Origin of the sequence: Brucella pseudogrignonensis, assembly GCF_031454375.1 — a bacterium.
Classification (GTDB): Bacteria; Pseudomonadota; Alphaproteobacteria; order Rhizobiales; family Rhizobiaceae; genus Brucella; species Brucella pseudogrignonensis_A.
Genome location: NZ_JAVDQT010000002.1, coordinates 1 through 115,343 on the forward strand (window position 1 = coordinate 1; position 115,343 = coordinate 115,343).

Sequence of the window (115,343 nt, forward strand, 5' to 3'; positions counted from 1 at the left end):
TATGTTGGTGCGAGCCTTGAAGTGATGGACCGCGATTCCAAGCTGATGCGCGGCAAAAAGCCATTTGTTTTCACCAATTGCAAAACCGGTGAAGGGATTGATGATCTGATGAAGCTCATTCTTGATATGGCTCTGTTTGACGTTAAGCCAGTTCTCGCCACCGAAGCTGCTGGGTAAACTCATGAGCCTACACGAGCGACTAAGCCGACTTGATGCAGCACGTGAGCTGAACTCGTATCAAACCGAGCCAGCACAGATGCGTGCTGCCGGACCGGGGAAAATCGGCGAGTTGCGTCTGGGCTTTTCTATTCGTAACGGTCGCTCTGTGCTGCACGATCTGTATCGTGTGGCACCGCTTCTGGTTCAGCAGGCGCTGTACTGGGATGAGGCGATGCCCGAACTGCCGATTTGCTCAATCATTTCGATTGGCGGCGGCATTTTGCAGGGTGATCGCTACAAGATTGATATTCATGTTGGTGAAGGCGCTTGCGCTCAAGTGACCTCACAGGGCGCAAACCGTGTTCACCAGATGGATGCGAATTATGCCTCGCAATATCAGACGGTGACGGTTGAAGCAGGGGCTTATCTCGAATATCTCCCCGACTTCACCATACCTTATCGCAATTCGCGCTTCATCAATCAGACAGAAATCGTGATCGATGAGAGTGCTACGCTGATCTATGGCGAAATGATGATGACGGGACGCAAGCATCATCATGAAGACGAACGTTTCGGCTTCGATTTGCTCTCCATGCTTGTCTCTGTAAAGCGGCCAAATGGTAAGCGCCTGTTTACGGATAAGGTTCTGATCGAAAAAGGCAATCCGACGATAGAATTTGCGGGCGTCATGCGCGGTTTCGATGCCTTTGCAAATATTGTTTGCGTCACGCCGCCGGATGTTGCTGCACGTATCAAGGAGCGCGTCGAGATCAACTTCAGTACGGATGCACCACGCGCAATTTCTGGCGTATCCATGCTGCCCAACAATGCCGGGCTTATGCTGCGCGCCGTTGGCATTGAAAGCTACGATGTGCGCGCCGAGGTGCGAAATTTCTGGAAAATTGTTCGTGAAGAAGCCCGTGGGCGCACTCTGCCAGAAGAGTTTCTCTGGCGTTAAAAATCGAATACGGCTTCGATTTGATTGAGAGGGGATACTGAGATGGCAGAGAAGAACGTTAGTTTTCCAATCACCTGCCTTCGTGGGGCGGGGCAGGTTTTCTTTATGGAAAACGCTTTTACCGGCGTGATGTTTTTCGCAGCAATCGCCTATGCGTCTTATGCAACCGGCATTTGGGCCACCACGATTGGTGCAGTGATTGGCTTGATCGTTGCCACACTGACTGCTCAGTTGCTCGATTGCGATAAGCCATCCATCAATTCAGGCCTTTTCGGCTTCAACGGCATTCTTGTTGGTGTTGCTCTGCCAACTTTCATTGCCGCCACACCGCAGCTCTGGTTTTATATCATAGTTGGGTCAGCATTAAGCACGGTCATCACGGCCACATTCAGTGCAACGCTGACGAAAAGCTGGGGCATTCCTGGCTCAACTGGTCCATTTGTGCTGACCGGCTGGCTCATGGTTGCCGGCGCTTACTCATTTGGCGCACTGAATGTTACGGGCGATGCTCCAAAACTCGTCTCCGACTATGTTGCGGGTGCAGCGACTATCCCGGCCAATATTGAACTGGTACAAATCTTCTTCCGCAACATTGCGCAGGTGTTTTTGCTCGGCAATGAGGTCAGTGGTGCACTGATCCTGATTGGCATTTTCATCGCTTCACGTCCGGCTGGTATTGCCGCCGCTCTTGGCTCACTAATAGCCATGATCACGGCAATTGGCATGCGCGCTGATCCGGCAACGGTTGTTCAGGGACTTTATGGTTTCAGTCCGGTTCTGACAGCGATTGCAGTGGGTGTGATTTTCCTCAAAACCGATGGAAAAGTCATCGCCTATGCAGTGCTTGCAACCATCGTCACCGTGTTCATTCAGGGGGCCTATGATGTGCTGATGGCCCCAATGGGCTTACCATCCTTTACCGCGCCTTACGTACTCACACTTTATCTGTTTATCGCACCGAAGAAACTCTTCGCACCGCATCCGCATAAGCCGGTCGCCAAGCACATCGTCAGCGATAAGTAATTTTTGAAATTAAGAACCTATGGCTCTGACTTTCAGTTCTGAAGGAAAAAGAACATGCAATCTATAAGTGCTGGCGATACAGCTTTTCTTCTGATTTGTACGGCGCTGGTCTGTATGATGACACCAGCTTTGGCACTATTCTACGGTGGTCTTGTTCGCCAGCGTGATGTGCTGTCGATCATGATACAGAACTTTGTCTGTATGGGCGTGATCGGCCTGATCTGGGTTTTTGGTGGTTTCAGCCTTGCCTTCGGCCCGTCCATAGGCGGTGTCATCGGTGACATCACCACCTATTTTGGCATGTACCATGTGGGTATTGAGCCAAATCCGCAATACGCAGCGAATGTGCCGTTCATTCTGGTGTTTGCTTATCAGATGATGTTCGCCATCATCACACCTGCACTAATGACCGGTGCTTTTGTTGGGCGCTTCAAGTTCGGTGCGTATCTGTTCTTCATCGCTTTCTGGACCATTCTGGTTTACCTGCCAGCAGCCCATTGGGTTTGGGGTGGCGGCTTCCTTGCAAAGCTTGGCGTTGTCGACTTCGCAGGCGGTATCGTCATTCACGCTTCTGCCGGTTTCTCCGCATTGGCAGCTGCCAAATATCTCGGTAAGCGCAAGCTTGCAGCCGGTGAAAAAGAGTCACAGCCTGCGAGTTTGCCACTCGTTGCAATCGGTGCAGGTCTACTCTGGTTCGGTTGGTTCGGCTTTAACGCGGGTGGCGCTTATGCAGCTGATGCGCTGGCAGCTTACGCTTTCACCAACACGATGCTTGCAGGCTCTATCGCTATGCTTGTCTGGATGTTCTGGGAGTGGAAAGAATCGGGCCGTCCGTCTTTCTCCGGCGTTCTGGTTGGTGCAGTCACTGGTCTTGCAACGATCACGCCTGCTGCCGGTTATGTTGAGCCAATGACCGCACTGCTTATCGGTGCAATCGGCGCTTCGGTCTGCTTCAATGCAAAATATGTACAAAAGTGGCTTAAGATCGACGATACGCTGGAAGTCTGGCGCGCGCATGGTGTTGGCGGCATGACAGGTGCGATCCTGATCGGTGTAACGGCCAGCTCCAGCATCAATGCTGTGTCGGCAAGCGCTTATCAGCTCGGCATTCAGGCAATGGCCGTTGCTATCGTCGCGGCTTATGCCTGGATTATCACAATGATCCTGCTCAAAATCCTTGATGCTTTCGGTCATCTGCGCGTGCCGGAAGAAGTGCAGGTCGAAGGTCTGGACGACAATCTCTACGGGGAAAATGCTTTCAGCCTTTGGGGCATGAAAAAGCAGATGGACAAGTAATTCATCGAGCCAGTTATATAAAAGCCCGCATCTGAAAGATGCGGGCTTTTCTTTCAATTTCTCATGTACTTAAAGCAAAATAAAATTCGTATTTTATCAATATATGGATTGCCTCCCCAGAATACCGAAGTAAGATGTTTTTGGAAAAAGATCATACTCCGGGGGTAGAGATGAATTTCAAATCCGTTTCGGTTGCAACCATTGTTGCACTTACCTGTGCAACATCAGCCTATGCCCAGCCCAAGGATACGCTGGTTCTGGCAATTGGTGGTGAGCCGGATAATGGGTTTGATCCCCTCGCAGGCTGGGGTGGTTATGGGAACCCGCTGTTTCAATCGACATTGCTGCGCCGTGATGTGAACCTCGAAACTGCACCTGATTTGGCGACCAGCTGGACACTGTCTGACGACCGAAAGCTCTGGACGATCAAGTTGCGCGATGACGTGAAGTTTTCTGATGGCACATCAGTCACGGCGGAGGATGTTGCCTTTTCATTCAATACGGCTAAAGCATCTGCTAACGCGATTGATCTCAGCGTTATGGAAAAAGCCGAAGCTGTCGATAAAGATACGGTGCAGATTTCGCTCAGCAAGCCGTGGATCACCTTCGTCGAAGCATTCTATACACTCGGCATTGTACCTGCGGCGTCCTATGGTCCTGATTATGGGCGTAAGCCAGTCGGCTCCGGACCCTATAAGTTTGTAGCTTGGAATGAAGGCGAACAGCTTATCGTCGAGCGCAACGACGCTTATTATGGCGACAAAGGACCATTTAAGAAAATCACCTTCCTTTTCACAGGTGAAGCGCCGGGGCTAGCTGCAGCAAATGCTGGCGCTGTCGATATGGTCGCAGTTCCGGCACAGTTAGCCGATGCGGTTCCAAATGGCTTTCAGGCAGTTCCCGTGCAAACCGTTGATAATCGAGGTTTGAGCCTGCCTTTTACAAAGCTGCACGATGTCAATGGCCGCAAAGTCGGAAATGCTGTCACGTCAGACCCTGCCATTCGCAAGGCGATCAATATGGGTATTGATCGCAAGCTGGTTGTCGATGTGGCTCTGCATGGTCATGGCACACCTGCATTCGGCCCTGCTGATGGATTGCCATGGGCAGGGAAAGCCGATCAAATCGATTTTAATCTTGATGGTGCAAAAGCACTTCTCGATGAGGCTGGTTGGATTGCTGGTGACGATGGTATCCGCACAAAAGAAGGTGTGAGAGCTGCTTTTCCAATCAACTATCCTGCGAGTGACGCAACGCGACAAGCATTGGCCGAAACATCCGCTGAACTGTTGCGCCCCCTTGGTATTGAAGCCACGCCGCAAGGTGGAAGCTGGGATGCAATCGGTCGCGTCATGCATTCCGAACCCGTAGTTTTTGGCTTCGGCAGTCACTCGCCTTACCAGCTCTATAGCCTGTTTGCCGAAAAGCTTGGCGGCGTCGAATACATGAACCCAAGCTATTACGCTAATCCGAAGGTTGAGGAGCTTTTTGAGAAAGCGCAGGGCGCTGGCAGCCTTGAAGCGTCAATGTCTTATTGGTCTGAAGCCGCTGATTATTACGGGCTGAAGGGTGATAACTCATGGGCTTGGCTGGTTAATTTCGACCATGTTTATTTCGTCAACAAGTGTCTTGATCTCGGAAAGACGCAAATTGAGCCGCATGGGCACGGTTGGCCGGTTACTGCAACAATTGCCAACTGGCGGTGGACCTGCGAGTGACGGCAAACCTCGCCACTCAGATTTCCTTACGCATTTTACGCCTTTGTGCGCTGGTGATCTGCGTTGCCTTCGCAGTGTTCCTGCTGATGAAGGCTTCGCCGATTGATCCGGTGGATGCGTATCTCGGTCCTGCCATGGCCTATGTTGGGCCAGAACAAAAAATGCAGATTGCCGCTATCTGGGGATTGGATCGCCCAGTCTACGAGCAGTTTTTGCGATGGGTCGGAAATATTCTCAGTGGTGATCTCGGTTTTAGCATCACTTACAATACGTCCGTCGCCGAGGTGATGAGCACGCGTATCGGTGCTTCGCTGACGCTGACCGGTTTAGCGTGGTTGCTTTCCGGAGTTCTCGGCTTTTCTCTCGGGTTGATTTCAGCCGCCTATGAAGGACGCTGGCCTGACCGCATTATTCGGCTTTATTGTTACGTTTTGGCCGCCACGCCAACTTTCTGGCTGGCGATGCTGATGCTGGCTCTGTTCTCAGTAAAACTGGGCTGGACGCCAATATGTTGCGCTGGCCCGATTGGTATTCCTTCCGAAGACGTCACTTTCATAGAGCGCTTGCAGCATTTGATCCTTCCTCTGACGGCATTGACGCTTTTTGGTGTCGCGCAGATCGCTTTGCATTCGCGCACCAAACTGATTGAGGTTCTGCAATCAGACTACATTACTTTTGCGCGTGCACAGGGCGCGCGTCAGGGCGATATCATTCTGCGCCATGGCATTCGCAATTCGGCTCTGCCAGCTTTAACTGTTTTGTTTGCGTCAATCGGTGAAATATTCGGCGGAGCCATTCTTGCAGAGCAGGTTTTCGCCTGGCCTGGCTTGGGGCGCGCTGCCGTGGAAGCAGGTATTCGTGGCGATGTAGCTTTGCTACTAGCAGTCGCCATGTTGACCACGGTTGTGGTCTCAACGGGCAATATGATTGCCGATATACTTTATCGCGTTGTCGATCCAAGATTGAAGGGACAAGCATGAAAGCTTTCCCGCTCAACGGACGCATACGTGCGCTGATCAGCGCCATGTTTGCCCTGGCTATCATTGCCGCTATTTCAATTGGCGCGTGGGCCTATGGCAATATCGGCGTTCGTTCTGACTTTTCCATACGCAATTTGCCGCCATCATTTGCGCATTGGTTTGGTACCGATCAGATGGGGCGCGATATGCTGGCTCGCACGTTGCATGGCCTGACGCTAAGCCTGCGTGTTGGTATTCTAGCAGCTGGATTTTCCGTTATCATCGCACTGATTATCGTGCTGCTATCGGGCCTCGGTAAAGCAGCTGATGCGATTGGCGGCTTTATTACAGATGCGATGCTCGCGATGCCGCATCTGGTGCTGCTTATCCTGATCAGCTTTGCATTGGGTGGTGGAACAGGCGCCGTGATCATCGCCGTTGCGATTTCGCACTGGCCGCGTTTTGCGCGTATTTTGAGAGCTGAGCTTATTCAGGTTCGCGTTGCACCTTTTGTTGAAGCTTCGCGGAGCTTTGGAAAGTCGCGCAGCTTCATCCTGATCAACCACATCCTGCCCCATCTGCTGCCACAGATGCTGGTTGGTTTTCTTCTGATGTTTCCGCACGCCATTTTGCATGAAGCCGGGCTGACATTCTTAGGTTTTGGTCTTGAACCATCCCGTCCCGCTGTCGGAATCATGTTGTCGGAAGCCATGCAGCATATCACTGGGGGCCGTTGGTGGCTCGCTGTCTTTCCGGGGCTTGCACTGTTGATCATGGTGCTGTGCTTCGACTTACTTGCCAATGCATTGCGTCGCCTTATCAGTCCAAAAGAGGCCCATATATGATGCTTGAAATTGATAGTCTTTCTGTTTCATTCCAGCGCTACAATGGCCTGTTCCGTCAGAACCTATTAACGCGATTGTCGGATGTGACGCTCGATATCGCAGCAGGTGAAATCGTTGCGCTGGTCGGGCATTCGGGAGCAGGCAAAAGTCTGCTCGCGCATGCAATTCTTGGGCTACTACCAAAGAATGCCTTAGCAACCGGCGATATTCGCTTCAGCGGCAAACTGCTTGATGAAAACAGTCGCCGCAAATTGAGAGGACGAGAGATCGCTTTGTTGCCACAGCAAACAACATATCTCGACCCAACGGCGAATGTCGGGGCTCTAATCGGCTGGGCAGCAAAGCGGGGCGGAAAGTCATCCAACGTTGAAAAACGTCTGGCTGACGTTGGACTGGATAGCGGCGTTGCTCAACTCTACCCACACCAACTTTCAGGTGGCATGGCTCGACGGGTGCTTATGGCGCAAGCCACCGCGGGCGGCGCAAAGCTCATTATTGCGGATGAGCCAACGGCTGGGCTTGACCCTTCAAATCGAGACATCATTCTGGATAAATTGCGCAAACACGCAAATGAGGGCGGAGCGGCGCTGCTTATTACGCATGATCTTGTACCGGCGCTTTCCTACGCTGATCGTATCGCAGTCTTGAGCGATGGAAAAATCAGTTGTGTGGTGCAAACATCTGCGTTCAATGGAGCAGGGGAGGCGCTTGGGTCTCATTACGCAAGGTCACTCTGGCGTGCATTGCCACAAAATGAATTCAGCGCCTATGCTTGAAGGCAGAAACCTGAGTGCGAGGTTCGGTAAGCGCCTCGTGTTTGAAGGCGTTTCGCTTTCGTTAAAAAGATCTTCTGTTTATTGCATTTCAGGACCGTCCGGTTGCGGGAAAACGACGCTTGGCCGCATTTTTGCAGGTCTGAATAGGCCGTATAAGGGTGAAGTTACCTTAAATGGTTGTGGCTTGATGTCTTCGGAGCGCTGGCCGGTGCAGTATTTGTACCAGTCCCCGCTGTCAGCCATGAATCCAAGGTGGAAGATCAAAAAAATTATTGCTGAATCTGGTGACAGAGACGCAGAAACTGCCCGGATGCTAGGTGTTGATGCTGATTGGGACGATCGCTATCCCCATGAGCTGTCTGGCGGACAATTGCAGCGAGTTTCAATTCTGCGCGCTCTTGGCGCAAAGCCAGATTTTCTGGTTGCCGATGAAATTACCTCAGCGCTTGATCCGATTGCGCAAGCACAGATATGGCATCTCCTAATGGGCCTTACCCAAAAATATGAATTAGGCATTGTTGCTATCAGCCATGACACAAGCCTGCTCTCCAGAATTGGGGATGCAAACAATCATTTCAGACTGGGGCCTTGAGCTAGAAAAAGTAAAGCCGGGAAAAATCCCGGCTTTATGGTCATGGGAAACTAAATAGGCAGCCTCTGCTTGACCAAAGTCGTCCAGTAAGAGCAGCCCCAGGCAATGACATCGTCGTTGAAGTCATATTTTGGGTGATGCAGGTTGGCGCTTGGCCCGTTGCCGATATTGATCATCGCGCCCGGTACTTCGTTGAGCATGAACGCAAAGTCTTCGCCACCGAGCGTCGCTGGCATATCGCGGGTAACCCGATCAGCACCGGAAACAGCTTCTGCGGCAAGCGCTGCCAGTTCCGTTTCATGTTCGTGATTGACGGTCACCGGATAATTGCGCTGATAGTCGAGGGTCGCCTTTGCGCCAAAAGCATCAGCAATGCCTTGTACCGCGCGTGTCAGCTTTTCTTCGACAAGGTTGCGGACTTCTTCACGCAATGTACGCACGGTTCCGGTCAGTTTGATCGACTGTGGAATGACGTTAAACGCATCGCCACCATGAATAGTGGTGATCGAAATCACCGCAGAATCGAGCGGATCGATGGTACGCGCTGTTAGCGTTTGGATTGCCTGAATGAGCGCTGCCGTTACAGGGATCGGATCAATTGTATGGTGCGGCGAGGCTGCATGTCCACCGACACCGTCGATTGTAATATCCAGCACATCGACCGAACCCATGATCGGGCCGGAATTGATCGTGAAGTTGCCAACTTCGAGGTTGGGGCGGTTGTGCATGCCGTAAACTTCATTGACCGGCCAGCGCTTGAAAAGGCCATCGTCGATCATAGCTTTTGCACCAGCACCACCTTCTTCGGCAGGCTGGAAGATGACGATGACTGTACCATCGAAAGCTCGGCTTTTTACCAGTTCGCGAGCCGCGCCCAAAAGCATGGTTGTATGGCCATCATGGCCGCAGGCATGCATCTTGCCCGGCACTTTGGATGACCATGCTGCGCCAGTTTCTTCGAGGATCGGCAAGGCGTCCATGTCAGCACGCAGAGCAATTGCGCGGCCCGACTTGTTGGTCTGGCCACGAATGACGCCGACAACGCCTGTGCGGCCAATGCCTGTTACGACTTCATCAAGACCGGCAGCGCGCAAAGCTTCTGCCACCTTTTCAGCGGTGCGATTGACGTCATAAAGGAGTTCCGGGTTTTCATGCAGATCACGGCGGAAGGCGATAAGTTCGTCAAGCTGGTTCGAAGTCCAGTTTTCAACCGGCATTTCAGGCTCCTTGTTCCTGTGTCTCAAGGCTGTAACGGAAGTCACAATGGCTAGCGCCCTTCATGATCGTCTGGGTGCGTTCCAGTTTCATTTCGGGGTTGTAGCCGATGCAGAAATCACCATCGCGATTACACGAGAGCAGATGCCCGATATGGCCAAGCCCCATGTCGCGATACATTTCCGAATAGCGGCAACGCTTCACATTGAAATCGAAATGATCTTTGCCCTGTGAAAGAACTTCGATTTCGAGCGCATTGTCTTTTGTCCAGAGCGGCAGAATATCGGCAAAGTCCTGCAAGTCTGGGGTGCGACCCAGCTCTTCCGCAAACACTTTACCCTGATCAATCGCCGAGCGTGTTACCGCTTCGCCGATAGCTGCCTGAGCTTCTTCTTCGCCTGACCGCTCACGAAGAACCTCATAGACATTTTTGAGAACGAGAGCCTCGATGCGGCGTCGTTCGAGAATTGGCAATTGATTCATGGATCTACCTTTCACATGAATGTTCGACAGTCTGACTTACAAATTCGGTTCCGTGAGATCTTTGCGCCGTAGCCATGCGAGATAGAAAGGCGCAATCTTTCGAGCAATTGAGTGGAACGGCAGTGGTGCTGGCTCTGAAACCGGAAGTGCGAGTTCTTGCAGAGGCTCGCCATCAAGCGCACGGGCAAATTCCCGGCCCATTGCAGTGCCGAGCGCAACGCCACGACCATTACAGCCGATCCATGCCCAACCGTTTGTTCCAAGCTGATGAACACGTGGGAAGCGATCCCATGTCATGCCGATGTAGCCGCTCCAGACATGCGTCATTTCCGGCTGACCAAGTGCAGGAAATGCTTCTGCCAGATTGCGCGCAGCCTTATGCTTCACGCGTTCTGCAACATTGTAGTTGCCCATAACCACGCCGCCGGTGATGAGACGATTACGCGCGTCGTAACGGAAAAAGCGAAGATCGCCCCGCGTATCGGAAACAGCCTGACGACCCGGAAGGATCATCGCGCGGAGATTATCACTCAGTGGCGCTGTTGCCATTTGCCATGACAATACCGGCACGATTGTACGTGCCAGACGTGGGGCAAGGCTTTCTTTTATTTCGCCGGTATAGGCGTTGGTCGCAAGCAGAAAACCTTTTGCACGAACGGTTGCGCTTCCAGTGCGTACTTCCCAATGATCGCCCTTACGTTCAAAAGAAGTAACCGGACTTTGCTCATGAATGATCGCGCCATGACGCTCGGCAGCAACTGCAAGACCGCGCGCTAAGGCCAGCGGGTTGATATGGCCACCTGTCGGGTTGAACATGCCGCCATACCAGAAATCACTGCCCAAGAGCTTTGATGTGGATGCGCTATCGAGATATTCTGCAGGGAAACCAAAACGCTTCCATGCTTCGACGCGTGCTTGAGAAAGCTTAACGCGGCCCGGAGAATGTGCTGGCTGAAACCAGCCCGTCTGTTCGGCTTCTGCTTCAATTTTCTCATCGCGAACAATAGAGAATAGCGTGTCAGCGCTGTTGCCAATCAGCTTTGCAAAGCGCTCACCGGCATCACCATAGCGTTTGGCAATAGCATCGGGTTCAGCCGCTGTCATGGTTGGAATGACTTGTCCGTTGTTACGACCCGATGCACCCCAGCCAACAGCATTGGCTTCAAGCAGGATAACCCGCTTGCCCTGCTTCGCGAGATGCAGTGCTGCCGAAAGACCTGTGAAACCGCCGCCGACAATTGCAACATCTGCTTCTGTGTCGCTGCTCAATGGCGCAGCGGGTATGCGGGACGGTGCGGTTGCAGCCCAGATGGATGGAGGGAACTGGATGTTTTGCATATTATCAGCCGTTTTCATTCTACGCTGTCTAAGCGGGGTGGCGTCCAATCTTTGCCGGGAATGGAAGCAAGCAGACGCTGGGTATATTCATGTTGCGGATTGGCGAAGACATCTGCCGTCTCCCCTGCTTCAGCAATTTCGCCTTTCGACATAACGATAATGCGGTCGCAAAGCTGGGCAGCAACACGCAGGTCGTGTGTTACAAAGAGCAGCGAAAGGTTCAGCCGTTCGCGCAGGTCAGCCAGCAGTCGCAGAACCTGTGCCTGAACCGATACGTCGAGCGCCGAAACCGGCTCGTCAGCCACGATAATCCGCGGCTCAAGGGCAAGTGCGCGCGCGATACCGATACGCTGACGCTGGCCACCCGAAAACTCGTGCGGAAAGCGATCTGCGGCTGCTGGAGATAGCTCAACCAGTTCAAGCAGTTCACGCGCCTTGGCATGAGCTTGCTTTTTCGGCACGCCGTGGACAATCGGGCCTTGCGCAATGAGATCTACAACGCGGCGGCGCGGGTTGAGCGACGCCATAGGGTCTTGGAAGACCATCTGAATGTCTTTGCGCATAGAGCGCACTTCACGTGCACTCGCGCTTAGAAAGTCGCGGCCATTCACGTCGACCTTGCCACTATCGGCTTCGAGAAGGCGTGTGACGATCCGCGAAACTGTTGTCTTGCCTGATCCGCTTTCGCCAACAACGCCAAGCGTTTCGCCTTGACGCAGTATAAAAGACAGGTCTTTGACCGCAGGAACGGCACTGCGCTTGCCACTGAAAAGTCCGCCTTGCGCTTTGAATGTCTTACGCAGGTTCTCAGCTTTGAGAATGATGGGCTGACTTTCAACGGATGCTTTGATCGCTGGGGGCGTTAAGGCTGGAACGGATGCGATCAGCGCTTTCGTGTAAGGATGCTGAGGGTGGTTGAGTACCTCATTGGCTGGGCCTTCTTCAACCAGCTCTCCAAGCCGTAAGACCGCAACGCGATCGGCAATTTCTGCCACCACACCAAAATCATGGGTAATGAAAAGAATGCCGGTGTTATGTTCGCGTTGTAGATCGCGGATGAGCTTAAGGATTTGCGCCTGTGTCGTGACATCAAGTGCAGTCGTTGGTTCATCTGCTATGATCAGGCGGGGCTTCAAAATCAGCGCCATCGCGATCATGACGCGCTGGCGCTGGCCACCGGAGATCTGATGGGGATAGGCATTATAGGCTGACTCTGGATCAGGAATCTTGACCTCGTTCAGCATATCGATAACCGCAGCGTGCCGTTCTTTGCGGCTGAGCTTGGTATGCAACCGCAGCACTTCGTCGATCTGCCAGCCAACCGTTTTCTGCGGATTAAGCGCAGTCATTGGCTCCTGAAAAATCATGCCGATGCGGTTGCCGCGCAGCTTCTTCATGTCCGTTTCGCTGAGCGAATAAAGGTCAGTGCCTTCAAGCCTGATTTTGCCGTTGGTTACCCGCACATGTGGTTCGGGCAGCAAGCGCATGATAGCGCCAGCCGAAAGCGATTTGCCGGAACCACTTTCGCCCACAAGGCAGACAATCTCACCCGGCTTGATGCTCAGTGTCAGGTCTTGCAAGGCAAAAGGACGGTCGGCACCTTTGGGCAAAGCAATTTGCAGGTTCTGGATTTCGAGAACGGGAGCCGCAGTCATTTCTTTTTCTGCCTTGGATTGAGCGCGTCGTTCAGGCCTTCGCCAAGCAGGCTGAAGGAAAGCACGGTGAGCAGAATAGCGATGCCGGGAATAACCGAGCAGAACCAGTCGGTACGTAGCACCGCACGACCCTGACCAATCATATTGCCCCAGCTTGCATAGTTGGGATCGCCAAGACCGAGGAACGCGAGCGCACTTTCCATCAGGATAGATGTGGCCATCACAACAGATGCGAAGACGACGACTGGAGGCAGCGCATTTGGCAAAATTTCACGGAAGATAATCGATAGATTGCCAACGCCGAGATTGCGTGCTGCATCGACAAATTCGCGTTTGCGCAGTGCGAGGAACTCGGCACGGACCATGCGTGCTGGTGCCGTCCACGAAACAATGCCGATGCAGATGATGATGTTTTCGATTGAAGAGCCGAAAATCGCAACCAATGCCAGCAACAGCACAAAGCTTGGAATGGTCTGGAATGCCTCGGTGACGCGCATCAGCGTGTCATCAATCCAGCCGCCATAATAGCCAGCCAACGCACCGATGATAATTCCGATGGCTATTGAGATCATGGTGGCGACGACGCCAATCAGCAGCGAAATGCGCGCGCCATGGAAGATGCCGGCCATAATATCACGGCCAAGCTGGTCTGTGCCGAGCGGCGTTGCGGCATTTACGAATGGCCATGTCAGAGGATTGCCAGCACGGCGCAGAGGATCGCCGGGTGCAATGACGTCGGCAAAAACGGCTATTAGCACGACGGCAATAAAGAGAATAAGCCCCAGCACGGCAGCGCGGTTTCGGCTGAAACGTTGCCACAAGACGCGGGTGCGGGAAGCCTGAGGGCGAGGGAGGGAGACGTCCTGAATTGTCATGACAGTTCGATCCTGGAATCAAGCCGCGCATAGATAAGATCGGTAATGAAGTTCACGATCACTACCAGTATCGAGCACAGAAAGATGATGCCCATCAAAGTGTTGAGGTCGCGCTTGATGACCGATGTGTACGCAAGTTGGCCAAGGCCGGGTAGTGAGAAAATCGTCTCAATCACCACCGAACCGCCAAGCACAGTCGAGAACTGAAGCCCCAGTAGCGTCACAACCGGGAGGAATGCATTGCGCATAATATGATGGAACATCAGGCGCGCACCGCTTGCGCCTTTTGCGCGGGCTGTACGCACATAATCAAGGTCTTCAACTTCCAGAACGCTTGTCCGCATCAGGCGCATATAGAAGGCAACGTAGATGAGTGAGAGGGCTGTTGTCGGCATCACGAGATGCACAGCAATGTCCCAGACGTTTTTCCAACCTGAGTAAAAACCGCCAATAGTCTTGTAACCGCCCACCGGCAACCAACCGAGTTTGACCGAGAAAACAAACATCAGAATGAGGCTTAGGAAGAAGCTTGGCATCGCATAGCAAATGAGGCCGAGTGTCGAGATCGCATTGTCTGTCAGCGAGTAAGCCCGGCGTGCCGCAAAGGCGCCAAGCGCAATACCGAAAACAAATGCAACCGTGAGCGAGGACAACATCAGCAACAGTGTCGGCACCAGACGGTTCAGCAGAACATCAAGCACAGGCTGTTCATAGACATAGGACCAACCAAAATCGAACTGTGCGAGCTTGGTCATATAAAGCCACAGCTGCACCCAGACTTGCTGATCGAGGCCATATTCCGCACGCAAATTTGCAACGAATTGTGGATCGGCACCACCCATATCACCAACAAGAGCGTCGACGGTGTCGCCGGGCGCAAGTTTGATCAGGAGGAACGAGCCGACCATTATAAGGAGAATGACGGGTATTGCCTGTAAGATGCGCCGAAGCGCAAAACTCAGGATCGGGGGCAAGGACATTGCGGGCTATCCTGCAAAGATATTTGAAGCAGTTTTATTGTGGAACGCGGAGGGCTGCTGCCGGGGTTCCGGCAACAGCCTGATCGTGATTATTGATCAATCCAGAGATCATACCAGCTTGAAGAATCCCAACGTGGTGTGTTGTGATGGTTCTTCAGTGCCTTGTTGGTCACGCCGACGAACGGATGTTCGATTGCGAAGATGACCGGCAGATCCTGCATCTCAAGCTTCTGAATCTGGTGATAGAGTTCAGCACGCTTTGCTGTATCAAGTTCTGATGCAGCCTGATCAATCAGCTTGTCCATTTCGTCCGACTTGTAATCAAACTGGTTTGACCATGCCGTACCAACCGGAGCACCTGAACGCAGCCACACGGTTGTCGAAACAGCCGGATCGGAGCGGAACTGGTGCCAGCCGCTAGCCGTATCAAAGTCGTGATCGCGATAAACACCATTCAGGAAGCCTGGTGCGTCATTGGTCACGATTTCAACGTCGATGCCGACTTCTTTCATCGCCTGAGCGTAGTATTCAGCCCAAAGCTGGGTATATTCACCCCATGGAGCAGGACGGTGGCGCAACTTGAAGCGGATGCCGTCTGGGCCAGCTTTATAACCGGCTTCGTCGAGCAATTGCTTGGCTTTTTCAACGTCATATGGATAGGTCTGAACGTCGTCCGTATAGTTGATGCCGCCCGAGCTTGGGATAGGACCACGGCCCGGCTTAGCATAGCCGCGCATGATGCTTTTGATCGCAAAATCAATATCAAGTGCGTGGTATATAGCCTGACGCACTTTTAGATTTGCGAGGATCGGGTTACGCAGATTGAATTCAACAGTCGAATGCGCGACGTTGTTTTCAAAACCCTTCGTGCCGGTATCGAAGCGACCATCTTTCTGAAGGCGTTCGGTATCAGACATGGAAATGCCGTTGAAAGCAGTTTCCATCATTTCGCCTGACTCAAGTGCCGCAGCAGCCGCAGCCTTATCTGGCATAAAGCGCCAGATCACACGGTCGAGATATGGGTATTCTTTGCCGCGCCAGTAATCATTATTACGTTCGGCAATGATGTGCTGACCGCGCTCATATTCAACGAACTTGAATGGTCCGGTGCCGACAGGAGCCGAATTATACTTGTTCTTGAGAATATCGGTGCCTTCATAGAGATGTTTTGGCACTGGATGGCCGAGATCCGGCATCGCAGCAACGAGCAGCTCCAGCGGCATTGGCTTAGAATAGTTGAACACTGCCGTATGAGGATCAGTACAATCGACCGACTCCAGATTTGCCTGAAGTGTCGTTGAATAGTTCAGCAGCTTCTTCCAAAGGTTCATCGCGCTATACGATACGTCATCGCAGGTGAACGGCTGACCATCATGCCAGCGCACATTTTCGCGCAGCTTGAAGGTGATCGCCTTACCGTCCTCTGACGATGTCCAGCTCGTTGCCAGCACTGGCACATAGCCTTCATAAGTACGGTCGATCAATGGCTCCATGATGCGACCAGTAATCTGGTAAACGCCTGTGGATGCGCGCAACGCAGGATTGAGGACACCCTGCTCGGTGTTCATGTGTACAATGACCGAGCCGCCGCGCTTCACTTCTTCGGCGTGGGAGGACGCCGACGCGAGTGAAAAAGCGGCGAGAAACAGGCCAAGGCCGGCTTTTCTGATATGCATTCTCTGTTCCCCTGAAGGACGTTGAGGGAGGGCTTTCAAGCCTCTTTTCCCGCAATGCCCAATATTGTTCAAGCCCTTGAAACTGCTCAAAAAGCTGCTTCAAAGTGCAAATAATTCATGCAAGCACTGCTATGCTAGAATTTGCTACGATATTGTCAAGATAAACTAATATTCATGCCAATATTGGTAAAATATACCGGATAAGGGGTGTTAATAAGTTTCAATTTTCTGCATTTCCAACGGGTGAAATTGCTAATTGGTAGCTTTCAAAGTCGTTTCTGCGAAAAATAATCCTAATTTTCTCAAAAAATTGAAGCGTAAAAGCTCGGCTCAATAACAATTCTGTCTTTGTTAGCTTGAACTTGAAAACTCCTCGTGCACTATCTCACCCCGAATAGCCCATCCCTATAGCGAAACTCGAATAGCTGAATAGATCAAGCGAAAGGAACTCTTTGCATGTCTCATCCCGTTAAAGGTGTCGATCACGTTTTTCTTCTGGTCAACGATCTGGATAAAAGTGCTGAGCAATATCGACGCCTTGGTTTCACGCTTAGTCCTCGCGGACTTCACAGCAAGGAAAAGGGGACAGGCAATTACACAATCATGTTCCCGGATGACTATTTTGAACTTCTCGGCATTGTCGCTGAAACAGAAGGTAACCTGCATCAGCGCGAGAGGCTGAGCGCGCAAGGCGAGGGACTGCATGCGATTGCATGCCGTATCGAAAACGCGCAGCAGGCGAAGTCAGAACTCGCTGCATTAGGCATCCAAACAGGTGAAGTGGGCAAGTTCTCTCGTCCCGTAGAGTTGCCAAATGGCAGCGAAGGTGTCGCAGCATTTGAGACGGTTTCGTTTGCTGAGAGTGAAGTGCCACAGGGTATGGTCTTTATGTGTCAGCATAAGACGCGCGATACCGTTTGGGTGCCTGAATTGCTTGAGCATGCGAATGGCGCGAATGGCCTGGCAGCAATTATCGCAATTTCCGCGGATCCGGCAAAATCCGCCGAAGGCTTTGCGAAACTCTACGCTGATGGATCGTCAACACATATAGATGGCGGATGGCGCGTTGTGACGGGAGAAAACTCTGCAGAACTGCTCATCTATGATCGTAGTTATGCAGAAAACAAATATGGTGCGGCTTGGTTGGATAAAACATCAATTCAAGCATTTTCTGGATTGCGCATCCATGTTGGGTCACTTGATAAAGTGCGCACAGTCCTTGATGAAAACAACGTAACTTATACTAATGCTGTGAATGGTATCATCGTCTCTCCCGATGATGCCAACGGCACAATTCTTGAATTTGTTAGTTAAATGTTTTTGCAGCCCCCGAAGGATGAGGTTCGTTTTGTCGGGGGCTCTTTAACCGCTTCGAAAGTTAAAAAGTCCAACTATCGTTTTTTGCTTATAATTCATTGCTAGTTTTAATTTTGGTGTTTAATTCTTTTAGCGAAGGTTTCTGCGGGGCAGGCCAGTGAGCGAATTTATGAGGGGCGTAAAAAGTGTCTTTGATCTCAACAGTCGTGCCGTTTATGACGGAAGTATCAAACTATAATATCCCCCACGATTTGTGGCTTGCTTGTACCGCTTTGTTGTTCCGTGATGCGAATGGTGGCGCTTATGCAGGGCGCACCATGGAACTAACCATGGAGCTTCCTTATGTCGTTACGAGTATTCCAAAGGGGCATAAGTTTTCTTCCGTTGTTGATGGCCACAAGCCTTTAAAGTTCCAGTCCAAGTATGGGATCTTTGCAATTGCGGTTCCCAATGAGAGTGTCGCAGACCTGAAAATTGTAGAAGGTGTGAACGAAGAAGGTCTCACTTTCAGCGTACTTGCCTTTTCCGGAGCATCTGGTCCTGCAGCTAATACTGCCAAGACTAAGGCAATGCTTGCTGCAATCGATCTTGGTGCTTGGGTTTTGGCGCAGTTTGCTAGCGCGGCAGACGTGAAAGAAGCGCTTGGCCATAACACCGCAATACTAACTGCACTCGTGCCCTTGCATGGTGCAAAAACGCCGTTTCATTTTGTCGTACATGACCGTGCGGGTAAGTCGATTGTCATCGAGTTCTCAAGCGAGAGGCAAAATGTTTATGATAACCCGGTCGGTGTAATGACCAATGGGCCGGAATTTACGTGGCACCTGACTAACCTGAATAACTATACCTTCCTGACTAATCTCGATCAGTCAAAAGGTAAGTTTGGTGACTTGCAGGTCTCTCAGCCTGACTCGGGTATAGCGACAGCTGGTTTGCCCGCATCAAATACCTCAGTTGGGCGGTTTGTGCGCGCGGCGTATTATTCGACGTTTGCCGAAAAGCCAGCTCCGGAAAAGGCCGTTCGTGCACTTGGCCATATGATGAACAATTTTGATCGTCCGCGTGGCATAACGATTGATCCGCCGCAATCTGGTGGTTTAGATATTGAAAGTTTTGCTACTGAAGGTGATAAAGAGTATGAGTCAGAATATACATCCTGGACCGTGCTCGGTGATTTAACTAACAATGAGTTCTACATTCGTACTTACGATTCAATCAACTTCATTAAGTTTGATTTAAAGCAGGTTTTCGCGAAGAATGAATTCAAAATAGCCCCACTCGATAAAATATCTGCTGCGGGTATTTTTGATGTGACTGATATTATATTAAAGTAAAATATCATTACTTTTGTTTGCGTGGCTTATTACAATGTTAGATCGGCCACGCAAACATATAAGACAATTATGTGTTTAGAGCAGCGGTTTCCCAATCCGTCCTCTATACATATTCTGCGGGCGGTTATCGTGTGTTTTGTGATTTCCGTTACGCCTATCAACAGGATCGCCTTAGCAATTGATCTGCCTTGCGTATTGATCGCGTCAACCTGACGAAGTTTCGTGACAATACATTCGGCCTTTTGCCTTTACGGCGCAAATTCAATGTCCTCCTTCCGTTCATGAGCTATATTTCAAAAAGGATCATTGCTTCGGGCGGGTCTTTTTTCGTTCTCGAGGATGTATGCTGACATATATCTCATGCCCTTTTTGCATCATTATATGCAATTTGAGAACTAATTGGGCATTTTGTCGTTCAATCCGTTGTTTTTAAAATATTTTATTGGTACCAAAATAATCTTTTGGGAATGAAGCGCTTGACTATCTTAGCGGGCAACTTCTTATATATCAGCTGATTAGGCAGACTTTTAATTGAGCGGCAAGGCACACCCAGCCGTTCAGCTAGGAATGAAATATGCAGCGCGTTTTCGACGGACATAATGATGTCCTTCTGCGTCTTTGGGAAACCCAGCGTAAAGGTGGCGACCCAATCAAAGAATTCATCGACGGCACAAAGATCGGCCATATCGATCTGCCGCGCTCCCGCAAAGGCGGCCTCGCTGGCGGTATCTGCGCCATCTATGTTCCATCGGGCGAACATATCGAGCTGGGCAAGCCGGACGCCAACGGTCATTACGTTACGCCGCTTTCGCCACCGCTGGAACGCGCACCGTCCCTAGACATCGCCCTTGAATTCGCGTCGCTCGCACTTCGTCTTGAAGAAGCCGGTGGCTGGCAGCTATGCCGCAATGGTGCAGAGCTTGATGCAGCTATCGAAGGCGACACCTTCGCTGCCGTGCTTCATATGGAAGGCTGTGAAGCGATTGATGCAGATCTCGCAGCGCTGGACGTTTTCTATGCAGCAGGCCTGCGCTCGCTCGGTCCCGTCTGGAGCCGCAATAATATTTTTGCGCATGGCGTGCCATTCGCGTTCCCGATGAGCCCTGATACTGGTCCGGGTTTGACTGAGGCTGGCGAGCGTCTGGTTAAAGAATGCAATCGCAAAGGCATTCTGATCGACCTCGCACACATCACCGAAAAAGGTTTCTGGGATGTGGCTAAACTCAGCGATCAGCCATTGATTGCCAGCCACTCCAATGCCCATGGCCTTACTCCGGTTGCCCGCAACCTGACGGACCGTCAGATGGATGCGATCCGGGAGAGCAAAGGGCTTGCCGGTCTCAACTATGCAACAACCATGTTGCGTTCAGACGGCATGGAAAATGCTCAAACCCCACTATCCGACGTCGTCCGTCACATCGACTATATGGTCGAGCGCATGGGTATCGATTGCGTGGCCCTTGGCTCGGATTACGACGGAGCCACCATCCCTGCAGAAATCGGCGACGCTGCCGGAACGCAAAACCTCGTCACAGCCTTGCAGAAGGCGGGGTATAAAGACGACGAACTTGCAAAGCTCTGCCGCAACAACTGGGTACGCGTATTGAAACAGGCTTGGCACGAAGCCGCCTGACCGGAAACAAAACAATAGACAGAAAGGGAACTAAAATGAACCATTTCGGACGTTTTCGTCTTCTCGCGGCTGGTGCGGCTTTTGCCGCCATCATGGCTGCAAACCCAGCATTTTCGGCGACGCCAGCTGACACGCTGGTTCAGGCATGGGCAATTGATGACACCATCACGCTCGATCCGGCTGAATCATTTGAGCTTTCGCCAGCTGAATTCATCGGCAATGCCTACGACATGCTGGTTCGCCTTGACATCAACGACACGTCAAAGGTCGTGCCGGGTGCTGCTGAAAGCTGGACCATTTCGGAAGACGGCCTCACCTACACCTTCAAGATGAAGCCTGACATCAAGTTCGCTTCCGGCAACCCACTGACCGCAAAAGATGTAGCTTACACATTTGAACGTGCTGTTCGCCTTGATAAAAGCCCGGCTTTCATTCTGACCCAGTTCGGCCTGAATGGCGAAAACGTCGTTGAAAACGCCAAAGCGGTTGATGACACAACTTTCGTTCTGAAAGTTGACAAAGCCTATGCACCAAGCTTCGTGCTGAACTGCCTGACGGCTACCATCGGCGCAATCGTGGACCAGAAACTGCTCGAAGAGCATTCGGTCAAGGTAACACCGACTGACGACTACAAATATGATACCGATTATGCCGCTGCATGGCTCAAGACCGGCTATGCAGGTTCTGGCCCGTTCAAAATTCGCGACTGGCGCGCCAATGAAGTTGTCGTTCTCGAACGCAACGATAACTATTATGGCGAAAAGGCTAAGCTCGCTCGCGTGTTTTATCGTCACGTCAAGGAAAGCGCCACACAGCGTCTGATGCTTGAATCGGGTGACGTTGACGTTGCACGTAACCTGGAACCGGGCGACCTTGAAGCTGTTCAGAAGAACAAGGAACTCGCAGCAGTCGACGCGCCAAAGGGCACCGTCTACTACATCTCGCTGAACCAGAAAAACCCGAACCTTGCAAAGCCTGAAGTTCGCGAAGCTTTCAAATACCTCGTTGATTACGATGCAATCGGCTCGACCCTGATCAAGGGCATTGGCGAGGTTCGTCAGACCTATCAGGCAAAGGGTGTTCTCGGCGCTCTGGATGCAGCTCCTTACAAACTTGACGTCGAAAAAGCCAAGGAACTGCTTGCCAAGGCTGGTTTGAAAGATGGCCTGTCGGTCACTTTCGATGTTCGTAACACCCAGCCAGTCACCGGCATTGCTGAATCCTTCCAGCAGTCGGCTGCTAAAGCTGGCGTGAAGATCGACATCATTCCGGGCGATGGTAAGCAGACACTGACCAAGTACCGTGCGCGTAACCACGACCTTTATATCGGTCAGTGGGGCATGGATTACTGGGATCCAAACTCGAATGCTGAAGCCTTCACGTCGAACCCTGACAATGGCGATGATGCATCCAACAAAACGCTGGCATGGCGTAATGCATGGGACATTCCTGAGCTGACAAAGCAGACACAGGGAGCATTGCTCGAACGCGACAACGACAAGCGTGCAGACGAGTACAAGAAGCTTCAGCAGGAAGCGCTTGAAACAAGCCCATTCGTTATGTTGTTCCAGCAGATTGAAGTGGCAGGTCTTCGCGGCAACGTAAAGGGCTACAAACTCGGACCGACATTCGATTCGAACTTCCTCGCACCAGTCAGCAAAGACTGATCTGAAGAACGGTCAGACAATTGAATACAACAACAGCTGTTAAGAAAAAGAGGGGCGCCCGACGGCGCTCCTCTTCCATCGCTTTGGCGATTGCCAGTTTTCTGGCTATCGTCATAACCACCTATCTTGGCCTTCTGGCCGTTACCTTCTTCATCGGCCGCGTCGTGCCGATTGACCCGGTTTTGGCCATTGTTGGCGACCGCGCACCCGCGCATGTGGTTGAGCGCGTGCGTCAGGAAATGGGCTTCAACCTCCCCTATTACCAGCAGTTCTACCTTTATGTGAAAGGTGTCTTGCAGGGTGACTTTGGAACGTCTGTTCTGACAACCAATCCGGTTATGACCGATATTCGCCGCGTATTCCCGGCAACGATGGAACTCGCAACCATCGGCACAATTATCGGTGCTTTGTTCGGCATTCCGCTCGGTGTTTTGGCCGCTGTTAAGCGTGGCAGCATCATCGATCAGATCGTGCGTGTAATCGGCCTCGTCGGCTATTCCGTACCGATCTTCTGGCTTGGCATGCTTGCACTTCTGGTTTTCTATGCGCGCCTTGGTTGGACCGCTGGCCCCGGACGTATCGACATCACGTTTGAATATACTTTCACGCCAATCACCGGCTTTTATCTGGTTGATGCAATCATCCAGCGCGACTGGGAAGCACTGCGCAACATCGTCTCGCACCTTGTATTGCCGTCCGCTCTGCTTGGATACTTCTCGCTTGCCTATATCAGCCGTATGACGCGTTCTTTCATGCTCAACGAACTTGAGCAGGAATATATCGTGGCAGCGCGTGCAAAGGGCATTTCAGAAACCCGCATCATCTGGGGCCATGCTCTTCGCAATGCTGCAGTGCCGCTAGTGACTGTGATCGCACTTTCTTATGCAGGTCTTCTTGAAGGCTCGGTTCTCACCGAAACCATTTTCTCATGGCCGGGACTTGGTCTTTACATCACCAATTCACTGCAAAATGCTGACATGAATGCCGTTCTTGGTGGTACGATTATCATCGGCTCGGTGTTTATTGCGCTCAATCTGGTGTCCGATCTTCTTTATCGGCTTCTCGATCCAAGGACGCGCACACGATGAGCCAAATGACAGAAACATCCAATCTTTCGTGGCGCGAATGGCTGCTTTCAGAGCGCCCACAATCGCGTATGCAGGCACGTCTCGGTCGTTCTTACATGATCTGGCGTCGCTTCACGGCCAACAAGCTGGCCGTATTTGGCCTACTTATCATCATTGCACTGCTGCTCGTTGCAGCCTTCGCTCCTTTGCTGGCTCCGCATTCGCCTTATACCGGCGACCTCGCCAATGCCCGTCTGTTGCCTCCGGGCACACCGGGCTACTGGCTCGGCACAGATGATCAGGGGCGCGATATTCTTTCGCGCCTGATCTATGGTTCGCGCCTGACGCTGTATGTTGTGCTTCTGGTTGCCATCATTGCAGCACCAATCGGGCTTTTGGTCGGCACCGTTGCCGGTTATGCAGGTGGTTGGGTTGATGCGGTTCTGATGCGTATCACCGATATTTTCCTTGCATTCCCAAAGCTCATTCTGGCTCTCGCCTTCGTGGCAGCCTTGGGACCGGGCATTGAAAATGCCATTATCGCTATCGCTATCACGTCTTGGCCGCCTTACGCACGTATTGCACGCGCTGAAACCCTCACCATTCGCAATTCGGATTACATTTCCGCAGTGCGTCTGATGGGTGCTTCGCCGTTTCGCATCATCCTGCGTCATGTCATGCCGCTTTGCACATCGTCGCTGATCGTACGTGTGACGCTTGATATGGCTGGCATCATCCTGACCGCAGCCGGCCTTGGCTTCCTTGGTCTTGGTGCACAGCCGCCATTGCCAGAATGGGGCGCCATGATTGCTTCGGGTCGCCGATTCATTCTCGATCAGTGGTGGGTTGCCGCCATGCCGGGTATTGCGATTCTTGTCGTCAGCCTTGGATTCAACTTCCTTGGCGATGGCCTGCGCGATGCGCTTGATCCGCGGGGTAACAACCAATGAAGCCACTTCTGACAATTGAAGACCTGCGCGTCACTTTCCCAACCCGCACGGGTGCTATTGAGGCGGTTCGCGGCGTAAGCTTTACGCTTGGTCGTGAGCGTCTTGGGATCGTCGGTGAATCCGGTTCGGGTAAATCTCAAACCGGACGCGCCATCATGGGGCTTACACCGCCCCATGCGAAAATCACCGCCACGAAGCTTGAGTTTGACGGTATCGATCTTCTCAACACATCTGCCCGCGAGCGCCGCTCATTGCGCGGCGGTCGTATTGCGATGATTTTGCAGGATCCAAAATATTCGCTCAATCCTGTGATGACTATCGGTAGGCAGATTGCTGAAACGCTTAAAGCTCACGGCAAATTTTCGAGTGCGGAAATCCGCTCCCGTTCGATTGCCATGCTGGAAGCCGTACAAATCCGTGACCCTGAGCGCGTGATGAAGCTCTATCCGCACGAAGTTTCGGGCGGCATGGGACAGCGCGTCATGATCGCCATGATGCTGGTGGCAGAGCCGGAAATGTTGATCGCGGATGAGCCAACATCGGCGCTCGATGTGACCGTTCAGCTCGAAGTGCTTGGCATTCTCGACAAGCTGGTTGCAGAGCGCGGCATGGGGCTGATCTTTGTCAGCCACGATCTGCGTCTTGTTTCCTCTTTCTGCGACCGTGTGATTGTCATGTATGCAGGCAAGATCGTTGAGGAAATCGCAGCGAGTGATCTCGCCAATGCGAAACACCCTTATACGCAAGGATTGCTGAACTGCATGCCGAAACTCGGAACTGACCGTCATCCGCTTCCGACCTTGCAGCGTGAGGAGGCGTGGCGTCTATGAGCACTGCACCAGCACTTAGCGTCGATAAGATCGACGTGTTTTTCGATGAATTCCATGCATTGAAATCGGTGAGCATCGATGTCGCGCGCGGAGAATCCTATGGTTTGGTCGGCGAATCCGGCTCTGGTAAATCCACGCTTCTGCGTGCAGTAGCCGGGCTTGCACCTGTTGATGATGGCGAAATCCGCATCGATGGAACGCTGCTCAAAACGCCGCGTGATAAAGCCTTCTATCGCAACGTTCAGATGGTTTTTCAGGACCCTTATGGCTCACTGCATCCGCGCCAGACCGTTGATCGGCTGTTGCTTGAACCACTCGCCATCCATGGCATAGGTGATACGGAAAAACGTATCGTCCGTGCGCTGGATGAAGTGGGGCTGGGTTCGGGCTTCCGTTTCCGCTATCCGCACCAGCTTTCGGGCGGCCAGCGTCAGCGTATTGCGATTGCACGCGCACTGATCATTGAGCCAAGCATTCTGCTTCTTGATGAGCCGACCTCAGCGCTTGATGCCTCAGTGCAAGCCGAAGTGCTCAACCTGCTCGAACAGGTGCGTCGAGACCGTAAACTGACCTTCGTTATGGTCAGTCACGATCTTGGCGTCGTCACCCATATGTGTGAGCGGCTGGCCGTCATGCGTAATGGTGAAGTGGTTGAGCAGCTGGAAGCTGGTGATCTTGTTAGTGGTAAAATATCAGCCGACTACACGAAGAATCTGATGGCTGCCAGTGAAGGCTTTAAACGCTAATAAAGCCGACGCTCTCCGTTGTATGTTGCGCAACGGAGAGCGTCTTTGTAAATTTATAATTATTTTGATGACTTTGTTTGAGCGCCGTTAAAGCGCAAAGCGCCTTTTGCCATTTTGGGAAGCTTAACTCCCAAACCTATGTTTCTCTATAGTCGAGCTGCGGCGTGGGATCGTTGCCCGCATAAAATTATTAACTCAGCGGTTTAAAGAGTTGATAGGTTAGCGAAATTCTGATCATCCTCTATCAAATAGCGATTTGGAGAGGTGCGCAGTATGTCCACAACGTCCGGACTTTATGCCGATACGATACTTTATAACGGTACTATCTGGTGTGGATATAATGAAGGCATATCTGATGCGCTGGCGGTTTGGCAGGGTAAGGTACTTGCGACAGGGACCAAAGATGAAATCTGGTCTCTTAAAGGCGATAAAACGCGTTTGATCGATCTGGAAGGGCGGTTCGCCACGCCCGGTTTAAATGATGCACATCTTCACCTCATTTCGGTCGGTCTGACGCTCAATTGGATTGATGCAACACCGCACGCAGCACCGACTTTGGAAAGCTTGCTTGGCGCAATTCGCGAACAAGCTGCCTCGGTTCCTGCTGGAACATGGATCAAAGCGCGTGGCTATGATCAGACGAAGCTCGATACCGGTCGTCATCCGCATAAATCTGAACTCGATGCTGCTGCTCCCGATCATCCGGTCATGTTGGTGCGTGCCTGCGGTCATGTCTCGATTTTTAACTCGAAGGCTTTTGAGCTTGCCGGCATTGATGAAAAATCACCCGTACCTGATGGCGGTCTGATTGAGCAGCAAAATGGCGTACTGACCGGAATGGTTGCCGAAAATGCGCAAGGTGTTGTGCGTCAGGCTATTCCAGTGGCTACCACCGAGGAAATGATTGAAGCGATCGAAGCGGCAGGCAATATGTTGCTTTCCTACGGCATTACCAGCGTTATGGATGCAGCGGTTGGACATATAGCGGGCTTTGATGAGATCAAAGCTTACAATCTTGCCAAGCTTCGTAAGAAGTTGCCTGTTCGCACTTGGCTTGTTTTGCTGGGTGATCCCGGCACCTCTATTGTCGAGAAATGTTATGAGGCCGGTTTGGTTTCAGGCGTTGGCGATGACATGCTGACTGTTGGTGCGGTTAAGATATTCCTTGATGGTTCGGCGGGCGGTCGCACCGCCTGGATGAGCAAGCCTTATCTGGGCGAAGATGATAATATCGGTGTGCAGATATTGCCCGATGCTGAGCTTGAAGCAATGGTTCTCGATGCTCATAAAAAAGGGTATCAGCTTGCTTGTCACGCCATTGGTGATGCTGCAATTGGTCAGTTGATTACTGCATATGAGAAGGCGCTTGCCGCTCACCCTGATGCGGATCGTCGTCACCGGATTGAACATTGCGGTTTCTCCACACCTGAACAACATGAACGGATGAAGAAGGCGGGGATCTATCCGTGCCCGCAGCAGGTGTTTATTTACGACTTTGGTGACGCCTATATTTCGGTTTTGGGTGAGGATAGGGCGCTTTCGAGCTATCCGCTCAAGACGTGGAAAAATCTGGGCTTTAAACCCGCAACAGGAAGTGATGCCCCTGTTTGTCATCCAAATCCGTATCCAAATATCTACTCCATGCTGACGCGCGAAACTGGCAAAGGTACTGTCATGGATGCGCGCGAATGTGTGAGCATTGAAGAAGCCCTTCAGGTCTACACTGAATATGGTGCGTTTTCACAGAAGCTGGAAAACGTGAAAGGAAAACTTATTCCGGGACAGGTTGCTGATATCGCTGTGTTTTCGCGCAATATGCTGACCGCAACACCACAAGAAATTCTCAACGATACGCTTTGCATGCTTACCATTCGTGACGGCGAAGTGGTATTCAAACGTTGATAAGAAATCAAAAAAACTAGGATGGGGAAAATTATGAGAAAATTTGCATTGCTCGCGGCTTTATCTGCGGCGTTGATGGCAGGAACTTCAGCCTATGCTGCTGACGAACCGCGTACAGGCGGCGTTATTAACTTTGTCGCACCTTACGGGGATAGTTTCTCGACACTCGATGTTCAGGCATCACCGACCACACAAGATGAGTTTTATGCGAAGGCGATCCACCGCACGCTTTATGACTGGGATGCCGATCTGAATAAGCCTGTGCTGGGTCTTGCAACTGATGTAACGGTTTCAGATGACAAACTCGTCTACACCTATAAGCTGCGAGAGGATGCGTTTTTTCATAACGGCAAGCCGCTGACCGCAGACGATATTATCTGGAGTTTTACCCGGATAATGGATCCAAAGAAAACATTTCCTCCAGCGCGTTATATTTCTGAAATCAAAGGCGCGGACGAATATAATCAAGGCAAAGCGACGGAAATTTCAGGTCTCAAAAAGATCGACGATCACACGCTGGAAATCACGCTCAAGCAGCCAATTGATCCGGGCTACCAGTTTATGCGCAACAACACGTCGATCTATCCGGCAGGCGAGGGCGACAGTGATGAATTTCAGCGCAAGCCAGTTGGTCTTGGACCGTATAAATTTGCGGAATATATCCCAGGCTCCCGTCTGACGGTCGAGAAATGGGATAAATATTATGAAAAAGGCAAGCCTTACGCAGACAAGATCAATATCATGATCATGGGCGACGCGTCGGCGCGCGATGTGGCTTTCCGCAACAAGGAAATTGATGTCGCCGTGCTTGGGCCTGCGCAATATTCCGCTTATCTCGCCGACCCCGAACTCTCGAAAAATATGATAGAAGTTGCTGAGGTTTATACGCGTGCGGTGGGCTTTAACCCCGATTTTAAGCCATTTCAGGATAAGCGTGTTCGACAAGCGATTAATTATGCAATCGATAGTGATCTGATCATCAAGCGCTTGGTGAAGGATAAGGCCTATCGCGCTGTTGGCTGGTTGCCAAATTCTTCTCCTGCGTTTGACAAGGATGCAAAGCCGTATCCGTATGACCCCGAAAAGGCGAAGGCTCTACTGGCAGAAGCGGGCTATCCTGACGGTTTTGAATTTGAATTGACCGCCACACAAAATGAGAGTTGGGGTCTAACGATTGTTCAGGCGATCATCCCTATGCTGGCTAAGGTTGGGATCAAAGTCACACCTAAGCCGGTGGAGGCTTCGGTGCTTGCTGATGTTGTTCCGTCGGGCAATTTCCAAGCCTATATGTGGTCTTTGGAGAATGGTCCTGATGCGCTGACTGCTATGCAGTGCTTCTATTCAACAACCCCTCAGTCGGCATGTAACTATCAGAAGTTTGCCAATGCAGATTTCGACAAGCTGGTTGATGAAGCTAAGCTCGCTAAAACGGAAGATGAGAAGAACGAGCTACTGAAGAAAGCCAATAATCTGTTGCAGGAAGAAGCGCCGGTCTGGTTCTTCAACTACAACAAGGCTGTGATGGCACATCAGCCATGGTTGCATGGTCTTCAGCCAAACTCGGCCGAACTCGCAGTTCAGTCTTATGAGAAGCTCTGGGTTGACGACACTGTCCCGTCTGGGCGCTAAATTGAGCTGATTTTGATCGGCTCGCTTGTTGTGGGCGGGCTGATCTTCGCTGATCCGAAAAGAGGACTGTGTGCTCTATTTTATTGTCCGTCGCGTTTTGCAGATGATACCGACCGTTATTGCGGTATCGCTGCTGATATTTGTCATTTTCAGCGTGGTTCCCGGTAGCATAGCAACGGGGCTTGTTGCGAGTGGCAAGGGCATGAATGATCCTAAAATGGTCGAAAAGATCACGCAGGAGTTCGGTCTCGATAAGCCGGTTCATGTTCGCTTCGGCAATTATATGGTGCAGCTTGCGCAGTTCGACCTTGGAACCTCTTACAGATCACGACAGCCAGTTGTTTCTCTTCTACAGGAGCGGATGGGACCGACGCTGAAACTGGCGTTTGTGGCGATGGGTTTTGCAATCTTGATTGGGGTGCCGCTGGGCTTTCTGGCTGCATTGAAGCCGGGTAGTATTCTCGACAGCGTTACGATGATTGGCGCGGTGTCTGGACTTTCACTTCCACAGTTCTGGCTTGGTCTTCTGCTGATGTATCTCTTTGCGCTAACGCTCGGCTGGTTGCCGAGTTTTGGCTATGGGGATGGCGGTATACGAAATGTGATTTTACCTGCGCTGACCTTAGGCGTGGCGCCACTTGCCCTTCTTGCGAGGACAACTCGCGCTGCAGTGCTTGAAGTGATGGGGGCAGATTTTATCCGCACCGCGCGTTCAAAAGGTATGAATAGTTTCCGCCTTGTGCAGTGGCATGTCATGCGTAATGCGCTTGTGCTCATTATCACAACCATTGGCTTGCAGTTCGGCTCAATGATGGGGCAGGCCGTTGTTGTGGAGAAATTATTCTCATGGCCGGGTCTTGGTTCACTGTTGATCGATAGCGTTGCATTGCGTGATATCCCGGTGGTGCAGGGTGCAATTCTGGTGATTGTATTGTGGTTTCTGATCATCAATACAATTGTTGACATCCTTTATGCGGTCATTGATCCGCGTATTAGCCACGAGTAGGTCCATGAAGCTGCGTTTCAATCTCGTTTTGGGTGGGTTTATATGCGCAGTAATGGTGACTGGCGCTGTTTTTGCGCCGTGGATTGCGCCTTATCATCCCGTTATGGATGCAGATCTGATGAATGCGGAGTTGCCGCCCGATAGTCAGTTTTGGTTTGGCACGGATGCGCAGGGCCGTGATGTTTTTTCACGTCTCCTTTACGGCGCGCGGGTCTCTTTGACAGTTGGCGTTGTATCGCAATGCATCAACACCGTTATTGGGCTTTGTCTCGGTATTTCTGCGGGTTATTTTGGTGGTTGGTGGGACGATTTTGTAACAGGCCTCACCAATTTGATGCTTGCAATTCCTTCTCTGATTTTTGCTCTCGCGATCATGGCGGTACTTGGGCCTGGTCTGCCAAGTCTGCTCTTGGCGCTTGGTCTGACAAACTGGTCTTGGACGTGTCGTATTGCGCGCAGTTCTACCCTATCTCTTAAAAAGCAAGGTTATATTCAGGCCGCCAAGATGCTTGGTTATGGCGATAGTCGCATTATGATCACGCAGATTGTGCCGAATATCATCGGCCCAATCCTTGTGATTGGCACGCTTGGAATGGGAGAAGCTATCCTCGCCGAAGCAGCACTTTCTTATCTCGGCCTTGGCATAAGCCCGCCAGAGCCCAGCTGGGGCAATATGCTGACAGATGCGCGTGAACTGATTGTAAATGCGCCATGGGCGGCAATTTTCCCCGGTCTCGCTATTTTCTTTGCGGTGCTTGGTCTTAATCTGTTCGGTGACGGTCTGCGTGACTGGCTCGATCCACATATGAGGACGCGCAAGGCATGACTGAACATGCGCTTCTTGAGGTGGAAAACCTTCGCATTGATCTCAATTCGGGTTCGACCTCGCATAATGTGGTTGAAGACGTGTCTTTCACCATTGGTGCTGGCGAAACTTTCGGTTTGGTTGGAGAGTCCGGATGTGGAAAGAGCATTACCGCACTTTCCATGATCGGACTGCTGCGTAAGCCGCTGTCTGTTGCAGGTGGCGCAATACGCTTCAAAGGGCAGGACCTTCGGAAAATATCAGCGCGCGACATGCGTAAACTACGCGGCAATCGCATTGCGATGATTTTTCAGGAGCCTATGACAGCCCTCAATCCCTTGTCGCCAGTGGGGCGACAAATTGCTGAAATGTTTGTGTTGCATCAGGGGGCAACATGGCATGAGGCGGAACGCAGAGCCGTCGAAGCACTGGCAAGTGTCCAGGTTCCGGCGCCGGATCAGCGTGTAAAAAATTATCCTCACCAAATGTCGGGTGGTATGCGGCAGCGCGTGATGATTGCGATTGCACTGGCTTGCGACCCCGATCTTTTGATTGCTGATGAACCGACCACGGCACTTGATGTTACAGTTCAGGCTGAAATCTTACGCCTGATGCAGGAACTTTGCACGGAGCGGGGCACATCGGTGCTGATGATCAGCCATGACCTCGGCGTGATTGCCAAGATGTGCCGTCGGGTGGGGGTCATGTATGCAGGACATCTCGTCGAGGAAGGTATGACCGCAGATATTTTCCAGCATCCTGCGCATCCTTATACGCGTGGTCTGCTGGCCTCGCTTCCCAGGCTTGGATCCCGTCAAAAAGACGGTCAGCGAAAGCTGCAAGAAATTGAAGGCGTGGTTCCATCGATTTCTGCCTTTCCCGAAGGTTGCAGGTTCGAGCCACGCTGCACGCATACAACCGATATTTGTCGAACTGAGAAACCGGGCCGGACCCTATTATCTGATTTGGGCTCCGTAAGGTGCTTCCATCATGAGTGAAGTGAATTCCACCAATCCAGCTGAGCCTCTTGTTCGCGTTGACGATCTCTGTGTCAGATTCCCCATTAGTGGCGGAATATTTAGCCGTTCAAAGCAATTCCTATATGCAGTCAATAATCTCAGCTTGACCCTAAACAAGGGGGAATGTCTGTCGATTGTTGGGGAATCTGGCTGTGGTAAATCCACACTCGCGCTTTCAATCGTAGGACTACAGAAGCCTACCAGCGGCGAGATTTATTTCGAGGATAGGCCGATTTCGGGCGCGAACGAGCCGTCGCGGATTGAACGTGCAAAAATGGCGCAGATGGTCTTTCAAGATCCGTTTGCATCGCTCAATCCTCGCCAGACAATTCACACATCACTCGCAGCTCCTTTGCGGCTTCATGGCGTTAAGTCGCGTTACGAAGTTGACGGGCGCGTTGAAGAAATTCTGCGTCTTGTCGGCCTGAAACCTGAACAGGCTCGACGTTTCCCGCATGAGTTTTCGGGCGGTCAGCGGCAGCGTATCGGAATAGCGCGTGCATTGTTGCTCAATCCGAAAGTGATTGTGCTGGATGAACCGGTTTCGGCGCTTGATGTATCGATCCGTGCGCAGATTATCAATCTGTTGCTGGAACTCAAAGACCGGTTGGGCTTATCCTATATCATGATCAGCCATGATCTGAGTGTCGTTGAACACATGAGTGATCGCGTGGCGGTCATGTATTTCGGACAGATTGTGGAAAGCGGGCGGTGGGACCAGATATTCTCGAACCCGACGCATCCTTACACGCGCCGATTAATATCCGCCATTCCTGATCCTGTTGCCGAATTGACGGGTAAGCAGTTGATTGATGAGAATAACGCTCCAGAGCCGCCTGATGGGTATCAGTTCTATCCGGAAGGTTTTGGCACTCATGATGTTCATCAGCCTCCTCAATTGACGCAGTTGATTGACATTGGTGAAGGCCAAAACGTCCGCGTTATTGAAAGACTATGAGTTATGATTTTAGTTAGATGATTGTCGTAAGCGTTTGAAAATTAGTTCGCCAATTGGGATTGCGGACGTCGCAGCTGGTGATGGTGCGTTGCACACATGTAAAACGCGCTTTGACTGAATAAACTTGAAGTCGTGAATGAGTTCACCGGTGTTTGAAACGGCTTGAGCGCGTATTCCTGCCCGATAAGGAAGCAAATCATCGCTTTGTAGTGAAGGACAATATTTTCGACATTTCTCCAAATAACTGGATTTGAAAAGGCTATCTTTGAACTCCTGAATGCCGGATTGCAGATTGTTCGACATAACTTTCCAGAAACCCGGAAATTTCACATAGGTTGCCATGTCATGAAGGTTGACTGAGAGTTTTGCATAACCCTCACGAGACATGCCAAGCACAGCATTTGGTCCCACGGTCAGTTTGCCATCCATCATTGGCGTTAAATGAATGCCGAGGAACGGCATAGACGGATCGGGCACGGGATAAATCATGCGTTCGACGAGATTACTCAGTTCAGGCTTCAAAGCGTAGTATTCACCGCGAAATGGCACGATCTGAAAATCTATCGCTTGCCCCGAACGCTGTGCGAGCCGGTCGGCTTGAAGCCCGGCACAGGCAATGACATGGCGACTTTCCCAGACGTCCTTGTCTGTATGGATTCTTACCGCATGCGTAAGTTCTTCGATGCGGTCAACTTTCACGTTGAACATGATCGTGCCGCCCGCATTTCTGATCATATCGCCCATAGCTCTTGATACGGCGCGATAATCAACAATTCCACTTTGCTCAACCAGCAAAGCACCAAGTCCGGTAACATGGGGTTCGAGTTCGATAAGCTCCGCCGGAGTTAAACGTCGGCATGTTATACCATTCGCAGCAGCATTCGTTTCGAGATTTGCTAGGCGTTGCAATTCCATCTGGTTGGTTGCGACGACTAATTTTCCGGGCGTGCGGTAGGGAATGTTATTTTCAGCGCAAAACTGCTTTGTTATGCGTTCGCCAGCCCGGCAAAGTTCGGCCTTCAGGCTTCCGGGCTTATAATAGATACCGGCGTGAATTACGCCGCTATTATGCCCAGTCTGGTGCGCGGCAAGTGAGCCTTCTTTTTCCAACAGAAGAATGCGTGCATCGGGTTCGCTTTTGACAATCTTCAACGCAGTTGCCAAGCCGACGATGCCACCTCCCACAATACAATAGTCGTACATATTAGCGCCCAAGATCTGCTGTATGACCAATTCCAGTAATTTGTTACATGAAGAAAAATTAAGGTCAATCAGTCGGGCATAGATGCTAAGGTTCAGAATACGCATCTTTGTTTGGGCGAATGATTATAGAAAATATAGCGTCTGTGGTCGGATGGTTCTGGCGGATAAAACATTCTTAAAAGTGAATGTAGATAGGTTGCCAAAGAACGCTTGTTGCCCCAAATAGTTGGTTGATTGAATGGTCATTATGAAGAGAAATGGATAAAAAGTGATACGATTAATATCTGGTTTTCTGTTTCTCTTTCTGGCGCTTAGCTCTAGCTCGCATGCTTTAGAAGCTCGGCCGCCAGCAGCATTAGAACCGCTGCCGCAACAGATGCAGGCTGCGCAATTGACGTCAGAGTTTCTGACACGTTTCCATTACAAGCCAGTTCCGCTTGATGATAAGCTATCAGCGGTGGTTATGGATCGATTTATCGACTCGCTTGACCCGGAACGGCTTATCTTTTTGCAATCCGATATCGATAGCTTCATGACGAGCAGCAAGAAAATCGATGATGCCATCCAGAAGCAGGATTTGAGCATACCGTTTGCAATTTTTAATATTTATCAGGAGCGTATTACTGATCGCATTACTTATGCGCGCAACTTGCTCAAGGATAATTTTGATTTCACCGTAGAGGAAAGCTACCCTCTGGCCCGCGATAAAGGCCCTTGGCCTAAGACCTCTGCTGAGCGGGACGACCTTTGGCGCAAGCGCGTTAAGAACGATTGGCTGCGCTTGAAGTTAGCCGGCAAGAATGGCGCCGACATTCGTGAAACGCTTGGAAAGCGTTACGATAATTCACTGGCGCGTGTCTTTAAGTCGAAACCAGAAGATGTATTCCAGACGTTTATGGCCGCGTATACGACTTCGGTTGATCCCCATACGGATTATTTCGGGGCTAAGGCGTCCGCCGAATTCGATATTTCTATGAAGTTGTCTTTGGTTGGTATTGGCGCTGTTTTGCAGGAAAGAGACGATTACACGACTATTCGTGAACTTGTAGCAGGTGGCCCAGCACAGTTGTCGGGTAAGGTCGCTGTGGGTGACAGAATTGTTGGAGTAGGACAGGATAAAGACGGTCCGATCAAAGAAGTTGTTGGAATGCGCCTCGATGAAGTTGTGGAGTTGATACGCGGCGCGAAAGGCACAGTTGTAAGGCTGGATATCCTACCAGCAGATGCAGGACCAGATGCGACGCATCATATCGTCAGTCTTGTGCGTGATAAGATTAGTCTTGATAAACAGGCAGCCAAGCAGACGATCCTGTCCGTAAAGGATGGCGATAACACCCGTAAGATTGGCGTGATTACACTTCCTGCGTTCTACGAGGATATTGAAGCACGCCGTAAGGGCGACAAGGATTATCGCAGCGCCAGCCGCGATGTTGCGAAGCTTATCACTGAGCTGAAAAAAGAGAAGGTCGATGGCATATTGTTCGATCTGCGCAACAATGGTGGTGGCTCATTGTCAGAAGCTATTGACCTCACTGGTTTGTTTATAGGCAAGGGGCCTGTTGTTCAGCAGCGCAATGCAAAAGGGGAAGTGAAGGTTGAAAGCGACGATCTCCCAGTACCCGCATGGGATGGGCCGCTCGGAGTTCTAATTAATCGCGGATCTGCTTCCGCTTCCGAGATTTTTGCAGCTGCAATACAGGATTATGGTCGTGGTGTTGTTATCGGCGAGCCGAGTTTCGGTAAGGGCACAGTCCAGACAGTTGTTAATCTAGATGAAGTTGTAAACAATCCTGAACCACAATTTGGCGAACTGAAATTTACGGTTGCGCAGTTTTTCCGGGTTAACGGCGGTACAACCCAGTTGCGCGGTGTGACGCCCGATATTAAGTTGCCAGGGCTTTATAACTTGGAAAGTTTCGGAGAATCGAGCTTTAAGAACGCGCTGCCGTGGACCGAGATTAAGCCTGCAAAATATAAGCCCACAGGCGATGTGAAGAAATTGATCCCATCCCTGCAACAGCTGCATAGTAAACGTGTCGAGAACGAGCCTGAATTCCAGAGTTTCGTCCAAGATATCGATACTTTACAACAGGATCGCGAAAAAAAATCTATATCGCTCAATGAAACAGAGCGTCGTAATGAGATGAAGGCGAGAGCAGATCGTCTGAAGTCTCGTGGACAAGATAGTGCTGAGATAGAATCTTCCAGCGATGATGGATTGCAAGCAAATGAGCGAAGCCTGAGTGCTGATCTTGCTATCGAACAAGCACGCGCTAAAGCCAAGGATGTACTGCAAAATGAAGCTGCTGCTATTACTGCGGATTTGGCGGACTTGCAGAGCGCAAAAGTAAATTCAGCTCAAAAATAATAGCTGGTCAAGCGACTTAAACTAGCTGGCTTCTGACGATTCAGAAGCCAGTTAGTTTTTTACATACCGGTTCATACCAATTTCTTTTGCCGTGGCGCGACGGTGAATTTCGGCCATGGTCAAATGAAACGCTGCGTTACGTTGCTCAAGCTTCGCATGTTCGGCCAGATGGGCCGGAACAAGCTCCCGGATTTCGGCTAAAATAGCGGCTTCATCGATTGTGCGCATAACGCCCTTATCAACGACGATTTCACCAGCAACCATAACCGTCTCAATCGACGAGCCATTCTCGGAATAGACAAGGTGCTTGGCTATATCGTTGAGCGGCGTAAAGCTGAGCGTTGTGAGGTCGATGATCAATAAATCGGCAGCCTTGCCAATTTCAAGCGACCCAGTGACGTGTTCAAGCATCGCGCTGCGTGCGCCGCCGATTGTCGCCATGGTCAGTATTTCTTCAGCCCTGATCCATTGCGTGTGATCGGGACCGGATACGCTGTGGATCAGCCCTGCCACACGCATCACATCAAAGATGCGCGCGGTATCATTTGAGGAAACGCCGTCGGTTCCAAGGCCGACATTCACGCCAGCACTCATCAATTGACGAACAGGCGCAATGCCAGCACCAAGCTTCTGATTGGAAATAGCATTATGCGCAACAGAACAACGCGCATCGCCCATCTTTTCGATGTTTTGTTCGCTGACCCAGACAGAATGCGCAATCGTGGTATTTCGAGAGAGAACCCCCAGATCGTGCATATAGGCGATCAGGCTTTTGCCGTAGAGTTCGGGGCCGGTCACGGCCTGCGTTTTGGTTTCCAGAACATGCGTGTGCAATGGCACACCCATTTTGACAGCCAGTTCATGGCATGCCTGCAACAGATCGGGCGTGCAGCGCTGCGGTGCGGATGGGGCGATCATGAAGTTGATACGGCCCGCCGTGCCGTGCAGGGATGAGAAAGCCGAACGGCAATAATCCATATAGGCATCCGCCGACATGGCCGGACCGAAATCAAGCGCATCCTGCAATTCTTGCGGCATGACTTCGCGGGCATAGGGCAGTGCATCGAGCGTATGAATATTCATCGCAGCGCTCGATACATTCGCACGGATACCGGCATCCTTATAGGCTTTGAACACCGTTGAAAGCCGGGAAAGATCGTGTGCAGGCGGATCGAAGAAATCATCGCACAGGGTGGTGACACCATTGCGCAGAGATTCCATCGCCAGAAGCATGCTGCGCAGATAAAGCAGCCGCTGGCCGATGGCTGGCCCCATCAGCAGCGGATAGGCATAAAGTAGCCAGATTTCCAGTGGCATGCCTTCATATCGGCCACGAAAGAAGGTCTCGCTTGAATGTGTATGCGCATTGATAAGCCCCGGCATGACGAGACGGTCTTTTCCATCAAACACAACGGCATCAGGCTTTGCGGCAAGACCGTTGCCAATTGCTGAAATCCGACCATTCTCAATCAGAATATCGCCTTTAACTGGGCGACTTCCATGCTGCGCGCACATGGTCAGAATGGTAGCATTTCTGATGATCGTCTGATTTATGATCGCCATGACAGGTCTTCCCACAATTACTGATCGCGCAACTCGCCAAATCCATTGGCAGCCTTGGTGCCACCACGCATCTGCGTACTGATCCAGATACCGATAACCGTTGCAATATAGGGCAGAGCAAGCAGCAAATCGTGCGGAACACGATCGCCAAAAGCCAGCTGCGCCCTGATGCCAAGCGCCCCCACCACAGCAAAAAAGACCGCAGCAAGACTTGCACCAATGGGATGACCAGCGCCGAAGATAACTGCAGCGAAGCCCATAAATCCGCGACCAGCGGTCATATTCTGGGTGAATATCTGAAGGCTTCCGGCGGCAAGTTCCGCACCGGCCAATGCGCATAGAACGCCGCCAACCATCAGCGCCACAAGACGCATCAAGGCGGGATTAATACCAACGCTACGCGCTGCAAAAGGGTGTTCCCCTGCTGCCGCCAGACGCAAGCCAAAACGCGTGCGTCGTAAGACAACCCACATGGCAAATACCACAAACGGCATGAGAAGTACGAGGATCGAAAGAGAGCCGTAAGCGCCGAAGGCAGGACCGATACGCGGCAGACCGAAAGGTGCACTGACTGCGGCCTGTGTGCCAAAAATTGACTGAACGGCAAGTGCTGTTCCGCCTAGGCCTAATCCCGTCAGCCCCAGACCAGCGATGATCTGGTTGGCTTTGAGTTTTTCAACCACGAACCAGAACAATATTGAACCAACAATGCAGACGGCAATGGCAATCAGAAGCGCTGACCAGATCGATTGTGTGAGCACAATGCCAACGATCGTTGCGCAGGCACCAGCGATCATCAGACCCTCAAGACCAAGATGCCAGACGCCGGTCCGCTGCGCGATAACACCCGCAAGGGTGACATATATCAGCGGCGTACCTGAGCGCAGGATAGCAATTACGAAGTCTTCCATATCCGTCCTCCGAGTTTTGCTATCCGGTCAACGACACTGGATTTTGCAGTGATAAAGAGAGCGATAGCCGCATTGATAATATCGATGGCTGATGACGGCAGGCCCGCCATGATCGGCAGATACAAAGCTGCCGAGGCTAGCCCACCGAAAAACAGCGCAACAAACGCCGTTCCGACCACGGAGAAATTGGCAACGAGTGCGATCAGAATTGCGGTAAAGCCGTGCCCCGGCAGGAAACCGCCCGTGATACGACCGTTCGGCCCCATAAATTCTATTGTTCCGGCAAGACCGGCGAGTGCGCCGCTGAGCAGAAAACTCGCAAGCCCGATGCGCCATGTGCGCGCGCCCTGCCATTGCACCATTGTCGGATTGCGTCCAGCAAGCCCGGACAGGACGCCAAAAGCCGTACGGTTGACCAGAAACCACATGGCAAGGCCCACGATTACAGCAATTGCAATGATGGTTGGCGAAAGCCCGAGCGAGTCACTGATACGATAATTGCCTGCAAGCGGTCGGCTTGATGCCTGCTGTCCGGTTCCAGACGGGTCTTTGAGTGGCCCCGCCGTCACGTAAAGCAGAAACAGACCTGCGATGAAATTGCCCATCAGCGTCGTGATGACTTCGTCCGCCCCCGATTTGAGCCGCAAAAGCCCCGGCCACAAGGCCCATAATGCGCCGCCGGTCATCCCAGCAAGAAAGCAGGCCGTTATAAGAACCGGCGCAGGCGCACCATTCAACCATTCCGCCGTGAAAGCAGCGGCAATGGCACCCATGTAGAACTGTCCTTGCGCGCCAATGTTAAAATAACCAGCGCGAAAAGAAACTGCGACACCTACAGCCGTAATGAACAGCGGCAAGCCCCAGCGTAGAGCCTGTTGCAGTGCACCGGGTCTTAAAAATGCGCCTTCAGCAATCGACTGGAACATCAGTCCAGTCGAATAGCCTGCGGCCTGAAAAATGATGCCACATAATGCGAGACCAATCAGGATGAAGATCAGCGCACGAAAAACGGAAACAAACCGGTCGATCATCGATGAACTCCTGTCATGGCGGCGCCAACCGCGGCAAGATCATAGGGTGGCCGGAATTCAGCGACGATGCGTCCCGACAGCATGACAATCACGCGATCCGAAATGTCAAAGATTTCATCAAGGTCAGATGAGATAAACATCAGCCCGCATCCCCGCGCCCTTGCTTTGCGCATGGAATCCCAGACAAATGAGGTGGCTCCAATATCCAGCCCACGTGTCGGCTGGGCAGCAAGAATGAGACGCGCATCCTCGTCCATTTCACGCGAGAGGATCACTTTTTGCGCATTACCACCAGACAGTGAACCGGCGCGCTGCCCCACTTCCGAATAGCGCACGTCCCATTGTTTGAGGGCAGCATCACATTCTTTGCGAATTGCGGAAGGGTTGATCGTCGACAGAAGCGGCATCTGAAGAAGATTGCGCGCGGCCCAGTTTTCCCAAAGCGAACTGGTCAGGCTCAGACCTTCGACATTGCGTTCAAAAGGAATGATGCGAAGTCCGGCTGCCCGTCGTGCTGCGAGCGGCGCATCGGTCAGCTCTTTATCATCTAACGCAATCGTGCCCTCAACGACATCGGCCATAGCAGCGATTGCGCGAACGAGTGTCCGCTGTCCGTTGCCCTCAACACCTGCAACGCCGATGATTTCACCGGGACGAATTTCGAGATCAACATGATCAAGCGCCGGTCCTTCCGGATCGGGGCGCGTCGATACCTTATTCATACGCAATATCGGTGCAGTTTTTCCTGCAACGACATTCTCATTTTCATGCGTATGGGTAACAATCGTGCTGCCAGTCAGCGCTGCCTTGTCGTCGGCATTAAGATTTTTAGCCGCATTTGCACCAATGATCAGCTCTGCAAGCTTATCGGCATCAATCGCATCGCATGGGAGCGGACCGTCAACCAGCCTTCCGCCGCGCAGCACCGTAACCGTATCGGCGATTGCCAGCACTTCGCGTATTTTATGCAGGATCAGGATGACGGTGACACCGCGCTCTTTGAGACGGCGAACCCGCTCAAAAAGCTTGTCCGCACCTTCTGGCGATAAAACTGCTGTTGGCTCATCCAGGATGAGAAGCTTAGCTTCCGAAACAAGCGCTCGCGCGATTTCCACACCCTGTTGCGTTTCAACTGCCAAATCACGAATGCGCTGACTGGCTTTCACTTTGACATCAAGCGCGTCGAGATGCGGTTGCCAGCGCCTCTCCAGTTTGCCTTTGGAAAACAGACCGCCGCCTTGAGCACCAAACTGCATCGCTTCCGCCACAGTGAAAGACGGCGGCAGCGCAAAACTCTGATGCACCAGTTCAACACCCATGTTGCGGGCGTCTTTGACATTGCCGCCCACGATTGGGCGTCCATCTATTCTGAGTTCGCCCGATGCCGGGCGAACAAGGCCAGCCAAAACTCTGGCGAAAGTGGTTTTTCCTGCGCCATTCTGGCCTACAACGGCATGGATTTTTCCACGCTCGAAGACGGCTCCGACATCGCAGAGTGCAACGATCTGACCGTATCGCACGGTCACATCGCGGCATTCAAATATGGGCTGGCTGGCCTTGGTCATTGCGGCAGATCCGGTCAGAGCGTTGTGTTGAAGGGAACTTTCAGTGATCCGTCCAGAATTGCGGCGCGCGCGGCTGCAATTTCCGGTTCAACTTCCTTCGCTCTGGCGACGAGGTCAGCCGGGCCTTCCTGCGCGAAAAGCGGCGACAGGATGAAATCGATAACGCCGGTTCCAAGACCTGTGTGCTCGTGGGTACCACCCGCAAAATCACTGCCATTGGCTTTCTTCACTTCGTTATAAAGTGAAGTGCCAAAATCAAGACCGACGATCGAGATGACATTCTTCGGACCTTGTGGGAACTGCGCCGGATCAAGGACACTTACCAGACGACCTTCGCCTTCTTTTGCAGCTGCAATAATGCCGAAATCGGTTGCTGCTGCATCGGTCTGGATGAAATCAATGCCGCTCGAATACATCTGCGTGGCAATTTCCTGTCCCTTTGCCGGGTCCTGAAATGAACCTGCAAAAGCAACGGCAACCGATGCATCAGGGCGAACAGACAATGCGCCTGCCTTGAATGCATTATAGTCAGCATTGATCGGAGGAATAGATACGCCACCGATGAAGCCGAGCTTGCCGGTTTTGCTCAGACGCGCTGCAAAAATGCCCGACAAATAACAACCGAGATAATAATCATAAGAAACCGTGACGACATTCGGAATTGCTGGCTCAAACGGATCAGCGAATAGCTGCACCCATTTTGTATTCGGATAGGATGGAGCAAGCGCTTTGAATGGTTCCGCCACTTCATTGAATGTTGAAACGATTACGGTAGCACCCGCGTCGCCTAAAGTGCGGAATATGGTTTCGTAAGTGGCAGGGTCTTGTGCATAGACTGCGCGATACTGAAAGCCTTGCTCTTCTGAAAGCTGTTTTAGCTTGGCAATCATCGAATCCACAGCACTTGCGTCACCAGCTGCTTGAGTATGCACGAGCGCTACAAGGCCACCTGCCGCAAAAGATGCTGCGGTCATCAGACCGCTGGTCATGCTGAATGCAGCCAAACCAGCTGAGGTTTTAAGAAAGCTTCTGCGATCAATCGCATGGCGCAGAATATTTATTTCGTTTGATTGCTTGTTCGTCATGTTCCCGTTTCCTTGCTCTGGAAGTTCATTATCCGAGTTATTATTGGGGCGACTGTAGCGCCGCCCTTAGGCTTTTGCTTTTAAGCGCCCGGCGAAAACGAAGCCGGGTTCATAATCATCACATCCTGCGTCTGGATAGCATCGAGTGCCCACACCCCAGCGATGAATGTCTGCCATTCAGGGTCGGCATACATCGCGGCGCGACGTGCTTCGCGATCAGCAAGACTGTCATAGCGCCACATGAGCACCGTGCGGTGTAAATGTCCGATTTCACTGACATAAAGGCCGAGAAACGTATTGAGATGCCGCTTCTGGATCGGCAAGCCTTCTGTCTCATATTTCTTGAGCCAGCCATCGACCGTACCGGGTTTGAAAGTATATGTGCGATGTTCGACGATCACAGGGATGCCTCCTCTAAAATGAATTCGGCAGCGCGCTCGCCGATCATGATCGCGGGAGCGTTGGTGTTGCCACTCGAAATAATTGGCATGATTGACGCGTCTGCGACACGCAGACCTTCCACGCCGTGAACTTTAAGCCGCGCATCAACCACGGCCATCGGGTCATTGCCCATCTTGCAAGTTCCAACCGGATGAAAGGTGGTCATCGCATTGGCGCGCAGCCATTTGGTTAGCTCTGCATCGCTTTCAACGTCCGGTCCGGGGGCAAGCTCCTTGCCCCGATATTTATCGAACGCCTTTTGCTTGATCACATCGCGCGTCATGCGGATTGCATTGATCATGGTGCGAATATCGAACTCGGTTTGCAGATAATTGGCATTGATGCGCGGGCGATCCATCGGATCAGCGGAACGCAAACTAATCTGGCCACGGCTTTCCGGATTGACCGGGCCAACACGCAGCGAGAAGCCATGATTGGCTTCTACGCGCTCTTTTTTGAACGGATTTGGAAAGTGCAGATTTGCGGTTTTTTCAAGCGCAGGCATGAAATGAAGCTGAATGTCAGGAGCGGCCAGATCGGTACGTGATTTAACAAATGCGCCTGCCTCATAGGGGAAGGTCGTGGTGATACCTTCCCCAAACAGCATCCCTTGAATAACCGACCATGTCAGTTTATCGGCGCGCAGATCGGAATAAAGCGTAACCGGTTCCGGGCATTCGTAAGCCATCACGCAATCGACGTGGTCCTGAAGGTTTTTGCCAACACCGGGCAGGTCTTTTACGACTTTGATGCCATGTTCTGTGAGCTCACTTGCTGCACCAATACCGGACAGCATCAGGATTTGCGGAGAATTGACCACACCCGCCGACAGGATAACCTCGCGGTCAGCATGGACCCTAGCCACTTTGCCCTTGCGGCTGTACTCAACGCCAATAGCACGATCATTTTCAATCAGAATACGCCGCGTATGAGCGCGGGTGATAATGGTCAGGTTTGGCCGCTTTTTAGCCGGGCGCAGAAAAGCATAGGCTGTAGAGCAGCGCTTACCTGTGGTGATGGTAAAGTCGTAACGGCCAAAGCCCTCCTGTTCTTCACCATTAAAATCATCATTGAGCGGATAACCAGCTTGTTCGCCTGCTTGGTTGAAAACATTCAGCAAGCCATTCCAGCCGCGCGCACGGCAAACAGTCAGTTCGCCTTTTGTGTTGTGAAAGGCATCTTTGCGCTGCACATGGGTTTCGGAACGAAGAAATGCAGGCAGTACTTCATCATAAGACCAGCCTGTCGCGCCCATCTGCGACCAGCGATCATAATCATGACGATTGCCACGGACATAGATCATGCCGTTGATGGTCGATGTACCGCCAAGCACTTTGCCACGAGGCCAATAGAGCGATCGATCATTGAGGTGTGGTTCAGGCTCGGTGTGATAATGCCAGTTGTAAATGCCCGAATGAAACAGCTTTCCCATCAACATAGGAAGGCGGAACAGCGGATTAAGATCTTTTCCGCCCGCTTCCAGCAGCAGCACCTTATTGGTCGGATCCGCTGAAAGACGGTTGGCCAGAACGCAACCAGCGGAACCTGCACCGATGATGATGTAATCAAATGTTGCCGTTGCAGCCATGTTACCAATTGATGGGTTCAGCACCCATCTCCTTCAGAAAATCATTGCAGAGAATGAATGGATTGGGACGGGACAAAACATTGTCCGCAAATGCCGGATGATCGCGCAGAACGCAGCGCAGGTTGCCACCGATGGTTTCGTCTATGCCTGCAAGTTTAAGTGCCTGTTCGGCAGCATCACCAAAGCCCAGAAACACCAGTTGTTTACCGCGTGCTGCGAGCACACGCAGAGTTGCCACGATCAATGGACGCCAGAGAACGAGATGCCCCTGAGACTGATGCGCATCCACATCGACCCGGAAGCGCGTAAGCGTCAGAGACGCATTGAGGAGCAGTGCACCCTCAGAAACCCAGCGATCCGCAATAGTGGAAGGATGTTCCAACTCAACCGTGCCACTTTCAATCGCATCTAAAGTCTTCGGCCAATCCGCAAAACTGCGCGCATAGGACAAATCTCCGGTGCGCGCGGCAACGATCTGCTGCGTGTAAGCGCGGATGCTTTTAGAAAACATCTTGTTGAGTTCATTCCAACCAGCCAGATTACCCGCTTCGAAGGCGCGCCCGGTTGCAAAGCCTGGCTCAGGATACGGGTCCTGTCCGAGAACCACGCAGCGAACATCATCAGGCGAAATACCATCAAAGGCGCGCAGGCAATGCGTAGCGACCGGCATTCCCGGAAAGTGTTTGCCGCGGCGAACCGGAAAAATCGGCTCCCAGATTTCCAGCTCAAGTTCTGGCGCAATGCCATCAAAATCAAGGGCAACATTGCCGAGAAGTACGCGCCATGGCTCAGGCAGATCGGCGGGCCAATCTGACAGAAATTCCTCCATTGCAGTTTTTAACCGCACAGTCATTCGCACCCTCCCCAAGGTTGCGGTAGTCAGGCAATTTTAAGAACCTGACCGTTTTGTCAGCTTTTTATGGAAAGAAGTTGACCATTTTGTCAACTTCTTTTTTATTGGTCACTCGATTCTATTGGTCTCTTACTGTTGTATGAGTAGACCAGTGGATGCGCGCGCATGTCTGACTGGGATGATTAATCTCAGAAAAGCACTTGAAAACAATGGGATAACCAATGGCAGAACATAGCAGATCGGCGGAAGTGGAACCTGAAGATCAGGTGGTTTCTGATGAAACGATCAGAGCGCGCAACATCCTCAAGATATTGACCGCCGCTGTGGAGATATTTTCTCGAAAGGGGCTTGATGGTGCGCGCATAGTTGAAATTGCCAAAGCTTCGGGATTACCAAAGGGAAATGTCTATTATTATTTCTCATCCAAAGAAGAGATTTACAACGCAGCAATCGACCGGCTGATTCATAGTTGGGATGATGCATTCAAGCACATTTCAGCTGACCGTGAACCAGCAGAAGCCATCGAAGCCTATGTTCGCGCCAAGCTCACTCATGCATGGGAAAATGCAGCCGAAACGCGTCTGTTTGCCAATGAGATTTTACAGGGGGCGGAGCATCTCTCGCTCGATGCGCGTGAACACATGCGCAGGGTCACGGCTGAAAAGGCGAGCGTCATCGACGCATGGGCAGCATCGGGCAAAATCATGCCAGTCGATGCGCGGCACCTGTTCATTCTGCTGTGGTCAGCAACCCAATTTTATGTCGAGTTTGAAGCTCTCGCCTGTGATGCGCTTGATGTTGATAAGCTCGTAGAAGCCGATTATGTGAAAGCAGCGAAAACAATCACCACCACGATTTTACGCGGCTTGCTTGTAAACACAGCCTAGCTTTGGCTGCAAAGGGCGCTGCCCTGCTTTTGAATTAGAATAATGATTGTTGTTGGTGTTCCCAATAGATAAAAATACCTCCCAACTTTGTGATTGTAATCAATATTTTTCTTTTATTTAAAAGTGATAAGAACCGTTCGAATCGAATTGCAACGGAGTCTATCATGAAGCTTTACTATAAGCCGGGAGCTTGTTCTCTTGCCCCTCATATCGTTTTGAGCGAAGCAGGTTTTACCTACGATCTCGAAACAGTTGATTTGAAGGAAAAGAAGACTGCAAGTGGTGCAGAGTATTTGAAGATTAATCCGCGCGGTGCAGTCCCAGCTATCGAAGTTGAGCCGGGTAAAGTCATCACCCAAAATTCAGCAATCCTGCAATATATCGGAGATCATTCCGATGTAGCTGCATTCAAACCAGCTTATGGCACGATTGAACGCGCTCGCTTGCAGGAAGCACTCGGTTTCTGTGGCGATCTGCACGTTGCTTTTGGTGGTCTGTTTGCGCCAAATCTTTCTGATGAGGCCAAGGCTTCTGTAGTAGGGTCAATCAATCGCCGTATGAGCCAGTTTGAAGCTATGCTTGGTGAAGGCCATCCATATTGGCTTGGTACGGAGTTCACGCAAGCGGATGCTTATGCAGCCGTCATTATTGGCTGGGGCTTGCTGATGAAAGTCGATCTTTCAGCTTATCCTAAGGCGCTTGCTCTTCGTGAACGAGTTATGGGTCGCCCCGCTGTGCAGAAAGCTCTTAAGGAAGAAGGGCTTATTTAAGTGATTAAAAAGGCCAGGGATTAAATATCTTTGGCCTTTTTAGATAGTTACGGAAACGGTGTTTGGTCGGTGGGGTTTGTGTTGGTTAGTCGTGGATGATTAGCTGGAACCATGTATCGAGAAGGCGGCTCCGCTTAAGTCCATCAAGATAGACTAAAAGCTCTGAACCTAGTTCAATGGCTTTTAGTGATGTTATTTTAGAACGACTGGCATTTGCTACTAAGCCAGATTGTCGAAGTATCGTTTGTCCGTCAGGGGGATAGGACAAACATGATCGCTTGTTCGGCGATGTTCACTTCGTTCTGGGATGAGCGCAGTCCAGGGCAACCACATAATCTTGAGGCACTGTTACGGCAAATTTCGCGGCATCGTAATGCCATTTGCTGACATCAGACAAAGGCACGTTATAGGCAAGGTCTATGCGTCCCTCTGACAAAGCCTCCAATAGTTCCTCGCCGGTATCGTGAAAGTCATGGACTAAGCTCTGTGCTCCACATTCCGAGACCGATGAAAGCGACTATTTAAAACTTCAGGATTGGCAGAATTTCTGGACTGTAAATTCTCGCTGACGTTGATGTATTTGCGAATAATAGACGGAAAAAGTCTTCCCTCTGTTACATTTTCTTACAGATTAGATATCATTTATTTAAAATAGAAAACTTACGTTTATCATCCAAATTTCTGCAGACCAGAATTCGATCTATAATAAATTGGGAATATCAAGCCGTAAGGTATAATTACGCAATTCTCTGTATAAATGTCGTCGGCAATATCTTTGTTATCGGCGGGAGATAAGTTTGCTTGTGATGCCATTCTAAATGGTGAAGAAAGCAGGAATAGTATTGCTATCCAAAAAATAAATGGAAGCAGTGCGATTGCGATATTTATGTAATATGATTGATCCATAGAGCCAATCATGATCTGCTAATCACATACTAACAAGAAATTAGTTTCTCAAATAATTTGACAGCGTGCCATATTTTACCCTTTTGAGCATACAGATCATTCCAAATTTTCGATTGATTATTTTCTGACGTGATCGAAGTGGTTTAATCTTAGTCTCAAATCATCTATGCATGATGTGACTACGTTAAGCATAGCAAGGCTAAAAGATGTTTGAGTTTGATGATCCGCGCTTTCGTCCCTTGTGGACACGGGTTTTAATCGCGGGTAGCTGTCTCGCTTGGGCTGCATTCGAAGTTTTCATGGGAAGCATCGGTTGGGCCATGTTGTTCGGTGCGCTTGGCCTGTGGGCATCTTTTCGTTTTTTCGTCACCTACAATCCCGATAAGAAAAAGCCGGAATAGAGCATCTCCTTGCTGAGCGAGCGGTGCTTACAGCGCCGCAACAAATATATAAAACCGAAGCTGATTATTTTTCAGCACAATGGTTTGAAATTCTCTCCGCTTCTCAACGCGCTTGGAATCTTCTCACACTGAGATGTTATAATTCTCCTGTTTTTCCATAAAATGTGAGTCATTCAATGACTTCGTGACTCGTTTTGCGTTTCAATGTGCCTTCCGCTTGGGGAAATGACGCCGCATATCCGTAATTAACATGATTTTAAAACACGATATCACATTTCAATCGTTATAATGTTAGTGGGATTATTGTTATGATCTCAAAACGGTGTTACGTCCGGCATGTCTCAGCCCAATAAGGGCGTGTCTTAAAGACATCTGCATGGAGATTGCCAGTAAATGAGTTCCGCTTCCCCCGCTTTTAACAAAACCCAGCGTGCAGTCTGCATGCCACAAACGCAGCTTCTTCGGGAGCAGGGCGAATGACAATGGTAGGTAATTACGCGCCGCTCGTTTTGGCTGGCGATACAGATGTTATCAATCTGCAATCTGTTGGCGAATATCTTGATACATGGGCAGGCCAAGATCACTTGCGTCTCGCAACAAGCAATGTGATCAAGGCAATCTTGGCTGGATCAGGTCGTCTCGCTGGTCGCATCGCGCGCGGCTCGCTTCCAGGGAATCCGGGCAAGCTCGTCGGCGTTAATAGCGATTCCGACCAGCAAAAAAGCATTGACGTTGGTTCGCATAATCTCTTTGTAGAACTGCTGATTGCGGCAGGCGCTGCATCGGTACTGTCTGAAGAAGCAGAACTTCCGGTTCCGGGCAAAGCCGATGGTCTGGTCGCTGTCGCAATCGACCCGCTTGACGGATCGGGCAATGTTGGCCTTGGCGCACCACTTGGCACCATTTTCTCGATTTTTCCTGCTGATGTTGACGAGCCGTTTTTGCAGCCGGGCAATCGCCAGCTGGCGGCAGGCTATGTCTCGTTCGGCAACTCGATTGATCTTGCGCTTTCGGTTGGGGAAGGCGTGATTTTCGCGACGCTCGATCCTGTCAGCGGTATCTTCCAGATCACGCGTGAAAATGTGACACTCCCTGAACGTACGTCAGATCTCGCCTATAACGCATCCGTATATCGTCACCTGTCGGCTGGTATGAAGGCCTATGTCGATGATTGCTACAACGGCAAGGACGGTCCACGCGGACGCAATTTCAATATGCGTTGGTTGGGTGCAGCTGTCGGCGACATGCATCGCATCATGCAGCGCGGCGGCATCTTCTTCTACGTGGACGATGCGCGTCCGGGCTATGAAAAGGGCCGTCTGCGCCTCGTTTACGAAGCCAATCCAATTGCTTTCCTCAGCCAGCAGGCTGGTGGCAAGGCGACCAATGGTTCCACACCGATTCTCGATATTATTCCTGAAACCTATCACGAGCGCAGCGCGCTGGTGTTTGGCGTTGCGGAAGAAGTCGATGTTCTCGGCGAATATTACGCGCGTTCGCTCTAGTTCTTTATTTCTACGCATGTCGTCATCGGAAAACCGGTTCCCACTTTTCCGCGACATGCTCTAATTAGGAGGAAACTCAGATGGCACGTATTACGCTCCGTCAATTGCTCGACCACGCTGCTGAACATAGCTATGGCGTTCCGGCTTTCAACATCAATAACATGGAACAGGCGCTTGCTATTATGGAAGCTGCCGACGCGACCAATTCGCCGGTTATCCTGCAGGCGTCACGCGGTGCGCGTTCTTATGCGAACGACATTATGCTCCGTCACATGATGGATGCGGTCACTGAAATCTACCCGCATATCCCGGTTTGCGTGCATCTCGATCATGGCAACGAAGCCGCCACTTGCATGACCGCAATTCAGGCTGGCTTTACATCCGTCATGATGGACGGCTCGCTCAAGGCGGACGGCAAGACGCCTGCTGACTGGGACTACAACGTCTCCGTTACACGCCAGGTCAGCGAAATGTCCCATCTTGGCGGCATTTCGGTTGAAGGCGAGCTTGGTGTTCTCGGTTCGCTCGAAACCGGCATGGGTGAAGCAGAAGACGGCCACGGTGCGGAAGGTCAACTTTCACATGACCAACTTCTGACAGACCCGGATGAAGCTGTGAAATTTGTTCGCGAAACCAAGGTCGATGCGCTTGCAATCGCTATGGGAACTTCGCACGGCGCTTACAAGTTCAGCCGCAAGCCGGACGGTTCTGTGCTTGCCATGAACGTGATCGAGGAAATCCATCGTAAGTTGCCAAACACGCATCTTGTTATGCATGGCTCGTCTTCGGTGCCGGAAGATTTGCAGGAAATCATCAACAAGTACGGCGGCAAGATGAAGCCAACCTGGGGGGTGCCTGTTGAAGAAATCCAGCGCGGCATCAAGCATGGCGTGCGCAAGATCAACATCGACACCGATAACCGCATGGCGCTGACGGGCCAAATCCGCCGCGTGTTGCAGGAAGACCCGAGCGAGTTCGATCCACGTAAGTATCTCAAGCCTGCAATGGCTGCGATGACCAAGCTCTGCAAGGATCGCTTCGAACAGTTCGGCACCGCTGGCCATGCTCAGTCAATTCGTCCAATCCCGCTGTCGGATATGGCAAAGCGTTATCGCGATGGTTCGCTGGACCCGAAGTTCAGCTAAGAATTGCAATTTACGGCAACAAAAAAGCGGCGGGTTTCCCCGCCGCTTTTTGTGTTTTGGGACGTTGTTCAGACAATCAGCACTTGTTGTACTTGGCGTCGACTTCGTTGATCGCGTCAACATTGCCAGCCGAACGCCCATTTTCGTCAAAGGTCTGTGCAAGGAACGCATCAGCAATGGTCTTTGCAACTTCCGAACCGATAACGCGTGCGCCCATGGTGATGATCTGCGCGTTGTTGGAAAGTGCTGCACGTTCTGCCGAATAGGTGTCGTGGGTCAGCGCTGCGCGGATGCCTGGAACCTTGTTGGCCGCAATGCAAACACCGATGCCGGTGCCGCAAACCAGAATTGCGCGGTCATAGGTGCCGTCGAGAACGGCGGATGCAACGCGGTCCGAGAGGTTTGCGTAGAATGTGTCTGCGCCAGCATCCGTGCGGGAGATTTCGGACACTTCAAAACGATCCTTCAGATAATCTGCAAGAACCTTGGCCAGACCTTCGCCAGCGCTATCGCCTGCTACTGCTACTTTCATGATATTGCTCCTTAATTTGCTTTGATGGTTTTGGCGCATTTCGCCAGAATGTCGAGATAGCCTTCCACGTTCCATGCCGAACGACCAATGAACAGGCCGTCGATATGCGGGCAGGCAATGAGTTCTTCGCAATTGCCGGGATTGACCGAGCCGCCATAAAGGCAAGGCACGCGACGGCCAAGGATACCTTCCGCAACAGCAATAATTTCGGCCTGACGGGCATCGGCGTAATCTGCCGAGGCTGGAATGCCGTTTTCGCCAATTGCCCACACAGGCTCATAGGCAAACAGGATTTCGGCTTTCTTCTGTTCATCCGAAAGTTTGGAAAGTGCGCCGCGCACTTCTTCAGCAAGCACTTCCGCAGCGCGTCCGCTTTCGCGGTCTTCGAGCGTTTCACCAATGCAGATAAGCGGGATCAGGCCGTGACGAACGGCTGCTTCAACCTTGAGGCCAACAGTTTCGTTGGTTTCGCCGAAATTTGCGCGACGTTCGGAATGGCCAAGCTCAACGATGTCGAGATTGCAATCCTTGAGCATTAGCGGCGAAATTTCGCCGGTCCATGCGCCTTGATCAGCCCAGTGCATGTTCTGCGCGCCAACTTTGACCGATGTATTGGCCAAAATGTCTTTGACTTCACGAACATAGGTAAAGGGTGGAATGACAAAGCGCTGAATATCCGCTGAACGATCGCCATCGGCTTCTTTCAGCTTTTCTGCAAAAACGCGGGCTTCGGCCAGCGTCTTGTTCATTTTCCAGCTCGTACCTACCCAGAATTTGGACATGCTCGAATGCTCTTTCTGCTTGTGTAAATGCGGTTCCGCAGAAACTATTCTGCGATTGTTAGTTTGATACCGGCTGGCTCCAGATCGGCGACGAGTGCATCACCGGGAGACTGATCGGTAATGATGGCGTCGAAGTCACCAAGATCGGCCATGACATGAAGTGCCGTGCGACGGAAACGTTGGTGATTGACCAGCAGGCACGTGCGTGTTGCCGATGCAGTCATGGCTCGCTTGGTGCGAACGACATTTTCATCCATGTGATAGACGAGGCGTCCGTTGACTGCGGGCGCTGAAATGAAGGCAAAATCTGCACTGAGCTTGGAGAGCGCTTCTTCGGTCAGCAAACCAAAAAATGCATTAAACTTTGCCGAGAAAACGCCGCCCAGTGCGATCAGATTGATACCAGCTTCGCCCTTGAGATTTTCAATGATGACGGCATTGTTGGTGATCACAGTCAGTGGTCGCTTTTCAACCAGCATGCTACCAAGAACTGCCGCCGTTGAGCCATCATTGATCATCACGGTCATGCCGGGTTCAATCAACTCAAGGGCAGCGCGGCCCATCTGAATTTTGGCTTCGTTGTCCTGCTGCACGCGAAAGCGGAAGTCGCTTTCAAATTGCGAGCCGGGATCCATCGTCGCGCCGCCGCGAACTTTGCGCAACACACCGGATTCTTCGAGCGAGTCCAGGTCACGATGAATGGTCATTTTGGAAACAGCAAAACGATCAGCAAGATCATCCAGATCAACTGCATGATTTTCAATCAGCAGATTGATGATCGCCTGTCTTCTTTCGTCGCGTTTCACGAAAATTCCGATCTCAAAGCGTGGTTGCTTATGACGCAAGCTTAAATCACAAAATCACATAATAATCCATATAAAATGTTATTTTGTGATGTTTTGTTGAATGAGGCGCGATTTACTCCACAAGGGCTTTTGCAGTGCGCTCGTCAGTGATCAGCCCATAAAGACGACCGCTTTTCAAAACGGCGCGAATAGCTTCGGCTTTTGACAGACCGCCAGCCAAACCGATGATGCGGCTCATATCAGCATTTTCCACTGAAGCTGCGATGGTGCGGGCTGTCAGTTTGGTATCCAATCGTGTGCCATTCTTATCAAAGAAGTGACCGAGCATTTCACCCACTGCGCCATATTCAGCAATCTCTTCCATCTCAGCCAAATCAATCACGCCCGATGTGACGAGCTGCGCATGAGCGTCGACGGTGCCGATACCAACGATTTTCAATTCCGCGCGGCAACCCATGTCGAATACCGTTGTGACGCCCTTTTGCGCCAGCAGCACTTCGCGGTCTTCTGCGGTATTAGCGAAGAAAGGCACAGGCATCACGTAAGCCGGTCTGCCGGTCTTCTCGGCAATGCGATGCATCACGTCATGCGGGTTGGCTGCAAAGTTTCTGGTCAAGCCACCGAGCAGCGAAACAAATTCCAAATCCTTTGCAGCCACGCGTGGCATGTGGCTGACCGCCGCTGAAAGTGTGCGGCCATGGCCGAGGCCGATCACTTCATGGTCGCCATGTTCAATCTCACGACGGAGAAATTCTGCACCAGCATTGCCTAAGGAGAGCAGGGGCAGGTCGTCTTCACCAAGATCGGGTGCGACTTCGCAATATTCGAGATTGTATTTTTCGGCGAGCTGGTTCTCGAGGCCGATACATTCGGAAATATCGCCGTCGATAGTCACTTTGACCGCACCATCTGCAACCGCTTTGGCGATCAATCGATGCGCTTTCACGGAAGGTAGCCCCAGCCGTTTTGCAACGGCTGATTGGGTCATTCCGCCAATAAAGTGAAGCCAGGCGGCACGAAGGGCTAAGGAATCCTCTGCATCTGCCATTTTTGTGCTGCCTGCTCCCGATTCTTTATTGTTTTCTTGTGGTTATATTTTCAAATCTCCAGCGCCGGTGTCAATGTGCGGCGCCCAGAAGGCCACACTTTCTGCGATTTGTGGAATGACTTCGCGGTCGTTTGGATCACGTTCCTTAAACGACAACTCAAGACAAATTTCATTGTCCACTGCGCCACCTTCGGCAAAGGCTTTCAGCAAAGGTTCTGGCTGAATACGGCCCTTGGCGTTGAATGCAGCCGTGAAAGGACGATGACCGCCCTTATCCATAAGGCTTTGCTTGATGTGAATGATCGGTGACACTTTTGGCACCGCACGCGCCCATGCATAGGGATCGAAATCATCGGGGTTCGATGAGGTGACATCACCATGATCAATGTCGGCCATCATCCACATCGGGATTGCCATATTGGCTGCGGTCAACCGATCCTGAAGCTTGATGCTTTCAGCGATTGTATCGCCAAATTCACGACCGATGCTCATTGGCTCCCAGAATACATAATCAAGGCCCGCACCGGCAGCATGTTCGGCAACTTCTGCCCAGCAGTCGATCGCAATCTTAATCAGCTCTTCGCGGCGTTCAGGATTGTCAAAATCCTTATAGGTGAAAATCGCGAATTGCGTGCCGACCGACTTGCCACCGAGATCGCCGATGATATCGGCAAATGTCTTGAACCAGTCGACATAGTAGCGACGAACTTCGGCATCCGGATGGCCGAAATGGTTGAGGCGGCCATAGGGGCCCGTCATGCCCGACGTTACACGGACACCGGTGCGCTCTAATGCCTTGTCCATGTCGCGGGTCAGGCGACGAATGGTCGAAGCCTGCCAGCTTGGATTGATGAACTCGTGCGTGAGCTGCAGATCGCGCAGGCGCAGGTCGCGCGCAACGGTTTCGATCAGATCATCCGGCTCTGCAAAGCGGTTCACAAGCGGATTGGTGTTCAGCGAAAGCGTAAGGGCCATGGTGTCCTCGGTTGTACTACAAAAGCATGTCGTTATCGGAAAACCGGTTCCCACTTTTCCGCGACATGCTCAGGCAGCAATTTTAGCGTTGTCGAAGCAAGCGATGAATGCGGCCCGTTCGGCTTCTGTCAAATGCAGATAATGCTTGGTGCGGCGATAGAGAATGTCGTTCGCTGTCTTCGCCCATTCTTTTGCAACGAGATAACGAACTTCAGCTTCATAAAGATTGCCGCCGAAATGCTGACCAAGACCGGAGAGGTCAGTTGCACCAGCGACCACGTCCTTGGTGCGTGCGCCATAGAGGCGACCATAATGCAGGGCCAGTTTGCGCGGCATCCATGGGTAGCTGTCGCGCAGGCTGTTGGCAAAAGTCTCAAAATCAGCATTGGCGATTTCGCCGCCCGGAAGCGGTGCACCATGGGTCCAGTCGCCGCCCATTTTCGGGAAGATGTGCTTTAAGCGATGCATACCGCGCTCAGCCAGTTCGCGGAATGTGGTGATCTTACCGCCAAAGACGTTGAGCAGCGGCGCGTCATTGGTTTCATCGAGATCGAAAACATAATCGCGGGTGACAGCGGACGGATTGCCCTTGCCGTCATCAAACAGCGGACGCACGCCGGAGAAGCTGTGCAGCACATCTTCGCGACGCAGCTTTTCCTTGAAATAGCGGTTCACTGCAGTGAGCAGGTAGTCGATTTCTTTTTCATCTGCGCTGACATCTTCGGCGCGACCTTCATAAGCAATATCGGTGGTGCCGATGAGCGCCTTGTCGCCTTCATATGGATTGATGAAGATTACGCGCTTGTCGTGGTTCTGCACCAGATAGGCATTCGCACCGGCCCAGAATTTTGGCACGATGATATGGCTACCCTTAACAAGACGCACATTGCGCGAAGAGTTGGAGCCAGCAACATTGGTGATTACGTCCGTTACCCAGGGGCCAGCACAATTGACGATGCAACGCGCGCGGAAGCTGCGCACTTCGCCGGTATCGCGGTTCTTGGTTTCAACGATCCAGCCGCCTTTTTCGCGACGCGCTGATGTCACCGGCGTGCGCGTCAGAACGGTTGCGCCTTTTTCAGCGGCTCCAACAGCATTCAGAACGACGAGACGGGCATCATCCACCCAGCAATCGGAATATTCAAAGCCCTTGGTGTACTGATCGAGAATTGGCGTGCCTTCCGGGTCGCGCTTCAAATCAAGCGTGCGGGTACCGGGAAGTTTCTTGCGACCGCCAAGATGGTCGTAGAGGAACAGGCCAAGGCGCACGAGCCAAGCCGGACGATCCTGCGGGCTGTGTGGCAGAACAAAACGCATCGGCCAGATGATGTGCGGTGCTGCATTGAGCAGCACTTCGCGCTCGATCAGTGCTTCGCGGACAAGACGGAACTCGTAATATTCGAGGTAACGCAGGCCACCATGCACTAGCTTGCCCGAACGCGATGAAGTGCCTTCCGCTAGATCGTCTTTTTCTGCCAGCACAACCTTGAGGCCGCGCCCGGCTGCATCGCGAGCCACGCCCGCGCCATTGATACCGCCGCCAATCACAAACAGATCGCAGGTTTCCGGTTCAGCCATTTCATGCTCCTTCGGATGCCGGAATACCGGCAAAATAATATGTCATCTCAGCCGATTGTCGAATTACCGATCGGCTGCAAGCTTGTCCCAGATGGGGGTAAGAGCCAGTCGGGCGTCCTTATAGGCGCCGAACAGTTCTGCGTAGCGTTGTGCCTGTGCGGCATCAGGTGCTTCGCCAGCGCCGAGCAAAGGTGCAACCCATTCCGCAATGCAATCTTCCATGTTGGAATAAGCACCAATAGCAACTGCCGCCATCATCGCAGCACCGGCAGCACCTGCTTCCTCACGCGATGAAACGCGAACCGGCGCATTCACGGCTGCGGAAAGCGTGCTGCGCAGAGCGCGCGAGCGCGCCGCACCACCTGTGATACGCAACTCAGCAGGCATATCACCCATCGCGGCGTAGCAATCGCGCGTCGCCATGCCGAGGCCTTCAACCACCGAACGCACGAGTTCTGGGAAACGGTCGCGGCTTGAAAGCCCTATAAAACCGGCCCGCGCAAAGGCATTAACGAAAGGTCCGCGTTCTCCAGCTTCCGAAATATAAGGATGGTAAAGCAATGCGCCGGGACGGCTTGCGTTAAACCATTCATCAAGGCGCGGGATCAGATCGTTTAGTGAGACTGGCTTGTCTGCTGTCGACATAAGATCAGCTGCGATCTGCAATATCCAGTCGATATTGATCGTCGCGCCCATATTGGTCTGAACCTGCGTGACGATGCCGGGAACTGGCAGCGCGATAACGTAGCCTGTACCTTCTGCATTCAGGTTGATCTCGGAAACAGGCTTCGCACGCATATGCACGCCCGTCGATCCGATAGTCGAGCAACCTGCATCGGCAGTACCGGAATAAACGCCAGCGCCGAGTGCGGTCATCACCATATCGACATAGCCGAGACTCACCGGCGTACCGGCCAAAAGACCCGTTGCAGCGGCCGCGTCGGGGGACAAAGGATGCTGCGTCAGAGTGCCATCCACGATTTCGGGCAGCAGATTGCGGCGCTTAATCAGGCCGAGTGCTTCAATAACCACATCATCATATTGACGATTGCGGAAATTGCCGAACGTGAAACTGGCTTCCGAGGGGTCTGTGGCGCGGACGCCGGTGAGATTGAGATAAAGCCAGTCCTTACAATGAAGGGCGACTTCCGCATTATCGAGCAGTTCCGGCACGAAACTGTTCATATGCGCCATTTGGGTGCCTTGCTGGCAGGTGTTCAACCCGGTGCCGGTCGCTTCAAAGCGCGCACGGTTCATCGGTCCCGCTGCAAGTTTGGTAACAGTATTGGCGGCCCGCGCATCCAGCCATATCCACGCATCGCCGACGGGCTTGTTGTCGCGGCCAACTAGCCATGTGCCATCGCCCTGTCCGGTAACGGAAACAGCCGCGGTACGGGTGCTTAGATTTGGAATTTTTTCTGCAAGACCGCGTAGAGCTTTGGCGCAATCTTCCCATGTCTGGGAGAGTGACTGCGTCACCGCGCCATGTTCGCCGGTTTCGTATTTGTTGCGGACAGCCGCCGAATCGAGTTGACGACCGTTCAGGTCGAATGCCACAGCCTTGACGACGGACGTGCCCGCGTCGATGCCGATGATTATATCACCTTGACCACGCATGACTGAATTACGCTTTCCCAATGTGGTCCTTAACGGACATTTGGATTTCCTCCCGCGACGAAATTTGTCGCTCGCTGCCCATCATTTTAATCAAAATAGGCTTTCGCGTATAGTTGAGATAACATAACGACACGGGCCTGTCTGTAAAATTTTTGTGCACAAGCATTTTTTTTCACCAAAAGGTGATGGAGGCGAATTTTGCCGGTGAAAATCATGGCTCGGATGAGTTGAATGCAATGTAATACACGTATGTTTTTGTACCGGAAATATTCTAAATAGCTGTTTTTAATATGGAATTATTTTAATTGCTTGCTGCACTCCCTACTGCTTCTCTTTATGAAGCATGGAGGATTCACGTCGGCCTTTATGATCAAATTCGCAGGAGTCGTGTGTATTTTTGGCGTTCAAATGTGCAAAATGGAACGCGTTTCAAAAAGTCCTGATTGACAGTTATATGTCTTTATAACATGATTATTGGAGTTGATAACATGCTGCTATCATAGATCATGACGGCGGCATCTTTGTTTCCAGGCTACGCGGAGGGGCGGTGCCGGCAACATGCGGAGGATTTATGTTTCAGATTTCTGCTCCTGTTTGTTTTGCCCCTTTGGCTTCCCGATATTTCGCGGTCGCTAAGGTTACGCATCATCCGCGCAGTCATGAGGCTGCATAGGCCTAACCGCATCATCCGTTTCTATAACGACAATCCGGCAGAATTTGCTGAAGGCGTTTGATAATGAGTACACAAGCTAATCAAGTTACACCAAAGCCCGCCAAATCAAGTCGCGCCGTCCTCTGGAGCGTGATCGCTGCGGTGGTGGTTATCGGTGCAATTGGATTTGACACGAAGGTCGTAAAGATCGGTTCTGATGCCGATGTGCGCCAGCAGGTCTTTTCGCCTGACGCCTATGGTGCGGCAGAGTTCCCAAAGGTTAAGGCCAGCGTTGAGGAACGTGCAGCCGATGCTGTTGAAGTTGGTACGGCACTTGCTGCCGACAAAGACGCAGCCGGCAAAAAATACGGCGTTGGCAGCGTGAACCCGGTGATTCCGGTTAAGTTCACCGGCACTGTCGAAGAACGTAAGTCCAACTACAATGTCATCAAGGTCGATGGTTTCCCTGAAGGCATGGCTATCCGCGTTCAGACTGGTCCTGCAGTCAACGGCACTGATCTACGTGACGCGACGGGAACAATCGAATTTGGTCAGTTCAAAAACCAGATCGAATTCCAGAACGCTGGTTCTGCTCTCAACAATGAGATGAAGAAACAGGTTCTTGAAGGCGTTGATGTCGATAATCTCGTCGGCAAGACAGTGACAGTGACGGGCGTTTTCAAGCTTGTTAATCCTAAAAACTGGCTGGTTACGCCGGTGGGGTTTGAAGTAAAATGACCGTTCAAACCAAAGTTGAAGGCAAGCACGGCGAAGTCGTTCTTTCCGCACATGATGTTGCCAAGGCTTATGGGCGTATCAACGCGCTCAAGGGCGTGAATTTTGAAATCCGTCGCGGTCAGGTCACGACGCTTTTTGGCGAAAATGGTGCTGGCAAGTCGACGCTGATGAAGGTTCTGTCGGGCGTTATTCAGCCGACATCAGGCACGATCATTCTTGATGGCGAACCTGTCACGTTTAATTCCTCATCGGAAGCCCGTGATCGCGGTATTTCGATCATCCATCAGGAATTGAGCCTCGCGACCAACATGAATGTGCGCGACAACATCTTCATGGGCCGCGAAATTCGTGGTGCATCGGGCGTGAACTTCGCAGAAGAAGAGCGCCTGACCCGCGAATTGCTTGCAGAGCTTGAAGAAGACATTGATCCGCTGACGCCTGTTGAAGAACTGCGTCTTGGTCAGCAGCAGGTAGTCGAAATCGCACGTGCGCTTTCGGTCAATTCCCGCATTCTGATTATGGATGAGCCGACTTCGGCGTTGAGTGCTTCCGAAGTTGAAGTGCTGTTCAAGGTCATTCGTGACCTGACGGCGCGTGGTGTTGCCATCGTTTACATCTCGCATCATCTCGAAGAAGCCTTGCAGATCACCGATCATGCGGTTGTGTTGCGTGATGGTGCAATGACGGCTTACGCCCCACGCGCTGACATTGATCTTGAATGGATCGTTCGCAACATGGTTGGCGAAAACTTCGACCTTGGCTCACCTCCGACTGGTTATGAATGGGGCGATGTCGCACTTTCCGTTGAAGGTCTTACCGTTCAGGATAAGTCGGGCGATTTCGCACTTGTTGATAATATGTCGCTCAATGTGCGCGCCGGTGAGATCGTTTGTATCTACGGTTTGATGGGGGCAGGTCGTACCGAGCTTCTCGAAACCGTTGCGGGTCGTCTGAAAGCAAGTTCGGGCAGCATTCTTCTTAAAGGTCAGGACGTAGCGGGCCTCACGATTGCGCAGCGCATCGATCAGGGTCTGGTTCTCGTACCGGAAGATCGCCAGCGCGACGGTCTTGTGCAAACGATGACGGTTGGCCGTAACCTGTCGCTTGCAAGCATTGGCGAAATGACGAAAGGGCTTTTCACCTCGAGAAAGCGTGAAAAGAACATCGTCGATCAGTCGATCAAGAACGTTCACATCAAGACGGATGGTGGCGAAGCCGCAATCGGTTCGCTTTCTGGCGGCAATCAGCAGAAGGTCGTTATCGGCAAGATGCTGGCGACTGAGCCGAAGGTTATCCTTTTGGATGAGCCAAGCCGCGGTATCGATATTGGCGCGAAGGCCGAAGTGTTCAAGCTTCTGGCCGAGAAAGCTAAAGACGGTTTGGCTGTCGTTTACACCACATCAGAAGTCGGCGAGTGCCTCAGCATCGCTCATCGTATCATTGTTATGCACCGTGGACGCATCTCAGCCGAATTCGGCTCTGATGTCTCCAAGGAAAAGATCATGGCCGCCTCGGGCGAGTCCATGGTCGGCCATTAAAATAGTTATGGAGCACTGATAGAATGTCAGTCACGACTACAAAAGAAAAAGCGGCTCCGAATGGAGCGAAGCGGAAAACCAGCATCGTGCATTTGCTGCTCGAAGGTCGTGCGTTTTTTGCGCTGATCGCGATTATCGCGGCCTTTTCATTCCTTTCGCCTTATTATTTCACCGTCAATAACTTCCTGATCATGTCGTCGCACGTGGCCATTTTCGGCCTGCTGGCGATTGGCATGCTGCTGGTTATTTTGAATGGCGGTATCGATCTTTCGGTCGGCTCCACACTTGGCCTTGCAGGCGTTGTTGCTGGCTTTTTGATGCAGGGCGTCAATATTCCGGAACTGGGTGTTATTCTGTATTTCCCGGTCTGGGCAGTTGTTATTATCACCTGTGCGCTTGGCGCATTTGTTGGTGCCATCAACGGCGTTCTGATTGCTTATCTGCGTGTTCCTGCCTTCGTAGCAACGCTTGGCGTACTTTATTGCGCACGCGGTGTAGCGCTTCTGATGACCAATGGTCTGACCTACAACAATCTTGGCGGTCGTCCTGAACTCGGCAATACCGGCTTTGACTGGCTGGGCTTTAACACGCTTTTTGGCGTGCCTATCGGTGTTCTGGTGCTGGCCGTTCTGGCGATCATCGTTGCAATCGTGCTTAACCGCACAGCTTTTGGCCGCTGGCTCTATGCTTCGGGTGGCAATGAACGTGCTGCTGAACTTTCCGGCGTTCCAGTCAAGCGCGTGCAGATCTCTGTCTATGTGATTTCAGGCATTTGTGCCGCAATCGCTGGTCTGGTTCTGTCATCGCAGCTGACTTCGGCTGGTCCAACTGCAGGTACGACCTATGAGCTGACGGCCATCGCCGCAGTGGTTATCGGTGGTGCAGCGCTAACGGGTGGTCGCGGTACAATTCTCGGAACGCTTTTGGGCGCTTTCGTGATTGGCTTCCTCTCCGACGGCCTCGTGATCATCGGCGTATCGTCCTACTGGCAGACCGTATTTACCGGCGCGGTTATCGTGCTCGCGGTTCTGCTCAACAGCATTCAATATTCCCGACGTTAAACAAAGTTACGGCTCCGCTCACCGTTCCGGGCGGAGCCGGTTCTTCGGGGGTAGCGAAAACATTCCACAACGGCGATCAAGCAAAATGCCTCGCCTTTTGGAAATGGTAACGCCGGGAAACCGGCATTGTGCAACGATAATCTTTTACGGGAGTGAGACATGTTTAAGAAGGGTATGCGCGTTCTTTTTGCTGCTGCAGCAGCATTGCCGCTTATCGCCAGCACCGCATGGGCTGAAGGTCTGATCTCAATCGTGGTCAACGATCCTTCGAACCCATATTGGTACACTGAAGGCGAAATCGCTAAGAAAACTGCTGAAGGCCTTGGCTATTCGGCTGTTGTTGGCGGCCACAAGGGCGACACCAACACAGAAAGCAACCTGATCGACACCGCGATCACCAACAAGTCGGTTGCGATCATTCTTGATCCTGCAAATGCTGACGGTTCCGTTGGTGCAGTTAAGCGCGCTGTTGCAGCTGGCATTCCAGTGTTCCTCGTAAACGCTGAAATCAACCAGGAAGGCCTTGCTAAGGCACAGCTCGTTTCCAACAACGCACAGGGCGCAGCACTTGGTGCAACGCAGTGGGTTGAGAGCGTTGGTGATAAGGGCAAATATGTTGAGCTGTTCGGTTCGCCATCAGACAACAATGCAGCCACCCGTTCGAACGGCTATGAAACTGTTCTTTCGCAGTACCCAGACCTGGTAAAGGCTGGTCAGGACGTTGCGAACTGGAACCGTACACAGGGTCACGACAAGATGCAGGCTTTGCTTCAGGCAAACCCAGACATCATCGGCGTTATCTCGGGTAACGACGAAATGGCTCTTGGTGCAATCGCTGCTCTGAAGAAGGCTGGTAAGCTTGATCAGGTTAAGGTTGGCGGTTTCGACGGTTCGCCAGATGCAGTTGCTGCAATCAAGGCCGGTGAACTTCAGTACACCGTTCTTCAGCCAGTTGCGATTTTCTCGGAAGCTGCTGTTAAACAGGCCGACAACTTCATCAAGACAGGCAAGACCGGCGTTGACCAGGAAAAGCAGCTTTTCGATTGCTTCCTGATCACCAAGGACAATGTTGACAAGTACACTGCTCCATTCGTTCTGGAACAGTAAGAGCTGACAAGATGGGGCGCGGTGTAGTCCGCGCCCCGTTTATATTTTAGTACCGAGGCTATGAATCGGGACCGGCCAATAGGAAATTGGCGGGCTGGGGACGAGTGATAGGCATGGTTACAAGCACGAAAGCAAGCATAGACAACCTTCTGACAGAGCAGGTGCCCAACGATAGCAGGCACGCACGTCAGCTGGTTCGCCGCCAGCAAATTGCTGAACTGATTATGTCCGAAGGATCCGTTCGGATCGAAGATTTGACCGAGCGTTTTGCAATCAGTCTCATGACCGCGCATCGCGATGTGGATGAACTGGTTAGTCGCGGTCTGTTTCGTAAGTCACGCGGTATCGTTTCCGCAGCACCCACAAGCCTTATTGAAGCGAGCGACCTCTATCGCGTCGCGCGCCAGTCCGAAGAAAAGAAGCTGATCGCTGAAGCCGCGATGCAATTCGTAGAGCCGGGTCAGGCTATTTTTCTCGACGATTCCACAACCGTTCTCCAGATGGTGCCATATCTGTCTGAAAAAGGCCCGCTGACGGTTATCACCAATTCTCTGATCCTGATGAACGAAGTGCGGGACATTAAAGATGTCACGCTCCTTGGGCTTGGCGGTCAGTTTTACAACTGGTGCAACGCTTTTGTCGGCGGCATGACGATCCATGAAATTCGTCGCCTGCGCGCTGACGTGGTGTTCATCTCAATTGCTGCCATTACTGACGATCTGCTGTTTCATCAATCGCCGGAAATGGTCGAAACCAAGCGTGCGATGCTGGAGAGTTCAGCAAAACGCGTGCTGCTGACCGATCACACCAAGTTTGAGCGCCGCGCATTGCATAATTTCGGAGCGCTCAAAGATTTTGATGTGGTGATTGTCGATAGCAAAACTTCGCTCGAACATGTCGAACGGATGCAGGCACAGGGCATAAATGTGGTCATTGCTGGCTCGAGCGGAACGAAAGAATAGCCGCAAGGCTCAAGAATTTAGCGCATACATATCAGGAAATACGATCCATGCCGTCTTTGTTGGGAATCGATAGCGGACTGACCGTTACCAAGGCCGTTATTTTTGACGTTGATGGCACAACGCTTGCCGTTGCGCGCCGTCGTGTACCTCAATATTATCCAAAGCCTCGTCATGTTGAGCGCGACATGGATGAGTTCTGGAATGCGACAGCCGATGCAATTGCAGAAGCTATTGCGAAAAGCGGACGCCCGGCATCGGATATTCTGGCGATTGCCACCACTGCGCATGGCGACGGCATTTACATGCTCGACCAAGATGCGCGTCCGCTTGGCAAAGGCATCCTGTCGCTTGATAGCCGTGCTGTTGATGTTGCCGAACGCTGGCTAGGTAGCGCGGTTGCAGATCAGTCGATTGCGATTACCGGCCAGCTACCGCATGCTTCGGCTCCCTCCGCCATTCTGGCCTGGATCAAGGAAAACGAACCGGATCGCTATAATCGCATTGGTCATGTGATTGCCTGCAAGGACTGGCTACGCTTCTGCCTGACGGGCGAAGTTGGCACCGACCGCACTGAGGCTTCAACCTCGTTCACCGATTACAAGACGCAGGATTATTCTAAAGACGCTCTCAAGCTTTTTGGCCTTGAAGCGCTCTGGGATGCACTGCCGCCTATGTCGCGCTCCGACGAAATCATCGGTGGTGTTTCGCAAGAATGCGCCAGCCGTACAGGGCTTGTTGCCGGAACGCCGGTCGTCGGCGGCCTGCATGATGTGACGGCTTCAGCGCTCGGTGTGGGTGGGCTCAAAGTTGGAACGGTTGCGGTTGTGGCGGGCACTTATTCGATCAATGAAACCCTGTCTTCCGAACCTCGTGTCGATAAGAGCTGGTTCTGCCGCAATGGCATTGCACCGGGAGAATGGAACAACATGTCCATCTCGCCTGCTTCCACCGCAAATTACGACTGGTTCCTCGATAAGCTCTGCCCGGCAGAACGTCGCGAGGCTGAAGAAACAGGCCGTTCGATCCATGATATGCTGCGTCCAGAAATTGATGCAGCTTTGGCCAAGCCGTCGACAGCGTTGTTCCATCCTTATCTGTTTGGCTCGCCATATGGCGCGATGGCAAGCGGTGCGTTTTTTGGCCTTCGTGGTTGGCAAGAGCGCGGTGATATGCTGCGTGCAGTCTGGGAAGGCATTGCCTTTAACCACCGCATCCATGTCGATCATCTGAAAGATGGTTTTGAAATTTCTGCTGCGCGCTTGACGGGCGGTGTTTCGCGCAGCCCATCCTTTGCGCAGATGTTTGCGAATGTGTTGGGTATGCCGGTTACAGTTACCGACACCGATGAAGCCGCGGCATGGGGTGCCGCACTGTGCGCAGGTAAGGGAGCAGGCGTTTTCGCCGATGTTTACAGTGATCCGCGCGATCTGGATGCCATTGGCCGGACCTATATCCCGGATGCTGAGCGCAGCGCGGAATATGAAAAGCGCTATGCGCTGTTCAAAGAAATAGCATCAGCAATGGGGCCAATCTGGTCCAAGATCGATGCCCTAACTGATTGAAATATAGCAAAGACAGTGAAATGAACGATTTCGTAAGCAGTGCCCAAATGAAGAGCCGCATCAGTAAGCTCGAAGCTGACGGCGTTGATGTTCTCATTCTGGGGGCTGGCATCAATGGCGCGGGCCTTTATCGCGATCTGAGTGAACAGGGCGTGAGCTGTCTCATCGTCGACAAGGGCGATTTTGGTTCTGGCACCAGTGCTGCGCCTTCACGTCTTATTCACGGTGGCCTCAAATATCTTGAAACCGGCGAATTTGGTCTCGTCGCGCAATCAACAGTCGAGCGCAATATCCTGTTGAAAAACGCGCCGCATAATGTTCGCCCGTTACCGACATTTATTCCGGTGTTCTCGTGGACCAAGGGTATTCCCGCAGCGCTTCGGACTTTGTTTGGCTCAACCACAGCACCGCGCAGCCGTGGTGCGGTGTTGATCAAGATCGGCCTCGGTTTGTATGATTATTTTGGCGCGCGTGAGCGCGTCATGCCAAAGCACAATTTTCTCTTCAAGAAGAAAGCCTTGAAGGAAATGCCATATATGACACCGTCTATTGTGGGTGGTGGCATTTATTATGACGCATGGGTCAGTAAGCCAGAACGTCTGGTTTATGAGCTTGTCAGCGATGGCCTGAAAGCCAATCCAAAGAGTGCGGCAGTCAATTTCACGTCGATTGTCGCGGCCCGCGACGGTGCCGTGAGCTTTGAAGGGCCGGATGGTGCGGCTTTCACGATTAAGCCAAAGATCGTTATCAATGCGGCTGGCCCGTGGATTGATCACGTCAACGCGGCGCTTGGCAAAGAAACCAAGATGATTGGCGGCACCAAGGGTTCGCATATTTTGATCGATCATCCCGAGCTGGTGAAGAGCCTTAAAGGCCGGATGATCTATTTCGAGGCCGATGATGGTCGTATCTGCCTAGTCTATGATTATCATGGGCTTGCACTGGTCGGCTCAACCGATATTCCAGCCAATAATCCCGATGAAGTCTTCGCCGAAGATAAGGAAATCGATTATTTCATCGAGAGCCTTCGTTCGCTGCTTCCGAAGCTGAAATTTGATCGCAGCCAGATCGTTTATACATATAGCGGCATTCGCCCGCTACCTGCCTCCAATGCATCAGAACCGGGCCTGATCAGCCGTGATCATTCGGCACCTGTGATTGAGCCGGATGCAGGGCGTCCATTCCCAATTATTTCGCTGGTTGGTGGCAAGTGGACAACGTTCCGTGGTTTTGCGGAAGAAGTGGCAGATACGGTACTCAAGCGTTTTGACCGCGAGCGTCTCAAATCAACCCGCACTTTGACCATCGGTGGCGGCAAGGATTACCCGGCTGATGACCGCGCACGTGCTGCATGGGTGGCGAAACACGCCAAGGAAACTGGGCTTGCAGTCGAACGCGTAGAGACGCTGTTGCAGCGTTATGGCACGACCGCTCTGCCGATCATTCAGGACGAAGCCAAAGTTGGCGTTACACTTCTGCCTGATACAGACAGCATCAGCCGTGCCGAAATTGCGTGGATCGCACGCAATGAGCTGGTTGTGCATCTGTCGGATGTTGTTCTACGACGCACGACACTGGCAATTGATGGCGCGCTGTCAAATGCCAATCTCGCAGCAATTGCCGATATTCTTAGCGTCGAGTTTGGCTGGGATGCTACGCGCAAGGCACAGGAACTGGAGCTTGTTATTGCTGAGCTTTCAAAACGCCACGGCATGACACTTGGAGATAAGCCCGCGAAACGTCGCTGATTTAGAATTAAAAAAACCGGGCCATGGCCCGGTTTTTTTTTAGATATTTATTGATCGAACGTCATAGGGTGACAAGTAAATCGTCTCGCCGTTTGGAACAGTCACAGTCTGGTCATGCGGAGTGATGTTAACCAGCCAAACCTTGTCTTCCATCGCCATTGCCAGAACGTCCGATGGGCGCGACGACTTGCATTGTGTCCAGCTTTTGCCCGCCAAATCAGCCAGCACTTTCACGGTGTTAAACAATGGCCGCGCATGACCCGCAGCTGCCGGCTCGCCTTCACCGGCAATAAGTCCGAACGGACCGGTAAGTGCTGAAAGTGTGAGGCTGTCGAGACCAGCATCGAGAACCGAAATCGCATAGGCAAAAGCGAAGCTTTCTGCGAATTTTCCGTTATGGCGCGGATCCCGATTGGCCATGGCAATGCGCTTGCCATTCGGATTTTCCATCGTGCGGCTGCCATAAGGATTCTGGCGCATCGGAATGGTCGATGGTCCGATGCGATAGGGCTTATCGCCATAAATCGCACGCACCGAACGCGTGATGAACGGCAATGCTTCAAGCGTCTGCATGACGCTTAAATCATCGGCAGCATGCACAATCGGATTGGTGCAATGCGAGACGAAATCAATAAGCCCGCTTGGAACGCGTTTGCGATTAAGCTCGGTGAAATAGCTCAGCATTCCGCCACCAAGCTGCACATCCGGGAAGGCTGCTCGTGCTGCCGCATAGACATCTTCAAGCGGCGGACAGGGTGGCCATTCGCTCCCTGGCGGTGTTGATTGCCGATCAATTGCCGGAGAGATCATGATTGCATCCGGTGTAAAACCAGCCGCTTTCATGTCGTAGGCGATGGCCTTCGTTTCATCAATGAGCGACTTCTCGCAAGGCAATGCAATTTCGAGCGAAACACGACTTTTGTGATGCTTTGTAAGTGCTGCGAAATCGACAAATGCTGAGCCATCATGCCGCGCCAGCGGGTCGTAGTGAAACAGCAGATCCTGCGGTGCAATCTCTTGCAGCAGATCAATTACGGCAAGGCTTGCTTTGGCTTCCTCTGGCGTGATGATGATGCCGATATTGGGCATTACACCGCTTACGTCACCGAGCGTAATGCGCACGGGTTCAATACTATCTGCTGTGCGCGGAGCATTCTCCCTGCTGTCGCGAATGTTGAGTACAATGCGCTGATGCACAGGCTGTGATGCTTCGATCTGATAAGGCCATGGCAGGGCAAGCGGGCGCACATAGGTTTTATAAGAGGCATCAGACCAGTTGCGCTGGTCTTCCATCTCAAATGTATCGCCTTCCATGCGGCACTCGGCGAAAACGCCTGGCATTGCCTCATGGGTGATAGCGCGCATGTCCTTAAACGGCTGCCATGGCTCAATGAGATCAGGCAGATGGGTTTCGTTGCGCGTGCCATCGACATGCTCAACAGTGACAGGCGAACCGGCAACGCCAACAATCGGATGCAGAATGCAGAAACCGCAGCGGTTTGTTTCAAAACCGGTCCCAGTGTTTGCCACGGCGTCAAAAGTCAGTGTGCCATAGCTATCAGCCTCAATACGGACATCGATAGCGAGTTGCGTTGCATCCGGGCCTTCGCAGCGTGCCTGATAGCTAACGCTAAACCCGTTAGCACTGTGCTCGACATTGAGATCGTGGATGTCAGGATTATAGGTTCCCCAATCCCGATCACGCACCAGATAGGAGACAGCGCGCAGAACCTCCACACCATCATACTTGATCGTGCGAAGATTGCCTTCGCTTAGATCGACCGAAAGCAAGCCAGCCTTGAGGTGTTTTGGCGAGGTTTCAGCCTCACGCGTGCCATAAAGCAAAAAGGGATCGACGCTGCTCATTTGAGCAACGCCGTAATATCAACGCGGTTGCCGCTTGCTGCGCTGTCATAGGCCGCTTCTACAAGCGCGAAAGTCTTAAGATTATCAGCGCCTGAGGTCGAAGTTTCCTCGCCCGATGCAAGTTTATCCACCCAATGCTGCTGAATGGCAAAGACGCTTTCCTGAATATTGTGCCAAGGGCGTGATGCCCATGAAAGAAGTTCAGGCGACACGTCTGAAACTGTGGTGCCAGCGGGCGTGATTACTTCGAGACGATAGCCCTGATAAAGACGGATTGAACCTTCTGTACCATCCAGTTCAATCAGCGTTTCCGGGAATGGGTCGGTTTCGAGCTTCGTTGCATAGCTTACATCGACAATTGAAGTGGCGCCATTTTCATGATCCATGAGAATGGTGGCTACATCCTCGCCTTTGATCTTCGGGTTGACGCGCTTGGTGCGTGCGACAAGGCTTGTCACATCGCCCAAGATAAAGCGCGCAATGTCGAGCGTGTGGATGCCGAGGTCTTCAATGATGAAGCGTTCGCCTTCAGCCAGATATGGTTGGCCTGAAAACACATCAAAGCCAGAGCGGAACGAGAAACGTCCCCAGAATGGTGTGCCGATGACGCCGCTGTCGAGTGCTTTGCGGACGGCCTGAATAGGCGTCTGCCAGCGGAAATTTTCATGCACCATGAGCGGAATGCCTGCCTCATTGCAGACTTTTACCATGGCCTTGGCGTCATCGAGCGTTTTCGCAAATGGCTTCTGGCAGATTGCAGGCACCTTGTGGGCGGCTGCAAGTTCCACCAGAGCGCGATGGCTTGATACCGTGGTGGCAATATCGACAAAGTCGATGCCACCATCTGCGAATAGCGCGGTTGCATCCGTGTAGCGGCGTTCGATGCCAAATTGATCGCCGACAATCTTCAGCCGCTCAGGATCGCGGTCGCAGATCGCCACAATCTTGGCACCCGAAACGTCATTCCATGCATGCATCTGATTGATTGCGAAGAAACCACAACCGATGAGAGCGCCATTCAATTCTGCCATTTTTATCCTGCTTTTGCCATTTGCATGAGTGTTACGCGCTGCTGAAGGCGGCGCTGTGCTTGATCGACCACCACGGCAATGATGATGACAAGCCCTTTGATGACCATCTGCCAGAAGGACGATACGCCCATCATAACCAGACCGTCGGAGAGAATACCGATAACGAAAGCACCGATGATCGTGCCGCCGATTGTGCCGCGTCCGCCTGACATGGAGGTGCCGCCCAGAACCGCCGCCGCAATGGCGTTCAGCTCGAACGAATTACCCGTTGCCGGATGCGAAGCCATCAGTTCCGATGAAATGATAAGGCCAGCAATCGCCGCACAGAAGCCCGAAAACATGTAAACGAACATTTTTACACGATCGACGCGGATCCCCGACATGCGTGCTGCGCGTTCATTGCCGCCAACGGCGAAAATCTGTCGGCCAAGTGGTGTGTAGCGTGCGATATAGGCGGCTGCGAGTGCGACAACGACGAGAATCCAGATGGATACTGGCAGGCCAAGAATGCTGCCCGCGCCCAGGAAACCAAAGCCCTGTGTGCCGAGGTCTTCACGGCCGACGAGGTTCGGGAAGGTTTGACCGTCTGATGATAACAGTGCCAGACCACGCGCGACATAAAGCGTGCCGAGCGTTGCGATGAACGGTGCAACATTGAGCCGCGTTATGAGCAATCCGTTGACGAAGCCGACGGCCACACCCACGGCAAGCGTGATCAGCGAGATTTCGATCACGTTGAAATACATCGTATAGCCGATGCCAAGATCGATCCCGTAGATCAGCAAGCCGCCAGCAACCATTCCGCAAAGACCAACGATGGAGCCAACCGACAAGTCGATACCGCCGGTGATAATGACGAAGGTCATGCCCATGGCGAGGAATGCATTCAGCGCAACGTGTTTCGACATCAAAATGAGGTTGGCTGTCGAAAGGAAGTTTGGTGCTGCGAATGCGAAGAAAATAAACACTGCAAAAAGCGCAATAAAGGTGCGCAGTTTCATAAGCGTCAGCAAAGCTGAGCCGCTCGAAAAGGTTGGGTCAGAGGCTGCCGTGGTTTTGGCTGTCATGACGCGAGTTCCCTTGTTTGTTGGTCATGGTCGTTGACATGTCCGTGGCCCTTGGCCGAAGCGGCAACAATGTCGGCTTCCGTCGCGTTTTCGCGGTCAAATATGGCAATCAGCTTCCCATTGCTGAGCACCGCGATGCGATCGGAGAGCGCCATGACTTCTTCCAGATCAGATGTTGAAAATAGAATTGCCAGCCCTTCACCGGCAAGTCTGCGCATGGTGCGGAAGACATCGGCCTTTGCGCCGACATCAATCCCACGCGATGGCTCATCCATTAGCAGAACTTTCGGATTGGTCATCAGAGCTTTGCCGATAACCACCTTTTGCTGGTTGCCGCCCGACATCGAAGTGACTTCAAAATCAGGGTTGGGCGCTTTGATCGCCAGATCTTTGATGGCTTCCTGAATGGCCTGCTTTTCACGCTTGGGCGCGATATGGAAAAAACGCGCAAGACGATCAAGGCTCGCCAGTGTCAGATTGCTGGCAATCGACAAGATTTGTACCAGACCTTCGCGCTGCCGATCTTCGGGGATCAGCGCCAGTCCGCGACGAATGCGGCGGGTGGTATCGCGCTCGGTGATTTTTTTACCGTCGATATAAATCTCGCCGGTTGAATGCGCGTGCTGCCCCATGATGCATTCAAAGAATTCGGAGCGTCCGGCCCCCATAAGGCCATAAATTCCAAGCACTTCGCCTGCACGAACGCTGAGCGAAACATTGTCTACAGCCAGACCGCCAATGGCGCGGGGTAGGGTGATGTTTTCGGCGCGAAACATTTCGCCACCCATCTTGTGCGTCACGGCCTTGGCAAAATCCTTGGCATCAGAGCCAATCATCGAACGCACAATCCATTGCGTGTTGATGTTTTTGATTTCTTCCTGACCGGTAATCTGGCCATCACGAAGTACGGTGATGTAATCGCCGATCCGCATTAGTTCTTCCAAACGATGCGAGATATAGACGATGGCCACGCCGCGACTTTTAAGGTCAGCAATCACCTTGAAAAGAATATCGACTTCTGCCGCTGAAAGTGCCGAAGTCGGCTCATCCATGATGACAATGCGGGCATCAATCGAAACGGCTTTGGCAATTTCGACAAGCTGCTGCTGGCCAATCGGCAGGTCTGCAACCATGGTTCGCGCATCAATGCCCGCATCCAGACGGTCAAGATATTCATTGGCCTTTTTGATCTGCGCTTTGTGATCAATCCCGCGTATGCCGCGGGTGATTTCACGCTTGGCAAAGATGTTTTCTGCAACCGACATGTTTGAAAACAGGTTCAGTTCCTGAAAAATCATCGCAATGCCGCGCTTTTGCGCGTCAGCAGGGCTATCGAAAGACACTTCTTCGCCGTCGAGAATGATCTTGCCAACGGTGGGACGTTCTACGCCGGCGATGATCTTCATCAGTGTGGACTTGCCAGCGCCGTTTTCGCCGACAAGCACATTGACCGAGCCACGGCGCAATTCGAGATTGGCACGCTTGACCGCGACAATGCCCGAATAGACCTTGGATACGTCCTCAAGTCGGAGGACGATATCGTCCTTGTTTTTTTCTTCTGCTTCCATGGATCATTTCTCCAGAGAGATAGAAACAGGGGTGAACAGCGGCAACTGACCCTTGGATGGCATCGGGAAAGCGCCGGTTGCAGTCACTTTCATGCCGATAAGGTCTTCACGCGGGAGTTTTGTGAGAATGGAGTCATTGACGAGAATGTTGAACGACTTGCCGAATTGCGCCCATTCGATCTGGTTGCGGAACTCGTTAAAGTTGACGATTTTAAGAGCGTCGCGGATTGCAGTGCCCCGCACTGTCGGCCCGATCTGAACGCGCGCATCAGCCTTGCCGTCGCCATTGCTGTCAACATCGACATAAGCAGCGCGCGATTTGGTTTCCGCGCCAACCACAGTGCCTTCAAGCTTGGTTGCGAAGGTCCATGGCGCATTGCCTTGCTTTTCGCGATGACCGAACTTTTCGCCAGCCTCGTCGAGATTGCTATTGGCAGCATCCATCACTTCGCCGAGCGATATGGATGTTTCTGCGAAATAAGGAACGACTTTGCTTTCCCAGATTTGCGCAACGGCGCGATCCGGGTTGAAATTATCGCCGCGTGCTTCTGCGGCTTCTTCTGCTGTTGGCGTCTTGATGATTTTGCAGCCCGAAAGCGCGACGCCGCAGGCCAGCAGGACAATGGAAGCTGACTTCAGCACTGACATGAGAATATCCTCGATAGAAGAGATACTGTCGGGAGCGCTAACTTTGAAATTTGCGCTCCCGACCTCGCAAGCCTTGGGAGTTAGTCCTTCAATGCGAAGGTTTCGAGCTTGTCTGCATTGTCAGCGTTGATGAGAACGCAATCCATCAGCTGCTTCTCTTCAGCAGGGCCTTTGCCGGTCTTGATGTACTGATCAGCCTGTTCGACAGCCATCTGTGCCTGTGCGAATGCTGGCTGAAGAACGGTAGCCTTGATGCCGCCTGCCTTGATCGAGTCGCGAACATCGTTCGAGCCGTCAAAACCGACGACAATTACGTCTTTGCGGCCAGCAGCTTCAAGCGCAGCCCATGCACCCATTGCCATGGTGTCGTTACCAGCGATAACGCCCTTGATATCCGGGTTAGCCTGCAGAATGCTCTGCATCTTGGTGAAGGCTTCTGGCTGGCTCCAGTTGGCTGACTGCTGTGCAACCATCTTCAGATCAGGATAATCATCGATAACGTCGTGATAGCCCTTGGAGCGAATACCAGCATTCAGATCAGCTTCACGGCCGAGAAGTTCGACGTAATTGCCGGCTTCGCCCATCAGCTTGACGAATTCTTCCGCACCGAGTTGTGCGCCCTGATAATTGTTGGAAACAATCTGCGACACTGCAACGCCGGTGGCATTGATTTCACGGTCGATCAGGAAGGATGGAATACCAGCGTCTTTTGCCTTCTGAACGGCAGCGATAGAGGCTTCCGAACCGGCATTGTCGAGAATGATGGCTTTTGCGCCACGGCCAATAGCCGTATCGACGAGCTGCGACTGCTTGTTGGCATCGTCATCATGCACGAGGATGAGTGTTTCGTAGCCAAGTTCCTTGGCTTTTGCTTCAGCACCGACGGCTTCAGCTTTAAAGAATGGATTGTCATGCGATGGCGTGATGATCGCGATAAGGTCTGCCGCCCATGCTGGCATGACCGCTCCGCCTGCCAAGCTGGCCGAAAGAGCTGCGATCGCAAATCCGCGCGCAATTGTCCTACGTGTAAACTTCATGTTTTCCTCCCAATTAAAGCCCCATTTCCCAAGAGGCAGTGAAGGGAGAGCTTGCGCTCTCCCCGATAGATATTACGTGATGCGACGAATGCTTTCTGCAATCTCTTCTGGCTCGAACACGTTCTTCCAATCGTCGCGCATCAGCGCTGGAATACCGAATTCGATTGCCTTGTTGCAGGCATCCGAGAACACGCCCTGAACTTCGCCAAAAATAACGGCGCCCAGAACATTCATGTGACCGAGCAGGAAGTCGCGTGCAGCTTCTTCAGGAACGCCGCGACGAACGGTTTCGTCCATGGCCTGCTTCATGACAACGAGCAGCGAAGCTGCAACGGTTTCTGAAAGGCCTGGCTCGAGAATTGCGAGCTGCTCAACAGTAACGCGGTGCGAGCGCATGACAGGAGCCCAGATGACCTTGGCAACTTCTTCGCCGAGTGCATAAGCTTCTTCAGGGCCCTGCATCAGAGCCGAAACGATGTGCTGCTTTGCTGCGATACCGCCGAAGAAATCGCGCTTTGCAGCAGGATCGGTTTCATCGTTGAAGATTGGCGGATGGCAAGGATGCGTGACGAAGTATGTCAGGTCTGCGCGTTCTGGCAGGTGACCGGCGAATGGTGCTGCTGCATCGAGTGCAACAACCATGGTGCCTGGCTTCAGCTTGTCAACGATGCCTGCTGCAACCTTACCGATAATGGTATCTGGAACAGCCAGAATAACGACTTCTGCGCCTTCAAGGCCAGCATCAACATCGACTGTATCGATGCCAAGATCGTCCTTCAGACGTGCTTTACCGACTTCGCTGACTTCGATGTGGCGAACGTCAAAGCGCGAACCCTTGAGGTTCTTGGCCAGACGGTAGCCCATCTTGCCACCTGCGCCGAACAGAGCAATAGCTGTCATGATTGTAATTCCTTCCCGTAGTTTTGGTAGCTTAACTGGTATAACCAGTCAATGAGTATTCCAGATTTAAGCGGTTAGACCGTCACGAATCTGGCTGAAGTATCCGTCAGAACCGACCTGTCCGCCTTTAAGCGCAACTTGAAGACCGTTGGTGGCGGCATAGGTGCCATGTGCCGTGCAGAGCGGGGAACCCGGCGTCTGCGGCAATGGAAGTAGTGTTGTCAGCGCATCAACATGCAGCTCGCGCAAGGCATGGCTGGACGTGTCTCCGCCTGCGATCACAGCGCGGGTAAGCTTTTCGCGCTCAACAAGGCTGCGGAGAATGAAGCCGAGGCTGCGCGCTAGTTTGTGGCGGCTGCCAGCAATCTTATCGATTTCGGTGCCGCGATCAGCTGATGGACCAAGCGCGGTGTTCAGGATAACGCTGTTGCCCTGCTGGAGTGCCTGCTGACCCTGAGCGATGGCGGTTTCGATTGCCTGATTGCCGTTTTCGCCAAGCAAATCGAGCGGGTTGAGATCAATGCCGGTAAAACCGGAAGCTGTTGCATGACGGATCTGGCGTTCGGTCGTTGGTGAAACACTACCCGACACAACCGCAATACGGTCAGCTTTGCCCGGAAGTGGAAATTCTTTCTTCGCGCCAATCAGGCCGGCCTTTGCCCATGCAGCGAGAAGCGCATATTCAATGCCCGACGAGCCTGCAACGAACCAGCCAGTATCCGGACGCAGACGCCAGAGCTGTTCACCTGCCTGCAGCTGGCTTTCGCGGCTATCGACATCGAGCAACAACATGCCGTCCGCATCTTTGACAATCGCATTTACGCGATCATCTGCATCGGCGGCTGAAAGTGCCACGAGATCAGCAAGCACGGTTTTAAGCGCTGTCTGCTGAGCAAGATGCACGCGCAGATCGGCTTCATGCATCGGCGTAACAGGATGACGGCTCATGACCGGATGACGGTCAATGCGGTAGACTTCGCCCTGATAGGCAGCAAACAAATTGCCGAAAGACGTGTAGCGCTTCAACTGTGGTGCACCGACAATCACAGGCACATAGGCCTGATCGAAGATCGCTTTGCCGATTTCAACAGCCTTGCCGATATTGCCAACTTTAGGAGCGGAATCGAATGTTGAACAGACTTTGTAATGCGCAATTGCCGCGTTCAGGCTCTTCAACCAGTTGAATGCAGGTGTAAGATTTTCCTGCATCCATTCCGGCGTTTCGCTGCGGCTGGTGCCTGCGAGGCCGATAGCCTTGCAATGCGAAAAGCGAGCAAGCAGTTCTTCATCCGGCACATTCATGAACAGAACGGTATCAACACCGTTGGAAGCCATAGCTTCCATAACGTCCGTCGAGCCGGTCAGATCATCGCCATAGTAGGACAGAAGAAGGTCGTGAGGTGCTTTTGACATTATTCGCCTCCCTTCCCGAATTTCGCGAGCGAAGCTGCAAGTTCAGGATGGTCCGTTGCGTAAGTTTCGAGCGGGATGCCAGCGACGGCTGCTTCCCACGCCTGCTGAACGGCGCGAACACCTGCAGCAGGGCCGCCCGGATGGCTGACGATGCCGCCGCCGCAAAGATAAAGCAGGTCTGTGGTGCGGCCTGTGCGCTCATAGGTTTCCGGTGCCTGTCCGCCCCACTGGCCGGAACCGGCGACGGGGAGCGGGCAATCGGATGGGTCAAACAGCGGTGTGCTGACAGCCTTGAACGAGTTGACGAAGCTTTCATCCGGCTCCCAGTATTTGACGCGGATGCCGTTGATCTGGAACTGATCCACTCCGAGCAAACGCCAGAACTGCTGATAGACGCGGAAGTCCATTCCAGCGCCCGGATTGCGGGTCAAAATATCCCAGCCATTGCGGTGCGCATGCAGAACGAGGCCAGAGCGTTTACGCAGGAAGCTCATGCCGCCAAAGCCGACGGAATTGATGTTGACCACGGCGCAATTGCCGCCAGCCTCGAGCACCATGTCATGATTGCGCATCATCTCATCAGGATCGGCATGCGAAATGCCGAAAGCATACATGACCTTCTTGCCGGTCTTCTGCTCGTGATTGAGAATAAGCGGCATGATTGCTGCGATGCGTTCTTTGAGCGGCGAATAGGCCGGGCTCATCAGCTTTTCATCGTCCTTGATGAAATCAACGCCCGATTTAATGAGTTCGCCAACGAGTTCAGCTGTTTCATGCGGACGAAGGCCCAGCGCTGGCTTAACGATCGTGCCGATGATTGGGCGCTTTTCAACGCCTGTCAGACGACGGCTTCCGGCAATGCCGAACTGCGGGCCGGGATGCGCGCTTTTGAAAGCTTCCGGCAGCTTCATGTCAACGACACGGATGCCGGTCATGCCCTTGATTGAGTAAACACCGCCAACGGCAATGGTCATCAGCGCTGCAAGGTCAGTGCCGACCGCATCGAGCGGGAAGGAAATATCAACATCGGCGCGCTTGATTGGGCCGTGCCCGGGTTCAAGTTCTGGCCAAGCGGGAACTGTTGCATCTTCAAGCGGACGAATTTCGAGCACACGCGCTGCAACGCGGGCTTTGAGTTCTTCTGTCTCGCCGGGAAGGGCGACAAAAGTGCCGGTTGACTGATCGCTGGCGATCTTGGCGGCCATCTGTTCGATGCTGCCGGTTGTCTCAATGCGATAGGTCAGACAGATATTCATCGGATTTTTTGTCGCTCGCTGCTTGTTTTAAAGCGCATTTTTCCGAAAATCGTTTCAAACTATTCGGGATGCACTCTAGTGTTCCACCCATGTCAGATATGCTCCGACATTTATTCTCCACACCTACTCGAAAGTTTCTCCTCGCTTTCAAGGATGCGACTGAAGCGCTTGGCTCCGAGTGCGAACTGGTATAATGAGTATTCCAATATCTGCAAGTGGAAAATTGTTAGCCCATTCACGAGATCGTGGGTAACAGCTTCCTTTGCGGAGCCTGAGGAGGCATAAGGGGGGAATGACAATGCGCAGTGAGATAGCATGAATAAGCCAGCGGAACCGATTATTCGCCGGAAATTGTCGGACGAGGTATTCGACCGGCTTGAAAACATGATCACGTCGGGCGAGCTAACGCCCGGCGATGAGATGCCGTCGGAACGCGTCTTGATGGAACGCTTTGGCGTCGGACGCCCCGCGATCCGCGAGGCGATGCAATCGCTTGCCAAGATGGGGCTTGTGAGCATTTCGCATGGCGAGCGGGCGAAAGTTCTCAAGCTCACTGCAAGGTCGATTTTTCAGCAGGTTGATCCAACAGCCAAGATCATGCTGGCGCAGTCGATTGATTCCCTTGAGCATCTCAAGAATGCACGTATTTTCTTTGAGCGTGGCATTGCGCGTGAAGCGGCTTTGAAAGCAACCCCACAGGACGTTGCAGATCTCAAAGCGATCGTTGATCGACAGCGCGCGTCGCTGGGTGAGGCCGATGCCTTCATCTCTGCCGATATGGAATTTCACATTCGTATTGCGAAGATTTCGGGTAATCCGATTTTTGTGGGCTTAAGCGAGGCGATGCTCGCATGGTTGCGTGAATACCATACGCATATGCTGATCTGGACGGGTAAAGAAAACTTCACGCTGGTCGAGCATGAGGAAATTCTTGATCGAATCGCCGCGAAAGATGCCGATGGCGCAGAAGGCGCTATGCGTCATCATTTGGAGCGTTCGCGCGACCTTTACACGAAGTGATATGCCGATCAGGTTTCAGGGATGTTTTCCCTGAAAATGACCTGAATGCGTGGCGGGTGCTCGTCGATCTGTTCATTTTTGATGGTGCTGACGAGTGCTGCCAATGCTTCACGCGCTTCGACACGCGGATTCTGATCGATCACGGCATCCATCGTTCCGTTTAAGAGTAGCCGTTTCGTGCTTTCGGTCAGTTCGTGGCCGATAAATATGATGGAATCGGATTTGCCGGAGTCCATCAGAGCTTGCCCAATACCCTGATTGCCTGCTCCGATGTTGTAAATCCCTGCAAGGTCTGGGTGTCGTTTCAGAAGTGCAGTGGTCTCGTTATAGGCGCGTTCGCGGTCATCTTTGATTTCCGTGAGTTCAACAATGTTGAAGCGCGAGAACTCTTCTGCGAGAACCCGGCGAAAACCCATTTCGCGCTCTTCATGGCCGCGATATGCGAGCGAACCGGCAAAAAGTGCGATCTTTGTTCCGCCTGCTTTTCCGAGAAAACGCCCCAGAATGTAGCCCCCTAGTCGGCCCGCCGCCCGATTATCGATGCCAATATAGCGAGCGCGGGGAACGTGCAGAATATCGGATGCAATCGTGACAATGGGGACGTCTGCCTGGGCGAGTGTCCGCATGGCTTCACGCACGCTCGGATGATCCAGCGCAACAACGCCGACACCGTTGGTTTGGTCTTTCAGGCTTTCCAGCGCGCGCGCCAACGTATCTGGATTAAAACCTTCGACACTATGAATCGTCAGGTCGATTTCGGGGTTCAAAGCTGCTTGCTTGATAATTTGATCCCGCAGATTGGCGATGAATGTGTTGGTTCCGGCAGGCAGCACAAAGTCGAGTTTAATGGTTTCGAGGGGAGCAGTGTTTTGATTGGTGCTTCCGGGCAGATAGCCAAGATTGCGCGCTGCTTCGAATACGATTTCTCGGGTGCGCTGTTTCACGCCCTCACGATTGTTTAACACACGATCAACGGTAGCGCTCGAAACGCCTGCGGCTTTGGCGATATCGGTCAGAGTTGAGCGCAAATCCAGTCCCTCATAAAATGATGTAAAATGATGTATTTGGATTTGAAAATGTTGCAAGCCCAAAGCGGTGGCGTGCTGCCGTTTTCCTCATGAATGAAAGTCTAAGCGATAATTTTACATCAAAAAGCATCATTTTAATGGCTTTTGATGATGGGTAGTCACGTATTCGGGATGCTCACATGCAAAAAGATGAAAATTGATGGAAAATGATTTCTAATGATGTTGACACCTCTGACATCAATCTTCATTAATCCTCGCCATATCAATGGAGGTTGATATTTCTCATCTGTAGCTTGCGGCGATTATCGATCGCTTCAAGCATGCCGCTGTTCTAAGCGGGAAGATAAGAGATTTATAGCGGGAGGGTTATATGAGCGTATCGCAGGGTTTCGCCCCTGATCCGCAGGTTCGGGTTCGGGATTTTAAAATCGGTTGTATCGGCGCTGGCATGATCATGGCTGAATGCCATCTTGCTGCCTATAACGAAGCGGGTTTTGCTGTTGCGGCCATTGCTTCACGCACAAAGGCTAAGGCAGCTGAAGTTGCTACACGTTGGAGCATTCCGACTGTACACGATACGCCTGAAGCGTTGATTGCTGACCAGAATATCGAAATTCTTGATATTGCCTATCCACCGGATCAGCAGCCAACACTCATCCGCAAGGCTCTTGCCCAGCCACATATCAAGGGCATTCTTGCGCAAAAGCCACTGGCTTTGACGCTTGAGGAAGCCATTGCACTGCGCGATGAGGCGGCAGCGGCGGGCAAAATTCTTTCGGTCAATCAGAACATGCGATACGACCAGTCGATGCGTGTTCTCAAGCAGATACTTGATAACGGCGAGCTTGGTGCGCCAGTGATGGCGACCATTGAAATGCGCGCCATTCCGCACTGGCAGGGTTTTCTGGAGGATTATGACCGTTTAACGCTCTCCAATATGAGCGTGCATCATCTCGATGTGCTGCGGTTCCTGTTTGGTGAGCCTGACACCATCACCACGCTGACACGCACGGACCCGCGCACGAAATTTGCGCATAAGGACGGCATTACCGTTTCGACCCTGATGTTTCCAAGCGGTGTCATGGCTGTTTCGATGGAAGATGTCTGGTCGGGACCACGTGAAGAGGGCTTTGACAGTGATATTTACATCAAATGGCGCGTCGAAGGTACGGACGGTGTGGCAAAGGGCACGATTGGCTGGCCCGACGGTTCACCATCGACGCTGACCTATGCTTCCAAAAAGACCACTGACGGCAAATGGGTTTCGCCCAAATGGGAAACCATGTGGTTTCCACATGCTTTCATCGGCGTAATGGAGCAGTTGCAATATGCGATTCAATCAGGCGAACCGCCTGCATTGTCGGTGGCCGACAATGTAAAAACCGTTGCGCTCATCGAGGCGGGCTACAAGTCCATCGATGAAGGCCGCACGGTCAGATTGTCCGAAATATCAATTCAGTAATCATACAAAACGGGAGGAGTTTTATCATGATGCAGGTGGGTATTTTCAGTGGCTATTTTCCTTATTCGCTTGAGGAAACAGCCAAAAAAATCCGGGCGCTAGATTTCAATACTGTGCAGCTCGACATGCATTTCAAGGATATGGATCTGAGCGCTGGTCAGATCACGAAAGATAAGTGCGTCAAAATCCGCGAAACATTCCGCGATAACAACCTGCCGATCTCGTGTATTTCCGGCTATACCAACATCATTCACCCGGACAAGGCAGAGCGCGAGCGTCGCGTCGGCTATCTCAAAGAGATTATCCGCCATGCGCAGTATCTCGGCACGCCCTATGTGATTTCGGAAACCGGCACCTACAACACCGAGTCTGACTGGGTTCATCATCCCAAGAACAAGACCGAAGAAGGCTTTGAAGAATGCCGCAAGGTCATCGCTGACCTGTCGCAGTTTGCCTATGATCACGGCGCGGTATTCCTGCTCGAAACCTATGTGAACAACGTTGTTGGCTCGGTGGAAGAAACGGTAAAAATGTTTGCGCAGGTCGATCATCCGGGCCTTGGCCTGTTGATGGACCCGACCAATTATTTTGAAACGCATAACATTGATCGCATGGATGAAATCCTCAATCAGGTCTTCGATACGCTGAGCGACAAGATCAAGATTGGTCATGCCAAGGACGTTAAGCGTTCAGGCAATGACAAGACGGAGAAGCATGCGGATATCGGTGATGCTGATGCTGCTGAAAGCCATACATTCCGCGGTGTGGGCGAAATCGAATTGCCTGCTCCGGGTCTCGGTTCGCTGAACTACGATCTTTATCTCAAGCGTCTTGCACAGAAGCATCCGAACATTCCGATGATCATCGAACATCTCGATGAAGCTGACGTGCCGCGTGCGAAAAAATTCCTTGATGGAAAGCTGCGCGCGCAGGGACTCTAACACCGTGGGGGGTGGGCGGTCGGTGCTTGAAACAAGCGTTCCGACACTGGCCGCTTTCTGAATGAATTGGCTTTAGGCTGAAATATTTAAGGTTTGAGAATGGTGAAGCTTTTTGGTGAGGCGCGGTCGCGTCGCGATATTGCAGCGAGCAGTGGTTCGTTTGCGCAATTCGCTGGTGTGCGACTGATGGTGCTCGAAGATGGAGTGGAGCGCGGCATAAGAATGCTGGAGTTCCGTTCAGGCACGGGCCTTCGCTTCACTGTTCTTGTTGATCGCGCGCTGGATATTGCCGATTGCGATTATCGCGGTATGGCGATTGGCTGGAATTCGCCTTCTGGTTTTCGTCATCCGGGGTTGCACGAATACGAGGGTGAGGGCGGTCTTGGCTGGATGCGCTCGTTCTCCGGTCTAATGGTCACATGCGGTCTTGATCACATTCTCTTCATGTATGACGAACCGGCAGACCATTATAATTACAAGCCGCGTGAAACGATCAAGCATTCTATTCATGGCCGCGTAGGCACCATTCCGGCAAAACTCACCGGCTATGGTGAGCGCTGGGAGGGTGACGAATGTTACCTCTGGTGCGAAGGTGTGGTTACGCAGGGAACGGTGTTCGGCGAACATCTTGAACTCACCCGCCGCATCGAAATCAAGGCTGGTACCAACGATATTCAATTGACCGATCGCGTGACCAATCGCGGCTTTTATCGCACGCCGCATATGTATTGCTACCACATCAATGTCGGGCATCCGGTTCTTGCTGAAGGCTCGCGTTATCTTGCGCCCGTAAAGGACGTTGTCTGGGCTGCACATGCGGGCGACGATTATAAGAAACAGGGCGTTGGCTATCGAACATTGCCTGCGCCGCAAATGCAGTTTCATGAGCAGGTCTGGCAGCATGAAATGGCTGCTGATGCAAATGGCGAGGTGCCGGTTGCGCTGGTCAATGACCGGCTTGGTATCGGCTTTGAAGTGACCACCCGCAAAGATCAGTTCCCTTGCATGTATGAATGGCAGAACCTGCAAGCGGGACAATATGCGCTCGGTATTGAGCCGTCGACCAATCATGTGCTTGGGCATGGCGCGGCGCGTGATCGTGGTGAGCTGATCTGGCTCGAGCACGGCGAAGAGCGCCGCTACGACAGCACCTTCCGCATTCTGGGCGATGCCGCCGATATTGCCGCAAGCGAAGCGCGGATTGCGGCAATCGCAAAGCAGCCTGAAGACGATTATCCCGCGCCATCAGGCAACCATATTGCTATTGGAGGCCGCTCATGAGTGCTGAAGCGAGATTTTCTGTAGCAGGCAAAACCATTCTTTATACGGGCGCTGCCGGTGGCCTCGGGCTTGAGACAACGCTTAACTTTTTGCGTGCTGGCGCAAAAGTTGTGGTGATAGATCATGATCCGAAGAAGATTGCAGAGTTGGAAGAGAAAGCTGCCGCTGAAAATCTGATTGGGTTGTCAATCCACGCGCTTGACCTCTCAGATTTGCAGGCACTTCGACCGGCGCTTGAAGCAATTTCAGCTGACGTTGGTGGCTTTGATGTCGTCATCAACAATGCCGCGATTTATCCCTCGAAGAAGTTTGAGGACTACACGCTTGAAGAAATGCAGACCGTGCAGCGTATCAATGTCGATGCGGGCATTGTCTGTGTTCAGGTGGCACTTCCGCATATGCGTGAAAATGGCTGGGGTCGGATTATCAATATCGCCAGCGTTACGGCCTATGGTGGCTGGGCGCAGCTTTCGCCCTATGTGCAATCGAAAGGCGCTCTGATCGGCCTTGCCCGCGCATGGGCACGTGAGTTTGGTGCTTATGGCATTACGGTCAATGCGATTTCGCCGGGAGCATTTCCAACGGATGCGGAGAAAATTCACCCTGATCCTGAAGGCTATACAAAGTTTGTATTGGAACATCAGGCCGTCAAACGTCGAGGATCGTCAAAGGATATTGCATCCGCTTTGATGTTCCTTGCGTCCGATGAAGCGGGATTCATTACTGGCCAAACTTTGAATGTCGATGGCGGCTGGGTCATGCATTAAATCGCATTTTGCGTTTACGTGGTCCGCATCATGGCTTAGAAAAAGCAAGACAATATCGTTACCATTCTTTTTGTAAGGGCTGTTTGATCTTTGACGGGCGAAAAAGCGCTTCCCAGAAAAAGCCGACGCAAAGGCTCCGGTGTTACGATGGCAGATGTGGCCGCAGCTGCAGGTGTTTCCATGCAGACTGTCTCACGCGCTTTACGCTATCCGGACACTGTCACCCCTGAAAAACGCGAGATCATTCAGGCCGCAATCGAAAAGACGCACTACGTCCATAATCTCGCGGCAAGTCATCTTGCATCGCACAAAAGCAATACGGTTGCTGCGATCATTCCAACGCTTTCAGCCTCAGTTTTTGCGGACACAATCCAGCATTTCTCTGAGGTGTTAAATCGTGCCGGTTATCAGATCTTTCTCGGAAATACGGATTACAGTCAGGAGCGTGAGGAAGAGATTATCCGCAGCCTGCTTGGACGTCGCCCGGATGGAATTTTTCTCATTGGCACACGGCACACGAAGGGCAGTACAGCACTGCTGAAACGCGCTGAAATCCCGATTGTCGAAGGCTGGGATCTATCAGATCAGCCGCTTGATCGGGTTGTGGGCTTCTCCAATACTGATGCAATCGGCAAGATGGTCGATCATTTGCTGGCATCCGGAAAACGTAATATCGCTTTCGCAGGTGTTGTGCGTAAAGGCGACAACCGTGCAGCCGAGCGTAGGGACGCATTTGAAGCAAAAATGGCGGCTTGTTTTCCCGGTGAAAAGCCACGCATGACGATTGAAACTGAGATGCCGCTTGTCATGGCTTCGGGCGTTGATTTGCTGAATCTCGTTCTCGCGCAATATCCAGACACTGATTCGATCATGTTTTCGAGCGATATTCTCGCCTCTGGTGCACTGCTTGAAACGCAGCGCATTGGTATGAATGTGCCGCAACAGCTTGCAATTACTGGCTTTGGCGATTTCGAGCTCTCAAAGCATCTGGTGCCGCCATTGACGACTGTCGCTGTGCCTTCCGATGAAATTGGACGTAAGGCAGGAGAGCTTCTTCTCGATGCGATGCGTGGCGAAACATCTTCGCAAACGAGAATCGATGTTGGTTTTGAGCTCAAAATCAGAGCGAGCGGTTAGAAAGCTCTGACTGCATCCGCGTTTTCAGAACTGCGCTCCATCTTCATTCAAAATTTTCACCACAATGATCTCGATGTTGGAATTTTTGTTTAATAATGTTAGCGCTCACTCTAGACAAGAAGAAACGAAGTGATAGTTTCCTGAACAATGAATTGCAGCCACGAGGATAGTGCTATGGGCGTTTTAACGGGTTATCGCGTACTGGATTGTTCAATCGCCATGGCGGGACCGTTTGCGGCGCAGCGTCTGGGCGATCTGGGTGCCGATGTGGTTAAGGTTGAGCCTACAACCGGCGAATGGCAGCGTCATGTCGCAGCCGGTGGTGCCGAGGGCAATCAGGTCAATGTTTCCTTCCTATCGCTCAATCGCAATAAGCGCTCTTTGGCAGTTGATCTGAAATCACCTGATGGGAAACAGGTTTTGCTTGATCTGGTAAAGACCGCCGACGTGTTCTTGCAGAACTATCGTCCCGGTGTCGCTAAGCGCTTGGGCGTCGATTATGAATCGCTTGCAAAGATCAATCCGAAGCTGATCTATGTTTCGATCTCTGGCTATGGCGAAGATGGTCCTTACGTCAATCGTCCGGGACAGGATCTCGTTTTGCAAGGCATGTCTGGTGCAATGCTTTCGGCAGGCCGCGAGGGCGAGGCGCCAACGGCGGCAGGCCAATATCTCGTTGATGCGATTACGGCCTATACAGCTTTTGAAGGCGCATTAGCGGCACTTCTGCATCGCGAGCGCACGGGTGAGGGGCAGCTCGTACAGGTCAATATGCTGGATGCGATTACGACCATTCAGATGCAGGAGCTTTCTGTTTTCACTGTTGGCGGCAAGCCGCAGACGCGTTCTGCAGAGCCGCACGCGCATGTCTATATCCGTGCGCCTTACGGTGCTTTTGCTACATCTGACGGCTTTATTATTGTTGCATTTCCAAAGCTAAAAACGCTGGGCGAAGTTATCGGCGAAGATAGCTTCCTAACGATGAGTGACGAGGTTGATACCTGGGCGCGCCGCGATGAAATTTTTGCCAAGACACGAGATAAGCTGAAGACGAAAACCTCTGCCGAATGGCTGGAACTGCTGCGTGCGGCTGATATCTGGTGCGGGCCGGTTTATGGTTATGGTGATCTCGTTGAAGACGAGCAGATCAAACACAATGGCACCTTCGTCGAATATGAGCATCCGACCGAAGGCAAGGTGAAGACGCCGGGATTCCCAATCCGGTTTTCCAAGACTCCATCAACGGTCGATCGCGGTGCGCCGATCACGGGTCAGGATACGCGTGATATTCTGGCAGAAGCCGGGTATGCGACCGACAAGATTGACGCGCTTGAGCAATCGGGTGCTGTTGTTTCCGGGAAGCTCTGACATGCAGTTGATTAAAGCACTGACATGGGATCATCCCCGTGGTTTTAATGCATTGGCAGCAGCAGCCAAGCGCCCGGAAATGGCGAGAGAAGGGCTGCTGATCAATTGGGACAAACAGCCGCTTGAAGGTTTTGAATCGCATCCCATTGCTGATCTCTGCGCGCGCTATGACCTTGTTGTTTTGGATCACCCACATGTGGGCGAGGCGCTTGCTGGTGATTGCCTGCTCTCGCTTGAAGAGGTGTTTGGAACGGAAACCGTTGTGGAGCTTGGTAAAGCCAGCATTGGTCCGTCGCTAACCAGCTATCGCTTTGCCGGTAAACATTGGGCACTGCCACTTGATGCCGCAACGCAGGTTATGGCTTTGCGTCCTGATCTCCTAGTCGATGTTCCAACCACATGGGATGATGTGCTGCGCTTGTCGCGTGACACCGGCAAGGTTGCGCTCTCAATCGCGGGCCCCCATGCCTGTCTGTCATTTCTGTCTATTGCTGCAGCTTTTGGCGAGCCGCCAGCAGAAACAGACCCCGATATTCTCGTTTCAGAAGATGTTGGACGGCAGGTTTATGATCTGATGGCCGAGCTTGCTGCTCGCAGCCCTGCATCGGTGCGGCAGAAGAACCCTATCGGCATTCTTGGCCATATGGCTGAAAATGACGATGTAGTGCTTTGTCCGCTGGTCTATGGTTATGTGAATTACGCGGCACCACAAACCGGGCATGCAATCGCATTCCATAATGCACCGCGCGCAATGGCTGGTGGTCGCCCGGGTTCGACGCTTGGCGGCACGGGTATTGGTATTTCCCGTCGTTGCGAGGTGACGCCGGAACTTAAAGCACATCTTTTGTGGTTGATGAGCAGTGAAGCACAATCTGGCTTTATTCCTGATCACGAAGGCCAGCCGTCGCGTCGCGATGCTTGGCATTGCGACCAAGTAAATGCGCGCCGGGGCGATTTTTATCGCAACACAGCCGATACGCTGGAGCACGCCTATGTGCGCCCGCGTCATGACGATTACATTGCGTTTCAGAGCAAGGCATCGGCATTGTTAGGCGCTGCTTTTGATGAAATGCGTCCGGCTTCGCTCGTATTGAATCAGCTGCAATCTCTTTACGCCGCTTCGCGCGTGCACGGTGGTGAAAGGTAGTTTTTTATGACCGAAGACGTTAAATTTGAAATTGATGGCGCAGTTGCCATCATCACATTGAACCGCCCGCAAAAACTCAATGCTGTGACGCCAGAAATGGCAGACGCGATTGTTGCGGCCGTTACTGAATGCAATGACAGCAACACCATCCGCTGCGTTATTTTGACGGGCGCTGGTGACCGGGCATTCTGTGCGGGTTCGGATATTCGCGAGCTCGACACCTATGAAACGCCATGGCAATTCCGCAACCGGCCTGATTACTGTGATGCATTTCGGGCACTGCTGAAACCGTCGATTGCGGCAGTAAACGGTTATGCATTTGGCGGCGGTCTTGAGACAGCTATGTCCTGCGATATTCGCATTGCCTCGGAGAACGCGCAGTTTGCAGCGCCGGAGATCAAGTTAGGCTGGATTGGCGGTGGCGGAATGGCGGCCCATCTTGCCCATTCGATTGGTGCATCAAATACAGCATTGATGATTATGACCGGCGATCCAATTTCTGCTGAAAAGGCAGAACGCTGGGGACTTATCAGCGAAGTTGTTCCGCAAGTCGATTTGCTCAAACGTGCACGCGAGATTGCAAATGTGATTGCATCACGCGCACCAATTGCGGCTGAAACTGCGAAGCTCAATCTCAAGGCCGCGGTTTCAATGCCGCTTGAAAAAGCCATTGAATATGAACGGGATTTGCAAACGATCTGCTTTGCAACTGCCGATGCACAAGAAGGCCGCGCAGCGTTCAAGGAAAAAAGAGCGCCGTTTTTCAAACGCCGATAAGGCAGACTTTACAAAAGCCCCGCGTATTAAAATGCGCGGGGCTTTTGTCATTCAGACTTTGCCGGAGATGGAGGCGTTGAGAAGATCAATTGCGCCCTGTTTCGTCAGCTCAACCGGATTGCCGCCTGCTGTCGGATCGACAATTGCCATATCTGCGATCAAAATCTTGCGGTCGCTATCCATATCAAGATCTTTGATGAAGTCCTGCAATTTATCTGGCACACCAAGATCGCTGCGGAGCTTCATGATTGCGTCGATAAAGCCGTCAAATCCACCTTCAATACCAAGATAACGGGCAAGCCGTTCAATGCGCTTTTCGATTACCGCGCGGTTATGATGCAGCACATAGGGCATGAAAACGGCATTGGTCATGCCATGATGCGTGTCGTAAAGCGCACCAATAGGGTGCGAAAGCGAGTGGATTGCACCAAGTCCTTTCTGGAAAGCTGTCGCGCCCATAGAGGCCGCAGCCATCAAATTGGCACGCGCTTCAATATCTGAACCATCCGCATAGGCTTTCGGCAGGTTCTCGAACACTAAGCGAATGCCTTCAACGGCAATACCGTCGGCCATCGGGTGAAAACCCGGTGCGCAATAGGCTTCCAGACAATGCGCAAGCGCGTCCATTCCAGTCCCGACCGTAATGAATGGTGGCATGCCTACCGAAAGTTCAGGATCGGCAATGACGGTCACAGGAAGCATTTTCGGGTGGAAAATGACTTTCTTGGTGTGCGTTGCCTCATTGGTCAGAACGCCAGCGCGGCCAACTTCTGAACCTGTACCAGCTGTCGTCGGTACGGCAATGACTGGTGCAATGGCCTTGCTGTCAGCACGGGTCCACCAGTCGCCAATATCTTCAAAGTCCCAGATGTCGCGTGTTTGACCTGCCTGAAAAGCGATGAGCTTGCCAAGGTCGAGCGCTGAACCGCCACCAAAGGCGATAACGCCGTCATGTTTGCCATCGTTGAAAACCTGCACGCCAGCGGCAAGATTGCTCTCAACCGGATTAGGCTTCACATCGGAGAAAACTGCGTATTTGACACCGGCATCATCAAGAATGGCGAGCGTGGATGCAACGACAGGGAGTTTCGCTAGGCCCGGATCGGTGACGAATAACGGGCGTTCGATGCCGGCTGCTTTGAGTACCGTAGGCAGTTCTTTGATGCGGCCCGGTCCGAAAAGCACGGTGGTTGGAAAATTCCATTTTGCAGTCAGAGTGGTCATGGCGATTGCTTTCCAGAAATTCAATTCAGATCAGATTTTTTCACGCAAATGGAAGGATTTTGGTCGTGTAAGATTACCATAACCGATGGGTGAAAGGGCAGCACCCTTGCCGGTATCTTTCACGCCGGTCCAGACCAATGCAGGATCGAGATAATCGCAGCGGTTCATGAAGACGGTGCCCGTTTCGATACGGTCGCCGAGGCTTGCTGCGTGGTCCGCGTCTTTCGTCCATAACGAGGTGGTGAGGCCGTAAATACTGTCATTCATGAGCGCCAGCGCTTCCTCATCATTGCGCACCTTCATGATGCCAACAATTGGGCCGAAGCTTTCCTCGCGCATGACGCTCATCTGATGATCGACATGGGTGAGCACTTCCGGCGCAATGTAAGGCGAACCGGCGATGTCGTTTTCGACCTTCATATTGACATACGCTTTGGCACCCTTGCGCAAGGCTTCGGCTTTCTGCTCGCGGATCAGATCGGCAAAACGTGCCTGCGCCATTGGTCCAAGTGTGGTTGAGCTATCAAGCGGATTGCCGACGACATATTGTTTGGTGAGGTCAATGAAGCCATCCACGAAGCGATCATAAACGGTCTCATGCACATAGATGCGCTCGATACCGCAGCAGCACTGACCGGAATTGAAGAAAGCTCCATCGACGAGATTGGCAATGGCATGATCCAGGTTAGCGTCGGGCAGAACATAGGCTGGGTCTTTGCCGCCCAGTTCTAACCCCAGCGACATGAAGGTGCCTGCGGCTGCTTTTTCAATCGCACGCCCACCACTGACGGAGCCAGTGAAATTAACATGGTCGATCGTGCCCGATGCCAGCAGTTTTTCCGTAGATGCATGATCAAGAACTATATTCTGGAACACACCTTTGGGAATGCCCGCTTTCTCAAAGGCTTGCGCAAAACGCTCGCCGGTCAACAGTGTTTGCGTTGCATGTTTCAAAAGAACCGTATTGCCTGCCATTAGTGCCGGGATGATAGTATTGACGGCGGTAAGGTAGGGATAATTCCACGGTGCGATCACCATCACCATGCCAAGTGGAACGTGCTTTACATAGCGCCGAAAGCCATCTTTTTTTGCAGGTATATAAGGCTTAAGCGCTTCTTCAGCGATGTCGATCATATATTGGCTGCGTTCCTGCACGCCACCATTCTCGCCGCCATAGCGCGTTGGTCGCCCCATCTGCCAAGCGATTTCAGCAATAATCTCATCCTGCATTGCCGCAAGAGCATCAAGAGCTGCACGGCAATAGCGTGCGCGCTCGGCGATGCTCGTTGCCGCCCATTGCGGTTGTGCCTGACGTGCTGCTGTCACTGCTGCATTGATTGCAGCGTCATTGGCATAAGCGCGTTCTGCATAAACTGAGCCATCAATTGGGGAGATAATTCTGGCTGTGCCGCTCATCGGGCAATTCCTTATGTATGTCACTTTTTTCGAGCGCATGTAGTTATCGGAAAACCGCTTCCCACTTTTCCGCTACATGCTTTAATAGCGTTCAAAACCGCGATGGAGTTCCCAATCGGTGACGCGTCGGTCATATTCAATCTGTTCCCAATGGGCTGTATGGAGATAGTGATTGACCACATTTTCACCGAGTGCTTCCTTGAGGAATGCTGAGTTTTTGAGCGCTTCTGCTGCCTCGCGCAAAGTGTATGGAATTTCTTTGAGTTTGACCGCGCTATAGGCGTCGCCGACAAACGGGTCTTCCAGCTCCAGCTTTTCATCTATGCCTTTAAGCCCCGCTGCAATCAGTGCTGCAAAAGCCAGATAGGGGTTAAGATCGGCTCCACCGATGCGACATTCAATGCGAATACCTTTTGTGCCTTCGCCGCAAAGGCGGAAGCCCGCCGTGCGGTTGTCCTGACTCCACATGATCTTGGTTGGCGCGAATGTACCCGCCTGAAAGCGCTTATAGGAGTTTATATAGGGCGCCAAAAAATAGGTGTAATCGGTCGCATATTTGAGCTGCCCTGCCACCCAAGAGCGCATGAGTGGCGTCATGGTGTTGGGTGCTTTGGGATCAAAGAAAAGCGGTTCTTTTCCGTCCGCACTCCAGATGGAGTTATGGATATGGCTGGAGCTTCCAGCACGGTTATAGTCGTATTTGGCCATGAAGGTAATGCACTTGCCATGCGCCTCGGCTATTTCCTTCATGGCGTTTTTCATGATGACATGGCGGTCTGCCATTTCCAGCGCTTCCGCATAGCGAACATTAAGCTCCTGTTGCCCCGGACCCCATTCGCCCTTGGAGTTTTCTACAGGGATGCCTGCGGCCCCCAGATGATTGCGCATGGCGCGCAGAACCTGTTCTTCCTTAGTCGTCAGATGGATCACATAATCCTGCACATAGGGCGAGGCGGTTTCCATCTCCTGCCAGCGCTTAGCGCGTGCGGTTTTATATGTCTCATCAAAGAGATAAAATTCCAGCTCTGACGCAAAATAGGCACGATAGCCGCGCTCGTGCAGGCGAGCGAGCTGTTTCTTGAGGATGGCACGGGGTGAATGTGCAAGGTCTTGATGATCTTTATGTTCGAGCACATCGCAGAGAACAATTGCTGTCTTTTCCAACCATGGTGCGAGACGCAAGGTTGAGAGATCGGGCTTGATGACAAAATCACCATAGCCCTTGTCCCAGCTTGCGGCCTCATAGCCGGGAACCGGCTCCATATCGATGTCGTCAGCCAGAAGATAATTGCAGCCATGAGTTTCATCATGCGCGGATTCCACGAAAAATTCGGCGTAGAAACGCTTACCAATCAGACGTCCCTGCATATCTACAAAACATGCAAGCACGGTATCTATCTCGTCATTTGCAACGGCGCTTTTTAGAGTGTCGAAAGTCAGCTGTTTGGCCATGTGTTGGTTTGCTCCTTCTGGCTTTCGATCTGGCTCAGGATAGTGGCGAGCCGTGCGGCCCATTGTTTCTGCGTTTGTGCGGTGGCAATTTCATCGTTGCGGAGTTCAATCATCACGCAGGGAGCGTTGCGCGGGCGTGCATGACGTTCCAGCGTATAATAGACCCGGTCAGCCGGTGAATAAGGCTCGTTGATGCCGATACTCAGGCTCTTGTCTTCCGCTAGTGCCGTAATGAGTGGCTTTGCAATCCGGTCGTCTTCATCGTGAATGACGCCGATCTGCCATGGGCGTGAAACGCTGCGATAGATAGGCGTGAACGAATGGATCGTGACAATCCACGATGGCAATCCGCGCTTGGCGCGCTCCGTTACAACGTCTTCGATCTGTGTATGAAACGGCCGATGTGAAAGGTCGATCCGTGCAGTGCGTTCTATAGCGCTAAGATCGTGGTTGCCAGAAATGACAGTTGTTTCGCTAATCTCTGGTATCAGGTCAGTCGCATCCAGCGGGCGATTACAATCAATCAATAGACGCGAATATGTCGCTTCGATTAACGGAGCATCTAGTTTACTACTTAGGCGACGCGCAACTTCAACTGCGCCGGGGTCCCATGCAATATGCGCTTTCAATGCTTCAGCGTTTAAACCCAAGCTGTTGAAGCGCTCGGGGATGAAGTTTGAAGCATGTTCGCAGATAAACAGCCAAGGGCTCTTACCATCCCCATTCACAACAATAACAGGCGCGCACGAAGCCGTGCGATGTTCTCGCTCGTCCGTCATTCTCAATGTTCCCCGCGCTGTAACTTATGTTACGTTTTTCATTTTTTGCGCTATTGTGGAATATTTGATACGGACTATGATAATTTGTCAAATACAATTTCGCCCAAATTTAAAAAGGGCTTTTTTGAATGGAAACAGCGTGCAGACCAGTGCCACAGTTGCTGAACTGATCAATGAGCGCATTGATGCGATGCCCGCTGGCGAGCGCAGTGCTGCACAAACACTGATTGCCAATTACCCTATGTTGGGTTTGAAAACGGTTGCCGAATTTTCCGTGCTGGCAGGGGTTAGTTCGCCTACAATTCTGCGCTTCGTCAATCGTCTCGGTTTCCAGAATTACTCTGATTTTCAGGCCCGTTTGCAGGATGAACTGGCTGCGCAGCTGCAATCTCCGCACAATCGCAATGAGCGGCCTGATAAGGTGCAGGATAACGCCTATCCGGCTGTTGAACATACACTTGAGAATATCCGGGAGAGTTTCCGGCACTTAGGCGAAAAGCAGCTTAAACAGGCGGTTGCAGCTCTTTGTAATTCTAAGGGTAATGTTTATTTGATCGGCGGACGCTTCACCGACCCAATCGCGCAGTATATGGCGGCACACATGACCATTATTCGGCCCAATGTGTTTCATCTGGGGGGGCAGGAGAGCGTCTGGCGGGATCGTTTGCTCGATATGGGCAAACGCGATGTGCTTGTGGTCTTTGATATTCGTCGTTACCAGGAGAGTCTCTCGAAACTAGCGGAAAAGGCACGAGGTCGGGGTGTCGAAATCGTTCTCGTTACCGATCAATGGCTTTCTCCTATTGCGCGTGTATCGCATCATGTACTTGCAGGACGTATTGCTGTGCCTTCTGCATGGGATTCGTCCGCTGCGCTTTTCGTGTTGGCGGAAACAATCATTCGAGAAATGACGCGTGCTCTTGAAAAGGATAGTGCGGCCCGTATCGCGGAATTGGAGGCGCTCAGATGAGCGCCCGTTTTTTGTTCACGTGATTATTTACCCGCTTTTGGCGCCTTGAAGACTGGAAGCGGGTAACTTTCGCCTAGAACGATGCCTGCTTTTTGCAGCACATCTGCCGGAGCAGCATATGGCTTGTGAATCCATTTGTCCGGCAGGGCTGCTATTTCAGGCACCCATTCGCGCACATATTTTCCGCCAGTATCGAACTTGTCGCCTTGCAATACAGGATTGAAAACACGGAAATATGGGGCGGCATCCATGCCACAACCGGCCACCCATTGCCAGCTTCCCGGATTACTGGCGATATCGGCATCAACGAGCGTGTCCCAGAACCATTTTTCGCCTTCGCGCCAGTCGATTTGCATGTTTTTGCTCAGAACTGACGCAACCAGCATTCGCACACGGTTGTGCATCCAACCTGTTGCCCAAAGCTGCCGCATCCCGGCATCAATCATAGGAACGCCGGTATTACCGATTTTCCAGACGTCAAAAGCTTCAGGATTTGTCAGCCACTCAACATCTGCAAGCGTGTTGCGCATATCGTTCTCGGCAATGTCAGGCCGATAATACAGCTGATGATAGTGAAAATCGCGCCAGATCAGTTCGGAGAGAAATTTTTCACCGCCCGTTTGGGTGTCGGGATGCTCATCCATTAAGGAGAGCGTCGCATACCATGCCTGCCGAGGACTAATCTCACCAAACCGAAGATGTGGTGAAATCTTTGACGTACCTTCGACATCCAGGCGATCGCGATCACCAGCATAGTTGCGAATAGTCTCATCGAAGAAATGATATAACTGATCAATGGCCGCCGCTTCGCCGATCTCCCAGATGCCGTTCATCTTTTTTGACCAGAAAGGCTGTTTATAATGCTCCCGATCGGGCTTGTACTTGATGCTTGATGGTTCAGCTTTCCAGTTTGATGAAGACAAAGGGCGATTAACGCCTTGCTGGCGCAGCGTTTTTGCATAGGGTGTAAAGACTTGATAGGGCCCCCCGCTGCCTGTTTTAATCTCCCATGGTTCAGCCAAGAGATTGCCCGCAAAGGACACCACATTGAGTCCTTTGTCTTTCAATGTGGATTTAACAACGGCATCGATATCCCGCTCCTGTGGAGCATAACGCCGATTCCAGAAAATTGCATCGAAGCCATTTTCCTCAATAAGTTTATCGATTATTTCTAACGCGTCACCGTGAGCTACAAGCAATTCGACGTTGCGCGTGTTCAGGTTTTTCTCAAGCGAATTGAGGCTCTGTTCTAGCCACCAAAGAACGGCCCCGCCGGGCGTTCGCAATTTCGTGTTGGTTTCATGCACATACAGCGCTGTGATCTTACCGCCCAGCTTAACGGCAGCTTGAAGAGCAGGATTGTCAGCAAGACGCAGATCGTTGCGTAACCAGACAAGCGCGTTCGCAGTCATTGAATAATCCTTATTTCACGGACTTTAGACATTGGTTGTCTGGTGCGCCAGACACCACCATTTTCGTGGGCGATTAGTCGAGGGGTAGTCAGAAAACACAGCACCTGACCGAGTGCCGAAAGTTGGAATCTTGAAGATGGACCTGTTGCAGAATTGACTTAGTCGGATCAATCGAATTGTCAAAATTGTTCAGCCAATCCAAAGCTGCTTTCTGATCCAACGCGTAATTCAGTCAGTTTATAAGTCGGGCGTAATGGTCATCTATACCTGCTACCGTCATCATGTTGTTTAGAGGATTGTGGTCTCTGCCATTGATCATAAATGATAACGTATTCATGTTGAGGCTCCTGATCTATCGGAGTGCTTTCGAGGCCCGGGGAAGAATGCATTTACCCTTCCTTGTAAGGACCGGAATTTTTCACCGCGCGATTTAAGCATGTGTTCTTCAAGCGGCGGGATGCCGGAGACATGAACCAGCAACCAGTACATTTGGATAGGTGCGAGCAACGATAACCAACTCCAAGGTGATGCTGTGATTGCCAGCATCGGCCAAGCACACCAGAACAGCCATTCAAAGAAGTAGTTTGGATGTCGGGAATAGGCCCAAAGCCCGGTTTCGCAAACTTCGGTTTTGGCTTCTGGAGTTTTCCGAAACTGCGCGAGTTGTGCATCAGATAGTGCTTCGCCGAGCAGTGCTATCGATATTATTGCGATAGCGAGGACATCCCAGAAGTATGGAAAGCTTGGTCGACTTATGGCAGCGAGATAGACGGCTAGAACCAGAATGAAGCCGGCGAGTGCCTGTATCTGTAAAAACCAGAAGAGGCGTGAAGAAGCATTTGTTCCCCATTCTTTGATCAGCTTAACATAGCGTGGGTCTTCACCATGACTTAGGCTGCGTTGAACAATGTGCAAACCAAGGCGCATCGACCATATTAGTATAAGTATCAGGATCGCCAAGCGTCGTTGCAAAGTCGCATCTGCCAGTACAACGGCGATGATTGAGCCTATGCCGACCGAGAAAGACCAGATCGCATCGATCCAGCCACTTTTACCGGTCTTTCGTTCTATCCCCCAGGCAAGTGTCATAATGCCAGACAGGCTGATAGCAACAATTATGAGCAGACCAGGTTGCATGGCTGACCTTTATTTTAACGAGCTTTACATCATCCAATACGTTCGGTCCTGCCGTTTGGTTTCGTAAGCGGCTTAAAAAAATGAAAAAAGTTTGGTGGCCGATTGAACCAAATCCCTTTTCAAAACGTAAGATGATGAAAATTCGGCCCATACGTGGCTGAGCGCGCTGTGAAGAGAGGGACTATGGATATCACGAACCATTCGGGCAGATATAAACGTCTCAGGGTCGCGATTATCGGCAGCGGTATTTCAGGGCTGTCAGCTGCATGGCTGCTTTCACAGCGTCATGATGTGACTGTTTTTGAAGCGTCGGATCGGATTGGTGGACATAGCAATACCGTCGAATTTGAAAGCATCAATGGTCCCGTTGCGGTCGATACCGGGTTCATCGTCTATAATGAAGTGACTTATCCCAATCTGACTGCACTATTTCAAACGCTTGATGTTCCGACAGCAGCGTCGAGCATGTCGTTTGCAGTTTCAATTAACAATGGAGCTTATGAATATTCAGGTGGAACCGGCTTAGGCCTATTCGCGCAGCGGTCTAATCTGGTCAGTCCGCGTTTCTGGTCGATGATCCGTGACCTTCTACGCTTTTATCGCAATGCTCCAAAAGATTTGAACGCTATGGGTAGCATTTCGCTAGATGACTATCTGGCACGCAATGGCTATGGCCGGGTCTTCCGTGAGGATCATCTTTACCCGATGGCTGCGGCGATCTGGTCGACACCTGCAATGGAAGTCGGGCGATATCCGGCCGCAAGTTTCGTTCGCTTTTGTTGTAATCACGGTCTTCTGGCTCTTCGTGACCGGCCAATCTGGCGCACGGTATCAGGTGGTAGCAGGGAATATGTAAAGCGTATCACCAAGCCTTATGCAGACAGGATCATGCTTTCGACATCGATCCAATCCGTTCGACGCTCTGAAAACTCTGTCGAGTTGATCGACGGAAGCGGCATGTCCCATATTTTCGACGATGTTGTGATTGCCACTCATGCCGATCAAGCTTTGCAAATACTGGCTGATCCAAGCGCTGATGAAAGCCGGATTCTTGGCGCGTTTCAATATTCACGCAATGAAGCGGTGCTGCATAGCGATGTGTCTCTGATGCCCAAACGTCGTGCTGCTTGGTCTAGTTGGAATTATCTAACCAATGCTGCCACTGGCTCAACTCACCCATCCATCACTTACTGGATGAACCGTTTGCAACCGCTGGGAGACGCACCCGAAACTTTTGTTACACTCAATCCTTGTCGTGAGCCGCGTGAGGAACTCGTTATCCGTCGTGAGATTTATCGGCATCCGATTTTCGACATGGCAACAGATCGTGCACAGAAAGAAATCTGGTCGTTGCAGGGACAGCGCAGGACTTGGTTTTGCGGAGCGCATTTTGGCTCCGGCTTTCATGAGGATGGGCTTCAGGCAGGTCTTGCCGTAGCAGAAGACCTTGGCGGTCTGCGTCGTCCTTGGCAGGTTGAGCAGGAAAGCGCACGTATTTTTCGCCAGCCATTGTCTATCCAAGAAAGGGCGCTGGCATGACCGGGAACTTCCATTCTGCGATTTTCCCTGGCTATGTGACCCATGCGCGTTTGCGGCCTAAAGTTCATAAGCTGGCCTATAAAATCTATTCACTCCTGCTTGATCTCGACGAGCTGGAAATGCTTGATGGTAAGTTGAAGCTTTTCTCGCTTGATCGTTTCAATCTGTTTTCGTTCTACAGAAAAGATAGAGGCGATGGATCAGCTTTGCCGTTGCGCGAACAGGTCGAGCGCGCCATGGATGCAGCCGGAGTAATGCCAGACGGCGGTGCAATCCGCCTGCTCACCATGCCGCGTATTTTGGGCTGGGCTTTCAATCCGCTGAGTGTTTTCTTCTGCTATAATCGTGGCGAAGAACTCGTGGCTATACTCTGGGAAGTTGATAATACCTTCCGCCAACGCCATGGTTATATGATCCCGGTCGAGAACGCCACAAACGGTCGCATCGTACAAAGCTGCGACAAAGCATTTTACGTCTCGCCCTTCATGGATATGAAGCTTCGGTACGAGTTTGAAGTTTCTCCACCCACAGATAAGCTCTCCATCCGCATCAACAGTTTTGACGATGAAGGCTTGCTCATGACCGCTCGTCATCTGGCGCGTAGGGTTGAACTGACTGATGCAGCCTTGTTGCGCGCGTTCTTTGCAATTCCGTTTCTTACCCTGAGAGTGGTGGGCGGTATTCACTGGGAGGCGCTGAAAATTTGGTTGAAAGGCATTGGTTTGCGCAAACGTCCGAAGCCGCCACAAGAACCGATAACGCATATCCGACAAGAGCCATCCCGGCAAAGGAGTGAGGCCGCATGAGCCATATTGATGAGACCTCGCCGCTCCCCGTAGTTATTTCACGCGGCTATTCTGGTTGGAGCCCCTCCGCGCGTCTTTTGCGTCGCTTGCTTAGTCAAGTGCAGCATGGACGACTGACATTGGTTCTTCCATCAGGAAAGGTAATATTTGGCCAAGGCGGTTTAGCCGGTCCTGAAGCTAAAATAATAATTAGGAGTTGGCGTTGCCTGCGTCGGCTTCTGACGGGTGGGGATATTGGTTTCGCGCAAGCTTATATCGCGGGTGAATGGACGTCGCCGGATCTAACCTCGGTTATCCGCTTTGCAGTGCGCAATCGCGATACACTCTTATCCAGTTTGCGTGGTTCAGTCTGGATGCGGACGCTGAATCGTATTGGCCATCTATTCAATGCGAATACGCGCCGAGGTAGTCGGCGTAACATTGAAGCCCATTACGATCTTGGCAATGATTTCTATCGCCGCTGGCTTGATCCATCGATGTTGTATTCATCAGCAATATGGAGCGAGACGACGCCCAGCTTAGAAAGTGCGCAGGAGTATAAGTTGCAGTGCATAGCAGACAAACTTGCACTTGAGGGCGGTGAAAAGGTTCTCGAAATCGGTTGTGGCTGGGGTGCGCTGGCAAGCTTTCTCGCAAAGCACGATGGAACGCATGTGACTGGTATCACCTTGTCGCCGTCACAGTTGGCTTGGGCTAACCAAACTATAGCGGAGGCAGGACAGCAGAATGCTGTTGATCTTCGCTTACAGGATTATCGTGACTTAGAAGGACAGTTTGACCGGATTGTTTCGATTGAAATGTTTGAGGCAGTTGGTGAAGCCTATTGGCCAGAATATTTCGCGACAATGAAGCGTTGTCTCAAGCCGGGCGGGCGCGCTGTTCTACAGATCATCTCAATCGAAGACGCGCGTTATGAAAATTACCGTCGTAAGGCGGATTTCATTCAAAAATTCATCTTTCCCGGCGGCTTTCTGCCTTCAGATAAAGTTCTTGAACGTGATCTGCTGAAGTCAGGGCTTGTGGTGAAAGAAATTGAACATTTTGGTCATTCTTACGCTCTTACCCTCGCGGAGTGGCGCCAGCGGTTCATCGCCAATTGGCCCGAAATCGAAAAGCTTGGTTTCGATGATAAGTTCAGGCGGCTTTGGGAATACTACCTTTGCTATTGCGAGGGCGGGTTTGAAGAAGGTGCGATTAATGTCGGACTTTACACGATTGAACACGCTTAGAGGCTGAATCGACAGACCAGGGAGGCGTCGATGAAATGGCTGTTAACAATCATTGTATTCACAGTGTTATTCCCATTTGCGGCTCAAGCTGATGATATTAGCGGTAACTGGGCGCGAGGTGATGGGAAAGCACGGGTGAAGATCGCAGGATGCGGCAAAGATATATGCGCCACGAACACCTGGATTAAGCCCGGAACGCCGAAAGAGAAAACTGGTGATGTGCTTGTCATGAGCATTAAGCAAAGCACAAGTGGGCAATATTCAGGAACGGCTTTCGATCCCCAACGTAAACTCACCTACAAGATCAGCGTAATGGTCAATGGTGACACAATGACTTCCAATGGATGTGTTTTGGCTGGTCTTGTCTGTCGCAGTGTTGGCTGGACACGCATCAAATAAGAAAGTTGGCTTTCAATGAAAGACTATCTCATAGCTTATGTTGCGACTGGCGTCGCGTTTCTAGCGATTGATGCGGTCTGGTTGTCCAATATGGCCAACGTGATTTATCGCCCTGTCATGGGGGATATGATGATGTCGGGATTTCGCCTCGCACCCGCTATCGTCTTCTATTTGATCTTTGTCTTTGGGCTTGTTTTCTTTGCGGTGAAACCCGGGCTACTGGCAAGTAGCGGTATGGTCACACTTGTAAATGGCGCGCTTCTTGGATTTATCGCCTATGCGACTTATGATCTGACCAATCAGGCCACTTTGAAGAATTGGTCATGGACGCTGACAATAGCAGATATGATCTGGGGCACTGTTCTCTCGGCCGCATCAGCCTATGTTGGCTATTGGGTTGCGTCGCGGATAAGTGGATAGTTTGGAGTAAGCATATGCATAGATTAGGTCTTTTGGCTGTCTTCGCTTTTGTAATTGTAGTCATTGGAATGGCTATTGGTATCGGCTTCCCACCCGGAGAATGGTACGCATCCCTTCAAAAGCCTTGGTTTACCCCACCAAACGCTGCGTTTGGACCCATATGGACCATACTCTATATTTTCATTGCTATTGCGGGCTGGCGCACCTGGATAAGTGATAGCGGTTGGCAAAGGCGCGGGCCATGGTTTGGACAAATGGCTCTGAACTTCATCTGGTCACCTATTTTCTTTGGTGCACATATGACGGTGTTAGGGCTGTTCGTGATTATCGGCGTTTGGCTTTGCGTGCTTTTGTTTATCGTGCGCGCCTGGCGACCAGACCGTATTTCAGCGCTGCTCTTTGTGCCATATCTCGTGTGGCTTTCGTTGGCGACAGCTTTGAACGCGGCAATTGTCGTGTTGAATTAACAAAAAAAGGCGGCATCTCTGCCGCCTTTCTTTATATGCCAACCAATGGCTGCACGAGCCGCATAAGCCAGCTTTGGAATTTCAGCGGCGCGTCAGTCACAGCGAGGCAGACGCAATCGCCATCCGGCGAAGCAATAGGCTGGTGCACGAGATCGGCATCCGCCTCTTCAATGTCGCCACGCGCAAAAACCCCGGTGCCATCGTTAAAACTTCCACTCAGCACAAGCGTCAATTCACGGCCACCGTGGCCATGTTCGGGCACTGGCTTACCTGCTGGAATTCGTAACAGGCGAACCTGTGTTTCGTTATCGCGTGTTTTGATAGGCACTTGATAAGCACCGCGACCCAGCGATTTCCATTTCAAGTCTGGTAAGTCACCGCCGACATAGGATCGCAGCGGTTCCGGTATTACTACAGGCGTTTTGACTTCCGGTCTCAGAACTGAATGCTCTTTGGGCTGCGGCACATGCTGTATTTTACCTTTTAAGCTTTCCCAAGAGCTTGCTTCAAATGCTGTAGGCTCAACGGCTTCAAGAAGCTGGCCACCGATCTGTTCAAACTGCCTGAGTCTTGAACGGCAAGCGGGGCAAAGTGCAAGATGAGTTGCAACAGCGATGCTCCAGCCTTCAGCAAGTGTACCAGCCGCATAGCTTACAAGGAGTTCGTTGCTCAGATGATGTTTGATATCCATTAGTGCGCTCCCGAATTATCGAGTGCTGCACGCAACTTGCTGAATGCTAGGCGAAGGCGGGATTTTACTGTGCCAAGCGGCAGATTTAGCTTCTTCGCGATGGCGCTGTGCGTGCTTTCTTCGAAATAGGCGAGTTCAAGCAGGGTACATTGTTCTTTCGGTAAATTATCCATGGCAGCGCGCAATTGGTTGGCTGATTGTCGTTGGACGATCTTCATATCGGCTGGCTGTTCTTCGTCTGGAACAAAGGCCGGGTCGGTTGCGTCATATTCAGGACGGCGGGTGCGACGCACAGCATCAATGCGCTGGTTGCGTGCGATGGTGAATATCCATGTCGACAAGGCGCCTTTTGAAAAATCATAGTGGTCTGCCTTGCTCCAGACCGCAATCATAGTTTCTTGCATTAATTCTTCCGCTGTTTGCGTATCGGCAGACAGTTTGGTCATATAGGCCTTCACCCGAGGGGCAAAATGTTTGAAAATTACCTCGAATGCGTCCACATCGCGTCGAGAACTGACTGCCAGCATCAATTCCTCTAATGAGGGCTGATTTTCAGAAGCAGTCCGTTCTTTCATTCGGTTCGTATCCCGTACGCGCTGATATGGCGAAGACAGGAGCTGCAAATCGCGCCCCATTTTCTTTTGCCATGTCTGCGAGCTTAAGGAAATGCTTGTATTCATATCCCGTGATACGAATAGTTTGAGACATTGGATCACAAGGGATAGTCAATGGCTTTATTTTTTTGCGTAGAACGACTTTATAGAGCGTAAGCTGTTTCGTTCGCTATATTGACCAAATTCGCTTAGAATTTCGGTGGCTTTTTCGCAATCTACGGCCTTTGAAAACGCATAGCCTTGCCCAAGTTGGCAACCCATTTTTTGAAGTGTCTCAGACAGTTCAAGAGTTTCTACTCCCTCTGCAACCAGTCTGATATTTAGGTCTCGTGCGATCTGCAAAATTCCTTTGACGATGGCGACGCTGGGGTCGCCGGGTGCGAGGCGACATACAAAAGATCTGTCTATTTTAATGATATCGACAGGCACGGTAAGAAGGTGAGCGAGCGCTGCGAAGCCGGTGCCAAAGTCATCAAGTGCAACCCGAACGCCCAGCAATCGCAGGTTTCGAATGCCTGATGCCACTACATCATCACGTTGCCCGATATAGGCGTTTTCTGTCACCTCAATAATGAGATGATTAAGTGGTACGTTGTAATCTGCGAATGTTTTTGAAACAAAAGCAGCAAGGTCACCTACGTAAAAATCCGCTGCTGTAACGTTAACTCCAACATGCTGAACCGGTAAACCAAGATCGAGCCAATGTCGTATATCCTGAGCAACGATTGAAAGCATATATTGGGTGATTTCTGATGCAATGTGGACATCAGAGAACGATTCCTGAAACATTGCGGCCGAAAGAATATCGCCCGATAGAGTTGTCATTCGACTTAATGCTTCAAAGCCAACAACCTCGCCAGTATCAAGCCGAATAATTGGCTGATAATGCGCTGTGATACGTTTTTCCTCGAGTGCTTCGCGTACTTCTTTAATTGAGTTGCGCCGGTGTAAAATGCTTGTCCCTAAATTCGCTTGATAGCGCACAAAACTACCACGTGCATTTTCTTTAGCGTGATAGAGAGCAAAGTCCGCATTGCGGCGCACTATTTGCGGCTGGGTATCAAGTGCTGAAAGTACAGCCCCACCAATCGTTGCGCGAGGCAAAATAGTTTGACCATCATAATCAATTGGTGATGAGAGTGCTTCGAAGATCAGGTCTGCAGTGTGATCAAGGTCATAAAGCGCCTTATGATTTTGGATGATAACGGTAAACTCATCCCCGCCTGTCCTAAATGTTATATCGGGCGCTAACGTAGCTGAAACTCGCGTGGCAATTGTGCTGATCAAAAAATCGCCGACATCATGACCGAATGTGTCGTTGGTAACTTTAAGATTGTCGACGTCGATGACAAATAGAGCCCAACTTCCGGGCAGTTCGCAGCGCAATTGTGATAGGGCATCATCAAATGCTGAACGGTTTGGCAATCCCGTTAATACGTCGACGGTCGCCCTGCGTTCATAGTTGAGAATGCGCATTTCGCGCATCATCGCGAGCTTGCAAAGTTGGGCGCCAGCCTTGAGTATATCGCCCTCTTCAGTGGTAGGGGTATGCTTTTTGAGAAAATAGATAGCGAGTGCGCCAATGACCTCATCAGCGTCATTGATGACAGGTACAGAGCTGCACGCTAAAAGGCCTATCGGCAGGACAAGGTGCTTATAAGCGGCCCACTTCGGATCATTTTCAATGTCGTGGACCGTCACGGAAACGTTATTATAAATGGCACTGCCACAAGAGCCAATCTCCGGACCAACAACGACGCCATCTAAAGCATAGGTATAACTTGTGGGCAGGCTTGGTGCTGCCAACATATGTATCATTCCCGCGTTGTCTACGGAGCAGACCATAACGCGAGAGTTTTCTATGAGCGCCTCAATGCCAAAGCACATTTGTTCCAGTGTTTGCCTGAGAGGTTTTCCTCTGGCAATTAACTCAAGAACTGTGTTTTGAAATTTGAGCACGAATTCCTCGTAAGTTTCTATGGTTATTATAGCTGCCGCTTTATTCGCTTTGTCAATTTTCAAAACATTATTTTAGATCGTAATATTATATTTATTTGTATTTTTTCAGATGTCTATGAGATTTGTTCAATCCTTACTTAATATCATTAATTGCTCGATTGGAGTTTCTAGCAGGTTTAGACAGATCGCAAATGTGCTTTGGTAAAACATTGAGCACCACATTTAACAAATCATATGCAGAAAGACGTTTTGCCGTTCACCTGGTCTTTGAAGGAATGTCTCACTCTTCATAGTTGATAGTATCTACTGATATGTAATCACTTATATGGGTATGTGATTTTGAGGTACAGCATCCTTATTCTCTCTAGCTGCATGCCTGTTTGATTATTTGATAAAGTGAGTGGATTGTAATTGTGTCATCCGGCTGTCATGCAGCCGGAATAGAAGCGCGCAAACCATTAAGATTGCGCGCTTATGTTACATGAAACTAAAATACACGCGGACGTTGCTGTTGAGGCGGAAAGCCTGAGCCTCGCCTATGGCAATAACACGATCCTCAGAAACATTGATCTGACCTTACCAAAAGGCCAGACGCTTGCACTGCTTGGTCCGTCGGGCTGCGGTAAGACCACATTGTTGCGTCTGGTGGCAGGTCTTCTGGCGCCGACAACCGGATCAGTCACGATCAATGGCGTAAAAGTTGCTGATGCTGCCACGGGTAAGTTTTCACCCCCGGAAAAGCGTCATCTTGGCATGGTGTTTCAGGATTATGCGCTGTGGCCACATATGACGGTTTATGGCAACGTATCGTTTCCGCTGGAAATGCGTGGCATCGGACGTGCCGAGCGTGAAACGCGTGTGAAGGCAGCTTTGGACCGCGTTGGCCTGAAAGGCTTTGGTGATCGTTCGATCAGCGATATGTCGGGCGGTCAGCAACAGCGGGTGGCAATTGCGCGTGCAATCGTCGCAGAGCCTGGTCTTGTGCTGTTTGATGAGCCGCTTTCCAATCTTGATCGCGAATTACGCGAGAACATGGTCACCGAAATTGGCCAGCTCGTAGCCAATCTTGGCCTCACCGCCATCTATGTGACCCATGATCAAAGCGAAGCTTTTTCGCTCGCTCATCAGGTCGCTATCATGCGGGCAGGGGTGATTGAACAGCTGGCAGCACCAGAGGTTCTTGTCGCGCAACCCAATACGCCAGCCGTTGCCGATTTTCTTCGTCTTGGCTGCGTGATGCCCGTTGAGCGCGAAAGTGCTGGGTATCGCATATCGCAAACGGAAATCCGGCTCGCGAACAGCATAGCACCCGAACAGGCGACGCATGTGCTTCTGCCATCGCGGTCAGTGCGCAGCGTTGAGTTTTGCAATTCATCCATTCCGGCGACGGTTCTGCGCACCCAGTTTCGCGGTGATGGTCATTTAACGACTGTGCGCATCGGTTCGCAGACTGTGTCGCATGAATTGACCTATCTCGATAGCCATCGTCTTACGCCCGGCGTGCCGGTTGGTATCGCAATCGATGCAGAACAACTCCGCTGGTTCTCCCACTAACACTACTATCTCAGGCACATCTCAGGAGAGATTTATGAAAAAGTCCCTTATCGGTGCAGGCATGGCATTTGCCGCAGCTCTGCTCGCAAGCACGGTAGCTTTCGCCGACATCACCGTTTATTCGGCTGGTCCGGGCAAGCTGATTGAAGGCCTTGCGGCTGGCTTCACAGCCAAGACCGGCACCAAGGTCAATGTCTTTCAGGCAACAACCGGCAAGGTTATGGCGCGTATCGAAGCCGAAGCTGCCAATCCTGTAGTGGATGTTCTGATTTCTGCGTCGTGGGATACAGCAACTGATTTTGCCAAGCGCGATTGGCTTGTGGCTTACACCAGCCCGAATGCTGCAAAAATTCCTGACTTCCTGAAAAACGAAACCGCTGTTGCACAGGGCGTTTCGGCTCTTGGTATTGCTTGGAACCCAAACAGCAAGACGCCAAAGCCAACCGAATGGGCTGATCTGGCCAAGCCAGAATATAAGGATCTGGTCAATCTTCCAGACCCATCGCAGTCGGGTGCGACATTTGAACTCGTTGCAGCGCTTTCAGAAACACAGGGCTGGGATCTGTTTAAAAACCTTCAAACAAATGGTGCAGTTGCTGCCGGAGCAAATGCAGAAGCGCTGAACCCAGTGCTTCAGGGCGCGAAAGCCGCAGTTTTTGGCGCGGTTGATTACATCTCGCTTGCCGGTAAGGCAAAGGGCGAAGCCATCGACGTGATCTTCCCGACATCGGGTACGGTTATTGCACCACGTCCAGCCATGATCCTCAATTGGTCGAAAAATCAGGACGAAGCCAAGCAATTCATCGATTACATGCTTTCGGATGAGGGTCAGGAGATGGTGGCAAAAGCCTATCTGATGCCTGCTCGTTCCGATGTTGCTGCTAACCGCCCGCTGATCAGTGATCTGAAAATCCTTCCGATCGATGCGGCGGCTGTCTACGGCAAGCGTAATGAAACGCTGAAGGAATTCAACGCGATTTTCGGCGTGAAAAAGTAAACCCAAATGGCTCTCCTCAAAACGGGGAGAGCCATTTCATTTCGCTGTTTTAAATTGCTGTCATTCTTTGTGGCAGCGGGAATACCGCAGAGGCAATCATGAGTGCAAAGACCGCTACCGCTGCAAATCCGCTTGGGCTTGTGGCCGTTATCGGCCTTGCCATTGTCGTCGCAGTTCCGTTTATCTTTATTGTTTTGCAGGCGATTTTCCCGCAGATCGGGCAAGGGGTTTTGAGTGCGCCTTTTGTGCACCTGCCAGCCTTGTTTGAAGATCCAAAGCTCTTACGCATGACCGGCAACACCATTCTGCTTGGTGTCAGCGTCGTCGTGCTCTCAGCTATTATCGCAGTTCCACTCGCCGTGTTCCGGGCGCTTTATAAAGTGCCTTTTGCACTGGGCTGGGATGTGCTGATGCTCGTGCCTTTCATGATCCCGCCTTATATTGCGACGCTTGGCTGGATTATGACATTACAGCCGCGCGGTTATCTCGATCAGCTTGCGGGATTCAATCTCGCGCCGTTCCTGTTTTCGCTTGGCGGTATGACATTTGTGATGGCGCTAAACACCTTTCCGCTGGTCTATTTTGCGGTATCGCGCACAATTGAAGCAGTCGGCGCACGCTATTCCGATGTTGGTCGCGTATTTGGTGCGTCGCCGTGGCGTTCGTTTTTCCGCATCACGCTACCACTCGCAACGCCGGGACTGGCCGCAAGCCTGTTGCTCGTCTTTGCTTCGGCAATCGAGGAGTATGGCACACCGGCGGCACTTGGCAGTCGCTCCGGTTTTGAAGTGCTGGTAACGGAAATCGATATGCGCATTTCCGATTGGCCGATTGATCTTTCGGGTGCGGCTGTTTTCTCGCTTGCACTGGTTTTGTTGTCGCTGGCAGCTTTCATGCTGCAACGCTGGATTTTGACGCGCCGTTCTTATGTGACAACGGGCGGCAAGCCGCAAAACAAGGACAAGCGTGATCTCGGCGCGTTCAAGGTTCCTGTCGTCATCCTGTTTGGTGTGGTTGCATTTGCCGCAACCGGAGTGCCGCTTCTCGCAATCCTTGCAACTGCCATGTCGAAGACCATTTCCGGTGGGCTCACACTGTCCAATCTCGGTTTCGATAATTTTGCTGATATTGCCGATAATAGCGCAGGTGCGATGCGCGCATTGACCAATAGCCTTTCATTGGGTGTTGCGAGTGCTTTGCTGACAGGATTCTTGGGCGCTGTTGCAGCTTATGCCGTTGTTAAGATGCGCTTCCGTGGACGTTTCTGGCTTGATGTTCTGACGGTGCTGCCAAATTCGCTGCCGGGTGTTGTGGTTGCTGTCGGCCTTATCCTTGCATGGAACCAGCCATCGCTGCTGATTTCACCTTACAATACGCCGCTCATCTTACTGCTTGCCTATTGCTGCATTCTGCTGCCGCAGCCAATCCGCTATGCAACGGCAGCATTTCATCAGATTGGCGATAATCTCGAAGCCGCCGCGCGCGTTTGTGGAGCGGGTAGTTTTACAACCTTCCGTCGCATTATGCTGCCGCTGATTGCACCAAGCCTTATTACGGCAATGCTGTTGGTATTCGCTGTGGCAACGCGCGAACTCGTGGCTTCAATTCTGGTGGCACCCGTTGGCATGCAGACGATCTCAATCTTCATCTGGCGGCAGTTTGAGCAGGGCTCAATTGGCCTTGGAATGGCGATGGCATTCATTGCGATCCTGCTCACAACGCTGCTGCCACTGTTGTTGATGGGGCTGCTCAAGCGCACAGGTTTGGTCAAAGTCTAAAGCGGTTCTTGTCGAAGCCGAATTTCCAGAACCGCTTCTTTCTTTCGTTTTCGCATTATCCAACGCAAAACCGCTTCGCACTTTTGCTGGAAATGCTCTGCCTGTCGACAAATTGCGTACAGAGATTTATCCTTTTAGCTTGTCACCGAGTCCGTGGCAGGCTGAAAGGAATAAGCAATGTCTCTCAATACCCCGCGCCCAAGCATTTCCAATGATGAGCGACTGGAACGTATCAATGTTCTGCGTCGCAATTTGAGCGAAAAAAACATTGGTGCCTTGCTGCTTGGGTCGACCGAGAGCCTGCTTTATTACACAGGCCTCGTCTGGCATTCTAGCGAGCGGCTGCTTGGGGCAGTGATTACGCAAAGCGATATTGTCTATATCGTTCCGGGTTTTGAGCAGAGCCGGGTGGAAAGTCTCCCGCATTTACCCGGCGAAATCCGCATCTGGCAGGAAGAGGAAAATAGTGCTGCGCTGGTCGCTTCGCTTTTGAAAGCCAGTGATACACTGGCTGTTGACGAAGCCGTTCCGCTGTTTGTCTATAATGCGTTGCGTAGAGAAATTGGTGCAGACCGCCTTGTCGATGCTGGCCCGATCATTCGCGAGCAGCGTATCGTCAAATCGCAGAACGAAATTGACATCATCAAATATGCCATGGGGCTGACGCTGGAAGTACATCGCCGCGCGCACCAGTTTATCCGTCCGGGCATTGCTGCATCCGATGTGGTGCGTTTTATTGATGAGCAGCATCGTGAAATGGGTGCAAGCGGCTCTACCTTCTGCATCGTTTCTTTTGGCGAGGCCACTTCTCTGCCGCATGGCGCGGATGGTGAGCAGTTTTACAAGATCGGCGACGTCATTCTCGTTGATACTGGCTGCCGGATCGATGGTTATCACTCCGATCTGACCCGCACCTATATGCTTGATGAGCCGACCGCTGAATTTGAACATATCTGGACAATTGAACGACAGGCACAGCAGGCGGTGTTCGATGCTGCAAAGCTTGGCGCTGCTTGTTGCAGCCTTGATGATGCGGCCCGCGCCGTGTTGGTTAAACATGGGTTGGGGCCGGATTATCAGCTCCCCGGTCTGCCGCATCGTGCGGGCCACGGTTTGGGACTGGAAATCCATGAAGCGCCTTATATCGTGCGTGGTAATCAGTTGCCGCTGGCAGCGGGTATGTGCTTCTCAAATGAGCCGATGATTGTCGTGCCGGGGCAGTTTGGTGTGCGTCTGGAAGATCATATTTACATGAGCGCCGAGGGCGCGGAGTGGTTTACGCAGCCTGCAAAAGGACCAACAGAACCATTCGCTTAATAACCGCAAAAGGATATGCTGATGACGGAAAGCGATAATAACGCCATCCCTGAACGCAAGCGCGGTTCTGGCGGGAAGATGGTCTATGACCTGCTGCGCGATGAAATCCTTGATCTGGTGCTGCCGCCCGGCAGCCCGATCGATGAGGTACAACTTGCCGAGCGGTTTAAAATGTCCCGCACGCCAATCCGTGAGGCTTTGGTGCGGCTGGCAGGTGAGGGGCTGATCGACACGCTGCCAAATCGCTCGACGATGGTTTCGAATATCGATTTCCTCAACATGCATACCTATTTCGACGCGCTGACTTTGATGTATCGCGCCACAACTCAGCTTGCCGCTAAAAATCATCGGCAGGAAGATCTGGATATCATCGCGTCCCATCAGGAAGAGTTCACCGCAGCTGTGGAAGCACAGGATGCACTTGGGATGATTGCAACCAATGCAGCGCTGCATCTTGCAATCGCAGAGGCGGGTCGCAATCCCTATTTCACGAGTCTCTTCAAACGCTTGCTGGATGAGGGGCGGCGCATTCTACGGCTCTACTATCAGTCTTATAATGATCGTCTGCCACGGCGTTTTGTCGAAGAGCATGAGGAAATGATTGCGGCAATCGCTGCGCGGGACATGAAACTGGCCGAACAGCTGGCGCATGAACATGCAGAGCAGATCGTGCGTCAGGTGCAGAAACTGGTAATGCGCGATGACCGTCTGGAAATAAACTTGTAGCCCCGTGTAATTTCTGTCGACAAATAAAATACAGACTGATATATCAGTTGCAGCGAACTGAAAATGGCAAATGCCATAACAGTCCAATCGCTCTGGTTTTTGTTTGTTGCATTGTCTTTTACAAAACTGCTCCGCAGTTCGAGGATGATGCGCTGAGAGGAGTTTTAGATGGCTGCCAATATTTTTTCCGGCGTGATTCCGGCTCTGATGACCCCGTGCAAGGACGACCGCACGCCTGATTTCGATGCGCTGGTGCGCAAGGGGCAGGAACTGATCGACGCTGGTATGTCGGCAGTCGTTTATTGCGGTTCGATGGGCGACTGGCCTCTGCTGACTGATGAACAGCGCATGGAAGGTGTTGCGCGTCTCACCGCCGCTGGAATTCCGGTTATCGTGGGTACTGGCGCTGTGAACACTGCTGTTGCTGCTGCACATGCTGCACATGCTCAGAAAGTTGGCGCAAAGGGCCTTATGGTCATCCCGCGTGTTCTGTCGCGTGGCTCGGTGATTGCGGCACAGAAGGACCACTTCAAGGCTGTGCTTTCGGCTGCTCCCGATCTTCCTGCAGTTATCTACAACAGCCCTTATTATGGCTTTGCAACCCGCGCGGATCTGTTCTTCGCATTGCGTGCGGAGCATCCGAACCTCGTTGGCTTCAAGGAATTCGGCGGCCCTGCTGACATGCGTTATGCAGCCGAAAACATCACCAGCCGCGATGACGATGTCACGCTGATGATTGGTGTCGATACGGCTGTGTTCCATGGATTTGTGAACTGCGGTGCAACAGGCGCTATTACTGGCATCGGCAATGTTCTGCCGAAGGAAGTTATCCAGCTTTGCAAGCTGTCACAAGCCGCCGCAAAGGGCGATGCCGACGCGCGCCAGCGTGCGCTTGAACTCGAACAGGCGCTTGCAGTTCTTTCGTCTTTCGATGAAGGCCCGGACCTCGTGCTTTACTTCAAGCACATGATGGTTCTGAAGGGTGACAAAGAATATACGCTGCACTTCAACGCAAGCGATAAGCTCTCCGACAGCCAGCGTGGTTATGTTGAAGCGCAGTTCAAGCTGTTCAACAGCTGGTATGCCGAGTGGAGCAAGTTGCCCGGTGCAGTTCAGACCTACAAGGCTTGAATATAGCTAAGATTGAAAAAGCCCTCCGTTTGGAGGGCTTTCTTGTTTTTAGTTGATTGCTTCGAGACCTTTTTCCAGCAGAAGATCAAGCTGGTCGATCTCTGCTTTGGTGAGCTTGATACCTTCGCTTTCAGACTCAGCGCGTGCCTTGAAGCGACGCTGTGAAGGCAGGCGGGCGCCTTGTCCGACAATCGCATCAAAGAGCATTTCCGCACGCGCAAATGGATCGCCCGGACGGCCTTTCGCAAATGCTTCAGGCGAAAACGCAATGATAAGTTCACCATGCACTGGCGACAGCGTCGTCGTGCCGAGGAAGTCGAGCACTTCCGGGCTGGTCAAATCGCCAATCATGATGGCTGCAAGCAGTTCGACCATCGTGCTGATTGCTGAACCCTTATGTCCGCCAAAGGGCAGCATGGCACCAGCAAGTGCTATTTCCGGGTCGGTTGTTGGGTTGCCTTCTGCATCCAGCGCCCAGCCTTCCGGCAACTGCTTGCCAGCGCGGCGATGCAGTTCGATTTCGCCTCGTGCAGCAACAGATGTCGCAAAGTCAAAAACGTAAGGCGAGGTTTCTTTGCGTGGCCAGCCAAATGCGAAAGGATTGGTGCCGAGCAACGGCTTGTTGCCGCCGGTCGGCGCAACAGTCGCGTAGCTTGGGCACATGACAAGTGCTGCCAGACCTTCGCTGGTTATCGCTTCGACTTCCGGCCAGAGTGCCGAAAAATGTGTGCAATCATTGATGACAAGCGCTGCAATGCCATTCTTACGCGCTCGCTCTGCAAGCACTGGAACGCCGGTCTCAAAGGCAGCATTGGCAAAGCCGAAATTCGCATTTACCCGCACGATGCTTGAAGCTTCATCGGCAACGATTTCGGGAATCGCGTCTGCCTTTACCTTCCCGGCCTTGACTGTGCGCAGCGCACCTTCGATGCGATATATGCCGTGGGATTTGCAATGATCGCGTTCACCAGCAATAATAACGCGCGTGACAGCAGCAGCCTGTATAGCGTTCAGCCCTGCTTTACGAAAAATCGCCTCTACGCGGTCGTGAAGCGTGGCAATGCTCAGGATGGTGGTCTCGCTCATCATGCATCTTTCATGGCTAAACCTGCATGGAACGTCCTGCAGGCAATTGATATGTGCGCACACACTGTATACAAACAAACAGGGTATACAATCATTAGACAAGTACAATTTAGATGCAGTGAGATACTGGCTTAATTGTGCGTTGATTTCTACAGGAGGATGGACGAATGGCATTTACGCCCAAAGG

General features: G+C 51.8%; 101 protein-coding genes (1 of these 101 running past the window's edge). 58 read left to right on the forward strand and 43 right to left on the reverse strand.

Features of this window, described 5'->3' with window-relative positions; all coding sequences use genetic code 11:
- Window positions 1-181: 181 nt before the first annotated feature.
- The 8 genes from J2782_RS07775 (at window position 182) to J2782_RS07810 (ending at window position 8,326) form a co-directional block, all read left to right on the forward strand.
- Entirely contained in the window at window positions 182-1,117 is a 936-nt protein-coding gene (locus J2782_RS07775; RefSeq protein WP_310011141.1) for an urease accessory protein UreD, read from the forward strand.
- A gap of 42 nt (window positions 1,118-1,159) precedes the next feature.
- Window positions 1,160-2,140 carry an urea transporter gene (gene yut, locus J2782_RS07780; protein WP_310011142.1) on the forward strand — a complete coding sequence of 327 codons (981 nt, stop codon included), beginning with the start codon at window positions 1,160-1,162 and terminating at the stop codon, window positions 2,138-2,140.
- Window positions 2,141-2,194: 54 nt separating this feature from the next.
- A complete protein-coding gene (locus tag J2782_RS07785) occupies window positions 2,195-3,436 on the forward strand; it encodes an ammonium transporter (RefSeq protein WP_310011143.1) in 1,242 nt (413 codons plus the stop codon).
- A 170-nt stretch (window positions 3,437-3,606) separates the two neighbouring features.
- Window positions 3,607-5,154 carry an ABC transporter substrate-binding protein gene (locus tag J2782_RS07790; RefSeq protein WP_310011145.1) on the forward strand — a complete coding sequence of 516 codons (1,548 nt, stop codon included), beginning with the start codon at window positions 3,607-3,609 and terminating at the stop codon, window positions 5,152-5,154.
- Complete coding sequence (locus J2782_RS07795; RefSeq protein ID WP_310011147.1) at window positions 5,151-6,134, forward strand: ABC transporter permease; 984 nt, start codon at window positions 5,151-5,153, stop codon at window positions 6,132-6,134. Before J2782_RS07790 ends, J2782_RS07795 begins: the two co-directional genes overlap by 4 nt.
- Complete coding sequence (locus J2782_RS07800) at window positions 6,131-6,958, forward strand: ABC transporter permease (RefSeq protein ID WP_310011148.1); 828 nt, start codon at window positions 6,131-6,133, stop codon at window positions 6,956-6,958. Before J2782_RS07795 ends, J2782_RS07800 begins: the two co-directional genes overlap by 4 nt.
- Window positions 6,955-7,734: an ATP-binding cassette domain-containing protein gene (locus tag J2782_RS07805; protein ID WP_310011151.1), complete on the forward strand. Its 780-nt coding sequence runs from the start codon at window positions 6,955-6,957 to the stop codon at window positions 7,732-7,734. Before J2782_RS07800 ends, J2782_RS07805 begins: the two co-directional genes overlap by 4 nt.
- Complete coding sequence (locus tag J2782_RS07810) at window positions 7,712-8,326, forward strand: ABC transporter ATP-binding protein (RefSeq protein WP_310011153.1); 615 nt, start codon at window positions 7,712-7,714, stop codon at window positions 8,324-8,326. Before J2782_RS07805 ends, J2782_RS07810 begins: the two co-directional genes overlap by 23 nt.
- Window positions 8,327-8,376: 50 nt before the next feature.
- Here J2782_RS07810 and J2782_RS07815 read toward each other — a convergent pair whose 3' ends face one another.
- The 7 genes from J2782_RS07815 to J2782_RS07845 all read right to left on the reverse strand — a co-directional run bounded on the left by J2782_RS07815 (window position 8,377) and on the right by J2782_RS07845 (window position 16,548).
- Window positions 8,377-9,543 (reverse strand): M20 aminoacylase family protein, encoded by a 1,167-nt coding sequence (locus J2782_RS07815; RefSeq protein ID WP_310011155.1) that lies wholly within the window; start codon window positions 9,541-9,543, stop codon window positions 8,377-8,379.
- Between the two features lies 1 nt (window position 9,544).
- Entirely contained in the window at window positions 9,545-10,024 is a 480-nt protein-coding gene (locus tag J2782_RS07820) for an L-2-amino-thiazoline-4-carboxylic acid hydrolase (protein ID WP_310011157.1), read from the reverse strand.
- Between the two features lie 36 nt (window positions 10,025-10,060).
- Window positions 10,061-11,362, reverse strand: a complete 1,302-nt coding sequence (locus J2782_RS07825) for an NAD(P)/FAD-dependent oxidoreductase (RefSeq protein ID WP_310012267.1) — start codon at window positions 11,360-11,362, stop codon at window positions 10,061-10,063.
- 14 nt (window positions 11,363-11,376) lie between these two features.
- The gene (locus J2782_RS07830) at window positions 11,377-13,017 is read right to left on the reverse strand and encodes an ABC transporter ATP-binding protein (RefSeq protein ID WP_310011160.1); all 1,641 of its coding nucleotides are present in this window, start codon (window positions 13,015-13,017) and stop codon (window positions 11,377-11,379) included.
- Window positions 13,014-13,892, reverse strand: coding sequence for an ABC transporter permease (locus J2782_RS07835; RefSeq protein WP_250042505.1), 879 nt, complete (start codon window positions 13,890-13,892; stop codon window positions 13,014-13,016). Before J2782_RS07835 ends, J2782_RS07830 begins: the two co-directional genes overlap by 4 nt.
- Window positions 13,889-14,872 carry an ABC transporter permease gene (locus J2782_RS07840; protein ID WP_250042503.1) on the reverse strand — a complete coding sequence of 328 codons (984 nt, stop codon included), beginning with the start codon at window positions 14,870-14,872 and terminating at the stop codon, window positions 13,889-13,891. The genes J2782_RS07835 and J2782_RS07840 overlap by 4 nt, the downstream gene beginning before the upstream one ends.
- A gap of 89 nt (window positions 14,873-14,961) precedes the next feature.
- On the reverse strand, window positions 14,962-16,548 hold the full coding sequence (locus J2782_RS07845; protein ID WP_310011163.1) for an ABC transporter substrate-binding protein: 1,587 nt from the start codon (window positions 16,546-16,548) through the stop codon (window positions 14,962-14,964).
- A gap of 456 nt (window positions 16,549-17,004) precedes the next feature.
- Here J2782_RS07845 and J2782_RS07850 point away from each other — a divergent pair, with 456 nt between their 5' ends.
- The 14 genes from J2782_RS07850 (at window position 17,005) to J2782_RS07915 (ending at window position 33,411) form a co-directional block, all read left to right on the forward strand.
- The gene (locus tag J2782_RS07850) at window positions 17,005-17,862 is read left to right on the forward strand and encodes a VOC family protein (RefSeq protein WP_310011165.1); all 858 of its coding nucleotides are present in this window, start codon (window positions 17,005-17,007) and stop codon (window positions 17,860-17,862) included.
- A gap of 188 nt (window positions 17,863-18,050) precedes the next feature.
- Window positions 18,051-19,199, forward strand: coding sequence for a linear amide C-N hydrolase (locus J2782_RS07855; RefSeq protein WP_310011168.1), 1,149 nt, complete (start codon window positions 18,051-18,053; stop codon window positions 19,197-19,199).
- 574 nt (window positions 19,200-19,773) lie between these two features.
- Complete coding sequence (locus J2782_RS07860) at window positions 19,774-20,832, forward strand: dipeptidase (RefSeq protein WP_310011171.1); 1,059 nt, start codon at window positions 19,774-19,776, stop codon at window positions 20,830-20,832.
- 35 nt (window positions 20,833-20,867) lie between these two features.
- A complete protein-coding gene (locus J2782_RS07865) occupies window positions 20,868-22,499 on the forward strand; it encodes an ABC transporter substrate-binding protein (RefSeq protein ID WP_310011173.1) in 1,632 nt (543 codons plus the stop codon).
- Window positions 22,500-22,576: 77 nt separating this feature from the next.
- Entirely contained in the window at window positions 22,577-23,587 is a 1,011-nt protein-coding gene (locus J2782_RS07870; RefSeq protein ID WP_310012282.1) for an ABC transporter permease, read from the forward strand.
- Window positions 23,584-24,516 carry a nickel transporter permease gene (gene nikC / locus J2782_RS07875; RefSeq protein ID WP_310011175.1) on the forward strand — a complete coding sequence of 311 codons (933 nt, stop codon included), beginning with the start codon at window positions 23,584-23,586 and terminating at the stop codon, window positions 24,514-24,516. Before J2782_RS07870 ends, nikC begins: the two co-directional genes overlap by 4 nt.
- The gene (locus tag J2782_RS07880) at window positions 24,513-25,346 is read left to right on the forward strand and encodes an ABC transporter ATP-binding protein (RefSeq protein ID WP_310011177.1); all 834 of its coding nucleotides are present in this window, start codon (window positions 24,513-24,515) and stop codon (window positions 25,344-25,346) included. The genes nikC and J2782_RS07880 overlap by 4 nt, the downstream gene beginning before the upstream one ends.
- Window positions 25,343-26,092: an ABC transporter ATP-binding protein gene (locus J2782_RS07885; protein WP_310011178.1), complete on the forward strand. Its 750-nt coding sequence runs from the start codon at window positions 25,343-25,345 to the stop codon at window positions 26,090-26,092. The genes J2782_RS07880 and J2782_RS07885 overlap by 4 nt, the downstream gene beginning before the upstream one ends.
- Before the next feature lie 273 nt (window positions 26,093-26,365).
- Complete coding sequence (locus J2782_RS07890; protein WP_310011179.1) at window positions 26,366-27,994, forward strand: amidohydrolase; 1,629 nt, start codon at window positions 26,366-26,368, stop codon at window positions 27,992-27,994.
- A 33-nt stretch (window positions 27,995-28,027) separates the two neighbouring features.
- The gene (locus tag J2782_RS07895; protein ID WP_310011180.1) at window positions 28,028-29,623 is read left to right on the forward strand and encodes an ABC transporter substrate-binding protein; all 1,596 of its coding nucleotides are present in this window, start codon (window positions 28,028-28,030) and stop codon (window positions 29,621-29,623) included.
- Window positions 29,624-29,693: 70 nt separating this feature from the next.
- The gene (locus J2782_RS07900; protein ID WP_310011181.1) at window positions 29,694-30,629 is read left to right on the forward strand and encodes an ABC transporter permease; all 936 of its coding nucleotides are present in this window, start codon (window positions 29,694-29,696) and stop codon (window positions 30,627-30,629) included.
- Window positions 30,630-30,633: 4 nt separating this feature from the next.
- Window positions 30,634-31,455: an ABC transporter permease gene (locus tag J2782_RS07905; protein ID WP_310011182.1), complete on the forward strand. Its 822-nt coding sequence runs from the start codon at window positions 30,634-30,636 to the stop codon at window positions 31,453-31,455.
- The gene (locus J2782_RS07910; protein WP_310011185.1) at window positions 31,452-32,432 is read left to right on the forward strand and encodes an ABC transporter ATP-binding protein; all 981 of its coding nucleotides are present in this window, start codon (window positions 31,452-31,454) and stop codon (window positions 32,430-32,432) included. Before J2782_RS07905 ends, J2782_RS07910 begins: the two co-directional genes overlap by 4 nt.
- Window positions 32,425-33,411 carry an ABC transporter ATP-binding protein gene (locus tag J2782_RS07915; RefSeq protein WP_310011186.1) on the forward strand — a complete coding sequence of 329 codons (987 nt, stop codon included), beginning with the start codon at window positions 32,425-32,427 and terminating at the stop codon, window positions 33,409-33,411. Before J2782_RS07910 ends, J2782_RS07915 begins: the two co-directional genes overlap by 8 nt.
- Window positions 33,412-33,420: 9 nt before the next feature.
- On the opposite strand, the gene lhgO is transcribed toward J2782_RS07915, so the two are convergent.
- A complete protein-coding gene (gene lhgO / locus J2782_RS07920) occupies window positions 33,421-34,614 on the reverse strand; it encodes an L-2-hydroxyglutarate oxidase (protein ID WP_310011188.1) in 1,194 nt (397 codons plus the stop codon).
- Window positions 34,615-34,885: 271 nt separating this feature from the next.
- Here lhgO and J2782_RS07925 point away from each other — a divergent pair, with 271 nt between their 5' ends.
- Window positions 34,886-36,982 carry a carboxy terminal-processing peptidase gene (locus J2782_RS07925; protein WP_310012284.1) on the forward strand — a complete coding sequence of 699 codons (2,097 nt, stop codon included), beginning with the start codon at window positions 34,886-34,888 and terminating at the stop codon, window positions 36,980-36,982.
- Window positions 36,983-37,033: 51 nt separating this feature from the next.
- Here J2782_RS07925 and J2782_RS07930 read toward each other — a convergent pair whose 3' ends face one another.
- The 8 genes from J2782_RS07930 to J2782_RS07965 all read right to left on the reverse strand — a co-directional run bounded on the left by J2782_RS07930 (window position 37,034) and on the right by J2782_RS07965 (window position 46,019).
- Window positions 37,034-38,536, reverse strand: coding sequence for an amidohydrolase family protein (locus J2782_RS07930; RefSeq protein WP_310012286.1), 1,503 nt, complete (start codon window positions 38,534-38,536; stop codon window positions 37,034-37,036).
- A gap of 26 nt (window positions 38,537-38,562) precedes the next feature.
- A complete protein-coding gene (locus J2782_RS07935; RefSeq protein ID WP_310011189.1) occupies window positions 38,563-39,456 on the reverse strand; it encodes an ABC transporter permease in 894 nt (297 codons plus the stop codon).
- On the reverse strand, window positions 39,441-40,487 hold the full coding sequence (locus tag J2782_RS07940; RefSeq protein WP_310011191.1) for an ABC transporter permease: 1,047 nt from the start codon (window positions 40,485-40,487) through the stop codon (window positions 39,441-39,443). Before J2782_RS07940 ends, J2782_RS07935 begins: the two co-directional genes overlap by 16 nt.
- Window positions 40,484-42,052: an ABC transporter ATP-binding protein gene (locus J2782_RS07945; protein WP_310011193.1), complete on the reverse strand. Its 1,569-nt coding sequence runs from the start codon at window positions 42,050-42,052 to the stop codon at window positions 40,484-40,486. The genes J2782_RS07940 and J2782_RS07945 overlap by 4 nt, the downstream gene beginning before the upstream one ends.
- 14 nt (window positions 42,053-42,066) lie before the next feature.
- Window positions 42,067-43,137 carry a BMP family ABC transporter substrate-binding protein gene (locus tag J2782_RS07950; RefSeq protein WP_310011194.1) on the reverse strand — a complete coding sequence of 357 codons (1,071 nt, stop codon included), beginning with the start codon at window positions 43,135-43,137 and terminating at the stop codon, window positions 42,067-42,069.
- Between the two features lie 80 nt (window positions 43,138-43,217).
- The gene (locus J2782_RS07955) at window positions 43,218-43,538 is read right to left on the reverse strand and encodes an NIPSNAP family protein (protein WP_310011196.1); all 321 of its coding nucleotides are present in this window, start codon (window positions 43,536-43,538) and stop codon (window positions 43,218-43,220) included.
- Complete coding sequence (locus tag J2782_RS07960; protein ID WP_310012289.1) at window positions 43,535-45,166, reverse strand: GMC family oxidoreductase; 1,632 nt, start codon at window positions 45,164-45,166, stop codon at window positions 43,535-43,537. Before J2782_RS07960 ends, J2782_RS07955 begins: the two co-directional genes overlap by 4 nt.
- A gap of 1 nt (window position 45,167) precedes the next feature.
- Window positions 45,168-46,019, reverse strand: a complete 852-nt coding sequence (locus J2782_RS07965; RefSeq protein ID WP_310011197.1) for a uracil-DNA glycosylase family protein — start codon at window positions 46,017-46,019, stop codon at window positions 45,168-45,170.
- 221 nt (window positions 46,020-46,240) lie between these two features.
- Between J2782_RS07965 and J2782_RS07970 the strand changes: the two genes are divergently transcribed.
- From J2782_RS07970 to fba, 5 genes are all read left to right on the forward strand, one after another.
- Window positions 46,241-46,906: a TetR family transcriptional regulator C-terminal domain-containing protein gene (locus tag J2782_RS07970; RefSeq protein ID WP_310011199.1), complete on the forward strand. Its 666-nt coding sequence runs from the start codon at window positions 46,241-46,243 to the stop codon at window positions 46,904-46,906.
- A 164-nt stretch (window positions 46,907-47,070) separates the two neighbouring features.
- A complete protein-coding gene (gst, locus tag J2782_RS07975) occupies window positions 47,071-47,676 on the forward strand; it encodes a glutathione transferase (RefSeq protein WP_310011201.1) in 606 nt (201 codons plus the stop codon).
- Between the two features lie 1,112 nt (window positions 47,677-48,788).
- A complete protein-coding gene (locus tag J2782_RS07980; protein ID WP_310011204.1) occupies window positions 48,789-48,983 on the forward strand; it encodes a DUF3329 domain-containing protein in 195 nt (64 codons plus the stop codon).
- 476 nt (window positions 48,984-49,459) lie between these two features.
- The gene (locus J2782_RS07985; protein ID WP_310011206.1) at window positions 49,460-50,488 is read left to right on the forward strand and encodes a class 1 fructose-bisphosphatase; all 1,029 of its coding nucleotides are present in this window, start codon (window positions 49,460-49,462) and stop codon (window positions 50,486-50,488) included.
- Window positions 50,489-50,568: 80 nt separating this feature from the next.
- The gene (fba, locus tag J2782_RS07990) at window positions 50,569-51,633 is read left to right on the forward strand and encodes a class II fructose-bisphosphate aldolase (RefSeq protein WP_310011208.1); all 1,065 of its coding nucleotides are present in this window, start codon (window positions 50,569-50,571) and stop codon (window positions 51,631-51,633) included.
- Window positions 51,634-51,709: 76 nt separating this feature from the next.
- On the opposite strand, the gene derI is transcribed toward fba, so the two are convergent.
- The 7 genes from derI to J2782_RS08025 form a co-directional block, all read right to left on the reverse strand.
- Window positions 51,710-52,165 carry a D-erythrulose-4-phosphate isomerase gene (derI, locus tag J2782_RS07995; protein WP_007878291.1) on the reverse strand — a complete coding sequence of 152 codons (456 nt, stop codon included), beginning with the start codon at window positions 52,163-52,165 and terminating at the stop codon, window positions 51,710-51,712.
- A gap of 11 nt (window positions 52,166-52,176) precedes the next feature.
- A complete protein-coding gene (locus J2782_RS08000; RefSeq protein ID WP_310011210.1) occupies window positions 52,177-52,947 on the reverse strand; it encodes a triose-phosphate isomerase in 771 nt (256 codons plus the stop codon).
- A gap of 44 nt (window positions 52,948-52,991) precedes the next feature.
- A complete protein-coding gene (locus tag J2782_RS08005) occupies window positions 52,992-53,753 on the reverse strand; it encodes a DeoR/GlpR family DNA-binding transcription regulator (protein ID WP_250043807.1) in 762 nt (253 codons plus the stop codon).
- A gap of 112 nt (window positions 53,754-53,865) precedes the next feature.
- Window positions 53,866-54,801, reverse strand: a complete 936-nt coding sequence (locus J2782_RS08010; RefSeq protein ID WP_310011213.1) for a sugar-binding transcriptional regulator — start codon at window positions 54,799-54,801, stop codon at window positions 53,866-53,868.
- Window positions 54,802-54,843: 42 nt separating this feature from the next.
- Window positions 54,844-55,776 carry a TIM barrel protein gene (locus J2782_RS08015; protein ID WP_310011215.1) on the reverse strand — a complete coding sequence of 311 codons (933 nt, stop codon included), beginning with the start codon at window positions 55,774-55,776 and terminating at the stop codon, window positions 54,844-54,846.
- Window positions 55,777-55,845: 69 nt separating this feature from the next.
- Entirely contained in the window at window positions 55,846-57,354 is a 1,509-nt protein-coding gene (locus J2782_RS08020) for a glycerol-3-phosphate dehydrogenase (RefSeq protein WP_310011217.1), read from the reverse strand.
- A gap of 63 nt (window positions 57,355-57,417) precedes the next feature.
- A complete protein-coding gene (locus J2782_RS08025) occupies window positions 57,418-58,971 on the reverse strand; it encodes an FGGY-family carbohydrate kinase (RefSeq protein WP_310011219.1) in 1,554 nt (517 codons plus the stop codon).
- Window positions 58,972-59,707: 736 nt separating this feature from the next.
- On the opposite strand from J2782_RS08025, the gene J2782_RS08030 reads away from it, so the two are divergent.
- The 7 genes from J2782_RS08030 (at window position 59,708) to J2782_RS08060 (ending at window position 68,339) form a co-directional block, all read left to right on the forward strand.
- Window positions 59,708-60,361, forward strand: coding sequence for a DUF2291 family protein (locus J2782_RS08030; RefSeq protein ID WP_250043817.1), 654 nt, complete (start codon window positions 59,708-59,710; stop codon window positions 60,359-60,361).
- Window positions 60,358-61,899, forward strand: coding sequence for a sugar ABC transporter ATP-binding protein (locus tag J2782_RS08035; protein WP_310011222.1), 1,542 nt, complete (start codon window positions 60,358-60,360; stop codon window positions 61,897-61,899). Before J2782_RS08030 ends, J2782_RS08035 begins: the two co-directional genes overlap by 4 nt.
- Window positions 61,900-61,922: 23 nt before the next feature.
- The gene (locus tag J2782_RS08040; RefSeq protein WP_310011224.1) at window positions 61,923-62,960 is read left to right on the forward strand and encodes an ABC transporter permease; all 1,038 of its coding nucleotides are present in this window, start codon (window positions 61,923-61,925) and stop codon (window positions 62,958-62,960) included.
- Window positions 62,961-63,119: 159 nt separating this feature from the next.
- Complete coding sequence (locus J2782_RS08045; protein ID WP_187547096.1) at window positions 63,120-64,067, forward strand: D-ribose ABC transporter substrate-binding protein; 948 nt, start codon at window positions 63,120-63,122, stop codon at window positions 64,065-64,067.
- Between the two features lie 113 nt (window positions 64,068-64,180).
- A complete protein-coding gene (locus J2782_RS08050) occupies window positions 64,181-65,029 on the forward strand; it encodes a DeoR/GlpR family DNA-binding transcription regulator (protein WP_310011226.1) in 849 nt (282 codons plus the stop codon).
- 47 nt (window positions 65,030-65,076) lie between these two features.
- Entirely contained in the window at window positions 65,077-66,591 is a 1,515-nt protein-coding gene (locus J2782_RS08055; protein ID WP_310011228.1) for an FGGY-family carbohydrate kinase, read from the forward strand.
- Between the two features lie 20 nt (window positions 66,592-66,611).
- Window positions 66,612-68,339, forward strand: coding sequence for a glycerol-3-phosphate dehydrogenase/oxidase (locus J2782_RS08060; RefSeq protein WP_404989612.1), 1,728 nt, complete (start codon window positions 66,612-66,614; stop codon window positions 68,337-68,339).
- A 39-nt stretch (window positions 68,340-68,378) separates the two neighbouring features.
- Here J2782_RS08060 and apnL read toward each other — a convergent pair whose 3' ends face one another.
- The 9 genes from apnL to oiaX form a co-directional block, all read right to left on the reverse strand.
- Window positions 68,379-70,205: a D-apionate lactonase gene (gene apnL / locus J2782_RS08065; protein ID WP_310011232.1), complete on the reverse strand. Its 1,827-nt coding sequence runs from the start codon at window positions 70,203-70,205 to the stop codon at window positions 68,379-68,381.
- The gene (locus tag J2782_RS08070; RefSeq protein ID WP_310011234.1) at window positions 70,202-71,236 is read right to left on the reverse strand and encodes a Gfo/Idh/MocA family protein; all 1,035 of its coding nucleotides are present in this window, start codon (window positions 71,234-71,236) and stop codon (window positions 70,202-70,204) included. The genes apnL and J2782_RS08070 overlap by 4 nt, the downstream gene beginning before the upstream one ends.
- A 2-nt stretch (window positions 71,237-71,238) precedes the next feature.
- Complete coding sequence (locus tag J2782_RS08075) at window positions 71,239-72,303, reverse strand: ABC transporter permease (RefSeq protein WP_094506740.1); 1,065 nt, start codon at window positions 72,301-72,303, stop codon at window positions 71,239-71,241.
- On the reverse strand, window positions 72,300-73,871 hold the full coding sequence (locus J2782_RS08080; RefSeq protein ID WP_310011238.1) for a sugar ABC transporter ATP-binding protein: 1,572 nt from the start codon (window positions 73,869-73,871) through the stop codon (window positions 72,300-72,302). The genes J2782_RS08075 and J2782_RS08080 overlap by 4 nt, the downstream gene beginning before the upstream one ends.
- 3 nt (window positions 73,872-73,874) lie before the next feature.
- A complete protein-coding gene (locus tag J2782_RS08085; protein ID WP_310011240.1) occupies window positions 73,875-74,519 on the reverse strand; it encodes a DUF2291 family protein in 645 nt (214 codons plus the stop codon).
- An 80-nt stretch (window positions 74,520-74,599) separates the two neighbouring features.
- Entirely contained in the window at window positions 74,600-75,556 is a 957-nt protein-coding gene (locus J2782_RS08090; protein WP_310011242.1) for a D-ribose ABC transporter substrate-binding protein, read from the reverse strand.
- 72 nt (window positions 75,557-75,628) lie between these two features.
- The gene (locus J2782_RS08095) at window positions 75,629-76,456 is read right to left on the reverse strand and encodes a phosphogluconate dehydrogenase C-terminal domain-containing protein (protein ID WP_250043832.1); all 828 of its coding nucleotides are present in this window, start codon (window positions 76,454-76,456) and stop codon (window positions 75,629-75,631) included.
- A 66-nt stretch (window positions 76,457-76,522) separates the two neighbouring features.
- Entirely contained in the window at window positions 76,523-77,869 is a 1,347-nt protein-coding gene (locus tag J2782_RS08100) for a four-carbon acid sugar kinase family protein (RefSeq protein ID WP_310011247.1), read from the reverse strand.
- A complete protein-coding gene (gene oiaX, locus J2782_RS08105) occupies window positions 77,869-79,125 on the reverse strand; it encodes a 3-oxo-isoapionate-4-phosphate decarboxylase OiaX (protein WP_310011248.1) in 1,257 nt (418 codons plus the stop codon). The genes J2782_RS08100 and oiaX overlap by 1 nt, the downstream gene beginning before the upstream one ends.
- Window positions 79,126-79,440: 315 nt before the next feature.
- Between oiaX and J2782_RS08110 the strand changes: the two genes are divergently transcribed.
- Window positions 79,441-80,145 (forward strand): transcriptional regulator NanR, encoded by a 705-nt coding sequence (locus J2782_RS08110; RefSeq protein ID WP_310011250.1) that lies wholly within the window; start codon window positions 79,441-79,443, stop codon window positions 80,143-80,145.
- A gap of 8 nt (window positions 80,146-80,153) precedes the next feature.
- On the opposite strand, the gene J2782_RS08115 is transcribed toward J2782_RS08110, so the two are convergent.
- Window positions 80,154-81,173 carry a LacI family DNA-binding transcriptional regulator gene (locus J2782_RS08115; RefSeq protein WP_310011252.1) on the reverse strand — a complete coding sequence of 340 codons (1,020 nt, stop codon included), beginning with the start codon at window positions 81,171-81,173 and terminating at the stop codon, window positions 80,154-80,156.
- Between the two features lie 370 nt (window positions 81,174-81,543).
- On the opposite strand from J2782_RS08115, the gene J2782_RS08120 reads away from it, so the two are divergent.
- The 8 genes from J2782_RS08120 to J2782_RS08155 all read left to right on the forward strand — a co-directional run bounded on the left by J2782_RS08120 (window position 81,544) and on the right by J2782_RS08155 (window position 90,053).
- Window positions 81,544-82,635, forward strand: coding sequence for a Gfo/Idh/MocA family protein (locus J2782_RS08120; RefSeq protein ID WP_310011254.1), 1,092 nt, complete (start codon window positions 81,544-81,546; stop codon window positions 82,633-82,635).
- Between the two features lie 26 nt (window positions 82,636-82,661).
- Window positions 82,662-83,576 (forward strand): sugar phosphate isomerase/epimerase family protein, encoded by a 915-nt coding sequence (locus tag J2782_RS08125; protein ID WP_250043842.1) that lies wholly within the window; start codon window positions 82,662-82,664, stop codon window positions 83,574-83,576.
- 99 nt (window positions 83,577-83,675) lie between these two features.
- Window positions 83,676-84,857: an aldose 1-epimerase family protein gene (locus J2782_RS08130; protein ID WP_310011257.1), complete on the forward strand. Its 1,182-nt coding sequence runs from the start codon at window positions 83,676-83,678 to the stop codon at window positions 84,855-84,857.
- Window positions 84,854-85,624: an SDR family NAD(P)-dependent oxidoreductase gene (locus tag J2782_RS08135; RefSeq protein WP_310011259.1), complete on the forward strand. Its 771-nt coding sequence runs from the start codon at window positions 84,854-84,856 to the stop codon at window positions 85,622-85,624. Before J2782_RS08130 ends, J2782_RS08135 begins: the two co-directional genes overlap by 4 nt.
- Window positions 85,625-85,714: 90 nt before the next feature.
- Window positions 85,715-86,761, forward strand: coding sequence for a LacI family DNA-binding transcriptional regulator (locus J2782_RS08140; protein WP_310011261.1), 1,047 nt, complete (start codon window positions 85,715-85,717; stop codon window positions 86,759-86,761).
- 174 nt (window positions 86,762-86,935) lie between these two features.
- A complete protein-coding gene (locus tag J2782_RS08145; RefSeq protein ID WP_310011262.1) occupies window positions 86,936-88,129 on the forward strand; it encodes a CaiB/BaiF CoA transferase family protein in 1,194 nt (397 codons plus the stop codon).
- Between the two features lies 1 nt (window position 88,130).
- Window positions 88,131-89,276 carry an ABC transporter substrate-binding protein gene (locus J2782_RS08150; protein ID WP_310011263.1) on the forward strand — a complete coding sequence of 382 codons (1,146 nt, stop codon included), beginning with the start codon at window positions 88,131-88,133 and terminating at the stop codon, window positions 89,274-89,276.
- A 6-nt stretch (window positions 89,277-89,282) separates the two neighbouring features.
- Window positions 89,283-90,053 (forward strand): enoyl-CoA hydratase/isomerase family protein, encoded by a 771-nt coding sequence (locus J2782_RS08155; RefSeq protein ID WP_310011265.1) that lies wholly within the window; start codon window positions 89,283-89,285, stop codon window positions 90,051-90,053.
- A gap of 51 nt (window positions 90,054-90,104) precedes the next feature.
- Here J2782_RS08155 and J2782_RS08160 read toward each other — a convergent pair whose 3' ends face one another.
- From J2782_RS08160 to J2782_RS08175, 4 genes are all read right to left on the reverse strand, one after another.
- Window positions 90,105-91,277, reverse strand: coding sequence for an iron-containing alcohol dehydrogenase (locus J2782_RS08160; RefSeq protein WP_310011267.1), 1,173 nt, complete (start codon window positions 91,275-91,277; stop codon window positions 90,105-90,107).
- Between the two features lie 30 nt (window positions 91,278-91,307).
- Entirely contained in the window at window positions 91,308-92,693 is a 1,386-nt protein-coding gene (locus J2782_RS08165; protein ID WP_310011269.1) for an aldehyde dehydrogenase family protein, read from the reverse strand.
- Between the two features lie 81 nt (window positions 92,694-92,774).
- Window positions 92,775-94,145: a glutamine synthetase family protein gene (locus J2782_RS08170; protein WP_310011272.1), complete on the reverse strand. Its 1,371-nt coding sequence runs from the start codon at window positions 94,143-94,145 to the stop codon at window positions 92,775-92,777.
- Window positions 94,130-94,924, reverse strand: coding sequence for an N-formylglutamate amidohydrolase (locus J2782_RS08175; protein ID WP_310011274.1), 795 nt, complete (start codon window positions 94,922-94,924; stop codon window positions 94,130-94,132). The genes J2782_RS08170 and J2782_RS08175 overlap by 16 nt, the downstream gene beginning before the upstream one ends.
- Before the next feature lie 76 nt (window positions 94,925-95,000).
- Here J2782_RS08175 and J2782_RS08180 point away from each other — a divergent pair, with 76 nt between their 5' ends.
- Window positions 95,001-95,894 carry a MurR/RpiR family transcriptional regulator gene (locus J2782_RS08180; RefSeq protein WP_310011276.1) on the forward strand — a complete coding sequence of 298 codons (894 nt, stop codon included), beginning with the start codon at window positions 95,001-95,003 and terminating at the stop codon, window positions 95,892-95,894.
- A gap of 23 nt (window positions 95,895-95,917) precedes the next feature.
- On the opposite strand, the gene J2782_RS08185 is transcribed toward J2782_RS08180, so the two are convergent.
- The gene (locus J2782_RS08185; protein ID WP_310011278.1) at window positions 95,918-97,306 is read right to left on the reverse strand and encodes a cryptochrome/photolyase family protein; all 1,389 of its coding nucleotides are present in this window, start codon (window positions 97,304-97,306) and stop codon (window positions 95,918-95,920) included.
- 333 nt (window positions 97,307-97,639) lie between these two features.
- Entirely contained in the window at window positions 97,640-98,443 is an 804-nt protein-coding gene (locus J2782_RS08190) for a DUF1295 domain-containing protein (RefSeq protein ID WP_310011280.1), read from the reverse strand.
- 183 nt (window positions 98,444-98,626) lie between these two features.
- On the opposite strand from J2782_RS08190, the gene J2782_RS08195 reads away from it, so the two are divergent.
- Genes J2782_RS08195 through J2782_RS08220 form a run of 6 tightly spaced genes read left to right on the forward strand, consistent with a single transcriptional unit; the run spans window position 98,627 to window position 103,303 of the window.
- Window positions 98,627-99,982 carry an NAD(P)/FAD-dependent oxidoreductase gene (locus tag J2782_RS08195; RefSeq protein ID WP_310011282.1) on the forward strand — a complete coding sequence of 452 codons (1,356 nt, stop codon included), beginning with the start codon at window positions 98,627-98,629 and terminating at the stop codon, window positions 99,980-99,982.
- Window positions 99,979-100,788, forward strand: a complete 810-nt coding sequence (locus J2782_RS08200) for a DUF1365 domain-containing protein (protein WP_310011284.1) — start codon at window positions 99,979-99,981, stop codon at window positions 100,786-100,788. The genes J2782_RS08195 and J2782_RS08200 overlap by 4 nt, the downstream gene beginning before the upstream one ends.
- Complete coding sequence (locus J2782_RS08205; protein WP_310011286.1) at window positions 100,785-102,017, forward strand: class I SAM-dependent methyltransferase; 1,233 nt, start codon at window positions 100,785-100,787, stop codon at window positions 102,015-102,017. Before J2782_RS08200 ends, J2782_RS08205 begins: the two co-directional genes overlap by 4 nt.
- A 30-nt stretch (window positions 102,018-102,047) precedes the next feature.
- Complete coding sequence (locus tag J2782_RS08210; RefSeq protein ID WP_310011288.1) at window positions 102,048-102,416, forward strand: DUF2147 domain-containing protein; 369 nt, start codon at window positions 102,048-102,050, stop codon at window positions 102,414-102,416.
- A gap of 15 nt (window positions 102,417-102,431) precedes the next feature.
- Window positions 102,432-102,836: a DUF2177 family protein gene (locus J2782_RS08215; RefSeq protein ID WP_310011290.1), complete on the forward strand. Its 405-nt coding sequence runs from the start codon at window positions 102,432-102,434 to the stop codon at window positions 102,834-102,836.
- 14 nt (window positions 102,837-102,850) lie between these two features.
- The gene (locus J2782_RS08220) at window positions 102,851-103,303 is read left to right on the forward strand and encodes a TspO/MBR family protein (RefSeq protein ID WP_310011293.1); all 453 of its coding nucleotides are present in this window, start codon (window positions 102,851-102,853) and stop codon (window positions 103,301-103,303) included.
- Between the two features lie 31 nt (window positions 103,304-103,334).
- Here the strand turns inward: J2782_RS08220 and J2782_RS08225 are convergent, their stop codons facing one another.
- From J2782_RS08225 to J2782_RS08235, 3 genes are all read right to left on the reverse strand, one after another.
- Window positions 103,335-103,994 carry a ChrR family anti-sigma-E factor gene (locus J2782_RS08225; protein WP_310011295.1) on the reverse strand — a complete coding sequence of 220 codons (660 nt, stop codon included), beginning with the start codon at window positions 103,992-103,994 and terminating at the stop codon, window positions 103,335-103,337.
- The gene (locus J2782_RS08230; RefSeq protein WP_310011296.1) at window positions 103,994-104,569 is read right to left on the reverse strand and encodes a sigma-70 family RNA polymerase sigma factor; all 576 of its coding nucleotides are present in this window, start codon (window positions 104,567-104,569) and stop codon (window positions 103,994-103,996) included. The genes J2782_RS08225 and J2782_RS08230 overlap by 1 nt, the downstream gene beginning before the upstream one ends.
- Window positions 104,570-104,728: 159 nt before the next feature.
- The gene (locus J2782_RS08235; protein WP_310011298.1) at window positions 104,729-106,630 is read right to left on the reverse strand and encodes a bifunctional diguanylate cyclase/phosphodiesterase; all 1,902 of its coding nucleotides are present in this window, start codon (window positions 106,628-106,630) and stop codon (window positions 104,729-104,731) included.
- 411 nt (window positions 106,631-107,041) lie between these two features.
- On the opposite strand from J2782_RS08235, the gene J2782_RS08240 reads away from it, so the two are divergent.
- From J2782_RS08240 to J2782_RS08265, 6 genes are all read left to right on the forward strand, one after another.
- Entirely contained in the window at window positions 107,042-108,121 is a 1,080-nt protein-coding gene (locus J2782_RS08240; RefSeq protein WP_310011300.1) for an ABC transporter ATP-binding protein, read from the forward strand.
- A 34-nt stretch (window positions 108,122-108,155) separates the two neighbouring features.
- Entirely contained in the window at window positions 108,156-109,118 is a 963-nt protein-coding gene (locus J2782_RS08245; RefSeq protein ID WP_310011302.1) for an ABC transporter substrate-binding protein, read from the forward strand.
- Window positions 109,119-109,216: 98 nt separating this feature from the next.
- Entirely contained in the window at window positions 109,217-110,896 is a 1,680-nt protein-coding gene (locus J2782_RS08250; protein WP_310011304.1) for an ABC transporter permease, read from the forward strand.
- Between the two features lie 177 nt (window positions 110,897-111,073).
- Entirely contained in the window at window positions 111,074-112,213 is a 1,140-nt protein-coding gene (locus tag J2782_RS08255; protein ID WP_310011305.1) for a M24 family metallopeptidase, read from the forward strand.
- Between the two features lie 21 nt (window positions 112,214-112,234).
- The gene (locus J2782_RS08260; protein WP_404989614.1) at window positions 112,235-112,939 is read left to right on the forward strand and encodes a GntR family transcriptional regulator; all 705 of its coding nucleotides are present in this window, start codon (window positions 112,235-112,237) and stop codon (window positions 112,937-112,939) included.
- Window positions 112,940-113,107: 168 nt separating this feature from the next.
- Window positions 113,108-114,070: a dihydrodipicolinate synthase family protein gene (locus tag J2782_RS08265; protein ID WP_310011308.1), complete on the forward strand. Its 963-nt coding sequence runs from the start codon at window positions 113,108-113,110 to the stop codon at window positions 114,068-114,070.
- 48 nt (window positions 114,071-114,118) lie between these two features.
- On the opposite strand, the gene J2782_RS08270 is transcribed toward J2782_RS08265, so the two are convergent.
- Window positions 114,119-115,156, reverse strand: coding sequence for an Ldh family oxidoreductase (locus J2782_RS08270; protein ID WP_310012292.1), 1,038 nt, complete (start codon window positions 115,154-115,156; stop codon window positions 114,119-114,121).
- A gap of 167 nt (window positions 115,157-115,323) precedes the next feature.
- Between J2782_RS08270 and J2782_RS08275 the strand changes: the two genes are divergently transcribed.
- Window positions 115,324-115,343 carry the 5' end (the start) of an aldehyde dehydrogenase (NADP(+)) gene (locus tag J2782_RS08275; protein WP_310011310.1) on the forward strand. 1,495 nt of this gene lie beyond the right edge of the window, so only the first 20 of its 1,515 coding nucleotides appear in the window; its start codon is at window positions 115,324-115,326; its stop codon lies off the right edge, out of view.

Bases quoted from the DNA above. Each gene is read 5' to 3' on its own strand.
- J2782_RS07775 (WP_310011141.1), top strand. From the start codon at position 182: ATGAGCCTACACGAGCGACTAAGCCGACTTGATGCAGCACGTGAGCTG.
- yut (WP_310011142.1), top strand. From the start codon at position 1,160: ATGGCAGAGAAGAACGTTAGTTTTCCAATCACCTGCCTTCGTGGGGCG.
- J2782_RS07785 (WP_310011143.1), top strand. From the start codon at position 2,195: ATGCAATCTATAAGTGCTGGCGATACAGCTTTTCTTCTGATTTGTACG.
- J2782_RS07790 (WP_310011145.1), top strand. From the start codon at position 3,607: ATGAATTTCAAATCCGTTTCGGTTGCAACCATTGTTGCACTTACCTGT.
- J2782_RS07800 (WP_310011148.1), top strand. From the start codon at position 6,131: ATGAAAGCTTTCCCGCTCAACGGACGCATACGTGCGCTGATCAGCGCC.
- J2782_RS07805 (WP_310011151.1), top strand. From the start codon at position 6,955: ATGATGCTTGAAATTGATAGTCTTTCTGTTTCATTCCAGCGCTACAAT.
- J2782_RS07810 (WP_310011153.1), top strand. From the start codon at position 7,712: ATGAATTCAGCGCCTATGCTTGAAGGCAGAAACCTGAGTGCGAGGTTC.
- J2782_RS07815 (WP_310011155.1), bottom strand. From the start codon at position 9,543: ATGCCGGTTGAAAACTGGACTTCGAACCAGCTTGACGAACTTATCGCC.
- J2782_RS07820 (WP_310011157.1), bottom strand. From the start codon at position 10,024: ATGAATCAATTGCCAATTCTCGAACGACGCCGCATCGAGGCTCTCGTT.
- J2782_RS07825 (WP_310012267.1), bottom strand. From the start codon at position 11,362: ATGCAAAACATCCAGTTCCCTCCATCCATCTGGGCTGCAACCGCACCG.
- J2782_RS07830 (WP_310011160.1), bottom strand. From the start codon at position 13,017: ATGACTGCGGCTCCCGTTCTCGAAATCCAGAACCTGCAAATTGCTTTG.
- J2782_RS07835 (WP_250042505.1), bottom strand. From the start codon at position 13,892: ATGACAATTCAGGACGTCTCCCTCCCTCGCCCTCAGGCTTCCCGCACC.
- J2782_RS07840 (WP_250042503.1), bottom strand. From the start codon at position 14,872: ATGTCCTTGCCCCCGATCCTGAGTTTTGCGCTTCGGCGCATCTTACAG.
- J2782_RS07845 (WP_310011163.1), bottom strand. From the start codon at position 16,548: ATGCATATCAGAAAAGCCGGCCTTGGCCTGTTTCTCGCCGCTTTTTCA.
- J2782_RS07850 (WP_310011165.1), top strand. From the start codon at position 17,005: ATGTCTCATCCCGTTAAAGGTGTCGATCACGTTTTTCTTCTGGTCAAC.
- J2782_RS07860 (WP_310011171.1), top strand. From the start codon at position 19,774: ATGCAGCGCGTTTTCGACGGACATAATGATGTCCTTCTGCGTCTTTGG.
- J2782_RS07865 (WP_310011173.1), top strand. From the start codon at position 20,868: ATGAACCATTTCGGACGTTTTCGTCTTCTCGCGGCTGGTGCGGCTTTT.
- nikC (WP_310011175.1), top strand. From the start codon at position 23,584: ATGAGCCAAATGACAGAAACATCCAATCTTTCGTGGCGCGAATGGCTG.
- J2782_RS07880 (WP_310011177.1), top strand. From the start codon at position 24,513: ATGAAGCCACTTCTGACAATTGAAGACCTGCGCGTCACTTTCCCAACC.
- J2782_RS07885 (WP_310011178.1), top strand. From the start codon at position 25,343: ATGAGCACTGCACCAGCACTTAGCGTCGATAAGATCGACGTGTTTTTC.
- J2782_RS07890 (WP_310011179.1), top strand. From the start codon at position 26,366: ATGTCCACAACGTCCGGACTTTATGCCGATACGATACTTTATAACGGT.
- J2782_RS07895 (WP_310011180.1), top strand. From the start codon at position 28,028: ATGAGAAAATTTGCATTGCTCGCGGCTTTATCTGCGGCGTTGATGGCA.
- J2782_RS07905 (WP_310011182.1), top strand. From the start codon at position 30,634: ATGAAGCTGCGTTTCAATCTCGTTTTGGGTGGGTTTATATGCGCAGTA.
- J2782_RS07910 (WP_310011185.1), top strand. From the start codon at position 31,452: ATGACTGAACATGCGCTTCTTGAGGTGGAAAACCTTCGCATTGATCTC.
- J2782_RS07915 (WP_310011186.1), top strand. From the start codon at position 32,425: ATGAGTGAAGTGAATTCCACCAATCCAGCTGAGCCTCTTGTTCGCGTT.
- lhgO (WP_310011188.1), bottom strand. From the start codon at position 34,614: ATGTACGACTATTGTATTGTGGGAGGTGGCATCGTCGGCTTGGCAACT.
- J2782_RS07935 (WP_310011189.1), bottom strand. From the start codon at position 39,456: ATGGAAGACTTCGTAATTGCTATCCTGCGCTCAGGTACGCCGCTGATA.
- J2782_RS07940 (WP_310011191.1), bottom strand. From the start codon at position 40,487: ATGATCGACCGGTTTGTTTCCGTTTTTCGTGCGCTGATCTTCATCCTG.
- J2782_RS07945 (WP_310011193.1), bottom strand. From the start codon at position 42,052: ATGACCAAGGCCAGCCAGCCCATATTTGAATGCCGCGATGTGACCGTG.
- J2782_RS07950 (WP_310011194.1), bottom strand. From the start codon at position 43,137: ATGACGAACAAGCAATCAAACGAAATAAATATTCTGCGCCATGCGATT.
- J2782_RS07960 (WP_310012289.1), bottom strand. From the start codon at position 45,166: ATGGCTGCAACGGCAACATTTGATTACATCATCATCGGTGCAGGTTCC.
- J2782_RS07965 (WP_310011197.1), bottom strand. From the start codon at position 46,019: ATGACTGTGCGGTTAAAAACTGCAATGGAGGAATTTCTGTCAGATTGG.
- J2782_RS07970 (WP_310011199.1), top strand. From the start codon at position 46,241: ATGGCAGAACATAGCAGATCGGCGGAAGTGGAACCTGAAGATCAGGTG.
- gst (WP_310011201.1), top strand. From the start codon at position 47,071: ATGAAGCTTTACTATAAGCCGGGAGCTTGTTCTCTTGCCCCTCATATC.
- J2782_RS07980 (WP_310011204.1), top strand. From the start codon at position 48,789: ATGTTTGAGTTTGATGATCCGCGCTTTCGTCCCTTGTGGACACGGGTT.
- J2782_RS07985 (WP_310011206.1), top strand. From the start codon at position 49,460: ATGACAATGGTAGGTAATTACGCGCCGCTCGTTTTGGCTGGCGATACA.
- fba (WP_310011208.1), top strand. From the start codon at position 50,569: ATGGCACGTATTACGCTCCGTCAATTGCTCGACCACGCTGCTGAACAT.
- derI (WP_007878291.1), bottom strand. From the start codon at position 52,165: ATGAAAGTAGCAGTAGCAGGCGATAGCGCTGGCGAAGGTCTGGCCAAG.
- J2782_RS08000 (WP_310011210.1), bottom strand. From the start codon at position 52,947: ATGTCCAAATTCTGGGTAGGTACGAGCTGGAAAATGAACAAGACGCTG.
- J2782_RS08010 (WP_310011213.1), bottom strand. From the start codon at position 54,801: ATGGCAGATGCAGAGGATTCCTTAGCCCTTCGTGCCGCCTGGCTTCAC.
- J2782_RS08015 (WP_310011215.1), bottom strand. From the start codon at position 55,776: ATGGCCCTTACGCTTTCGCTGAACACCAATCCGCTTGTGAACCGCTTT.
- J2782_RS08020 (WP_310011217.1), bottom strand. From the start codon at position 57,354: ATGGCTGAACCGGAAACCTGCGATCTGTTTGTGATTGGCGGCGGTATC.
- J2782_RS08025 (WP_310011219.1), bottom strand. From the start codon at position 58,971: ATGCGTGGTCAAGGTGATATAATCATCGGCATCGACGCGGGCACGTCC.
- J2782_RS08030 (WP_250043817.1), top strand. From the start codon at position 59,708: ATGAGTACACAAGCTAATCAAGTTACACCAAAGCCCGCCAAATCAAGT.
- J2782_RS08035 (WP_310011222.1), top strand. From the start codon at position 60,358: ATGACCGTTCAAACCAAAGTTGAAGGCAAGCACGGCGAAGTCGTTCTT.
- J2782_RS08040 (WP_310011224.1), top strand. From the start codon at position 61,923: ATGTCAGTCACGACTACAAAAGAAAAAGCGGCTCCGAATGGAGCGAAG.
- J2782_RS08045 (WP_187547096.1), top strand. From the start codon at position 63,120: ATGTTTAAGAAGGGTATGCGCGTTCTTTTTGCTGCTGCAGCAGCATTG.
- J2782_RS08050 (WP_310011226.1), top strand. From the start codon at position 64,181: ATGGTTACAAGCACGAAAGCAAGCATAGACAACCTTCTGACAGAGCAG.
- J2782_RS08055 (WP_310011228.1), top strand. From the start codon at position 65,077: ATGCCGTCTTTGTTGGGAATCGATAGCGGACTGACCGTTACCAAGGCC.
- J2782_RS08060 (WP_404989612.1), top strand. From the start codon at position 66,612: ATGAACGATTTCGTAAGCAGTGCCCAAATGAAGAGCCGCATCAGTAAG.
- apnL (WP_310011232.1), bottom strand. From the start codon at position 70,205: ATGAGCAGCGTCGATCCCTTTTTGCTTTATGGCACGCGTGAGGCTGAA.
- J2782_RS08070 (WP_310011234.1), bottom strand. From the start codon at position 71,236: ATGGCAGAATTGAATGGCGCTCTCATCGGTTGTGGTTTCTTCGCAATC.
- J2782_RS08075 (WP_094506740.1), bottom strand. From the start codon at position 72,303: ATGACAGCCAAAACCACGGCAGCCTCTGACCCAACCTTTTCGAGCGGC.
- J2782_RS08080 (WP_310011238.1), bottom strand. From the start codon at position 73,871: ATGGAAGCAGAAGAAAAAAACAAGGACGATATCGTCCTCCGACTTGAG.
- J2782_RS08085 (WP_310011240.1), bottom strand. From the start codon at position 74,519: ATGTCAGTGCTGAAGTCAGCTTCCATTGTCCTGCTGGCCTGCGGCGTC.
- J2782_RS08090 (WP_310011242.1), bottom strand. From the start codon at position 75,556: ATGAAGTTTACACGTAGGACAATTGCGCGCGGATTTGCGATCGCAGCT.
- J2782_RS08095 (WP_250043832.1), bottom strand. From the start codon at position 76,456: ATGACAGCTATTGCTCTGTTCGGCGCAGGTGGCAAGATGGGCTACCGT.
- J2782_RS08100 (WP_310011247.1), bottom strand. From the start codon at position 77,869: ATGTCAAAAGCACCTCACGACCTTCTTCTGTCCTACTATGGCGATGAT.
- oiaX (WP_310011248.1), bottom strand. From the start codon at position 79,125: ATGAATATCTGTCTGACCTATCGCATTGAGACAACCGGCAGCATCGAA.
- J2782_RS08110 (WP_310011250.1), top strand. From the start codon at position 79,441: ATGAATAAGCCAGCGGAACCGATTATTCGCCGGAAATTGTCGGACGAG.
- J2782_RS08120 (WP_310011254.1), top strand. From the start codon at position 81,544: ATGAGCGTATCGCAGGGTTTCGCCCCTGATCCGCAGGTTCGGGTTCGG.
- J2782_RS08125 (WP_250043842.1), top strand. From the start codon at position 82,662: ATGATGCAGGTGGGTATTTTCAGTGGCTATTTTCCTTATTCGCTTGAG.
- J2782_RS08130 (WP_310011257.1), top strand. From the start codon at position 83,676: ATGGTGAAGCTTTTTGGTGAGGCGCGGTCGCGTCGCGATATTGCAGCG.
- J2782_RS08135 (WP_310011259.1), top strand. From the start codon at position 84,854: ATGAGTGCTGAAGCGAGATTTTCTGTAGCAGGCAAAACCATTCTTTAT.
- J2782_RS08145 (WP_310011262.1), top strand. From the start codon at position 86,936: ATGGGCGTTTTAACGGGTTATCGCGTACTGGATTGTTCAATCGCCATG.
- J2782_RS08150 (WP_310011263.1), top strand. From the start codon at position 88,131: ATGCAGTTGATTAAAGCACTGACATGGGATCATCCCCGTGGTTTTAAT.
- J2782_RS08155 (WP_310011265.1), top strand. From the start codon at position 89,283: ATGACCGAAGACGTTAAATTTGAAATTGATGGCGCAGTTGCCATCATC.
- J2782_RS08160 (WP_310011267.1), bottom strand. From the start codon at position 91,277: ATGACCACTCTGACTGCAAAATGGAATTTTCCAACCACCGTGCTTTTC.
- J2782_RS08165 (WP_310011269.1), bottom strand. From the start codon at position 92,693: ATGAGCGGCACAGCCAGAATTATCTCCCCAATTGATGGCTCAGTTTAT.
- J2782_RS08170 (WP_310011272.1), bottom strand. From the start codon at position 94,145: ATGGCCAAACAGCTGACTTTCGACACTCTAAAAAGCGCCGTTGCAAAT.
- J2782_RS08175 (WP_310011274.1), bottom strand. From the start codon at position 94,924: ATGACGGACGAGCGAGAACATCGCACGGCTTCGTGCGCGCCTGTTATT.
- J2782_RS08180 (WP_310011276.1), top strand. From the start codon at position 95,001: ATGATAATTTGTCAAATACAATTTCGCCCAAATTTAAAAAGGGCTTTT.
- J2782_RS08185 (WP_310011278.1), bottom strand. From the start codon at position 97,306: ATGACTGCGAACGCGCTTGTCTGGTTACGCAACGATCTGCGTCTTGCT.
- J2782_RS08190 (WP_310011280.1), bottom strand. From the start codon at position 98,443: ATGCAACCTGGTCTGCTCATAATTGTTGCTATCAGCCTGTCTGGCATT.
- J2782_RS08195 (WP_310011282.1), top strand. From the start codon at position 98,627: ATGGATATCACGAACCATTCGGGCAGATATAAACGTCTCAGGGTCGCG.
- J2782_RS08200 (WP_310011284.1), top strand. From the start codon at position 99,979: ATGACCGGGAACTTCCATTCTGCGATTTTCCCTGGCTATGTGACCCAT.
- J2782_RS08205 (WP_310011286.1), top strand. From the start codon at position 100,785: ATGAGCCATATTGATGAGACCTCGCCGCTCCCCGTAGTTATTTCACGC.
- J2782_RS08210 (WP_310011288.1), top strand. From the start codon at position 102,048: ATGAAATGGCTGTTAACAATCATTGTATTCACAGTGTTATTCCCATTT.
- J2782_RS08215 (WP_310011290.1), top strand. From the start codon at position 102,432: ATGAAAGACTATCTCATAGCTTATGTTGCGACTGGCGTCGCGTTTCTA.
- J2782_RS08220 (WP_310011293.1), top strand. From the start codon at position 102,851: ATGCATAGATTAGGTCTTTTGGCTGTCTTCGCTTTTGTAATTGTAGTC.
- J2782_RS08225 (WP_310011295.1), bottom strand. From the start codon at position 103,994: ATGGATATCAAACATCATCTGAGCAACGAACTCCTTGTAAGCTATGCG.
- J2782_RS08230 (WP_310011296.1), bottom strand. From the start codon at position 104,569: ATGAAAGAACGGACTGCTTCTGAAAATCAGCCCTCATTAGAGGAATTG.
- J2782_RS08240 (WP_310011300.1), top strand. From the start codon at position 107,042: ATGTTACATGAAACTAAAATACACGCGGACGTTGCTGTTGAGGCGGAA.
- J2782_RS08245 (WP_310011302.1), top strand. From the start codon at position 108,156: ATGAAAAAGTCCCTTATCGGTGCAGGCATGGCATTTGCCGCAGCTCTG.
- J2782_RS08250 (WP_310011304.1), top strand. From the start codon at position 109,217: ATGAGTGCAAAGACCGCTACCGCTGCAAATCCGCTTGGGCTTGTGGCC.
- J2782_RS08255 (WP_310011305.1), top strand. From the start codon at position 111,074: ATGTCTCTCAATACCCCGCGCCCAAGCATTTCCAATGATGAGCGACTG.
- J2782_RS08260 (WP_404989614.1), top strand. From the start codon at position 112,235: ATGACGGAAAGCGATAATAACGCCATCCCTGAACGCAAGCGCGGTTCT.
- J2782_RS08265 (WP_310011308.1), top strand. From the start codon at position 113,108: ATGGCTGCCAATATTTTTTCCGGCGTGATTCCGGCTCTGATGACCCCG.
- J2782_RS08270 (WP_310012292.1), bottom strand. From the start codon at position 115,156: ATGAGCGAGACCACCATCCTGAGCATTGCCACGCTTCACGACCGCGTA.